The 114,186-nt window shown below is 71.3% G+C and carries 98 protein-coding genes, 3 pseudogenes and 1 riboswitch (1 of these 102 only partly in view); of the genes and pseudogenes, 26 read left to right on the forward strand and 75 right to left on the reverse strand.

Annotated features, from left to right (window positions below; all coding sequences use genetic code 11):
- The 3 genes from IF655_RS14845 to dxr form a co-directional block, all read right to left on the reverse strand.
- On the reverse strand, positions 1 to 191 hold a 191-nt coding region (locus tag IF655_RS14845; RefSeq protein ID WP_199585225.1), incomplete at its 3' end, for a flavodoxin-dependent (E)-4-hydroxy-3-methylbut-2-enyl-diphosphate synthase.
- A 172-nt stretch (positions 192 to 363) separates the two neighbouring features.
- Complete coding sequence (locus IF655_RS14850; RefSeq protein ID WP_199585226.1) at positions 364 to 1,668, reverse strand: RIP metalloprotease; 1,305 nt, start codon at positions 1,666 to 1,668, stop codon at positions 364 to 366.
- Positions 1,665 to 2,933, reverse strand: a complete 1,269-nt coding sequence (dxr, locus tag IF655_RS14855) for a 1-deoxy-D-xylulose-5-phosphate reductoisomerase (RefSeq protein WP_199585227.1) — start codon at positions 2,931 to 2,933, stop codon at positions 1,665 to 1,667. The genes IF655_RS14850 and dxr overlap by 4 nt, the downstream gene beginning before the upstream one ends.
- A gap of 125 nt (positions 2,934 to 3,058) precedes the next feature.
- On the opposite strand from dxr, the gene IF655_RS14860 reads away from it, so the two are divergent.
- Both IF655_RS14860 and IF655_RS14865 read left to right on the forward strand, forming a co-directional pair.
- Positions 3,059 to 3,268: a type II toxin-antitoxin system VapB family antitoxin gene (locus IF655_RS14860; RefSeq protein ID WP_199585228.1), complete on the forward strand. Its 210-nt coding sequence runs from the start codon at positions 3,059 to 3,061 to the stop codon at positions 3,266 to 3,268.
- Entirely contained in the window at positions 3,265 to 3,684 is a 420-nt protein-coding gene (locus tag IF655_RS14865) for a PIN domain nuclease (protein ID WP_199585229.1), read from the forward strand. Before IF655_RS14860 ends, IF655_RS14865 begins: the two co-directional genes overlap by 4 nt.
- A gap of 4 nt (positions 3,685 to 3,688) precedes the next feature.
- Here IF655_RS14865 and IF655_RS14870 read toward each other — a convergent pair whose 3' ends face one another.
- From IF655_RS14870 to IF655_RS14895, 6 genes are all read right to left on the reverse strand, one after another.
- A complete protein-coding gene (locus IF655_RS14870) occupies positions 3,689 to 5,626 on the reverse strand; it encodes an acyl-CoA dehydrogenase family protein (RefSeq protein WP_199585230.1) in 1,938 nt (645 codons plus the stop codon).
- 218 nt (positions 5,627 to 5,844) lie between these two features.
- Entirely contained in the window at positions 5,845 to 6,762 is a 918-nt protein-coding gene (locus IF655_RS14875) for a formate/nitrite transporter family protein (protein WP_307814928.1), read from the reverse strand.
- 127 nt (positions 6,763 to 6,889) lie between these two features.
- Positions 6,890 to 7,726, reverse strand: coding sequence for an isocitrate lyase/phosphoenolpyruvate mutase family protein (locus IF655_RS14880; RefSeq protein WP_199585231.1), 837 nt, complete (start codon positions 7,724 to 7,726; stop codon positions 6,890 to 6,892).
- Positions 7,727 to 7,880: 154 nt separating this feature from the next.
- On the reverse strand, positions 7,881 to 9,326 hold the full coding sequence (locus tag IF655_RS14885; RefSeq protein WP_199585232.1) for an aldehyde dehydrogenase family protein: 1,446 nt from the start codon (positions 9,324 to 9,326) through the stop codon (positions 7,881 to 7,883).
- Between the two features lie 161 nt (positions 9,327 to 9,487).
- Positions 9,488 to 11,101 carry a PucR family transcriptional regulator gene (locus tag IF655_RS14890; protein ID WP_199585233.1) on the reverse strand — a complete coding sequence of 538 codons (1,614 nt, stop codon included), beginning with the start codon at positions 11,099 to 11,101 and terminating at the stop codon, positions 9,488 to 9,490.
- Between the two features lie 105 nt (positions 11,102 to 11,206).
- Positions 11,207 to 13,642: an ATP/GTP-binding protein gene (locus IF655_RS14895; RefSeq protein ID WP_199585234.1), complete on the reverse strand. Its 2,436-nt coding sequence runs from the start codon at positions 13,640 to 13,642 to the stop codon at positions 11,207 to 11,209.
- A gap of 250 nt (positions 13,643 to 13,892) precedes the next feature.
- On the opposite strand from IF655_RS14895, the gene gabT reads away from it, so the two are divergent.
- Both gabT and IF655_RS14905 read left to right on the forward strand, forming a co-directional pair.
- Complete coding sequence (gene gabT / locus IF655_RS14900; protein WP_199585235.1) at positions 13,893 to 15,227, forward strand: 4-aminobutyrate--2-oxoglutarate transaminase; 1,335 nt, start codon at positions 13,893 to 13,895, stop codon at positions 15,225 to 15,227.
- Positions 15,228 to 15,638: 411 nt separating this feature from the next.
- Positions 15,639 to 16,301, forward strand: a pseudogene (locus IF655_RS14905) (phosphatase PAP2 family protein); the annotation flags it as partial.
- Here the strand turns inward: IF655_RS14905 and IF655_RS14910 are convergent.
- From IF655_RS14910 to IF655_RS14945, 8 genes are all read right to left on the reverse strand, one after another.
- The gene (locus tag IF655_RS14910; protein ID WP_199585236.1) at positions 16,243 to 18,051 is read right to left on the reverse strand and encodes a chitinase; all 1,809 of its coding nucleotides are present in this window, start codon (positions 18,049 to 18,051) and stop codon (positions 16,243 to 16,245) included. The pseudogene IF655_RS14905 and the gene IF655_RS14910 overlap by 59 nt on opposite strands.
- A gap of 86 nt (positions 18,052 to 18,137) precedes the next feature.
- Complete coding sequence (locus IF655_RS14915; RefSeq protein ID WP_199585237.1) at positions 18,138 to 18,590, reverse strand: hypothetical protein; 453 nt, start codon at positions 18,588 to 18,590, stop codon at positions 18,138 to 18,140.
- 172 nt (positions 18,591 to 18,762) lie between these two features.
- Positions 18,763 to 20,193, reverse strand: coding sequence for an FAD-binding oxidoreductase (locus IF655_RS14920; protein WP_199585238.1), 1,431 nt, complete (start codon positions 20,191 to 20,193; stop codon positions 18,763 to 18,765).
- Between the two features lie 40 nt (positions 20,194 to 20,233).
- Entirely contained in the window at positions 20,234 to 21,034 is an 801-nt protein-coding gene (locus IF655_RS14925; RefSeq protein WP_199585239.1) for an ABC transporter permease, read from the reverse strand.
- Positions 21,035 to 21,961, reverse strand: coding sequence for an ABC transporter permease (locus IF655_RS14930; RefSeq protein ID WP_199585240.1), 927 nt, complete (start codon positions 21,959 to 21,961; stop codon positions 21,035 to 21,037).
- Complete coding sequence (locus IF655_RS14935) at positions 21,961 to 23,121, reverse strand: ABC transporter ATP-binding protein (RefSeq protein WP_199585241.1); 1,161 nt, start codon at positions 23,119 to 23,121, stop codon at positions 21,961 to 21,963. Before IF655_RS14935 ends, IF655_RS14930 begins: the two co-directional genes overlap by 1 nt.
- Complete coding sequence (locus IF655_RS14940) at positions 23,118 to 24,365, reverse strand: spermidine/putrescine ABC transporter substrate-binding protein (protein WP_199585242.1); 1,248 nt, start codon at positions 24,363 to 24,365, stop codon at positions 23,118 to 23,120. Before IF655_RS14940 ends, IF655_RS14935 begins: the two co-directional genes overlap by 4 nt.
- Positions 24,366 to 24,464: 99 nt before the next feature.
- On the reverse strand, positions 24,465 to 26,018 hold the full coding sequence (locus IF655_RS14945; RefSeq protein WP_199585243.1) for a gamma-aminobutyraldehyde dehydrogenase: 1,554 nt from the start codon (positions 26,016 to 26,018) through the stop codon (positions 24,465 to 24,467).
- A 206-nt stretch (positions 26,019 to 26,224) separates the two neighbouring features.
- On the opposite strand from IF655_RS14945, the gene IF655_RS14950 reads away from it, so the two are divergent.
- Complete coding sequence (locus IF655_RS14950) at positions 26,225 to 26,782, forward strand: NADAR family protein (protein ID WP_199585244.1); 558 nt, start codon at positions 26,225 to 26,227, stop codon at positions 26,780 to 26,782.
- Between the two features lie 125 nt (positions 26,783 to 26,907).
- Here IF655_RS14950 and IF655_RS14955 read toward each other — a convergent pair whose 3' ends face one another.
- Positions 26,908 to 27,750, reverse strand: coding sequence for a DUF4190 domain-containing protein (locus IF655_RS14955; RefSeq protein ID WP_199585245.1), 843 nt, complete (start codon positions 27,748 to 27,750; stop codon positions 26,908 to 26,910).
- 264 nt (positions 27,751 to 28,014) lie between these two features.
- Here IF655_RS14955 and IF655_RS14960 point away from each other — a divergent pair.
- Positions 28,015 to 29,224: pseudogene (locus tag IF655_RS14960) on the forward strand (adenosine deaminase).
- Positions 29,225 to 29,294: 70 nt separating this feature from the next.
- On the forward strand, positions 29,295 to 29,984 hold the full coding sequence (locus IF655_RS14965) for a glycerophosphodiester phosphodiesterase (RefSeq protein WP_199585247.1): 690 nt from the start codon (positions 29,295 to 29,297) through the stop codon (positions 29,982 to 29,984).
- A gap of 25 nt (positions 29,985 to 30,009) precedes the next feature.
- On the opposite strand, the gene IF655_RS14970 is transcribed toward IF655_RS14965, so the two are convergent.
- On the reverse strand, positions 30,010 to 31,512 hold the full coding sequence (locus tag IF655_RS14970) for an LVIVD repeat-containing protein (protein ID WP_199585467.1): 1,503 nt from the start codon (positions 31,510 to 31,512) through the stop codon (positions 30,010 to 30,012).
- A gap of 184 nt (positions 31,513 to 31,696) precedes the next feature.
- Between IF655_RS14970 and IF655_RS14975 the strand changes: the two genes are divergently transcribed.
- Positions 31,697 to 32,362, forward strand: coding sequence for a DUF305 domain-containing protein (locus IF655_RS14975; protein WP_199585248.1), 666 nt, complete (start codon positions 31,697 to 31,699; stop codon positions 32,360 to 32,362).
- A 43-nt stretch (positions 32,363 to 32,405) separates the two neighbouring features.
- On the opposite strand, the gene IF655_RS14980 is transcribed toward IF655_RS14975, so the two are convergent.
- The 4 genes from IF655_RS14980 to IF655_RS14995 form a co-directional block, all read right to left on the reverse strand.
- Positions 32,406 to 34,778: an excinuclease ABC subunit UvrA gene (locus IF655_RS14980; protein WP_199585249.1), complete on the reverse strand. Its 2,373-nt coding sequence runs from the start codon at positions 34,776 to 34,778 to the stop codon at positions 32,406 to 32,408.
- A 35-nt stretch (positions 34,779 to 34,813) separates the two neighbouring features.
- Entirely contained in the window at positions 34,814 to 35,224 is a 411-nt protein-coding gene (locus IF655_RS14985) for a VOC family protein (protein ID WP_199585250.1), read from the reverse strand.
- 10 nt (positions 35,225 to 35,234) lie between these two features.
- Positions 35,235 to 35,669 (reverse strand): helix-turn-helix transcriptional regulator, encoded by a 435-nt coding sequence (locus tag IF655_RS14990; protein ID WP_199585468.1) that lies wholly within the window; start codon positions 35,667 to 35,669, stop codon positions 35,235 to 35,237.
- 124 nt (positions 35,670 to 35,793) lie between these two features.
- A complete protein-coding gene (locus IF655_RS14995) occupies positions 35,794 to 37,179 on the reverse strand; it encodes a hypothetical protein (RefSeq protein WP_199585251.1) in 1,386 nt (461 codons plus the stop codon).
- Between the two features lie 174 nt (positions 37,180 to 37,353).
- Between IF655_RS14995 and IF655_RS15000 the strand changes: the two genes are divergently transcribed.
- A complete protein-coding gene (locus IF655_RS15000; RefSeq protein ID WP_199585252.1) occupies positions 37,354 to 40,278 on the forward strand; it encodes a BTAD domain-containing putative transcriptional regulator in 2,925 nt (974 codons plus the stop codon).
- 72 nt (positions 40,279 to 40,350) lie between these two features.
- On the opposite strand, the gene IF655_RS15005 is transcribed toward IF655_RS15000, so the two are convergent.
- The 3 genes from IF655_RS15005 to IF655_RS15015 all read right to left on the reverse strand — a co-directional run bounded on the left by IF655_RS15005 (position 40,351) and on the right by IF655_RS15015 (position 43,060).
- Positions 40,351 to 41,322, reverse strand: a complete 972-nt coding sequence (locus IF655_RS15005) for a hypothetical protein (RefSeq protein WP_199585253.1) — start codon at positions 41,320 to 41,322, stop codon at positions 40,351 to 40,353.
- A gap of 164 nt (positions 41,323 to 41,486) precedes the next feature.
- Positions 41,487 to 41,957: a DUF4913 domain-containing protein gene (locus IF655_RS15010; protein ID WP_206775883.1), complete on the reverse strand. Its 471-nt coding sequence runs from the start codon at positions 41,955 to 41,957 to the stop codon at positions 41,487 to 41,489.
- A gap of 59 nt (positions 41,958 to 42,016) precedes the next feature.
- Complete coding sequence (locus IF655_RS15015) at positions 42,017 to 43,060, reverse strand: NlpC/P60 family protein (protein ID WP_206775884.1); 1,044 nt, start codon at positions 43,058 to 43,060, stop codon at positions 42,017 to 42,019.
- Between the two features lie 170 nt (positions 43,061 to 43,230).
- Between IF655_RS15015 and IF655_RS15020 the strand changes: the two genes are divergently transcribed.
- Complete coding sequence (locus IF655_RS15020) at positions 43,231 to 43,623, forward strand: hypothetical protein (protein ID WP_199585254.1); 393 nt, start codon at positions 43,231 to 43,233, stop codon at positions 43,621 to 43,623.
- Positions 43,620 to 44,864 (forward strand): DUF418 domain-containing protein, encoded by a 1,245-nt coding sequence (locus tag IF655_RS15025; RefSeq protein ID WP_199585255.1) that lies wholly within the window; start codon positions 43,620 to 43,622, stop codon positions 44,862 to 44,864. Before IF655_RS15020 ends, IF655_RS15025 begins: the two co-directional genes overlap by 4 nt.
- Here the strand turns inward: IF655_RS15025 and IF655_RS15030 are convergent.
- From IF655_RS15030 to IF655_RS15065, 8 genes are all read right to left on the reverse strand, one after another.
- The gene (locus IF655_RS15030) at positions 44,755 to 46,578 is read right to left on the reverse strand and encodes a type IV secretory system conjugative DNA transfer family protein (protein ID WP_199585471.1); all 1,824 of its coding nucleotides are present in this window, start codon (positions 46,576 to 46,578) and stop codon (positions 44,755 to 44,757) included. The two genes, IF655_RS15025 and IF655_RS15030, sit on opposite strands and share 110 nt — an antisense overlap.
- Positions 46,575 to 48,074, reverse strand: coding sequence for an ATP/GTP-binding protein (locus tag IF655_RS15035; protein ID WP_374100293.1), 1,500 nt, complete (start codon positions 48,072 to 48,074; stop codon positions 46,575 to 46,577). Before IF655_RS15035 ends, IF655_RS15030 begins: the two co-directional genes overlap by 4 nt.
- 245 nt (positions 48,075 to 48,319) lie before the next feature.
- Positions 48,320 to 49,813: an SCO6880 family protein gene (locus IF655_RS15040; protein ID WP_199585257.1), complete on the reverse strand. Its 1,494-nt coding sequence runs from the start codon at positions 49,811 to 49,813 to the stop codon at positions 48,320 to 48,322.
- A gap of 41 nt (positions 49,814 to 49,854) precedes the next feature.
- Positions 49,855 to 51,126: a hypothetical protein gene (locus IF655_RS15045; protein ID WP_199585258.1), complete on the reverse strand. Its 1,272-nt coding sequence runs from the start codon at positions 51,124 to 51,126 to the stop codon at positions 49,855 to 49,857.
- Positions 51,123 to 51,887, reverse strand: a complete 765-nt coding sequence (locus tag IF655_RS15050; protein ID WP_199585259.1) for a hypothetical protein — start codon at positions 51,885 to 51,887, stop codon at positions 51,123 to 51,125. The genes IF655_RS15045 and IF655_RS15050 overlap by 4 nt, the downstream gene beginning before the upstream one ends.
- 62 nt (positions 51,888 to 51,949) lie before the next feature.
- Positions 51,950 to 52,237 carry a hypothetical protein gene (locus tag IF655_RS15055; RefSeq protein WP_199585260.1) on the reverse strand — a complete coding sequence of 96 codons (288 nt, stop codon included), beginning with the start codon at positions 52,235 to 52,237 and terminating at the stop codon, positions 51,950 to 51,952.
- A 79-nt stretch (positions 52,238 to 52,316) separates the two neighbouring features.
- Positions 52,317 to 52,601 carry a hypothetical protein gene (locus tag IF655_RS15060; RefSeq protein WP_199585261.1) on the reverse strand — a complete coding sequence of 95 codons (285 nt, stop codon included), beginning with the start codon at positions 52,599 to 52,601 and terminating at the stop codon, positions 52,317 to 52,319.
- A complete protein-coding gene (locus tag IF655_RS15065; protein ID WP_242488740.1) occupies positions 52,598 to 53,233 on the reverse strand; it encodes a hypothetical protein in 636 nt (211 codons plus the stop codon). The genes IF655_RS15060 and IF655_RS15065 overlap by 4 nt, the downstream gene beginning before the upstream one ends.
- Positions 53,234 to 53,447: 214 nt before the next feature.
- Here IF655_RS15065 and IF655_RS15070 point away from each other — a divergent pair, with 214 nt between their 5' ends.
- From IF655_RS15070 to IF655_RS15080, 3 genes are all read left to right on the forward strand, one after another.
- On the forward strand, positions 53,448 to 54,245 hold the full coding sequence (locus IF655_RS15070; RefSeq protein WP_199585262.1) for a lytic transglycosylase domain-containing protein: 798 nt from the start codon (positions 53,448 to 53,450) through the stop codon (positions 54,243 to 54,245).
- 11 nt (positions 54,246 to 54,256) lie between these two features.
- Positions 54,257 to 55,132, forward strand: a complete 876-nt coding sequence (locus IF655_RS15075) for a hypothetical protein (RefSeq protein ID WP_199585263.1) — start codon at positions 54,257 to 54,259, stop codon at positions 55,130 to 55,132.
- A 113-nt stretch (positions 55,133 to 55,245) separates the two neighbouring features.
- Positions 55,246 to 55,791 carry a sigma-70 family RNA polymerase sigma factor gene (locus IF655_RS15080; protein WP_199585264.1) on the forward strand — a complete coding sequence of 182 codons (546 nt, stop codon included), beginning with the start codon at positions 55,246 to 55,248 and terminating at the stop codon, positions 55,789 to 55,791.
- 43 nt (positions 55,792 to 55,834) lie between these two features.
- On the opposite strand, the gene IF655_RS15085 is transcribed toward IF655_RS15080, so the two are convergent.
- Entirely contained in the window at positions 55,835 to 57,028 is a 1,194-nt protein-coding gene (locus IF655_RS15085) for an extracellular solute-binding protein (RefSeq protein ID WP_199585265.1), read from the reverse strand.
- A gap of 126 nt (positions 57,029 to 57,154) precedes the next feature.
- Positions 57,155 to 58,594, reverse strand: a complete 1,440-nt coding sequence (locus IF655_RS15090; protein ID WP_199585266.1) for a gamma-aminobutyraldehyde dehydrogenase — start codon at positions 58,592 to 58,594, stop codon at positions 57,155 to 57,157.
- Between the two features lie 205 nt (positions 58,595 to 58,799).
- On the opposite strand from IF655_RS15090, the gene IF655_RS15095 reads away from it, so the two are divergent.
- The 6 genes from IF655_RS15095 to IF655_RS15120 all read left to right on the forward strand — a co-directional run bounded on the left by IF655_RS15095 (position 58,800) and on the right by IF655_RS15120 (position 64,449).
- Complete coding sequence (locus tag IF655_RS15095; RefSeq protein WP_199585267.1) at positions 58,800 to 59,318, forward strand: Lrp/AsnC family transcriptional regulator; 519 nt, start codon at positions 58,800 to 58,802, stop codon at positions 59,316 to 59,318.
- A gap of 2 nt (positions 59,319 to 59,320) precedes the next feature.
- Positions 59,321 to 60,685 carry an aspartate aminotransferase family protein gene (locus tag IF655_RS15100; RefSeq protein ID WP_199585268.1) on the forward strand — a complete coding sequence of 455 codons (1,365 nt, stop codon included), beginning with the start codon at positions 59,321 to 59,323 and terminating at the stop codon, positions 60,683 to 60,685.
- 207 nt (positions 60,686 to 60,892) lie between these two features.
- On the forward strand, positions 60,893 to 61,633 hold the full coding sequence (locus IF655_RS15105; RefSeq protein ID WP_199585269.1) for an ABC transporter ATP-binding protein: 741 nt from the start codon (positions 60,893 to 60,895) through the stop codon (positions 61,631 to 61,633).
- Positions 61,615 to 62,934, forward strand: coding sequence for a hypothetical protein (locus IF655_RS15110; RefSeq protein WP_199585270.1), 1,320 nt, complete (start codon positions 61,615 to 61,617; stop codon positions 62,932 to 62,934). The genes IF655_RS15105 and IF655_RS15110 overlap by 19 nt, the downstream gene beginning before the upstream one ends.
- Before the next feature lie 102 nt (positions 62,935 to 63,036).
- Positions 63,037 to 63,444, forward strand: coding sequence for a VOC family protein (locus IF655_RS15115; protein ID WP_199585271.1), 408 nt, complete (start codon positions 63,037 to 63,039; stop codon positions 63,442 to 63,444).
- A 303-nt stretch (positions 63,445 to 63,747) separates the two neighbouring features.
- Positions 63,748 to 64,449, forward strand: coding sequence for an LAETG motif-containing sortase-dependent surface protein (locus IF655_RS15120; protein WP_199585272.1), 702 nt, complete (start codon positions 63,748 to 63,750; stop codon positions 64,447 to 64,449).
- 104 nt (positions 64,450 to 64,553) lie between these two features.
- On the opposite strand, the gene IF655_RS15125 is transcribed toward IF655_RS15120, so the two are convergent.
- The 4 genes from IF655_RS15125 to rlmN form a co-directional block, all read right to left on the reverse strand.
- Positions 64,554 to 65,576 carry an ABC transporter ATP-binding protein gene (locus tag IF655_RS15125; RefSeq protein ID WP_199585273.1) on the reverse strand — a complete coding sequence of 341 codons (1,023 nt, stop codon included), beginning with the start codon at positions 65,574 to 65,576 and terminating at the stop codon, positions 64,554 to 64,556.
- Positions 65,576 to 67,177 (reverse strand): iron ABC transporter permease, encoded by a 1,602-nt coding sequence (locus IF655_RS15130; RefSeq protein WP_199585473.1) that lies wholly within the window; start codon positions 67,175 to 67,177, stop codon positions 65,576 to 65,578. Before IF655_RS15130 ends, IF655_RS15125 begins: the two co-directional genes overlap by 1 nt.
- Before the next feature lie 56 nt (positions 67,178 to 67,233).
- Positions 67,234 to 68,316, reverse strand: coding sequence for a thiamine ABC transporter substrate binding subunit (locus IF655_RS15135; protein ID WP_199585274.1), 1,083 nt, complete (start codon positions 68,314 to 68,316; stop codon positions 67,234 to 67,236).
- An 82-nt stretch (positions 68,317 to 68,398) separates the two neighbouring features.
- A riboswitch (TPP riboswitch) is annotated at positions 68,399 to 68,507 on the reverse strand.
- A 58-nt stretch (positions 68,508 to 68,565) separates the two neighbouring features.
- Positions 68,566 to 69,672 (reverse strand): 23S rRNA (adenine(2503)-C(2))-methyltransferase RlmN, encoded by a 1,107-nt coding sequence (rlmN, locus tag IF655_RS15140; protein WP_199585275.1) that lies wholly within the window; start codon positions 69,670 to 69,672, stop codon positions 68,566 to 68,568.
- A gap of 696 nt (positions 69,673 to 70,368) precedes the next feature.
- On the opposite strand from rlmN, the gene IF655_RS15145 reads away from it, so the two are divergent.
- Positions 70,369 to 72,738 (forward strand): tetratricopeptide repeat protein, encoded by a 2,370-nt coding sequence (locus tag IF655_RS15145; RefSeq protein WP_277952685.1) that lies wholly within the window; start codon positions 70,369 to 70,371, stop codon positions 72,736 to 72,738.
- Positions 72,739 to 73,165: 427 nt separating this feature from the next.
- On the opposite strand, the gene IF655_RS15150 is transcribed toward IF655_RS15145, so the two are convergent.
- The 7 genes and pseudogenes from IF655_RS15150 to rpsB form a co-directional block, all read right to left on the reverse strand.
- Positions 73,166 to 73,636, reverse strand: coding sequence for an NUDIX domain-containing protein (locus IF655_RS15150; protein WP_199585277.1), 471 nt, complete (start codon positions 73,634 to 73,636; stop codon positions 73,166 to 73,168).
- 2 nt (positions 73,637 to 73,638) lie between these two features.
- Positions 73,639 to 74,314 (reverse strand): annotated as a pseudogene (locus IF655_RS15155) (XRE family transcriptional regulator).
- Positions 74,315 to 74,446: 132 nt separating this feature from the next.
- Positions 74,447 to 75,469: a phosphatidate cytidylyltransferase gene (locus IF655_RS15160; protein ID WP_199585278.1), complete on the reverse strand. Its 1,023-nt coding sequence runs from the start codon at positions 75,467 to 75,469 to the stop codon at positions 74,447 to 74,449.
- Positions 75,469 to 76,026 (reverse strand): ribosome recycling factor, encoded by a 558-nt coding sequence (gene frr / locus IF655_RS15165; RefSeq protein ID WP_026248385.1) that lies wholly within the window; start codon positions 76,024 to 76,026, stop codon positions 75,469 to 75,471. Before frr ends, IF655_RS15160 begins: the two co-directional genes overlap by 1 nt.
- Positions 76,027 to 76,205: 179 nt before the next feature.
- Complete coding sequence (pyrH, locus tag IF655_RS15170; protein ID WP_199585279.1) at positions 76,206 to 76,964, reverse strand: UMP kinase; 759 nt, start codon at positions 76,962 to 76,964, stop codon at positions 76,206 to 76,208.
- Positions 76,965 to 77,152: 188 nt separating this feature from the next.
- Complete coding sequence (gene tsf, locus IF655_RS15175) at positions 77,153 to 77,989, reverse strand: translation elongation factor Ts (RefSeq protein ID WP_199585280.1); 837 nt, start codon at positions 77,987 to 77,989, stop codon at positions 77,153 to 77,155.
- 147 nt (positions 77,990 to 78,136) lie between these two features.
- Positions 78,137 to 79,018: a 30S ribosomal protein S2 gene (gene rpsB / locus IF655_RS15180; RefSeq protein WP_199585281.1), complete on the reverse strand. Its 882-nt coding sequence runs from the start codon at positions 79,016 to 79,018 to the stop codon at positions 78,137 to 78,139.
- A gap of 270 nt (positions 79,019 to 79,288) precedes the next feature.
- Between rpsB and IF655_RS15185 the strand changes: the two genes are divergently transcribed.
- Positions 79,289 to 79,882, forward strand: a complete 594-nt coding sequence (locus IF655_RS15185) for a murein hydrolase activator EnvC (RefSeq protein ID WP_199585282.1) — start codon at positions 79,289 to 79,291, stop codon at positions 79,880 to 79,882.
- Between the two features lie 6 nt (positions 79,883 to 79,888).
- Here the strand turns inward: IF655_RS15185 and IF655_RS15190 are convergent, their stop codons facing one another.
- The 17 genes from IF655_RS15190 to IF655_RS15270 form a co-directional block, all read right to left on the reverse strand.
- Positions 79,889 to 80,446, reverse strand: a complete 558-nt coding sequence (locus IF655_RS15190; protein ID WP_199585474.1) for a TetR/AcrR family transcriptional regulator — start codon at positions 80,444 to 80,446, stop codon at positions 79,889 to 79,891.
- 64 nt (positions 80,447 to 80,510) lie between these two features.
- Positions 80,511 to 81,353 (reverse strand): RNA polymerase sigma factor WhiG, encoded by an 843-nt coding sequence (gene whiG, locus IF655_RS15195; RefSeq protein WP_018544770.1) that lies wholly within the window; start codon positions 81,351 to 81,353, stop codon positions 80,511 to 80,513.
- A 354-nt stretch (positions 81,354 to 81,707) separates the two neighbouring features.
- Positions 81,708 to 82,835: a DNA-processing protein DprA gene (dprA, locus tag IF655_RS15200; RefSeq protein WP_199585475.1), complete on the reverse strand. Its 1,128-nt coding sequence runs from the start codon at positions 82,833 to 82,835 to the stop codon at positions 81,708 to 81,710.
- A gap of 101 nt (positions 82,836 to 82,936) precedes the next feature.
- Positions 82,937 to 84,562, reverse strand: coding sequence for a YifB family Mg chelatase-like AAA ATPase (locus IF655_RS15205; protein WP_199585283.1), 1,626 nt, complete (start codon positions 84,560 to 84,562; stop codon positions 82,937 to 82,939).
- A 1-nt stretch (position 84,563) separates the two neighbouring features.
- Positions 84,564 to 84,929 carry a YraN family protein gene (locus tag IF655_RS15210; protein WP_199585284.1) on the reverse strand — a complete coding sequence of 122 codons (366 nt, stop codon included), beginning with the start codon at positions 84,927 to 84,929 and terminating at the stop codon, positions 84,564 to 84,566.
- A gap of 148 nt (positions 84,930 to 85,077) precedes the next feature.
- Positions 85,078 to 85,386: a DUF2469 domain-containing protein gene (locus tag IF655_RS15215; RefSeq protein WP_018544766.1), complete on the reverse strand. Its 309-nt coding sequence runs from the start codon at positions 85,384 to 85,386 to the stop codon at positions 85,078 to 85,080.
- A gap of 53 nt (positions 85,387 to 85,439) precedes the next feature.
- Complete coding sequence (locus IF655_RS15220; protein ID WP_242488753.1) at positions 85,440 to 85,967, reverse strand: NUDIX hydrolase; 528 nt, start codon at positions 85,965 to 85,967, stop codon at positions 85,440 to 85,442.
- 64 nt (positions 85,968 to 86,031) lie between these two features.
- Positions 86,032 to 86,781: a signal peptidase I gene (lepB, locus tag IF655_RS15225; protein ID WP_199585285.1), complete on the reverse strand. Its 750-nt coding sequence runs from the start codon at positions 86,779 to 86,781 to the stop codon at positions 86,032 to 86,034.
- Between the two features lie 194 nt (positions 86,782 to 86,975).
- The gene (gene lepB, locus IF655_RS15230; RefSeq protein ID WP_307814931.1) at positions 86,976 to 87,743 is read right to left on the reverse strand and encodes a signal peptidase I; all 768 of its coding nucleotides are present in this window, start codon (positions 87,741 to 87,743) and stop codon (positions 86,976 to 86,978) included.
- Positions 87,709 to 88,818 carry a signal peptidase I gene (gene lepB, locus IF655_RS15235; RefSeq protein ID WP_242488741.1) on the reverse strand — a complete coding sequence of 370 codons (1,110 nt, stop codon included), beginning with the start codon at positions 88,816 to 88,818 and terminating at the stop codon, positions 87,709 to 87,711. The genes lepB (IF655_RS15230) and lepB (IF655_RS15235) overlap by 35 nt, the downstream gene beginning before the upstream one ends.
- Positions 88,811 to 89,506, reverse strand: a complete 696-nt coding sequence (gene lepB / locus IF655_RS15240; protein ID WP_199585295.1) for a signal peptidase I — start codon at positions 89,504 to 89,506, stop codon at positions 88,811 to 88,813. Before lepB (IF655_RS15240) ends, lepB (IF655_RS15235) begins: the two co-directional genes overlap by 8 nt.
- Positions 89,507 to 89,551: 45 nt before the next feature.
- Positions 89,552 to 89,902: a 50S ribosomal protein L19 gene (rplS, locus tag IF655_RS15245; RefSeq protein WP_018544760.1), complete on the reverse strand. Its 351-nt coding sequence runs from the start codon at positions 89,900 to 89,902 to the stop codon at positions 89,552 to 89,554.
- Between the two features lie 137 nt (positions 89,903 to 90,039).
- Positions 90,040 to 90,873: a tRNA (guanosine(37)-N1)-methyltransferase TrmD gene (trmD, locus tag IF655_RS15250; protein ID WP_199585297.1), complete on the reverse strand. Its 834-nt coding sequence runs from the start codon at positions 90,871 to 90,873 to the stop codon at positions 90,040 to 90,042.
- Positions 90,870 to 91,421, reverse strand: a complete 552-nt coding sequence (gene rimM, locus IF655_RS15255) for a ribosome maturation factor RimM (protein ID WP_199585299.1) — start codon at positions 91,419 to 91,421, stop codon at positions 90,870 to 90,872. Before rimM ends, trmD begins: the two co-directional genes overlap by 4 nt.
- Before the next feature lie 83 nt (positions 91,422 to 91,504).
- Positions 91,505 to 91,744, reverse strand: coding sequence for an RNA-binding protein (locus IF655_RS15260; protein ID WP_003973401.1), 240 nt, complete (start codon positions 91,742 to 91,744; stop codon positions 91,505 to 91,507).
- A 5-nt stretch (positions 91,745 to 91,749) separates the two neighbouring features.
- The gene (rpsP, locus tag IF655_RS15265) at positions 91,750 to 92,169 is read right to left on the reverse strand and encodes a 30S ribosomal protein S16 (RefSeq protein WP_199585300.1); all 420 of its coding nucleotides are present in this window, start codon (positions 92,167 to 92,169) and stop codon (positions 91,750 to 91,752) included.
- Between the two features lie 312 nt (positions 92,170 to 92,481).
- The gene (locus IF655_RS15270; RefSeq protein ID WP_199585302.1) at positions 92,482 to 93,081 is read right to left on the reverse strand and encodes a hypothetical protein; all 600 of its coding nucleotides are present in this window, start codon (positions 93,079 to 93,081) and stop codon (positions 92,482 to 92,484) included.
- A 394-nt stretch (positions 93,082 to 93,475) separates the two neighbouring features.
- On the opposite strand from IF655_RS15270, the gene IF655_RS15275 reads away from it, so the two are divergent.
- The gene (locus IF655_RS15275; RefSeq protein ID WP_199585304.1) at positions 93,476 to 94,330 is read left to right on the forward strand and encodes a class I SAM-dependent methyltransferase; all 855 of its coding nucleotides are present in this window, start codon (positions 93,476 to 93,478) and stop codon (positions 94,328 to 94,330) included.
- A 72-nt stretch (positions 94,331 to 94,402) separates the two neighbouring features.
- Here IF655_RS15275 and ffh read toward each other — a convergent pair whose 3' ends face one another.
- From ffh to IF655_RS15300, 5 genes are all read right to left on the reverse strand, one after another.
- Positions 94,403 to 95,956, reverse strand: a complete 1,554-nt coding sequence (ffh, locus tag IF655_RS15280) for a signal recognition particle protein (RefSeq protein ID WP_199585306.1) — start codon at positions 95,954 to 95,956, stop codon at positions 94,403 to 94,405.
- A 100-nt stretch (positions 95,957 to 96,056) separates the two neighbouring features.
- Complete coding sequence (locus tag IF655_RS15285) at positions 96,057 to 98,522, reverse strand: [protein-PII] uridylyltransferase (RefSeq protein WP_199585307.1); 2,466 nt, start codon at positions 98,520 to 98,522, stop codon at positions 96,057 to 96,059.
- Between the two features lie 28 nt (positions 98,523 to 98,550).
- Positions 98,551 to 98,889 carry a P-II family nitrogen regulator gene (locus tag IF655_RS15290; RefSeq protein WP_199585309.1) on the reverse strand — a complete coding sequence of 113 codons (339 nt, stop codon included), beginning with the start codon at positions 98,887 to 98,889 and terminating at the stop codon, positions 98,551 to 98,553.
- Entirely contained in the window at positions 98,886 to 100,220 is a 1,335-nt protein-coding gene (locus tag IF655_RS15295) for an ammonium transporter (protein WP_199585311.1), read from the reverse strand. The genes IF655_RS15290 and IF655_RS15295 overlap by 4 nt, the downstream gene beginning before the upstream one ends.
- A 338-nt stretch (positions 100,221 to 100,558) precedes the next feature.
- Complete coding sequence (locus IF655_RS15300) at positions 100,559 to 102,037, reverse strand: hypothetical protein (RefSeq protein ID WP_199585313.1); 1,479 nt, start codon at positions 102,035 to 102,037, stop codon at positions 100,559 to 100,561.
- A gap of 454 nt (positions 102,038 to 102,491) precedes the next feature.
- On the opposite strand from IF655_RS15300, the gene IF655_RS15305 reads away from it, so the two are divergent.
- On the forward strand, positions 102,492 to 103,154 hold the full coding sequence (locus IF655_RS15305) for a bifunctional DNA primase/polymerase (RefSeq protein ID WP_199585315.1): 663 nt from the start codon (positions 102,492 to 102,494) through the stop codon (positions 103,152 to 103,154).
- Positions 103,155 to 103,266: 112 nt separating this feature from the next.
- On the opposite strand, the gene ftsY is transcribed toward IF655_RS15305, so the two are convergent.
- Positions 103,267 to 104,472 (reverse strand): signal recognition particle-docking protein FtsY, encoded by a 1,206-nt coding sequence (gene ftsY / locus IF655_RS15310; protein ID WP_199585317.1) that lies wholly within the window; start codon positions 104,470 to 104,472, stop codon positions 103,267 to 103,269.
- A 180-nt stretch (positions 104,473 to 104,652) separates the two neighbouring features.
- Here ftsY and IF655_RS15315 point away from each other — a divergent pair, with 180 nt between their 5' ends.
- Together IF655_RS15315 and IF655_RS31175 are read left to right on the forward strand one after the other, a co-directional pair.
- A complete protein-coding gene (locus IF655_RS15315) occupies positions 104,653 to 106,104 on the forward strand; it encodes a cytosine permease (protein WP_199585319.1) in 1,452 nt (483 codons plus the stop codon).
- A gap of 258 nt (positions 106,105 to 106,362) precedes the next feature.
- Positions 106,363 to 106,611 (forward strand): hypothetical protein, encoded by a 249-nt coding sequence (locus IF655_RS31175; RefSeq protein WP_242488742.1) that lies wholly within the window; start codon positions 106,363 to 106,365, stop codon positions 106,609 to 106,611.
- 66 nt (positions 106,612 to 106,677) lie between these two features.
- On the opposite strand, the gene IF655_RS15325 is transcribed toward IF655_RS31175, so the two are convergent.
- The 5 genes from IF655_RS15325 to IF655_RS15345 all read right to left on the reverse strand — a co-directional run.
- Positions 106,678 to 107,247 carry a GNAT family N-acetyltransferase gene (locus tag IF655_RS15325; protein WP_199585320.1) on the reverse strand — a complete coding sequence of 190 codons (570 nt, stop codon included), beginning with the start codon at positions 107,245 to 107,247 and terminating at the stop codon, positions 106,678 to 106,680.
- Between the two features lie 548 nt (positions 107,248 to 107,795).
- The gene (locus IF655_RS15330; RefSeq protein ID WP_199585322.1) at positions 107,796 to 109,214 is read right to left on the reverse strand and encodes a sugar porter family MFS transporter; all 1,419 of its coding nucleotides are present in this window, start codon (positions 109,212 to 109,214) and stop codon (positions 107,796 to 107,798) included.
- Positions 109,215 to 109,441: 227 nt separating this feature from the next.
- On the reverse strand, positions 109,442 to 113,167 hold the full coding sequence (locus tag IF655_RS15335; RefSeq protein ID WP_199585324.1) for an AAA family ATPase: 3,726 nt from the start codon (positions 113,165 to 113,167) through the stop codon (positions 109,442 to 109,444).
- Positions 113,168 to 113,416: 249 nt separating this feature from the next.
- Positions 113,417 to 113,620, reverse strand: a complete 204-nt coding sequence (locus IF655_RS15340) for a hypothetical protein (protein WP_018544743.1) — start codon at positions 113,618 to 113,620, stop codon at positions 113,417 to 113,419.
- Between the two features lie 377 nt (positions 113,621 to 113,997).
- Positions 113,998 to 114,186 carry the 3' portion of an acylphosphatase gene (locus IF655_RS15345; RefSeq protein ID WP_199585326.1) on the reverse strand. The gene runs 93 nt beyond the window's last position, so 189 of the gene's 282 nt are visible here — the last part of the coding sequence; its start codon lies off the right edge, out of view; the stop codon is at positions 113,998 to 114,000.

Consider the following 114,186-nt stretch of genomic DNA (forward strand, 5'->3'; position numbering starts at 1 on the left):
CCCGACGCCGTCAGCTCGGCGATCTGCTGCAGCGTCGAGCCGATGTCCGACGTACGCGTCGTCGTCATGGACTGCACCGAGACGGGGGCGTCGCCGCCGACCGCGACGGTGCCGACCTGGATCTGCCGGCTCTTGCGACGCTCGGCGATCTTGGTCGGGATGGACGGCATACCGAGAGAAATCGCAGTCATCTGCTGTGCAACCCCAAGTCGTGGATGAAGATCCGGCCCCATGAAACGCCGGGCTCCAGGCTCTGAGATTACGGTACGGGGCGCGGCGCGGGCACATCCCACCCGGCGAAACCCACTCAATGGAAGGCGGCCCGGGGCAGAGTGCTCCGGGCCGCCTTCGGGTGCCGTACCGCTAGGAGATCTTGACCGGGTTCACCACGTCCGCGATCAGCACGAGGAGCGTGAAGCAGACGAAGATTCCCGCCACGACGTAGGCCACCGGCATCAGCTTGGCCACGTCGAAGGGGCCCGGGTCGGGGCGGCGCAGCACCCGGGCGAGGTTGCGCCGCAGCGACTCCCACAGCGCGCCCGCGATGTGTCCGCCGTCGAGCGGGAGCAGCGGGAGCATGTTGAAGAGGAACAGCGAGAGGTTGAACCCGGCGAGCACGAACACGAACATGGCGACCTGCTGCGAGGCCGGGATGTTCAGCGTGGCGATCTCGCCGGTGACGCGGGCGGCGCCGACGATGCCCATCGGGGAGTCCGGCTCGCGCGGACCGTCGCCGAAGGCGGCGTTCCACAGGGCCGGGATCTTGCCGGGCAGCGCGACAAGGGAGTCCACCGCGTTGCCGACCTGGTCGCCCATCCAGACCACCGAGTCGCCGAAGCCGAGCTGGACGACGCCGGTGGCGGCGCTGAAGCCGAGGAAGCCCGCCTTGACGTACTCCCCCTGGACGTAGGTGCCGCTCGCGTCCTTCTTGGCGACCTGGTTGGTGGCGATGGTGGCGTGCAGGGTGAGCTGCTTGCCGTCGCGCTCGACCAGGATCGGCACGCTCCTGCCCGCGCTGTCGCGGATGAGGTCGGACAGCGTGTTCCAGTCCTTGGTCGGCTTGCCGTCGAAGGAGAGGATCTTGTCGTGCGCCTTGAGCCCCGCCGCCTCGGCCGGGGAGGCGGGGTCGGACTTCTTGCAGGTGTCGCGGTGCTGGCTCTGCGCGATGACGCAGGGCGAGACCGAGGCGACCGTGTTGGTCTGCTGCTGGATGCCGAAGCCCATGAGCACGGTGAAGAACAGACCGACCGCGAGGATCAGGTTCATGAAGGGTCCGGCGAACATGACGATGACGCGTTTCCACGGCTTGCGCGTGTAGAACATGCGCGTCTCGTCACCGGGCTGGAGTTCCTCGAAGGCAGCCGAGCGGGCGTCCTCGATCATGCCGCGCCACGGGGAGGTGGAGCGGGCGGAGACCCGGCCCGCGTCGTCCGGCGGGAACATGCCGATCATGCGGATGTAGCCGCCGAGCGGAACGGCCTTGATGCCGTACTCGGTGTCGCCCTTGTGCCGCGACCAGATGGTGGGGCCGAAGCCGACCATGTACTGCGGGACGCGGATGCCGAAGAGCTTGGCGGTCGACAGGTGCCCCAGCTCGTGCCAGGCGATCGAGACGAGCAGACCGACCGCGAAGACCGCTATGCCGAGGATGAACATCAGGGTCGTCATGCACGCGCCTCCGCGGTCGCCGTCGTGGCTGTCAGTTCGCGGGCCCGGGCACGCGCCCAGGTCTCCGCTTCGAGGACGTCCGACACCGTGAGTGAAGTTCCCGATACCGGGGTGCCGTGTTCCTCGACGACCCGGGTGACGGTCTCCATGATCCCGTTGAAGGGCAGCGCGCCGCTCAGGAAAGCCGCGACGCACTCCTCGTTGGCGGCATTGAACACCGCCGGGGCGGTCCCCGCGAGCCGCCCCACGTGCCGGGCGAGGTTCACCGAGGGGAAGGCGTCGTTGTCCAGCGGGAAGAATTCCCATGTGGACGCCTTGCTCCAGTCGAAGGCGGGGGCGGCGTCGGGGACGCGCTCGGGCCAGCCGAGACCGATGGCGATGGGCCCGCGCATGTCGGGGGGCGTCGCCTGGGCGATCGTGGAGCCGTCGGTGAACTCGATCATCGAGTGGACATACGACTGGGGATGCACGACCACCTCAATGTGGTCGAAGGAAATGTCGTAGAGGAGATGCGCCTCGATGACCTCCAGACCCTTGTTGACGAGGGTCGCGGAGTTGACGGTGATGACCGGGCCCATGGCCCAGGTGGGGTGCGCGAGGGCGTCCTGGACGGTGACGTCCGCCAGCTCCGCCTTCGTACGGCCGCGGAAGGGACCGCCGGAGGCGGTGACGACCAGCTTGCGGACGTCGGCGCGGGTGCCCGCGGCGAGCGCCTGGAAGAGGGCGGCGTGCTCGGAGTCCACCGGGATGATCTGGCCCGGCTTGGCCAGCGCCTTGACCAGCGGTCCGCCGACGATCAGCGACTCCTTGTTGGCGAGCGCGAGGGTGCGGCCCGCCTCCAGCGCGGCGAGCGTCGGCGCGAGACCGATCGAGCCGGTGATGCCGTTCAGCACGGTGTGGCAGTCGGACGCGGCGAGCTGCGCGGCCGCGTCGGGTCCGGCGAGGATCTCCGGCAGCGGCTCGCCGCCGTAGTGCCCGGCCAGCGCCTCGCGCAGCTCCGGCACGGCGTCCTCCCGCGCCACCGCCACGGTCCGCACCCGCAGCCGGTACGCCTGCTCGGCGAGCAGCGCCGCCCGCCCGCCGTTGGCGGACAGCGCGGTCACCCGGAAACGGTCGGGATTGCGCAGCACGAGGTCGATCGCCTGCGTGCCGATCGACCCCGTGGACCCGAGAATCACCACATCCTTCGGCCCGCCACCGGCGAGCGGGTCGTACACCAGGTGCGGATCGGCAAGGGGCGCGGGGCTGACAAGACTGTCGGTCATTCCCCCATTGTGTCCGCCCGCGAGAGCACGACGGACAGCGCGTCCGGTTCTCGGGCGGGTGATGTCCTTCGCCGGGCTACTATGGATATACGAGCAAGTCCGCCAGATATACGGAGGGTGCAGTCATGGCCAAGACCCTGATCGACATCGACGAGCAGTTGCTGGCGGACGCGGCCATAGCGTTCGGCACGAAAACCAAGAAGGACACCGTGACGGCCGCCCTGAAGGAGGGCGTCGAGCGCAAGAAGCGGGCGCTGGCGCTGGCGCGACTGGCCGCTCGCGCCGATGCGGGCGACTTCGACATGCTCCTGGACAGGGAGGACCGCCGTCGATGACAGCCGCTCGGTTCCTCATCGACGCCGGCGCTCTCGTGCGGATCTTCAAGCAGCCCGCACTGTCCCGCTGGACGAAGCCCTTGGAAGAAGGGCTCATCGCCCGTTGTCCGGTCACCGAGATCGAGTTCCTCCGCAGCGCGGAGAACGCCCAGGACCGCGAAGGGATGGCCTCGGATCTGGAGGCACTGTTCGGCTGGGCCGCACTCGACGACCGGGCCGTCACCCGGGCGTGGAGCGTGCAGCGGGAACTCGCCGCCACCGGTGAACACCGCTCGGCGGGCACGGTCGACCTGCTGGTCGCCGCGACCGCCGAGCTCCAGGGGCTCACCGTGCTCCATTACGACAACGACTTCGAGACCATCGCGTCGGTCACGGGGCAGCCGACCCAGTGGCTGATGCCGCCGGGCAGCCTCTAGCGAGTCACCCGCCGAAGGGCCGACGAGCGCTCGGCTGCTGGGCCGGGCCGGGCGTCGCGTCCGCGATCCACGGGCCCTCCGTCGACGGGTCGAGGATGCCGTCCTCCAGCCAGTCGTAGGAGCCGCCCAGGACGCCCTTGACGACCTTGCGGTCGAGGTCGTCCGTGTTGGACCAGAGGCGGGTGAAGAGGTCGTCGACGCGGAGGCGGGACTGGTGGCAGAAGGCGTCGGCGAGCTGGTACGCCTCGCGACCGTGGTCGCCCTCGCGGCGCAGGCGTTCGGCGCGGACGCAGGCGGCGCTCATGGCGAAGAGTTCGGCGCCGATGTCCACGATGCGGCCGAGGAAGCCCTGCTTGGTCTCCATGCGGCCCTGCCAGCGGGACATGCCGTAGAAGGTGGCGCGGGCGAGCTTGCGGGCGTGCCGTTCGACGAAGCGCAGATGGCCCGAGAGGTCGATGCCGTGCTTGAACTCGCCGTACGAGGTGGGGAGTTGACCTGGACCCGCGACCAGCTTCGGGAGCCACTTGGCGTAGAAGACGCCCGCGTCGGCGGCGGCCTTCGCCTTGTCCTGGAGCGTGGTGTCGGGGTCGATGAGGTCACCGGCGACGGAGAGGTGGGCGTCGACGGCCTCGCGCGCGATCAGCAGGTGCATGATCTCGGTCGAGCCCTCGAAGATGCGGTTGATGCGCAGGTCGCGCAGCATCTGCTCGGCGGGGACACCCCGCTCGCCGCGCGCCGCGAGGGACTCGGCGGTCTCGTAGCCCCGGCCGCCGCGGATCTGGACCAGCTCGTCGGCCATCAGCCAGGACATCTCGGAGCCGTAGAGCTTGGCGAGCGCGGCCTCGATGCGGATGTCGTTGCGGTCCTCGTCGGCCATCTGGGAGGCGAGGTCCACCACCGCCTCCAGCGCGAACGTGGTCGCCGCGATGAAGCTGATCTTGGACCCGACCGCCTCGTGCAGCGCGACCGGCTTGCCCCACTGCTCGCGCTCGGCCGCCCACTGCCGGGCGATCTTCAGGCACCACTTGCCCGCACCGGCGCACATCGCGGGCAGGGAGAGGCGCCCGGTGTTGAGCGTGGTGAGCGCGATCTTCAGACCCGCGCCCTCGGGTCCGATGCGGTTCGCGGCGGGGACGCGGACCCGGTGGAGGCGGGTCACGCCGTTCTCGATGCCGCGCAGCCCCATGAAGGCGTTGCGGTGCTCGACGGTGACGCCCTCGGCGGTGCCCTCGACCACGAACGCGGTGATGCCGCCGGGGTGCCCCTCGGACTTCGGCACCCGCGCCATGACGACCAGCAGGTCGGCGACGACGCCGTTGGTGGTCCACAGCTTCACGCCGTCGAGGACGTAGTCGTCCCCGTCCGGGACGGCCATGGTCGCCAGGCGTGCCGGGTCCGAGCCCACGTCCGGCTCGGTGAGCAGGAACGCCGAGATGTCGGTGCTCGCGCAGCGCGGCAGGAACGCGTCCTTCTGCTCCTGGGTGCCGAAGATCTTCAGCGGCTGCGGCACACCGATCGACTGGTGCGCGGAGAGCAGCGCGCCGACCGCCGGACTGACCGAGCCGGCCAGCGCGAGCGCCTTGTTGTAGTAGAGCTGGGACAGCCCGAGACCGCCGTACTTGGGGTCGATCTTCATGCCGAGCGCGCCGAGCCGCTTGAGTCCGGCCACGACCTCGTCCGGGATCCGCGCCTCGCGCTCGATGCGGGCCGCGTCGATCCCGTTCTCGCAGAAGGCGCGCAGCTCCGCGAGGAAGGTCTCGCCCCGCCGCACGCTCTCCGGGTCCGGGAGCGGGTGGGGGTGGATGAGGTCGAGCCGGAAGCGCCCGAGGAACAGTTCCTTGGCGAAGCTCGGTTTGCGCCAGCCCTGCTCCCGGGCGGCCTCCGCCACCTGGCGGGCCTCGCGCTCGGAGACGGTGGTGCGTTGAGTGGTGGGAGCGGACATGAGGCTCACCTCACCGCGAAGAGGGACGGTTGCGGTCCGTGCGGTACCGACCGTTGCTGCCTGATCCTGGTCACCCGGAAAGGGGTGCTACTGGATCGTTGGTACCGGAAACGGGCCGCCCCCACCACCCCTCACGCGTCCGGTGCGGCGAACGGGTGAAGTGTGGCGGGGGCGGGGTGAGTCGCGGGTGTCCGCGGGGGACGGTGCCGTATCGGACCTCAGACCGTCTCGGTCACCGGGAGCGCGGCGGCGGTCTCGTCCCCGGCGCGCGGCGCGGGCACGGCGGTCGCGGGGGCGGTCGTCGCGGGGGCGGCGGGCTTCGTACGGCGCCCGGTGTACGCGTACGCCACGCCCACCAGCAGTCCGCCGCCGACCAGGTTGCCGAGACCGACGAAGAGCAGGTTGTGGGCGAAGGCACCCACGGTCACGCCGGGGACGTGCTCGAACAGACCGAGCGAGAAGGTCGTCATGTTGGCGACGACGTGCTCGAAGCCGGAGGCGACGAAGGCCAGGATGCCCGCGAAGATCAGCAGGATCTTGGTGGCGTCGGAGCGGGTGCGCATGCCCATCCACACGGTCAGGCAGACCAGGAAGTTGCAGAGCACGCCCCGGAAGAACATCGCCTCGCCGCTCTCGGCCATCTTGGCGGTGAGCATGCCGGTCAGACCGACCAGACCCGGGGCGGGCGCTCCGGGGGCGGGTACGACGCCCAGCACGCCGGAGCAGTGGACCAGCCCGGCGAAGGCGACCGAGCCGACCAGGTTGCCCACGAAGGAACCGACGATCACGGCGAGCGCCACGAGGGGCGAGAAGGCGCGGCGGACCGCGCCCTGGACCATCGTCATCATGTTGCTGGTGGCCAGCTCGCCCCCAGCGAAGATCACCAGAGTCAGCGCGACACCGAAGACCAGCCCCTGGATCAGCTTGACCCAGGGAGAGTGCGCGAGGGTGAGCGGAGCGGACACCATGATCATCAGGACGACGCCCACGCCGATGAAGGCACCCGCGAGCGCGGAGAGCACCAGATAGCGTCCGGGAGAGCGGAGCAGCTTCGCCTTGCCGCGCGCTGCCGCGATCTGGTCGTCCAGGGCTTCTTCAAGGGGTATCGGCACGGTGGCCCTCTCAGTGCTGCTCACTCGTGGTCGGATTGTCCGACTCTCACGCGTGGAGCAGTGTGCGCCCGCCGATCCAGAAATGTCAAAAGTCGAATTAATGACGTGATAGGCATTGCTTATCCCGACTTAATCGGTCAAATCTATCGCGTCATCGGTCGCGCCTATCACCGACGGGCTGGGCGAGCAGCCCGTCCAGCTCCCCGAAGGACAGGGGGTCGGCGGGCGAGGTGACGGCGCCGGTCCCGAACAGCTCCCGCGCGACACGGCGCGCGGCGGCGTACGCGGCCAGCGCCACCCCCGGTCCGAGGCTCACCCGGGCCACGCCGAGGGTGCCCAGCTCCGCGACGGACGGCGCCCCGGGACCGGCCATGACGTTGAGCGGTACGGCGATGTCCTCGGCCAGCGCCTTGAGGGTGACGGGGTCGGTGACGCCGGGGACGAAGACGCCGTCGGCGCCCGCCTCCACGTACCGCCGGGCGCGGCTCAGGGTCTCCGCGAGGCGGGTCTCCGGGTCGCCCAGACCCAGCAGATAGGTGTCGACGCGGGCGTTGAGGAACAGGTCCGCGCCCGCCTGCTCGGCGGTCCGCCGGGCGGCGGTGAGCCGGGCGGCCAGCTCGGCCGGGGGACGGGTGCCGTCCTCGATGTTGACGCCGACGGCGCCCGCCTCGATCACCCCGGCGACGGTCTCCGCGACGGCGGCGGCGTCCGCGCCGTACCCGTCCTCGATGTCGGCGGTCACCGGCACCGTGACGGCGGCGACGGTCCTGGCGATCACATCGAGAGCCTGCTCCCGGGTGAGGGCGCCGCCGTCGGGCGAACCGAGCGCCCAGGAGACCCCGGCGCTGGTGGTGGCGATCGCGGGGGCGCCCGCCGCCTCGACGAGACGGGCGCTCGCCACGTCCCACGCGTTGGCGAGCGCGAGCGGGGCGGAGGGGGTGTGCAGGGAGCGGAAGAGGCGGGCGTCGGCCGCGTGCGTGTGCGTCATGACGGCAGTCAAGCACCGTACGCGGTCTGTCTTCTGGCAGGAATCCGACATGAACCGCGCCTGGAAGCAAGCCGGTTGGTGTGCGGGAAACGCCAACGGCCGGAGCCCCCGCACAGAGTGGGCTCCGGCCGTCGTGGCGACCTGGGGTGTCAGGTCAGAGAGCGAGTCCGGTGAGGACCAGGACGCGCTCGTAGGTGTAGTCGTCCATCGCGGAGCGGACGCCCTCGCGGCCGACGCCGGACTGCTTGGCGCCGCCGTACGGCATCTGGTCGGCGCGGTAGGAGGGGACGTCGCCGATGACGACGCCGCCGACCTCGAGCGCGCGGTGGGCGCGGAAAGCGGCCTGGATGTCGTGGGTGAACACGCCTGCCTGGAGACCGTACTTGGACTCGTTGACGGCGGCGAACGCCGCGTCCTCGCCGTCCACCTTCTGCACGGTGAGGACCGGTCCGAAGACCTCCTCGGTGGCGAGGGTGACACCGGCGGGCACGTCGGTGAGGACGGTCGGGGCGTAGCTGGCGCCCTCGCGCTTGCCGCCCGCGAGCAGGGTGGCGCCCGCCTCGACGGCTTCGTTCACCCAGGACTCGACGCGCTTCGCGGCGTCCTCGCTGACCAGCGGACCGACCTCGGTGCGCTCGTCGGCCGGGTCGCCGGTGACCTGCGCCTCGACGGCGGCGACGACGCGCTCCAGGAGACGGTCGTACACGGCGGCGTCCGCGATCACGCGCTGCACCGAGATGCAGGACTGACCGCCCTGGTAGTTGGAGAAGGTCGCGATGCGGGAGGCGGCCCAGTCCAGGTCGGCGTCGCTCGCCCAGTCGCCGAGGACGACGGCCGCGCCGTTGCCGCCCAGTTCCAGGGTGCAGTGCTTGCGCGGCACCGAGTCCATGATCGCGTAGCCGACCTTCTCGGACCCGGTGAAGGAGATCACCGGCAGGCGCTCGTCCTGGACCAGGGCGGGCATCTTGTCGTTGGCGACCGGCAGGATGCTCCAGGACCCGGCGGGCAGGTCCGTCTCGGCCAGGAACTCACCGATGACCAGCCCGGACAGCGGGGTGGCCGGGGCGGGCTTGAGGATGATCGGGACACCGGCGGCGAGGGCCGGGGCGACCTTGTGCGCGCACAGGTTCAGCGGGAAGTTGAACGGCGCGATGCCGAGGACGACGCCCTTGGGGAAGCGGCGGATCAGCGCCATGCGGCCCTGGCCGCCCGCGTCGGTGTCGAGCCGCTGGGCCTCGCCGCCGTTGAACCGGCGCGCCTCCTCTGCCGCGAGCCGGAACACGGAGACGGCACGGCCGACCTCGCCGCGCGCCCACTTGATCGGCTTGCCGTTCTCGCCCGAGATGAGCTGGGCGATCTCCTCGGCGCGCTCGGTCAGCCGCTTCGCGACGTGGTCGAGGGCGGCGGCGCGCACGTGCGCGGGCACGGCGGAGAAGTCGTCGCGGACGGCGTACGCGGCGGCCACGGCCTCCTCGACCTGGGCGTCGGTCGGCACACTGGCCCGGCCGACCAGGCGCCCGTCCCACGGGTTGGTGACGTCGAAGCTGTCCTCGCCGGTGACCTGGCGGCCGGCGAGCCAGAAGGCGTGGGTGGAAGTCATTTGACGGGTCCCGGCCCTTCCGCGTTGTCGGAGTTGTTCTTCGGTGCGTGGTCCACGGTAGGGCGGGCGCGTCGGGGCGTCGCTTGTCCGAGTCGTACGGATGCGGGGCGGTGATGCTCCGGTTTGGCGTGAAGCGGCAGGTCGTACCCCCTCACGTGCCTCTACGGCTGTTCCGTGCCCGTCGTCTTCAGCGCCAGCCACAGCTCCATGCGCACGTCCGGGTCGTCCAGGGAGCGTCCGAGGATCTCCTCGACGCGGCGCATCCGGTAGCGCAGGGTGTGCCGGTGGACGCCGAGGTCGGCGGCGGCGGCGTCCCACTGGCCGTGCCTCGACAGCCAGGCGCGCAGGGAGGCGACGAGGTCGCCGCGTCCGGTGGCGTCGTGCTCGCGCAGCGCGCGCAGCAGACCGTCGGCGAAGGCGCGTACGGCGTCGTCGGCGAGCAGCGGCAGCACCGAGCCCGCCGCGAGGTGCTCGTGCTCCACGAGCACCCGGCCCCGGCGCCGGGCGACCGAGAGCGCCTGCTCCGCCTGGCGGTGGGCGGCGGGTGCCGCGCTGGGTCCCGCCGGTGCCGACAGTCCCACGACCAGCGCGTTCTCGTCGGCGCCCGGGGTATCCGGTGCCGTACGGGCGGTCTCCAGGGCGCCCGCGTGGGCGAGACAGGCGGCGACCGCCGCTCCCCCGTCGGCGGCGAGCACCACCAGGCGCTCCCCGTCGGGCACGGCGAGGACCGCCTCGCCGGAGCGGGCGGCGGCCGACTCCACGGTCTCGGTGAGCGCGCCGAGCGGATCGCCGTCGGCGCCGGTGCCGGTACTCGCCATGGCGCCCGCCCCGGTGCTCGCCTCGGCGACCAGTACGCGGAACGGCGCGTCGAGGAGCCCGTCGTACAGGTCCCCGGCGACGGCGCGGGCGTGGTCGGGCTCCCCGGCGAGGAGCATGCGCAGTACGGCGGCGCCGACGCGCTGTTCGGCGGCGTGCAGGGAGCGGGAGCGTTCGGTGGTGAGGGTGAGCAGGGCGATGGCGGAGTGCACGGCGTAGCGCTCGGCGGTGCCGGGGGCGGCGGCGGTGCCGACGGCGAGCGCGGCGCGGGGACGGCGCCCGGTGCCGAGGGAGTGCAGCTCGACGCGGTCCTCGTTGTCGGGGCTGCCGACGACGGAGGAGGCGGGCGCGGGGCGTTCCCGCAGCCGTTCGACCTCGGCGGTGAGCCGGGCTGCCCTGCGGTGGGCCCACTCGGGCGCGGCGGCGACGACGGCGCCCGAGGCGTCGTACAGCGCGGCCCAGCCGTCGAGCTGCGCGGCGAGCGCGCCGAGCAGTCCCTCGGGGCCGGTGGTCAGGGCCTGGCGGGTCAGCTCGCGCTGGGCGGCGAATCCGGCGGTGACGGCGCGGTACTGCTCGGCGGCGATGGCGGCGGAGACGGCCTTGCTGATGGCGAGGAACGGGGTGCGGCGGGGCACCTCCAGGAGCGGCAGCCCCTCCTCGCGGGCGGCTTCCAGCAGTGCCTCGGGGATCTCGTCGTAGTTGACCCCGACGGCGAAGCCGATCCCGACGACCCCCGCTCCGGCCAGCCGCTTGACGTACCGGCGCATCGCCTCGGGGTCCTCGGCGTCCAGCTTCAGCGCGGTGACGAGGAGCAGCTCCCCGCCCTCCATGTACGGCACCGGGTCGGCCAGCTCGCTGACGTGCGCCCAGCGGACCGGCACGTCGAGCCGGTCCTCCCCCGCGCGGACCGTGAGCTTGAGCGCGGAGTGGTGGACGAGCGAGGCGAGGGTCGGGGGCATGGGGCCTTCAGGTCGAAGCGGTCCGGTGCCTCGGCACCGGAGATCAATTGGCCGCCGCGTACGAACGACCCACCCCGATTCTGCCTCACCGTACGGTCCCCCACCTCACCCCCGCAGATCCACCAGCAACGGCGGCGCGTGCTCCCCCCGCACCGTGGTCAACGACAGCACCGCGTGCCCCGGCGGCACCCCGTGCGCCAGCTCGGAGGCGGACCAGCGCTCGCGCTCGACCTGGCGGACGGTGACCGCCTCCGTCGTCACGGCCTTCCCGGTCACCAGCTTGCGCAGGGCGTGGATCAGGCGCGTCATCGGCTGGTCGGCGAACACCGTGTGCTGCGCGACGTCCTTGGTCTCCACCCACGCGGTTCCCCACGCCTCCGCAAAGCGGCCGCCGTCCCACGTGGTGACCCCGGAGAAGGCCATGCGGCAGCCCACGGCCGCGTACAGCGGTCCGTGCAGCGCCTCGGGGACGTCGCCCACCGTGCGCAGGGCGAGCAGTACGCCCGCGTTGCGGGAGCGCAGCCGCTGGATACGCCGCACGGACTCGCTCGTCACCGCGCCCGCCGCGTCGTCGAGGACGAGGCAGGCGAAGTGGGTACGGCCGCCGACGGACGCCACGGCGTCGAACTGGGCGAGCACCAGACGCGTGACGATCCGCGCCGCTTCCTCGTGACCCCGTTCGGGCACCTCGACGCGCACCCGCAGCGGGTGATGGGCGACGGCCCGCAGCGAGAACGGGCGTGCCTGCCGCTCGTCCGCGCCGAAGAACCCCGCGAACGCCGGGCGGTCCAGCACGGCGAGCCGGTCGGCCAGCAGGGGTCCGGGGTCGCCCGGACCGCCCGACTGCCGGGCCCGCGCGTCCAGTTCGCGGCGCATCACCGCGTGCTCCTCCGAGGCGAGCGCGGCACGCAGCGCGCTCAGGGCCGCGGGCTCGCCCTCCAGGAGTTCGCGCAGCACCGGCAGCGTCGGGAAACGGCCGTAGGCGGCCCGGTACGGTCCGAGCACCTGGGAGAGCGCCGTGACCACACGCGATCCGCTCGTCGTCTCGAGATCACCGACCAGAGCCTCCGCGAGAAGCGCGGCCGCCTCGTCCGGGTCGCGCGATTCCGCGTACGGGTCGAGGTCGTACACGGAGGCGGGATCACCGAGCCGTACGACGACGTCGTAGGCGGAGTCGGGCCCGAGCGGCGTCCCGGCCGCGCAGACCACGACGACCGCGCAGCGCCCGGCGAGGGCGTGCAGTCCCAGGGACTCCACGACGGGGCGGACGAGGTGGCGGGTCTTGCCGGAACCGGCGGGTCCGACGGCGAGCAGCGAGGTGGCGAGGGTCTCCGGTCCGAGCGCGGCTCCCGCCCCGCCGTAGGCGAGCGGGGTGCGGTCCCCCGGTGCCCAGCGTCCGATCCGTACCTGTCCGGCGGGCAGGTCGTGGCGCCCTTCGCGGCCGGGCAGGTCGCGCTGCCCCGAGGGGTGGGTCCAGGCGGCGGCGCCGTCGCGCAGGACGGTCGCCGTGAACGACGGGATGCGCGCCTCCGCGCGGGCCAGGGTCCACATGCCGTCGATGCGGACGCAGTCCACGTCGTTCATCCGCCCGGCGCGCAGTGCGGTGGTGAGCACGTCGGCGGCCTCGTGCTGCCCGGCGTCGCGGAGGTCGGGCCACTGCGAGGGCTTGCGGTCCGTGACCGGCCGCGCGGTGTCGTCCGCGCTCTTGGCCCGCTCCCGCGCGGCGACGGCGTCCTTCACGAGGGTCCACCAGCCGCCGATCCTGGCGAACGGCCACAGCACCAGCAGGGTGATGAGGGTGTACAGACCGTACGTGAGCGGCTGGGAGGCGAAGACCGTGTAGTCGCCGGTGATCAGGACGATGAGGGAGAACAGGGGGTCCTGCACCGGCAGCGCGTCCCAGCCGAGCCCGAAGGCGCTGGGGAAGACGAGGGTGAGGGTGGCGAGCCCGCCGAGGGCGGCGATGAGGGCGCGGGCGGGCTGGGCGCGGCCGGTGACCAGGTGCCGGATGATGTCCGCCCAGCTACCGAGGCGTGCCATGGCGTAGACGAGGATCGCGAAGAACACCCCGCCCGCGACCGTGATCGCCTCGGCGCCCTGGTAGCCCTTGGGGCTGGTGGTGCCACCCCACCACCAGTCGCTCGGGGTGAGCAGCCGCAGGACGGCCCACTGGTACGGGATGCTGCCGTGCTTCCAGAGCGACCAGAGCAGCAGTCCTGCCGCGAGCGGGACGAGGAAGCCGACGACGGTGACGGGGGCGAGGCGCTGTTCCTGGCGCGCCGCCTTGGGCAGCCGGTAGCGGTGGCGCCAGATACCGGGTTCGGCGGCCGGGCGTGGGTCGTCCAGCCAGTCGGCCACCGGCGAACCGGGCTGACCGGGCGAACCGGGCTGTGGGGGGTACCCGGGAGGCGTCCCCGCGGGTGTGGCGTCCGGCGCCCGGGTCGGACGCGGCGGCACGGCAGGGCCCTGCGGCGGTACCGCCGGGCGTGGGACCGGGCCCGTTTCCGTGCCGCGTGTGTCCCGCGTGCCGTCGCTCTCCATCGCCGTTGCCCCCTGAGCAGCCGCTCCGTCCACCGTCAGCGAGTCAATCTAACGCCCCGGAAAGGGGAGTTCACCGGTTACGCGGCCGGTGTCCGGGACCGGTCGGCCGGGGCTGTCACCCCCTGCTATGTCCACGGCGGACAACCGCCGTGCCGGACAACGCCCACATGGAGCATGACCGGCCCCCGGCAACGGTCCTAACCTGCGAGAAAAGAAGACAAGCGTCCGTAATCACCCCCAGGAGCCCCGCATGACCGCACTTCCGCAGGAGCGCCGCGTCGTCACCGCCATCCCCGGCCCGAAGTCGCAGGAGCTTCAGGCCCGCCGCACCGCGGTCGTCGCCCAGGGCGTGGGCTCCACGCTGCCCGTCTTCGTGACGCGCGCGGACGGCGGCGTCATCGAGGACGTGGACGGCAACAGCCTGATCGACTTCGGTTCCGGCATCGCCGTGACCTCGGTGGGCGCCTCCGCCGAGGCCGTCGTACGCCGCGCGAGCGCCCAGCTCGCCGACTTCACCCACACCTGTTTCATGGTCACCCCGTACGAGGGCTACGTCGCCGTCGCCGAGGCGCTGGCCGAGCTGACCCCGGGTGACCACGCGAAGAAGTCCGCGCTGTTCAACTCCGGCGCCGAGGCGGTCGAGAACGCGGTGAAGATCGCCCGCGCGTACACCAAGCGCCAGGCGGTCGTCGTGTTCGACCACGGCTACCACGGCCGTACGAATCTCACGATGGCGCTGACGGCGAAGAACATGCCGTACAAGAACGGCTTCGGTCCGTTCGCGCCCGAGGTCTACCGCGTCCCGGTCGCCTACGGCTACCGCTGGCCGACCGGCGCGGAGAACGCGGGTCCCGAGGCCGCGAAGATGGCGATCGACCAGATCACCAAGCAGGTCGGCGCGGACAACGTGGCCGCGATCATCATCGAGCCGGTGCTCGGTGAGGGCGGCTTCATCGAGCCGGCCAAGGGCTTCCTGCCGGAGATCGTGAAGTTCGCCAACGACAACGGCATCGTGTTCGTGGCGGACGAGATCCAGTCCGGCTTCTGCCGCACCGGCCAGTGGTTCGCGTGCGAGGACGAGGGCATCGTCCCGGACCTGATCACCACCGCCAAGGGCATCGCGGGCGGTCTGCCGCTCGCCGCCGTGACGGGCCGCGCCGAGATCATGGACGCCCCGCACGCGGGCGGGCTCGGTGGCACCTACGGCGGCAACCCGGTGGCCTGCGCCGCCGCGCTCGGCGCGATCGAGACGATGAAGGAGCAGGACCTCAACCGCAGGGCCAAGCGCATCGAGGAGGTCATGAAGGGGCGCCTCGCGGCGATGGCCGAGAAGTTCGACATCATCGGTGACATCCGCGGCCGCGGCGCCATGATCGCCATCGAGCTGGTCAAGGACCGCGCGACCAAGGAGCCCAACGCCGAGGCCGCCGCCGCGCTGGCCAAGGCGTGCCACCAGGAGGGTCTGCTGGTCCTGACCTGCGGCACCTACGGCAACGTGCTCCGCTTCCTGCCCCCGCTGGTCATCGGCGAGGACCTGCTGAACGAGGGTCTGGACATCATCGAGCAGGCTTTCACCCGCGTCTGAGCCGGAGCGGACACGGCCACGGACCGTGCCGGGTACGGCGCCCCCGGGTGCCGTACCCGCAGGCCGTGTGAAGAAGGTGTGCGGGGTGGATGGCGGGACCGGATTCCGGCTGCCCAAGCGGCGGGGACTGCCGTAGGTTCTCGTCCAGAAGAGAGATACACCTCGCCCCCAGGGGACTGCGGGCGGGTTCAGGCCGGAGCATCCCCAGCTTCGACCTGGTCGTGCCCTCGCGCACACAGCCGGGGCCCGACGGCTCCGGGATCTCCTCACCGATCGGACGGCCGCCGCCCCAAACCCCCCGGGGCGTGCGGCGTTTCCGGTCCGGACGGCCGCCTCGGAACCACCCCCCCTGTTCCGGGGCGGCCGACCTCCTCCTCCAACGACACGCGCCGACCTGCGAAGCTGGGTCCCGTGTCCGTCCCCCGCCGCACCCCGTACGCCGCCCTGATCGCGCTGCCCGGTCTGCTGTTCGCGCTGCTCACCTGGCAGGTGCTGGTCCACGGTCCGCTGCTGCGGGAGGACGCCCGGCTCAGCCGGGACCTGGTCCACCCGGACCGCTTCTCGGAGCTGCTCTCCGACCTCGGCAACGTCCAGGTCGCCGTCCCGGTGCTGCTCCTCGCCGCCGGATACGCCGCCGTGCGCGGACGCTCCGCCGGGTCGCACCGCTGGTGGCTGCCCCCGCTCGCGGCGGCTCTGCTGATGGCCCTGCTCCCCGCGCTGGTCGTCCCGCTGAAGCTGTGGACCGCACGGCCGGGAACCCCCGTGGTGCCCCCGGCCACCGGCTACTTCCCCTCCGGGCACACGGCGACGGCGTGCGTCGCCTACGGCTCGGCGGTCCTGCTCCTCCTCCCCTGGTGCCGCACCCCCGCCGCCCGCCGCACCGTGCCCGCCGTCGGCGCCGCGCTGGTGCTCGCGGTGTCGTACGGCCTGGTACGGCGCGGCTTCCACTGGCCGCTGGACGTGCTGGCCTCCTGGTGCCTGGGCACGATGCTGCTGACCGCGCTCGCGTGGGCGCTCAGCCGAAGTAGCCGTCGAAGGTCCGCTGGAACTCCCAGTTCGCGAAGCGGTCCCAGTTCACCGACCACGTCATCAGACCGCGCAGCGCGGGCCAGGTTCCGTGGGTCGGGTACGAGCCGCAGTTCGTCCGCTTCGTGAGGCAGTCCAGGGTTTTGGTGACCTCGGCGGGGGCGACGTAGCCGTTGCCCGCGTTCACGGAGGCGGGCATGCCGATGGCGATCTGGTCGGGGCGCAGCGGCGGGAAGACGTTGCCCGCGTCGCCCGCTACGGGGAAGCCGGTGAGCAGCATGTCGGTCATGGCGATGTGGAAGTCGGCGCCGCCCATGGAGTGGTACTGGTTGTCCAGACCCATGATCGGGCCGGAGTTGTAGTCCTGGACGTGCAGCAGGGTGAGGTCGTCGCGCAGGGCGTAGATGACCGGGAGGTAGGCGCCGCAGCGCGGGTCCTGCCCGCCCCACTTGCCGCTGCCGTAGAACTGGTAGCCGTTCTGCACGAAGAAGGTCTCGGGCGCCATGGTCAGCACGAACTTGGCGCCGTACTTGGCCTTGAGGGTCTTCAGCGCGGCGATCAGGTTGACGATCACCGGGGTGGTCGGGTTCTTGAAGTCGGTGTCGCCGGTGTTCAGGGAGAGCGAGTGGCCCTCGAAGTCGATGTCGAGTCCGTCGAGCCCGTACTGGTCGATGATCTTCGAGACGGAGGAGACGAAGGCGTCGCGGGCGGCCGTGGTGGTGAGCTGGACCTGGCCGTTCTGGCCGCCGATGGAGATCAGCACCTTCTTGCCCGCGGCCTGCTTCGCCTTGATCGCCGCCTTGAAGTCGGCGTCGCTCTCGACGCCCGGACACTCCGAGACCGGGCAGCGGTTGAAGCGGATGTCGCCGGAGGTGACGGAGGTCGGCTCGCCGAAGGCGAGGTCGATGACGTCCCAACTGTCGGGCACGTCGGCCATACGGGTGTAGCCGGAGCCGTTGGCGAAGCTCGCGTGCAGATAACCGACGAGCGCGTGGGTGGGCAGATCGGTCGAACCGCCGCCTCCCCCGCCGCCGTTGGCTTTCGTCGTGGCGGTCACGACGGCCGACTTGGCGGACTCGCCCGCGTCGTTGGCGGCGGTGACCTGGAAGCTGTACGCCGTCGAGGGCGAAAGTCCGCTCACGGTGGCCGAAGTGCCGCTCACCGTCTGGACCTTGGTGCCGTCGCGGTAGACCGCGTAGCCGGTCGCGCCGGAGACCACCGACCACGAGAGGGCGACGGAGTTCGCGGTGACGGCGCCGGTGGTCAGACCGCCGGGTGCGGCGGGCGGCTGGGTGGTGGAGCCGCCGCCGGGTCCGACGAGGGAGATGTCGTCGGCGTTGTAGGCGCCGGTGCCGTACCAACCGTGCGTGTAGAGCGTGACCTTGGTGGTGTTCGGTCCGGTGGTGAACGTGGTGGTGAGCTTCTGCCAGTCGGGCGCGGACTGGGTCCAGGTGGACACGTCGGTGGTGCCGGTGCCGTTCGCGCCGAGGTAGACGTAGGAGCCGCGCACCCAACCGGACAGCGTGTACTGCGCGTTGGGGCGCACGGTCACACTCTGGGTGCACTGGGCGTTGTCGCTGCCCTCGGGGGTCGCCTGGAGGGCGGAACTCCCGCTGTGCACGGGTGAGTTGACGGTGGTCCCGGCGGTGCAGGTCCAGTTGGAGAGACCGGACTCGAAACCGCCGTTGACCACGGCGTCCGCGTCGGCCGCACGGGCGGCCGACGAGAGCGCGGTGACGCCGGGCACGGCCAGGGCCGTTGCCGCGAGGAGGGCGACCAGAGGTCTGGAGCGATCCACAAATGCCTCCAGGCATGGGGGAGTTGGAGGTCAGGGGGCGCACCAAACCTGGTCCAGACCAATCCTCCTGTCAAGTCGCCCGGAGGTTATCCGTCTCCGTCCCGCGCCAGCCGCGCGGCCGCCTCGTGCATCGCCAGCTCCAGCAGCGCCGGGTCGGTGAGCGTGCCGGACCCGTCCGGCGGGACCAGCCAGCGCACCCCGTGCGTCGGCCGCCCGGGATGCGGCACCACGATCCAGGTGCCGGACCCCGCGGTGCGGATACCGGTGCCGAGCCAGCGGGCCGCGGTGCCCGGCGGCACGAAGAAACCCACCCGGTTGTCCCCGAAGTCGGCCAGCACCGGGCCGGGCTGGTCGAGGACGCGGGTGAGCACGTCGAGCGTCGGATAGCCGAGGTCACCGGGCAGGATCAGCACGTCCCACGCCTTGCCCGCGGGCAGCAGGGCCACCCCGAGGGCGCTGCGTTCCCACTCCCAGCGGCACGCGTCCGGATCCGGTGCGACGGATGCCAGCCACTCGACCGCCGTCTTCGCCCCTGTCATGAGCAGACCTCCCTCTCTCACCTGGACGCCGTCGCGCCCGGGAGGGAGAGGGAGGTGGACCGGGGAGCATTACGCGGCTTTCCGGCACTCTTTCGGGTGACCCAGGTCACACAGCGGGCTCGGGGCGGCGAGGTCCTGGGACCACGCCGCCCTGGCCGCCCCCGCGAAACGGCTAGCTGTCGAACCCCAGCCCCAGCCGGTCCATCGCCCGCAGCCACAAGTTCCGCCGCCCCGCCTGCGCGTCCGCCCTGGCCAGCGACCAGCGGGTGAGCGCGATCCCGGTCCAGGCGAACGGCTCCGGCGGGAAGGGCAGCGGCTTCCTGCGCACCATCTCCAGGCGGGTGCGCTCGGTGTCCGCGCCGTCCAAGAGGTCCAGCATCACGTCGGCGCCGAACCGGGTCGCGCCGACCCCGAGCCCGGTGTACCCCGCCGCGTACGCGACCCTGCCCCGGTGGGCGGTGCCGAAGAACGCCGAGAAGCGGGAGCAGGTGTCGATGGCGCCGCCCCAGGCGTGGCTGAAGCGGACGCCCTCCAGTTGCGGGAAGCAGGTGAAGAAGTGCCCGGCGAGCTTGGCGTAGGTCTCCGGCCGGTCGTCGTACTCCGCGCGCACCCTGCCGCCGTAGGGATAGATCGCGTCGTAGCCGCCCCACAGGACGCGGTTGTCGGCGGAGAGCCGGAAGTAGTGGAACTGGTTGGCCGAGTCGCCGAGCCCCTGGCGGTTCTTCCAGCCGATGGACTCCAGTTGCCCGGGGCTCAGCGGCTCGGTCATCAGCGCGTAGTCGTAGACCGGCACGGTGTACGAGCGCACCCGGCGCAGCAGGCTCGGGAAGATGTTGGTGCCGAGCGCGACCTTGCGGGCGCGGACGGCGCCGTAGGGCGTGGTGACGGCCATGCCCGCGCCGTACGGCTTCAGGGTGAGGGCGGGGGTGTGCTCGTAGATCCGCACGCCGAGGGCGAGGCAGGCGCGCTTCAGACCCCAGGCGAGCTTGGCCGGGTGGAGCATGGCGACGCCCCGGCGGTCCCACAGCCCCGCCTCGAAGGTGGGCGAGTTCACCTCGGCGCGCAGGGCGTCGCGGTCCAGGAACTCCATGCCGTCGGCGAGACCCTTGTCCTCAAGTTCCCGGTGCCAGTCGCGCAGTTCCCACGCCTGGTAGGTCTCGGTGGCGACGTCGATCTCGCCGGTGCGCTCGAAGTCGCAGTCGATGCCGTGGCGGTCGAGGGCGCTCTCGATCTCGTCGAGGTTGCGCCGCCCGAGGTCCTGGAGGGTGTGGATCTCCCCCGGCCAGCGGGCCATGCCGTTGGGCAGCCCGTGGGTGAGGGAGGCGGCGCAGAAGCCGCCGTTGCGGCCGGAGGCGGCCCAGCCCACCTCGCGGCCTTCGAGCAGCACCACGTCACGGCCGGGGTCGCGCTCCTTGGCATTGAGCGCGCTCCACAATCCGCTGTAGCCGCCGCCCACCACGAGCAGGTCGCAGGTCTCGGTGGTGGTCAGGGCGGCCTCGGCGTGCGGCTTGCCGGGGTCTTCCAGCCAGTACGGGACCGGCTGGGCTTCGGAGAGAGCGGAGATCCAGTTGTCTTTTCCACGGCTCATGGCGCTCGGGGCCATGATTTCAACTCCCTACAGGGCTGTTACGCCTGGTGACGGCTCACGCCTTCTGACGGCCGCGCCGGCTCGTGACGAGCATCGAGACCAGCACGAACAGCACGGCGACCAGGAACATGGCCGTGCCGATGACATTGATCTGGACGGGCGTACCGCGCTGTGCCGAGCCCCAGACGAACATGGGGAACGTGACGGTCGAGCCCGCGTTGAAATTGGTGATGATGAAATCGTCGAAGGACAGCGCGAAGGACAACAGCGCGCCCGCGGCGATTCCGGGTGCCGCGATGGGCAGGGTGACCCGGCAGAAGGTCTGCACCGGTCCCGCGTAGAGATCGCGGGCGGCTTCCTCAAGACGCGGGTCCATCGACATCACGCGCGCCTTGACCGCGGTGACGACGAAGCTGAGGCAGAACATGATGTGGGCGATCAGGATCGTCCAGAAGCCGAGCTGCGCGCCCATGTTGAGGAACAGGGTGAGCAGCGAGGCGGCCATGACGACCTCGGGCATCGCCATCGGCAGGAAGATCAGCGAGTTGACCGCGCCCCGAGCCCGGAACCGGTAGCGCACCAGCGCGAAGGCGATCATCGTGCCGAGCGCGGTGGCGCCGATGGTGGCCCACAGGGCGATCTGGAGGCTGAGCGAGAGCGAGCCGCACATGTCGGCGACCCCGCACGGGTCCTTCCAGGCGTCGGTGGAGAACCGCTGCCACGCGTAGTTGAAGCGGCCCTTGGGCTTGTTGAAGGAGAACACCGTCACGACGATGTTCGGCAGCAGCAGATAGGCGAGCGTGAGCAGACCCGCGATGACCACGAGCCGGCGCTTGAGCCAGGTGACGAGCGGCATTTAGACGAGGTCCTCCGTCCCGGCCCGGCGGATGTAGAAGGTCACCATGGCCAGGATCGCGGCCATGAGGATGAAGGAGAGCGCGGCGGCCGTCGGATAGTCCAGGACGCGCAGGAACTGGGTCTGGATGACGTTGCCGATCATCCGGGTGTCGGTCGAGCCGAGCAACTCGGCGTTGACGTAGTCGCCCGCCGCCGGGATGAAGGTGAGCAGGGTGCCGGAGACCACGCCGGGCAGGGACAGCGGGAAGGTGACCTTGCGGAAGGTGGTCCAGGGCCGGGCGTACAGATCGCCCGCCGCCTCGTGCAGCCGTCCGTCGATCCGCTCGAGCGAGGTGTACAGCGGCAGGATCATGAACGGCAGGAAGTTGTACGTCAGTCCGCACACCACCGCGAGCGGGGTCGCGAGCACCCGGTCGCCCGCCGTCCAGCCGAGCCAGTCGGTGAGGTCGAGCAGGTGCAGGCTGTTCATGGCGTGCACGACCGGACCGTTGTCCGCGAGGATCGTCTTCCACGCCAGGGTGCGGATCAGGAAGCTGGTGAAGAACGGCGCGATCACCAGCACCATGATGAGGTTGCGCCAGCGTCCCGCGCGGAACGCGATCAGATACGCCAGCGGATACCCGAGCAGCAGACAGAGCACGGTCGCGGCGGCGGCGTAGAGCACCGAGCGCAGGAACTGCGGCCAGTACTCGGCGAGTGCGTCCCAGTACGTGGCGAAGTGCCAGGTGACCTGGTAGCCCTTCTCCAGCGAGCCGGTCTGCACGGAGGTCGACGCCTGGTAGACCATCGGCAGCGCGAAGAACACGACCAGCCACAGGATGCCGGGCAGCAGCAGCCAGTACGGCGTGAACCTGCCGCGCCTGCGGGGCGCCTTCGGGGGTTCGGCCGTGGTGAGGGGCGGGGGCGCCTCGGTGAGCGTCGGCATCACAGGGCCGCCTCTTCCTCGGTGCCCGCGTCGATGTCCTGGGCGGCGTCGAGGGCGAAGGTGTGCGCCGGGTTCCAGTGCAGGACGACCTCGGCGCCGGGCGCCAGCCGGGTGTCGCGCTCGACGTTCTGCGCGTACACCGCGAGGGCGCCCGCGACCGGGGTGTCGATCACGTACTGGGTGGAGACGCCGATGAAGCTCGCGTCCGCGATGGTGCCGGTGAGGCGGTTGCGACCGTCTGGGAGCGCGCCCGCGTCGTCGGCGTGGGTGAGCGCGATCTTCTCGGGGCGGATTCCGGCGAGGACCTTCTCCCCCGTCGCCGCGGGGGCGGAGCAGCGGGCCGAGGGCAGCAGCAGCTTGCCGTCGCCCGCGCGCAGCACGATGTCGTCGCCGGAGCGGGAGTCGACCTCCGCCTCGATCAGGTTGGAGGTGCCGAGGAAGTTGGCGACGAAGGTGGTGCGCGGGTTCTCGTACAGCTCGGTGGGCGAGCCCTGCTGCTCGACGCGGCCCGCGTTCATCACGGCGACCGTGTCGGCCATGGTCATGGCCTCCTCCTGGTCGTGCGTGACGTGGATGAAGGTGATGCCGACCTCGGTCTGGATGCGCTTGAGCTCCAGTTGCATCTGGCGGCGCAGCTTGAGGTCGAGGGCGCCGAGGGGCTCGTCGAGCAGGAGCACCTTGGGGTGGTTGATCAGGGCGCGGGCGACCGCGACGCGCTGCTGCTGGCCGCCGGAGAGCTGGTGCGGCTTCTTGCGCGCCTGCTCACCGAGCTGGACCAGGTCCAGCATCTCCCCGACCTGCTTCTTGACGCTCTTGATCCCGCGTCGGCGCAGACCGAAGGCGACGTTCTCGAAGATGTCGAGGTGCGGGAAGAGGGCGTAGGACTGGAAGACCGTGTTCACCGGCCGCTTGTACGGCGGCAGACGCGTGACGTCCTGGTCACCGAGGCGCACGGTGCCGCAGGAAGGTTCCTCCAGCCCGGCGATCATGCGCAGGGTGGTGGTCTTGCCGCAGCCGGAGGCGCCGAGCAGGGCGAAGAAGGAGCCCTGGGGCACGGTCAGGTCCAGCGGGTGCACGGCGGTGAAATCGCCGTACGTCTTGCCGATCCCGTCGAGGCGGACGTCTCCGCTGCCGTCTGTCGTCGTCTTCATCCTCGTCACGCCCCTGTGAGCTTCGCGAATTTTTCTTCGTAGGCCGTCTCTTCCTTCTGGCTCAGGGAGCGGAAGGCGTGGGACTTCGCCTGCATGGCCTTGTCGGGGACGATCAGCGGATTGGCCGCCGCGTCCCGGTCGATCTTGGCAAGCCAGGGCTTCACCCCGTCGACCGGACTGACGTAGTTGATGTAGGCGGCCAGCGCGGCGGCCTGCTCGGGTTCGTAATAGAAGTCGATCAGCCGCTCGGCGTTCGTCTTGTGACGTGCCTTGTTGGGGATCAGCATATTGTCCGTCGACGTCAGGTATCCGCTGTCGGGTATGACGTAGTCGACGTCGGGGCTGTCCGCCTTGAGCTGGACGACGTCCCCGGCCCAGGCGACACAGGCGGCGAAGTCGCCCTTGGTGAGGTCCGAGGTGTAGTCGTTGCCGGTGAAGCGGCGGATCTGTCCCTTGTCAACGGCCCTCTGCAGACGGGCGATCGCCGCGTCGTAGTCGTCGTCGGTGAAGCGCGCCGGGTCCTTGCCCATGTCCAGCAGGGTCATCCCGACGCTGTCGCGCATCTCGGAGAGGAAGCCGACGCGCCCCTTGAGCTTCGGATTGTCGAGCAGGTCCGAGACGGATCTCACCTCGACGCCGTCGAGCGCCTTCTTGTTGTAGGCGATGACCGTGGAGATGCCCTGCCAGGGGTAGGAGTAGGCACGCCCGGGGTCCCAGTCGGGGCTGCGGAACTGGGCCGAGAGGTTGGCGAAGGCGTGCGGGAGGTTCGCCGGGTCGAGCTTCTGCACCCAGCCGAGCCGGATCATCCGGGCGGCGAGCCAGTCGGTGACGACGATGAGGTCGCGCCCGGTGTCCTGGCCCGCGGCGAGCTGCGGCTTGATCTTGCCGAAGAACTCGTTGTTGTCGTTGATGTCCTCGGTGTAGGCGACCTTGATGCCGGTGCGCCGCCGGAAGGTGTCGAGGGTGGGGTGGCTCTTGTCGTCGTCGGCGACGTCGATGTACTCGGTCCAGTTGGAGAAGTTCACCGTCTTCTCCCGTGCCGAGTGGTCGTCGGCGGGCGTGCCGCCGGGTGCCCGGCCCGCCGGGGGGATCCCGCAGGCGCTCAGGGCGGCCAGTCCCCCGGCGGCGAAGGCGCCGCCCGCCCCGGCGCGCAGCAGGGACCGGCGGGTGAGCGCCGCCCGGGCGCCGCGCAGGCCGCGCCGTATCGCGGCCTGCGCGGCCGGGCTCGGACAGTCGGGCTCGTACTGCTCCATGCGCGTGGTGCCCTTTCGGAAGAACCGTCGGAGAAGAAGAACCGCCGGAGAAGAGGTCGGAGGGGAGATCGGCGGGGAAAAGGGAGCGCGGGGGACGGGTCAGGGGGTGTCCGGGTGCGCGCGGTCCCCGAAGACCGTGCGGTGCCAGTCCTTGCGCGCGACCGCCGTGTTGTCGAACATCACGTGCTTGACCTGCGTGTACTCCTCGAAGGAGTACGCCGACATGTCCTTGCCGAAGCCGGACGCCTTGTAGCCGCCGTGCGGCATCTCGCTGATGATCGGGATGTGGTCGTTGATCCACACACAGCCCGCCGCGATCTCCCGGGTGGCCCGGTTCGCGCGGTACACGTCCCGGGTCCAGGCGGAGGCGGCCAGCCCGTACGGCGTGTCGTTGGCCAGCCGCAGACCCTCGTCGTCGGTGTCGAAGGGGAGGACGACCAGGACGGGTCCGAAGATCTCCGCCTGGACGATCTCGCTGTCCTGGGCGGCGTCCGCGACCAGGGTGGGCCGGTAGTAGGCGCCGTCCTTGAGGGCGCCTAGCGGAGCCTCGCCGCCGGTGACCACGCGCGCGTACCCGCGCGCCCGGTCCACGAAGGCGGCGACCCGGTCGCGCTGGACGTGCGAGACGAGCGGTCCGAGGTCGGTGCCGGGCGCGAACGGATCGCCGAGCCGTACGGTCTCCATCAGGGCGGCGGTCCGCTCCGTGAACGCCTCGTACAGCGGGCGCTGCACATACGCGCGCGTGGCGGCCGTGCAGTCCTGCCCGGTGTTGATGAGCGCGCCCGCGACCGCGCCGTTGGCGGCGGCGTCCAGGTCGGCGTCGTCGAAGACGACGAACGGCGCCTTGCCGCCCAGCTCCAGGTGGAGGCGCTTGGCGGTGCCCGCGGCGAGCGTGGCGACGCGGCGGCCGACGGCGGTGGAGCCGGTGAAGGACGTCATGGCGACCAGGGGGTGTCCGACCAGCCGTTCCCCCGCCTCCGGTCCGGTCCCGGTGACGATGTTGATCACGCCGTCGGGCACCCCCGCGTCGGTGGCGGCGCGCGCGAAGAGGAGGGCGGTCAGCGGGGTCAGCTCGGAGGGCTTGAGGACGATGGTGTTGCCCGCCGCGACGGCCGGGAGGATCTTCCAGGCGGCCATCTGGAGCGGGTAGTTCCAGGGCGCGATCGAGCCGACGACCCCGAGGGGCTCGCGCCGCACGTACGAGGTGTGGTCGCCGGAGTACTCCCCGGCGGACTGGCCCTGGAGGTGCCGGGCGGCGCCCGCGAAGAAGGCGGTGTTGTCGATCGTGCCGGGCACGTCGAACTCGCGGGTGAGCTTGAGCGGCTTGCCGCACTGGAGGGACTCGGCGCGGGCGAATTCCTCGGCGCGCTCCGCGAGCAGCGCGGCCAGGCGGTGCAGGGTGTCGGAGCGCTCGCCGGGGGTGGTGGCAGCCCAGTGGGGGAAGGCAGCGTGCGCGGCGGCGACGGCGGCGTCCACGTCGTCGGCGCCCGCGAGTTCGTAGGTGAGGATCTCGTCACCGGTGGCGGGGTCGGTCACGGTGTGGGTCCTGCCGGACGTGCCCCGGGCGGTCCGGCCCGCGATGAACTGCGCGCCGTCGGGGAATCGGTCGCGTGCGGGGAATCGTTCCGGGATGACGGTGCCCGGGATGTGCATGTCGCTCTCCTCCGCCGTGCACCCCGTGGGGGCCGGGTGGCGTGGCTCCAGCTCGATTTGAGTGCCGATCCTGACAGAGCGGTATCCAGCCAACAAGGGATTCCGTTGTTGCCTTTTGGTTACGCGACGGAATCTGTCGACCAGGTGTCGAGTCGCCATGCGCCGGGACGGACGGAGTGTCAGTGCCGCGTGCCACACTCGCGATCATGGGGAAGATCGAGGATCTCGGCACACTGATCGGCGAGGTCCGGGCGGGGACCCGGGTGAAGTACCTGCACTTCTGGGGGCACCGGCCACGCCCGGACGGCACGGCGGGCGCGGGGTGTCTCAGCCAGTGGTGGCCGGCGCCGTTCACGGTGGACGGCGTGGAGTACGCGACGGCGGAGCACTGGATGATGGCCGCCAAGGCGCGGCTGTTCGAGGACGCGGAGGCGGAGCGGAAGGTGCTGGCCTCGGCGCATCCCTCGCAGGCGAAGAAGGCGGGGCGGCTGGTCCGGGGCTTCGACGGGGCGATATGGGAGCGCGAGCGGTTCGGGATCGTCGTCGAGGGCAGCGTGCACAAGTTCGCGGCGCACGACGAGCCGCGCGCGTTCCTGCTCGGCACGGGTGAGCGGGTGCTGGTGGAGGCGAGCCCGGTGGACCGGGTGTGGGGCATCGGACTCGCGGCGGACGACGAGCACGCCGGTGACCCCGAGCGGTGGCGGGGTCCGAACCTGCTGGGCTTCGCGCTGATGGCGGCGCGGGAGCGGCTGCGCGGCGACTGAACGACGCGGCCCGCCCTCCCCGAGCGGGGGGGGCGGGCCGTGGGGCGCCGGGTGTCAGGTGTCAGGTGCCTGGTGTCCGGGTGTCCGGGTGTCTGGTGTCCGGGTGGCTGCCGCCGGGTGCCGGGTCAGGCGCGGGGCAGCAGCGGGGCGGACACGCTGGGCGCGGAGTTGTACGAGCCGTACGGGTCGTCGTCGGAGCCGGTGTCCGAGTCGTGCGCGATCTTCGCGAACAGCACGCCCCAGAAGGCGACCACCAGGATGCCGAGCACGATCCCGATGATGCCCATGACGAAGCCGCCCTGGGCGGAACCCCGGTTGGTGGCCTCGCCCCGGTCGGCGCGCTGCTTGCCCTTGACGCCGAGGACCACCGCGATGATGCCGAGCACGATGGACGGGATGCCGTAGAAGCAGAACAGGCAGAGGGACAGGATGCCGAGCACCATCGCGGAGGTGCCCATGCCGTTCTGCGGCAGCGCCGGACCGCCGCTCCAGCCGTAACCCTGCGCGGGACCGGGGTAGTTGGGGTAGCCGTAACCGCCCGGCGGCTGCGGGGCCGCCATGCCGGGTCCGGTGGGGGCGTACGGCGGGGGCGGGACGGAGGGGTCGCTCCAGCCCTGCGACGGGGGCGGTACGGGACCGCCGACGGGCGGGGCGCCGAACGGCGGACCGGCGACGGGCTGACCTGTCACCGGCGGACCGGCGAACGGCTGGCCCGCCACCGTCGGCGGGCCGAATCCGGCTGCCGGGAAGGAGGTCATGGTCGCCTGGTCGTGCACCGAGGACGGGGGCACGGACGGCTGCTGGGCGGGGGGTTGTGCGCCGGGGGCGGGGGCGGAGCCGGGAGCCGGGGCGGAGCCGGGGGCGGGGGCGCCCTTCTCCAGGGACGGTCCGCTCGCGGGTGGCGCCCACGGGTCGTAGTCCGGTCCCTCGCCCGTACCGGGCTGCGGCTGTTCGGTCACGTGACCCATCCCCCTCCGTCTGAACGTCGGATCATCGTAAAGCCTTGCCTTTACCTTCCCGGCGTCCGGTGGCCGACCTGTGACAGGCCGGAGGCGACGCCGTGTGCACCCGCCCCGATGGCCGTTTTCGGGCGTTGTCGGCGCCCCGGCCTAGGGCCTGTCCGGCGGATCTTCGTGGAGCAGCCCGCGGCGTCTGGTGCGTGCTCTCGGCGTGCGCCCGGATCTCCCTCGTACTGGACGTACTCGGGTGATTCGGGCGTGCGGCGAGAGTGCGTGCCAGGCGTCGCGGGCCCACGAAGATCCGCCGGACAGGCCCTAGGATGTCCGGGCACCATCGATCAGCCGATCGCCCGCGCCCGGCGCACCACCGTGCGTCCGCGAGCGCCGTTCCCCCGGGGAGGACCCCTTGACCGAGCGCAGCACCGACAGCAGCACCGCAGGAGCCCCCGGGCACGACGACCGCGCCGCCTTCGTCGCCGGGCTGCCTAAGGCGGAACTGCACGTCCACCACGTCGGCTCCGCCTCCCCGCGCATCGTCTCGGAACTGGCCGCGCGCCACCCCGACTCCAAGGTGCCCACCGACCCCGAGGCGCTCGCGGAGTACTTCACGTTCACCGACTTCGCGCACTTCATCCAGGTGTATCTGTCGGTCGTGGACCTGGTCCGCACCCCGGAGGACGTCCGGCTGCTCACCTACGAGATCGCCCGCGACCTCTCCCGCCAGCAGGTGCGCTACGCCGAGCTGACCATCACCCCCTTCTCCTCCACCCGGCGCGGCATACCGGCGCAGCCGTTCATGGAGGCGATCGAGGACGCCCGCAAGTCGGCCGAGGCGGACTTCGGCACGCTGCTGCGCTGGTGCTTCGACATCCCCGGCGAGGCGGGTCTGGACGCCGCCGAGGAGACGGCACGGATGGCCACCGACGACGCCGTCCGCCCCGAGGGTCTTGTGTCCTTCGGACTCGGGGGTCCCGAGATCGGCGTGCCCCGACCGCAGTTCAAGCCGTACTTCGACCGTGCCATCGCCGCCGGTCTGCACTCGGTGCCGCACGCGGGCGAGACGACCGGTCCGCAGACGGTGTGGGACGCGCTGACCGAGCTGCGCGCCGAGCGCATCGGGCACGGCACCAGCTCCGCCCAGGACCCGAAGCTGCTCGCGCACCTCGCCGAGCACCGCATCGCGCTGGAGGTCTGCCCGACCTCCAACATCGCCACCCGCGCGGTGCGCACCCTCGAGGAGCACCCGATCAAGCACTTCGTGGACGCGGGTGTGCTGGTGACGGTCAACTCCGACGACCCGCCCATGTTCGGCACCGACCTGAACAACGAGTACGCGGTCGCCGCCCGGCTGCTCGACCTGGACGAGCGGGGCGTGGCCGAACTGGCGAAGAACGCCGTCGAGGCGTCTTTCCTGGACGCGGCGGGCAAGGCGCGGATCGCGGCGGAGATCGACACATACACGGACGCCTGGCTCGCCCGCTGATCGGTGGCGGGTGCTCCTGAACGGTGGCGAGTACTCCTCGGAGATCCACTCGGCTGCCAGAATGGGTCCCATGCAGACCGTGACCGCCGTCGCCCATCGCGGTGACCCCTACCGCTTCCGCGAGAACACCGTCGCCTCGCTGCGCTCCGCGCTCGACCAGGGCGCGGACGCGGTCGAGATCGACGTACGGCTCACCCGCGACGGCGTCCCCGTGCTGCTGCACGACGAGACGCTGAAGCGGCTGTGGGAGACCGAGCGCCCGCTGTCCACGCTGAGGGCCGAGCAGCTCCGCGAGCTGACCGACGGCCAGGTGCCCACCCTCGTCGAGGCGCTGGAGGCGACCGAGGGCGCCCGGGTCCTGGTGGACCTGTGCGGTCCGGTCACGCGCCGCAGCGTGGAGCGCGTCCTCGGCGTGGTCCGCGACTGCGGCGCGGACGACCGGGTCTACTACTGCGCGGGCGCCGAGTCGATGCTCACCCTCCGCGCCGCCGACCCCTCCGCCGAGATCGCCCTGACCTGGACCAGCCTGGCCCGCCCGCGCCCCGGCGTCCTCGACGCGGTCCGTCCGCGCTGGCTCAACTACCGCTTCTCCCTGGTCGACCGCGACCTGGCGACCCGGGTCCACCACGACGGCTACCTGCTGTCGGTGTGGACCCCGGACACCCGGCGCTCCATGCGCCGTCTGATCACCCTCGGCGCCGACGCGATCACCACGAACCGCGTCGGCACCCTGAGGTCGGTGCTGGCCAAGGAGTCCTAGGAGTCCGGGGAGTCCCAGAGCCCGCTCAGTCGAAGTAGTCCGGCTGGGTCTGGACGTTCAGCCCGGGCAGGTGCACGCGCCGTGCCGGGTCGGTGCGCCGGTCGTCGAGCTTCAGGACGTCGAGTCCCTTGACGATGTCGTTCGAGTAGACGTAGCCGTTGTAGTAGTACGCCGACCACGCGCCGCCGAGCTGGAGGGTCTCGGTGGACAGCGGACCCCGCTCGAAGTACGCGATCTCCTTCGGGCGGGCGGAGTCGGTGAAGTCCCAGACGGAGACGCCGCCCTGGTACCACGCCTGGACCATGAGGTCCTTGCCCTTGACCGGGATCAGCGAGCCGTTGTGGGCGACGCAGTTCTCGGTGTCGGCCTGGTGGCGGGGGATCTTGTAGTAGCCCCGGAAGACCAGCTTGCGGTGCTCGCCCCGGCCGGTGATGTCGTAGATGCCGTCGGCGCCGCGGTTCGGTCCGATCGCCGCGTTGCAGGTGGCCGCGCCGCCCCCGCCCAGCTCGTCGGTGAAGACGACCTTGTCCGCCTTCTGGTTGAAGGTCGCCGAATGCCAGAACGCGAAGTTGACGTTGTCCTCGACCTGGTCGATGACCTTCGGGTGCTCCGGGTCCTTGATGGAGAACAGGATGCCGTCGCCCATGCAGGCGCCCGCCGCGAGGTCCTTCGAGGGCAGCACGGTCAGGTCGTGGCAGCCGGTCGTCTTGGACACGCCCGGGTTGGTCGGCGCTCCGGGATTGCCGCCGCCGTCCGGACCGTCACCGGGGAAGAGCACCGGGAAGCCCACCACGGCCGCCTTCTCGGGTGCCTTGCGCGGCACCTTGACCACCGAGATGCCGTCGTGCGGCGGCTGGCAGTCGGGGAAAGTGGCATTCGGCGAGTACGACGAGACGTAGAGGTAGACGTTCTTCCGCTCCGGCACCAGCGTGTGGGTGTGGGAGCCGCAGGCGGTCTCCACGGCGGCGACGTACCTCGGGTTCGCCTTGTCGCTGATGTCGAAGATCTTCATGCCCTCCCACGACGACTCCTCGGTCGCGGGCTGCGCGGTGCTGGCGCAGGAGTCGTCGCTGCGCGAGGAGTCGGTGGACAGGAAGAGCAGGTCGCCGGAGACGGAGACGTCGTTCTGCGAGCCGGGGCACAGGACCTGGGCGACCGTCTTCGGCGCCTTCGGGTCGCTGATGTCGAAGACGCGGAAGCCGTCGTAGTTCCCGGCGAAGGCGTACTTCCCCTGGAAGGCGAGGTCGGAATTGACCCCGGCCAGCGCGTCCTTGGGGATGTTGGCGAGGTGCTCGATGTTGCGGGAGTGGACGATCTCGTCCTGGCCGGGGATCTCACCGGCTGCGATGGCGCTCTTCGTTCCGGCGACCTCTCCCTGGGACACGGGGTGCCGTGCGGCGGGGGCGTCGCCGGGGTCGGGGGTCGCGGACGCCGGGACGGCGGTGAGCAGCGCGGCCAGGAGACCGGCAGCCGTGGCACCGACTCCCAGGCGTCTGCGGCGCGTTCGGGATCTCTTCGACAGGGTCACTGCTGCCTCCCTGGTGCCGGTCGTGTGGACGCGGTGCACGCTTCCCCGCAGTATCGTCTGCGTCATGCACAGGTCAACAGTGGGCAATGTGACACGGCTGAAAACTCTCGGTGGTCCGTCCCGCCGCTGAGCACCCCGCCCGCGCGCGTCGCCCCCGCCCTTCCGCCAGCGACAGGAGTTCACCGTGCTCATCCGTCGTGCGTCCCTCGCGTCCCTCGTCACGGCTTCGCTGGCCACGGCGGTCGTGTTCGCGGTCGGGGGCTGTGATGCCGGTGCGGACACCAGGTCCGCTGCGGCGAGCGGTCCTTCGGTCATCGCCCCCGGCAGACCCGGCGAGCCGAACCGCACCCTGTCCGCCCAGGAGGCAGCGGGGCAGCGCGGGGACGACAACTCCCCCAACACGGCGGACCGTTCGTACGCCACGATGATGATCGAGCACCACGCCCAGGCGCTGAAGATGACCGGACTCGCCCCGAAGCGAGCCGAGTCGACGGCGGTGAAGCGCATGGCCGAGCGGATCGCCGCCTCCCAGGGACCGGAGATCGCCGCCATGAAGAGCTGGCTGCGCACCGACGGCGGGGGCGGGCACGACCACGGTGACACCCACGCCCACACGCACATGTCGATGCCCGGCATGGCGACCGAGGCGCAGCTCACGAAGCTGAAGTCCGCCCGGGGCAAGGCGTTCGACGCCCTCTTCCTGAAGCTGATGATCGCCCACCACCAGGGGGCGATCACCATGGCCACGGACGTGAAGGCCCGGGGGCACAGCGTCCGGATCGAGGAGATGGCCGACGACGTCATCGCGCAGCAGACGGCCGAGATCAGCCGGATGCGCGCGATGTCGTGACCCTTTCCCGCCACCTTCCGCCGGACTCCCGGGACTTGACCCGTCAGGACCCCACGTACTCCGCCAGGTGCTCCCCCGTCAGCGTCGACCTGGCCGCGACCAGGTCGGCCGGGGTGCCCTCGAAGACGACGCGGCCGCCGTCGTGCCCGGCGCCGGGACCGAGGTCGATGATCCAGTCGGCGTGGGCCATGACCGCCTGGTGGTGTTCCACGACGATGACCGACTTGCCGGAGTCCACCAACCGGTCGAGCAGACCGAGCAGTTGCTCGACATCGGCGAGGTGGAGACCGGCGGTCGGCTCGTCCAGGACGTAGATCCCGCCCTTCTCCGCCATGTGCGTGGCGAGCTTCAGACGCTGGCGTTCACCGCCGGAGAGGGTGGTGAGCGGCTGGCCGAGGGTGAGGTAGCCGAGTCCCACGTCCGACAGGCGGGTCAGAATGCGGTGCGCGGCCGGGGTGCGTGCCTCGCCGTCCGCGAAGAACTCCAGCGCCTCGGACACGGACATCGCGAGCACCTCGCTGATGTCCCGCCCACCGAGCCGGTGTTCCAGCACCGCCGCCTGGAAGCGCTTGCCCTCGCACTCCTCGCAGGTGGTGGCGACCCCGGCCATCATCCCCAGGTCGGTGTAGACGACACCGATGCCGTTGCAGGTCGGGCAGGCGCCCTCCGAATTGGCGCTGAACAGCGCGGGCTTGACCCCGTTGGACTTGGCGAACGCCTTGCGGATCGGGTCGAGGAGCCCGGTGTAGGTGGCGGGGTTGCTGCGCCGTGAGCCCCGGATCGGGCTCTGGTCGACCGAGACGACCCCCTCACCGGCCGGGACAGAGCCGTGCACCAGCGAACTCTTGCCGGAACCGGCGACCCCGGTGACGACGGTGAGCACCCCGAGCGGGATGTCCACGTCCACGTCGTGCAGGTTGTTGGCGTCGGCGCCCCGGATCTCCAGGGCACCGGAGGGCTCGCGCACGCTGTCCTTCAGCCGCGCCCGGTCGTCGAAGTGGCGTCCGGTGACGGTGTCCCCGGCGCGCAGCCCCGCGAGATCGCCCTCGTAACAGACCGCGCCGCCCGCCGCACCGGCGCCGGGACCGAGGTCCACCACATGGTCGGCGATGGCGATCGTCTCCGGCTTGTGCTCCACGACGAGCACGGTGTTGCCCTTGTCGCGCAGGCGCAGCAGCAGGTTGTTCATCCGCTGGATGTCGTGCGGGTGGAGTCCGGTGGTGGGCTCGTCGAAGACGTACGTGACATCGGTGAGCGAGGAGCCGAGGTGCCGGATCATCTTCACGCGCTGCGCCTCGCCGCCGGACAGCGTGCCCGAGGGGCGGTCCAGGGAGAGATAGCCGAGCCCGATCTCCACGAAGGAGTCGAGGGTGTGGCCGAGGGCGGTGAGCAGCGGCGCGACGGAGGGGTCCGCCAGCTCGCGCACCCACGCGGCCAGGTCGGTGATCTGCATCGCGCACACGTCCGCGATGGACCTGCCCTCGATCTTCGAGGAGCGCGCACCCTCGTTGAGCCGGGTGCCCGCGCAGTCGGGGCAGACGGTGAAGGTCACCGCCCGCTCCACGAAGGCGCGGACGTGCGGCTGGAGCGCGTCCACGTCCTTGGACAGGAACGACTTCTGGATCTTCGGGATCAGCCCCTCGTACGTGAGGTTGATGCCCTCCACCTTGATCTTGGTGGGCGCCTTGTGGAGCAGGTCGTGCAGCTCGCGCTTGGTGAACCTGGCGATCGGCTTGTCCGGGTCGAAGAAGCCGCAGCCGGTGTAGATGCGCCCGTACCAGCCGTCCACGCTGTAGCCCGGGATGGTCAGCGCGCCCTCGCGCAGCGACTTGGAGTCGTCGTAGAGCTGGGTGAGGTCGATGTCGGTGATCGCGCCCCGGCCCTCGCAGCGCGGGCACATCCCGCCGGAGCGGCTGAACGTCACCTTCTCCGCCCGGCGCGCCCCGCGCTCCACGGTGATCGCCCCGCTCGCCTCGACCGAGGCGACGTTGAAGGCGTACGCCCCGGGCGGACCGATGTGCGGCTCGGCGAGGCGGCTGAAGAGGATGCGCAGCATCGCGTTGGTGTCGGTGACGGTGCCGACGGTGGAGCGCGGGTCGGCGCCGAGGCGCTGCTGGTCCACGGTGATGGCGGTGGTCAGACCGTCGAGGACGTCGACCTCGGGCCGGGCGAGGGTGGGCATGAAGCCCTGCACGAACGCGCTGTACGTCTCGTTGATCAGCCGCTGCGACTCGGCGGCGATGGTGCCGAACACCAGCGAGCTCTTGCCCGAGCCGGAGACCCCGGTGAACACCGTCAGGCGGCGCTTGGGGATCTCGACGTCGACGTCCTTGAGGTTGTTCACGCGCGCCCCGTGCACGCGGATCATGTCGTGACTGTCGGCGGCGTGCTCGTCGGCCCGGTTGGCCTTGGTCATCGTCTCTCCATCGGTACCTGTGCGGCGGGCGGTCGTCAGCGGCGTTCCTGGATACGGAGCAGGTTGCCCGCGGGGTCGCGCACGGCGCAGTCGCGCACCCCGTACGGCTGCTCGGTGGGCTCCTGCACGATGTCGGCGTCGGCCGCCGCCAGGCGCTCGAAGGTGCCGTCGAGGTCGGGCGTGGCCAGGAGCAGGGTGGCGTAGGTGCCCTTGGCCATCATCTCGGTGATGGTACGGCGCTCGTCCTCGGTGATACCGGGGTCCACGGCGGGCGGGGTCAGCACGACGGAGGTCTCCGGCTGCCCGGCGGGGCCCATGGTGAGCCAGCGCAGTCCGTTGTAGCCGACGTCCTGGCGCAGCTCGAAACCGAGCAGGTCCCGGTAGAAGGCGAGGGCCGCCTCGGGGTCGTCCTGGGGCAGAAAACTGGCGTGAATGCTGAGGTCCATGCCCGTCACGCTAGCCGTGGCCCTCCTCGGCCGCTTCTCGATTCCTGACCACTTCGGACGCCGCCTTCCGCACCGCTTTCGGCGCTGTCTTCCGCACCGGTGTCCGCACCGGCCGGGTGACCTGCTTCACCACGCACGACGGCATCCCCACGGTCGCCCGCGCCGCCTCGCTCCGGTACACGCTCGGCGGCACCCCCACCAGCTCCGTGAACCGCGTGCTGAACGTCCCCAGCGACGAACACCCCACCGCGAAGCACACCTCGGTCACGCTCATGTCCCCGCGCCGCAGCAGCGCCATCGCCCGCTCGATCCGCCGGGTCATGAGATACGCGTACGGCGACTCCCCGTACGCCGCCCGGAACTGCCGGCTCAGATGCCCCGCCGACACCCCGATCCCCCGGGCCAGCGCCTCCACGTCGAGCGGCTGCGCGTACTCCCGGTCCATCCGGTCCCGGACTTTGCGCAGCCGGACGAGGTCGCGGAGGTCGGGGGCGGGGGGTTGCCTGGTCACGCCCAAAGCGTGCCACAGCGGGCGCGGGGCGGGGTGCCCCTCGCGGTCGATCGGTCGGTCACACGGTGAACCTGACCGCCTCCAGGCGGCGCTTGTTGTCCAGGGTGCCGCCGAAGGCGTAGGCGGGGCGGGCGTCGGCGCATCCCGTTCCGCTCCAGGCGGTGGAGCCGACGAGGCGGGTCGCCTGGCAGATCCGGCCGCTGCCGACGTTGACGGCGAAGCCCAGCATGTCCGGGGCGCCGTGGGCGGTGCCGCCGACGCGGAAGTTCCTGCCGTCGCCCGTCACGGCGGTCCACCTGGGCTGCCACACGCCCTTGCCGTCGGTCGAACCCGCCTTGTGGACAAAGGCGTTGGCGGCCGAGCCGCCCGTGCCGCGCACCGCGAACTCCAGAGCCTTGATCGCGCGGTTCCGTCCCGTCGTCCCGGCCATCGTGCCGTCGCACACGGGCTTCTGCCAGCCCTGTCCCGAGACGTACGCGCGGTAGCAGATGTGCCGTCCCCCGGGGTCGCTCGCGGCGAGCCGGTTCACGGCGGTCCCGGCCGTCTCCGCCGGGGGCTTCGCCGTGACGGTGGCGGTGGCGCCGGGCGGGCGCGCGGTGACGGTGACCGTGACGCCGCCTCCGGTGCCTCCGGTCCGGCCCTTCTCCTTCGGCTTCTTCGGCTTCCCGTGCCGCTTCTTCGGCTTGGCGGTGGTGGGGGCGGGCGACGGTGAGGCGGTACGGGGAGCGGGCGGGGCGGTCCGGGGTGCCTCGGTGGTCCCCGGGGACGCGCTCTTCACGTTGCTCGCGCGGGCGGTCTCCCGCTGGTGGCCGTCGTCCGAGCCGCCGCTGCCGATGATCACCAGGGGTACGACCACGAGAGCGGCCACGCCGAGAGCGACGGGACCGACGACCAGTGGCCTGCCGAGGAAGCCGGGGGGCTCGTACTCGTCGTCGGACTGGCGGGCGCGGGGGCGTGGGGGGACGGGGGTGGCGGAGTCGGGGGCGGGGACGGGGACGGGCTTGTCGGGGCGCGCTCCGGGTTCCGGGGCGGTGCCGGGCGGGGTGGCGACACCGGCCGGGGCGGCACCCTCGGCGGCACCGGCCAGGACAGCGGCGTCCTCCGTACCCTCCGCCTCCACCGGCCCGGCACCATCCGCACTCCGCTCCCCCGGCAGCCGTTCCCCCTCCTGCCCCAGCAGCCTGCTGGAGCCGTCCGGGGCGACCTCCACGTGCGCCACGTATCCGGCCGAGGGGTCGCGGACGGCCGCCGTCACCGGGGCGCCGCTCTCGCGCGCGTGCCGGTGCAGGGCGTCGAGGACGGCGGCGTCGACCGACTCGCCCTTCTCGGGCAGGACCGGCTCGCCGTCGATCGCGGCGGAGCCGTCGTCGGAGATCACCACCGTGAAGCGGGGCCCGTCGTCCCCCGCCGGTGCGTCCGCCGCTTCGCTCCCGTTCGTACCCATCCGCGCCCCTTCCCTCGTGCCTGTCTCGTGGCGGCTGCCGCGCACCACAACGGCTGCCGGGTCGCGGCGGTTCACTTCGTCCGGGCGGAAGGGGTGTGACCTGCGCATTAGGGACGGAACCGCATGTTCCGGCAAGGGCGCCGACGGGCGTGCGCGGCTCAGTAAGGTCGTGGCGTGAACGCCTTTGACAATGGCCTGCGTTTCGCCGTGCTGGGGCCGGTACGGGCGTGGCGCGGCGCCGACGAACTGGACCTCGGTTCGCCGCAGCAGCGGGCGGTCCTCGCCGCTCTCCTCTTACGCAGGGGGCGCCCCGTCCTGCTCGACGAGCTCTTGAGCGCCGTCTGGGGGGACGAGCCGCCCCCGGCCGCCGTGTCCGTGCTGCGCACCTATGTGTCCCGCCTCCGCAAGGCACTTGAGCCCGACCGCTCCCCCGCCCGCCCCCCGAGCGTCCTCGTCTCCGTCGGGGACGGTTACCTCGCCCGTGTCCCCGACGACGCCCTGGACCTCGCCGTGTTCCAGCAGCGGGCGGAGGAGGCGCGGCGGCTGCGCGCGGCCGGTGAGGTCGCCGCCGCGCACCGGCTGCTGCACTCCGCGCTGGACGACTGGTCCGGACCCCCGCTGACCGGCGTACCGGGTCCGCTGGCCGAGGCGCGCCGCTCCTGGCTGACGGAGGAGCGGCTGAACGCCCTGGAGGCGCGCCTCGACCTGGACATCGCGCTCGGGCGGCACTCCGAGGTCACCGCCGAGCTGAGGGCGCTGACCACCGCGCATCCGCTGCGGGAGCGGCTGTCCGAGCTGCTGATGCTGGCGCTGTACCGGTCCGGACGGCAGGCGGAGGCGCTGGCCGCCTACCGCGCGATACGCGCCGCGCTGGTGGAGGAGCTGGGCATCGAACCCGGCGCCGCCCTCCAGGACCTCCACGAACGCATCCTCGCCGCCGACGCCTCCCTGCTGCCGGACCCGGTCCCGCCGCCCGCGCCCCGGTCCGCCGAGCCCACCGGGCTCGCCGAACCCGCCGACGAGCCCGCCGTACGGGCGCCCCGCCCCGCGCAACTGCCCGCCGCGCTCGCGACGTTCGCCGGACGCAGTGCCGAACTCGACCGGCTGCGCGCCCTGTTGCCGGACGACGGGGGCGCCCCGCCCGCCGTGGTGATCAGCGCGATCGGCGGCATGGCGGGCATGGGCAAGACCACGCTGGCCGTGCACTGGGCCCATGAGGCGGCCGACCGCTTCCCCGACGGGCAGCTCTACGTCAATCTGCGCGGCTTCGACCCGGTCGGGCAGGTGGTGCCGCCCGAGGAAGCCGTCCGGATCTTCCTCGACGCGCTCGGCGTCCATCCGCTGCGCATTCCCGCCGGGCTCGACGCGCAGACGGCGCTCTACCGCAGTCTGCTCGCCCGGCGGCGGATGCTGGTGCTGCTCGACAACGCGCGCGACACCGAGCAGGTGCGCCCGCTGCTGCCCGGCTCCCCCGGCTGTCTGGTGATCGTCACCAGCCGCAGCCGACTGGCCGGGCTGGTGGCGGGCGAGGGCGCCTATCCGCTGACGCTGGACCAGTTGTCGGCCGCCGAGTCGCGCGATCTGCTGGCGCGCAGGCTGGGCGCGGACCGGCTCGCGGCGGAGCCGGGGGCGGTGGACGAGATCGTGGAGCGGTGCGCCCGGCTGCCGCTGGCGCTCGCCATCGTCGCCGCGCACGCCGCCGAGCACCCGGGCTTCCCGCTGCGTGCCGTCGCCAAGGAGCTGCGCGCGGGGCGGGGTCTGGACGCGTTCGCCGGGGGCGACGACCTCACGACCGACGTGCGCGCGGTGTTCTCCTGGTCCTACCGGGCGCTGTCCGCCCCCGCCGCCCGGCTCTTCCGGCTGCTCGGGCTGCACTCCGGACCGCACATCCCGGTGTCCGCCGCTGCCGGGCTCGCCGGACTCGCCCCGTGCGACGTGCGCGCTCCGCTCGCCGAGCTGACCCGCGCCCATCTGCTCACCGAGCGCTTCCCCGGCCACTACACCCTGCACGACCTGCTGCGGGTGTACGCCGCCGAGCGCGTCCAGGCCGAGGAGACGCCGCCGGAGCGGGAGCGGGCGGTCGAGCGGCTGCTCGCCTGGTATCTGCGCGCCGCCGACGCCGCCTATCCGCACATCACCCCGAACCGTCCGCGCGTCCCCCTGGGCGACCTGCCCGCCTGCGGTCCCGCGCCCGAGTTCGGCTCGCACGACGAGGCGCTGGACTGGTGCGAGACCGAGCGGGCCAACCTGGTCTCGGCGGTGCACCAGGCGGCGGAGGCGGGTCTGACCGGCATCGCCTGGCGGCTGCCCGCCGTGCTGTGGGGCTTCTTCTATCTGCGCAGCCACGCGCACGACTGGCTCGACACCGCGCGCACCGGTCTCGCCGCCGCCCGCGCGGCGGGCGACCGCGTGGGCGAGGCGCAGGCCCTGACCGACACGGCCGCCGCGCTGCGGGTGGCGGGGCGGTACGACGAGACCATCGAGCATCTGCACCAGGCGATGCGGCGCCATCGTGAACTCGGCAATCTGCGCGGGCGGTTGATGGCGGTGGGCAACCTCGGTGACGCCTACCTCCAGGCGGGGCGGCTCGACAAGGCCGTCGAGTACACCCGCCGCGGGCTTGTCCTCGACCGGGCCACCGGCGCCACCTGGGGCGAGGGCATCGCGCTGTGCAACCTGGGCGACGCCTACCAGCGCCAGGGGCGGTACGACGAGGCCGTCGCCTGTCTGGAGGAAGCCCTGACCATCGTGCGCGAGGCGGGCAACCGCTGGGTGGAGGGGGTGGCCCTGGACATCCTGGGCACGATCCACCACCGCCTGCACCGCCACGAGGAAGCCGTCGCGTACTACCGGCGGGCGCTTCAGGCCCACCGGGACATCGCCAACCGCTGGGGCGAGGGCACCACCCTCGGCAACCTCGGCGACGTGCGGCTGGACGCGGGCGAGACCGAGGCGGCCCGGGAGAGCTGGACCGAGGCCCTCGCGGTCTTCGTCGACTTCGGCCACCCCGACGCCGACCGGATGCGCGAGCGCCTGGACCGCCTGGACGCGCCCGAGGAGACACCCGCCGCCCCGGAACCGCCCGTACACCCCGCCTGACACCGCACCACCCCTTCACCGATGGGCCCCGCCGCGTCCCGACCGGGACACGGCGGGGCTCCCGCGTTGCCGCTACTTCCTGCGGACCTCCTTGCCCTTGGTCTTGTTCTTGCTCTCCTGGGTCGAGCGGCGGTGCCGCTCGTGGTGCGTGGAGTGGCGCGAGGAGCCCTCGCCCGAGGTCGCCGCGCGTCGGCTCGACTCCCCGCCCGACGGCAGATGGGACCCGGCGGGCGCGGTGACGGGGGGCTGCGGGGTGACGGACGTGGTGGACGCGGAGGAGGGCGCCGAGGACGGCGGGTTCCATCCCGGGGGCACCTGCCCCACCCCGGTGCCGAGCTGCGGGTTCTGGTGCAGCGCGTACATCTGGTTCGCCGGGTCCGCCTGGCGCTGCGCCGCCTCCACGTGGGCGTGGTGGACGAAGTCGGCGGTGGTGGCCGCCGTGGACAGGGCGGTGCCCACCCCGGTGAGCCGGGTGCCGACGGTGGAGTCCGAGCCGAGAGCCGCACCGGCCGCGTTCGCCGCCGCCGACAGCACGCGTCCGGTGCTGGCGGCCACGTCGACGGGGTCCACATGGCCGCCCGCCCGGTACTGGTTGTACTGGTTGCGGTACTCGTTCGCCGCCACGAGGCCCTGTCCGACCATGCCGCCGACGTTCAGGGCGGTACCGGCGGTGCCGGGCACGAAGGCGGAGACGCCCTGGAGGGCGCTGGGCGCGATGTCGCGGCCCGCCTGCATGAGGCGACCCCGGTTCTGCGACACCCACTGGATCAGGCTGCTGGCTGCCTGGCGGGCGTTCGCCCAGGTCCAGGTGCCCTGGTTCGCGTCGTACTGCGCGACGGCCTGCCGCTCGGGGTCCACCGCGTAGAAGGTGTTGTGCCGCTCGTCGTACACACCGTGCCCGGCGTCCGGGAACAGCGCGGGCGCGTCTTCCGGGACGGCACGGCGGCCGTCCTCGATCTGCCTTCCGCCGTCGGAGAGCCTGACGGAGGTGTAGGAGCTGGCGTTGGAGTGGCCGCTCCCGTCGGAGATGTCCGATCCTGGCATTTCACCCTTCCTTCCGTGTGGTCGACCGTCGCGCGGAGCCATGGTCCGACGCCCCGCGCGACGTGCGGAGTCGCCGGATACGGCCCGGTATGCCGGACAGCTCCTCCGCTCGGCGACTACAACGGCCCGTCCGGGTCCGCCGGTTCAACGACCGCCTCACGCCGTCAGACGGGCGGGGGCGGCGGCGGGGGCGGCGGAGGCGCGAACGGGTCGACGGCGTCCACGACGGGCGCCTCCTTCGCGCGGTGCATGCCGGGCTTGCACCCGGCGAAGGGACCCTGCGGATCGCGCAGGGCGTCCATGACCGACGGCAGATGGTCCCGGTGCCACTCGGCCGGTCCCGCCACCGACGCGCCGGGACCGGTCAACTCGCCCCAGACGAGCCAGAGTCCGTGCAGCCGGGCGACCGCCTCCGGGTGCTCCCACCAGCGGGAGCACCAGGGGGACGACGAGGTGACCTCCCTGCCGTAGACGGGCAGCAGCACATGGTGGACCCACAGGGTCAGCCCCCGCAGCTCCCCCGCGTACGCGGCGCCCTCCAGATAGAGGATGAACCTCGGTGGCTCGGGGGGCGGTTGACCCCCGGCGGGCTCGCCCGCCACCGTCCCGGGGCTCTCGGTCCGCGTGGTCGACATGGCACTCTCCTCAGTCAACGACATTGCTACGACAGACAGTTCGAGGGCGATGGCACGGCTCAGGCGTCCGGGCGCACCACGCCGAGGATCCGCATCGACGCGGCAGGGGAGACGTACACCCACCGGCCGGGGCGCGGCGCCTGGATGATCTTGCCGTCGCCGATGTAGAGGGCGACGTGGCTCGCGTCGGAGAAGTAGATGATCAGGTCGCCCGGGCGCATCCGGTCGACCGGCACGTGGGTCAGTTGCCGCCACTGCTCCTCGGAGGTGCGCGGGATGGCCACGCCCGCGTGGAGCCACGCCTGGGAGGTGAGCCCGGAGCAGTCGAAGGAGTCGGGTCCCTCGGCGCCCCAGACGTAGGGCTTGCCGAGCTGGCGGGTGGCGTAGGCGATGGCCCTGCGCCCCGCCGCGCTGCCCCTGGTGCTCAGCCGCTCGGGAACGCCGGTCTTCTCCCACGCCGCCTGGGACCGCTCTGCCTGCCGCTTCTCCAGCGCGGCCAGTTCCCTGCGCTGCTTCTCGGCCAACTGGGACTCCAGTTGCCGCGCGGCGGCGATGTTCTTCCGTACGGTGCTCTGCCGGGCCGCCCGTGTACGGCGGTTGTCCTCCAGGCGCCGCAGTTCGGCGGAGGCGTCGGCGGAGCGGGTGCGCAGTGCCGTGCGGGTCTTCGTCAGGGCGGTCAGCACGTCGCGTGTCGCCTGCTGACCGCGCTGGGCCAACGAGGCGTCGTCCAGGGCGCGTTCGGGGTCGGGGGCGAGCACGAACTGCATCTCGGCGGGCAGTCCGCCGCCCCGGTACTGGGCGCGCGCCGCCGCCCCGGCCAGCGCGGTGAGCCGGGCGAGTTTCGCCTCCGTGGTGCTCACCCGGCGCTTGAGGGCGCGTACGCGCGCGGTCTGCGCGGTGACCTTCTCGTCGGCGGCGTTGTACTGGTCGGTGGCGACCTCGGCGTCGTGGTAGAGGCGCTGGAGCCGGGCCTGCACCTGGGACAGCGTCTCGGGGGCGGCGTGCGCGGGCGGCTGGACGACCGCCGTGAGGGCGCAGGCCAGCGCGACGGCGGCGGGCACGCGGTGCCGGGACAGCCGTCTCGTGCGGGGTGTCCCTCTCATCGGGCCACAACTCCCTTCGTGGGGCGGCAGCCGCGCGGGCTGCGCCCGTACAGCGGATCGGGCGCCCGTACAACGGCGCCGGTCCGTACGGCGGTTCAGCCCCGGCGTGAACCGCCGTACGGGCTGGACCCGTTGTGCCTGCGGAGCACGCGGGCGGTGAAAGGGGCGGTATGAACGCGGGGTTGCTGGTGCTGGCGCTGTGCACGGGCTTCGGTCTGGGCTGTCTGGCGCTCGCGCTCCGGGCGCTGCTGGCGGCCGTACGGCTGTGGGCGCGGGGACTGCGGGTGACCGGGATCGTGACGGCCCGCGCGGCGGCCGACCGGCGCCCCGGCGGTCTGGTGCTGTTCCGCGACCACCTCGGCCGGGACCTGCTCCTCGACCCGGGGATGTGCGGTCCGCTGTGCGGGCTGCCGCCGGTGGGCGGGAGCGTGCCCGTGGTGTACGCGCGGGACCGTCCGGTCGTGGCCCGGCTCTGGACGATGCGGCATCTGCTCGCGCCGTCGTTCGGCTGGTTCCTGTCCTCGGCGCTGGTGTGCGGCACCGGGGTGGTGGTGGCGCTGTGAGGACGCCCGGCATCGGCTCCGAGCGCCTTGCCGCGCTCGATGTCCTGCGCGGCTGCGCCCTGTTCGGGATTCTGCTGGTCAACGCCCAGTTGATGGCGGGTCCTTACACGGCGTTCGGCGGCGCGCCGGACGCGAGCGGGGCGGACCGGGTGGCAGCGTGGCTGGTGAGCGCGCTGGTGACCGCCAAGTTCTACCCGCTGTTCTCCTTCCTCTTCGGCTACAGCCTCGTCCTCCAGGAGCGGTCCGCCCGCCGGTCCGGGCACGCCTTCGCCCCGCGTCATCTGCGGCGCTGCGTCTGCCTGTTCGCGCTCGGCGCCGTACACGCCGTGCTGCTGTACCCCGGCGACGTCCTCATGACGTACGCCGTCCTCGGGCTGGTGCTGTACGGCCTGCGGGGGCTGCGCGCGCGAACGGCGCTCCGCCTGGCGGTCGGGCTGGTCGTGGCGCTCTGCGCGCTGCTGCTCACCGGGGGACTGCTGACCGTCGCCCTGACCGAGCCGGTCACGGCGGCGCGGTACGCGCCGCAGGTCGCGGACGCGGTCGCCGCCCACCGCGGTGGCGTCCTCGCCGTGCTCGGCGCGCATCTGCGGGACCTGCGCCCCGCGCTCAGCGCCGATCTGCTGTACGCCCCGCAGATGCTGGCCGCCTTCCTGGCCGGTCTGGTGGCGGCCCGCACCCGTCTGGCCGGGCGGCGCGGGCGGGACCGGGTCTGGCTGCGGCGGACGGCGCTGCGGTGGCTGCCGCTCGGGCTGGCCGGGGCGGTGGTCTCCGCGTGCTGCACCGCGGGACCGCTGGACGACCGGTGGTTCCTGGTCGGGCAGGCGTGCGCGGTGCTGACCGGTCCGGCGCTGACGGTGTCGTACGCCTGCGGGCTGCTCCTGCTGTTCGGCGGGCGCGGTCCGGCGGCGACCGCGCTCGCCGCCACCGGGCGCCTGGGGCTCACCAACTATCTGGCCCAGTCCCTGGTCCTCGCCCTCGTCTTCACCGGCTACGGGCTCGGTCTGTACGACCGGGTCGGCACCGCGCCGCTGCTGCTGGGCTGCGCGGCGCTGTACGCGGTCCAACTCGCCCTGAGCACGCGCCTGGTGAGGCGATTTCGGTACGGTCCCGCCGAGTGGCTGCTGCGTTCGGTCACCTCGGCGCGGCGTCCCGTCGCCACGGCACGAACGGCTTCTCCAGCGTCGGCGCGGGCGGTTTCTCCAGCGTCACGGGCGACAGCCGGCTCACGGCCCGTGCCGTGATGGCCTCCGTCTCCGCCCTTGCCGCCGCCGAGATCTCCCCGGCGCCGGGCTCCTTGTACCAGGGCCGCAGCCGGATCAGCGCGGGCTTGACGCCGGTCGCGAGCAGCAGGGCGGTGCCCTTGGGCAGGGCGCGGATGCGGTCGGGCGGCAGGACAGCCTCCTGCCGGTAGGAGTAGGAGCGTGAAGTGCCGTCCTTGCTGCGGGAGATGCTCGGGGTGCGGACATCGTGCTGGCCGACGAGGGTGGAGATCTTCTGCACGAAGTCGGCGTCGTCCAGGCCCGCGCCGAGCAGTTTGACGGTCGCCGCGCTCCACAGCGCGTCCATCCCGACCTCGCCCCACACCCGGGCGCCCTGCCGGTAACTCTGGAGCAGGGTCACGACGTTGATGCCGCGCGAGCCGAAGTGCGAGTACAGGTCGGGCAGATCGGAGATGCGGCAGACGTTCGCCGCCTCGTCGAGCACGGCGGTCAGCGGCGGATCGAGACGCCCGCCCATCCGCTCGGCGGCGACCACGCCCGCCCGCATCGTCGCGTCCGCGAGACCCGCGATGACCCCCGCCGCCGAGCCGCCGCCGTCCTTGGACAGGAGGTACAGGGTGTCGCTGCCCAGGACGTGCCGGTCGGGGCGGAACTCGGGGAGTGCCGGGTCGGGGGTGACCCAGGCGAGGATCTCGGGGTCGAGAAGGCAGGAGACGGTCTGCCGTGCCGTCTCGTAGATGCCGTCCCGGGTCTCCACCGCGCCGCGCACGGTGCCCTGCAACTGCTCGGCCATCGCGGTCATCCCCGCCTCCCGCAGCAGGTCCACCGGGGTGCGGTCGGCCGGGTCGGCGAGCCAGCCCAGCAGCTCGTGCACCGGGGCGCCGCCGCGCGCGGCGGCGAGGAAGAGCGCGGTCAGGGTGTTCTGGGCGGCCGAGATCCAGAAGTCCTTCTTCGCGGTGTCGTCGTTGACGGACGCGACGAAGTGACCGGCGAGGCGGCGCGCGCCCTCGATCGTGTGGCACTCCCCGAGCAGGTTCCACCACATGGCGCGCGGGGAGTGCGCGATGCCCTGCGGGTCGAAGGTCCACACGGTGCCCGCCTCGGCGCGCAGGGCGCGGGTGACGGCGTACACGTCGGACTTGTTGGAGGTGAGCAGGACCGCGCCCTGGGCGCGCAGCACGCGCGGGACGGCGATCCCGGTGGACTTGCCCGCGCGCGGCGCCATCAGGTCCAGCTCCACGTCCTCGTGGCTGCTGCGCAGTTCGGGACCGTCGGGGGCGAGGTCGCCGAGGAGGTTGCCGGTCTCGTCCGGGTGCAGGCGCTCGCGTCCCTTGAGCGAGGGCCGCAGTTCGCGGGCGCGCGCCTCGATGCCCTTGGGGCACATCGCGGCCAGCTCCCGGCGCCCGGCGAGCCCCTTGGGGCGGTTCCACCGCCCGGCGAGCAGGCGTACGGCGACGACGACGGGGACCGTGAGCAGGACGAGCAGTCCGAGCATCCCGGCGTAGACGGCACCGGCGGGGGCGCCGGGCCAGAGGGCGCCCGGACCGTCCCCGGTCAGCCGGGCGGCGGTGGACAGGGCGAACGGCGGGGCGTGCCAGCCGTGCCCGGCGAGTCCCGCGCCGAGCGTGCCGCCCGCCCAGGCGACGGTGAACAGGGCGAGACCGCTCCCGGCGAGCGCGGCGAGCGCCCACGGCACCTGGTCGTGCGCTCCGCCGCCGGAGCCCGCGCGGCTCATGCCGTCCACCGCCCCGGCTCCGCCGCCCCGGGCAGACCGGCGGGCAGCGCGCGGGGTCCCTCCGCCGCCTCCAGGGCGACCTGCGCGGCACTGGCGCGCACGGCACGCTCGACGGCGTCCTCGGCGTCCGTCCAGCGGGTGTTGGTGTTGTGCAGCCGCCGTTCGGCGTCGGTGATGGCGACCTTGATGGGGATGCCGGGCCTGCCGCCGACCTTGATGAGGAAGCGGCCACGCCCCGGCGGCTCCTCGTGGTCGCCGGTGACGCCCCAGCCGGGCGGCGAGGACCAGGACGAGACGAGTTCGATCTCCCGCCGCGACAGCCCGACCACCTTGCCCAGGTCCTCCATCTCGGCCCGGGGCAGCCCCGCGCACACCACCATCCCGGCGCGCTCCACGAACCCGCGCGCCTTGGCGCGGTCGGCGTCGGTGCCGAGCGCCTCGGCGTCCTTCAGGGTGTGGGTGATCTTGGCGTCGCCGAGTCCGAGGGAGCGGTTGAGCCGGGTGAGGGCGTCGATGCGGTCGACGATGCCGGAGGCGGCGCGCAGCGGGCGCCACAGCTCGTCGAGGACGGTGAAGAACCAGCGCCGGGGCGCGAGTCCGGCGTCCGCGAGGGCGTGCGAGGCGGCGACCGTGCCGAGTCCGTCGGACCAGGCGGCCAGCATCGCGGCGGCCGTGAGCTGGGTGTCGGCTTCTCCGATGCCGGAGATGTCGATGCACACCGCCGGGGCGTCCGGGTCGATCCGGGTGGAGGTCTGCGAGGCGAAGGTGTCGCCGAGCGGACCGTCCAGGATGCCGAGCAGGGACCGGTGCAGCGGGTCCACGGCGTCCCGGTAGCGGGCGTCGTCGCCCCGGTCCAGGGTGACGGCCCGCACCCGGTCCGGTCCCTCGGCCAGGACGCGGAGCACGTCGGGCAGGAGGGGCGCCCGGCCGGGCGGGGTGCGCTCGCGCAGATGGTGCAGGACGGCGGAGAGCACCGACTGCTCGTGGTCGTCCATGGGGCGCCCGCGCACGATGGTGACCAGCGCGGCCACCATGTTGAGCACACGGCCGTGGGTCTCCGCCTTCAGCACCTCCCCCGCCTCGCCGCCGATCCGGGCCGCTGCCGCGCCCATCGCCCCGGGGTCGAGGACGTTGATGCCGCCCCGGCCCCGGCCGATGGAGATCACCTGGCCGCCGAGCGCCCGTACGGTGTCGGCGTAGTCGGGCTTGAGGTCGCCGAGCACCAGCGGGACGACCCCGGTCGCGGCGAGCCCGATCAGCATCCGGTTGACGAGCGTGGACTTGCCGAGACCCGGCATGCCGAGCATGAACAGCGACGGGTTGGAGATGAAGCGCGCCCGGGTGAACCAGTTCAGCGGGTCGCCGCACACGGTGGCGCCGGTGAACAGGTGCTGGCCGAGCGGCACTCCGGTCATGGGCGAGCCCGAACCCGCGGCGAACGGCCACATGCCGCACGCCTGGACGGTGGTGGCCCGCCACATGGTGGGCGGGTCCATGTAGCCGACCCGTCCGCCGCCGACGCCGTACCAGCCGCGCGGCGGCACGAACGGCTCCCGGGCGGCGGACGGCTGCTTCCGCGCGCCGTCGCGTCCGCCCCGGCCCTCGGCACCGGCGGCGCCCCCGGCTCCCGGCTTCCCCGTCCAGGACGGGTCCTGTCCCGAGCGCCCGGCGAGGAGTTCCGCGCGCGCCCTCTCCTCGGCCGCGCGGTCCTCCCGCTCGGCCCGCTTCTCCGCGCGGCGGCTCACAGCGCCTCCTGCAGCTCGTGCGGGATCAGGGTCTGCTCCCAGGGCAGGACGCCGACCGGCAGGGTGCAACTGAACGCCGCCGCCTGCATCCGGTCGGCGGGTCTCATCAGCACCCGTGAGGCGGCGGTCAGATTGCGCACCGCCACGCTGGCGTCGGCCAGTTGCGCGACGTCGTCCACGGTGACGGTCAGCATCAGGGAGAACTCCACGAGCCCGGCGCCCGCCGCCTCCTCGGCCGCCGTCTGCTCCGCCGCCCGTACCTCGGAGGCGGCGCGCGCCTGCACCATGCCCCGGCCCGAGGTCGCCATGAACTGGGCGCTGCGCCGGTCCGACTCCACGATCCGGGCCGAGGTCGCCGGGTCGATCGGCCGGTAGACGAGCGCGACCCTCTTGCGCCGGGTGCCGGGCGCGGCTTCCAGCATCCCGCGCAGCACCGAGGAACGTACGGTTCCGCGCGGTGCCAGGGTCATCAGCCAGGTGCGGGAGACGCCCGAGTCGTGCTGGTAGCTGCCGACGGTCTCGACGGCGGCGGCCGGTCCCGCGTCGTCCCACTCCAGTCCCGTACCGCCGTGCCGGGCACGGGCGTTGAGGACGTCGGCGGCGACGGCGGGGTCGTAGGCGACGCGGACGACCTCGGCGATCCGCTCGGCCGTCAGCGGGTACGCCGCGCCGCCGCCCGCCGCCACCAGACCGCTGAGCAGACCGGGGACGCGCACGGCGAGGTCGGCGATGACGTCCTCCTTCTTGCGCCGCTGGCCCGGCGGGACGCCGTAGGTGAGGGTGACGTAGGTGTGCATCTCGGAGGAGGCGGTCGGATAGCGCTCGACGACCTCCTCCATCACGGCGCGGGCGGCGTCCGGCGCGTCGGGGTGGATGCGGGGCAGCACCTCGTGGGCGAGCCGGGTACCGGTGTCGGGCGCGGTCTCCACGACGACGCTCGCCCCGCGCAGCCCCGGTTCGTGGGCAAGGCGGGCCAGCCACTCCCCCCACAGCGCGACCCACACGTCCACCTGGTCGGCGTCGACCAGGGAGCCGCCGTCGGGGTCGCAGCCCAGGACGATGGTGTAGAGGTTGCGGGCGGGGTGGTGGAGCACGCCGAAGGGGCGGTCGTAGGCGTCGCGGCCGTCGGACACGGTGACCTTGTTGAGCAGCCCGGGCGGGCGGAACCTGCCGCCCGGACGCGCGGACAGCGGCCCGGAGACGTACAGGTGCGCGCCCTTGGCCCGGCGGCGGCGCCAGCCGACGCGCAGGGCGAGCAACTGGTAGACGTTGCGCCCGTCCTGGGTGCGCACGGCGAGCGGCACCAGGAACAGGACGGTCGGCACGAGCACGACCAGCGCGGCGTACAGCGAGATCAGCGAGGCGAGCAGGGTGATGACGAGCCCGCCGAAGACACCGAAGGTGCCGACGAGTCCGAGCGGTCCGAGCCCCGGCCGCCTCGGCCGACGCCAGTTGCCGTAGGTCGGATGGGTCACGGCTTCCGTGGACATGGGGTCCGGTCTCCTTTCGTTGACGGTGGTTCAGGGGGAGGTCAGGTGTTGTGGCCGTGGTTGCCGTCGGCGCCGTCCACGGCACCGGCGGCGGTCCTGCCGAGAGCCTGCGCGGCGCTCGCCGCCACGACGACCGCGGCGCCGACCGGTCCTCCGGCGGCTGCCGCCGCGCGTCCGGCTCCGGCGGCGGCACCCGAGCCACCGCCCGCGCCGCCGCCCGCGCCCGCACCGCTCGCCGCCGCCGGGCGGGCACCCGACGCGCCGGACGACCCGGAGGCACCGGACTCGCCCGACGCCCCCGCCATGCCGCTCCGTCCTGCCGAGCCGCCTCCGCCGGAGGTGCCCGACGCCCCGGAGGGTCCCGAAGGACCGCCCCGCCCGCCCGATCCGGCGCTGCCGCTGCCCCCGCTCGCGCCGCCGAGCGAACGGGCGCCGGTCGCGATGCCGCCGCCCACCGCCGAGACGGCGCCGGGCATGGCGCCGCCCGTGCCCAGCGCGGCGGTCGCGGGCACCACGAGCTTCAGCAGCGCGGGCAGCGCGACGGCGGACAGCAGCATCACGCCGATACCGGCGATACGGACGTTGACGTCGCTGCCGTCACCGTCGCCCGAGCTGTACGTCGTCATCACCGAACCCGCGTACATCACGAGTCCCGCCGCCGGTTTGTACAGCAGCCAGGCGACCATCCAGCCGACGTGCTTGCGCCACCAGCCCGCGCCCCAGTCCGTCATGGAGGCGGCGGCGGCCATCGGCAGGGTGCCGAGCAGCAGGATCATCACGCCGAGCCGGATGTAGAGCAGGACGGTCTGGACGATCCCGGCGAGCAGCAGCAGGAAGGCGAGCACCATCAGCAGGAACGCCTGGATGCCGCCGCCGTCCGAGCACTGGCCGATCGAGTCGAGCTGGCGTTGTGCGCCCTGCTGGAACAGATAGTCCGAGTAACGGTCCGACAGGCTGGCCGCCGCCGTGACGACGGTGGTGGCCGCGCCGGAGACGAGGATCACCCGCAGGATGCCCTTCAGCGCGGTTTTGCCCGCGTCGCCCCGCTGCTCGACCGCCATTCGCGCGGCGGCGAACAGCAGCGAGCCCACCGCCAGGTAGACCACGATCCACTGGGACTGGTTGTTGATGTCCTTGGAGGTGTCCGTGTTCGGCAGGGTCGGAATGCTGGTGATCAGATCGCCGAACACCTCGACGGCGGCGGCGAGGACGAAGTCCGCGATCCCCTTCATGATCGTGCCGATGGGGTCGCCGAGGAAGCTGAAGAACCCGACCAGGGCGTTCAGCAGCGGATTGCCGTCGTCGCAGCTCATGTCCGCGCCCCTGCCCACACGAGGTAGCCGTTGGCGTTCTGGACCGAGCGCACCGGGCTGTGCAGGGAGCCGTCCCCGGCGGGCAGCACCTTCCAGTCGCCGCCGCTCCAGCGCAGGTCGATGCTGGTCGCGGCGAATCCCTGGCTGCTCCTGATGAGCAGGTCCACGGTGGAGTCCTTGCCGTCGTACCGGGTCACGGCGAACCCCGCGTACGACGAGACCGAGGCGCTGTCCGGGCGCCGCTCGGTGCCGGTGGTGCGCACGGTGGAGCGGTGGGACACGAACCGGTCGCGACCCCGGCCCGGCACGAGCTGCCGGTCGGCCACGGTCCGCCAGTGCGCCTCGCTCATCTGGGAGGTGATGACCTGGGCGGCGAGCACGGAGCCGACCGGCGTGTGCGCGAAGCACCACCAGGGCGCCCGGTCGGTCACGGTGGGACCGGCGGCCGCCGACACCGGTACGCGGACGACGCCGATCGCGCGCCAGCGGATGTCCGTCGGGGCGGTCGCGGGCACCGTGTTCCCGGGCGCCTCGTCGGTGTGGCACCCCGGGGGGCGCCCGTCGGTGGCGAGGGCGCCGCCCTTCGGCGGACCACCGGGGGCGGCTGCCTCGGCACGGTCCGCGCCGTCGCTCCCCGAGGTCAGTGCGACGATCCCGGCGAGGACGACCACGGCCGCCAGGAAGCCCGCCGACATCTGCCAGCCGCGCTGCTTCCAGTACGGCCCCTCCTGCTCGGTCCGGCGCCGTCTGCGTGTGAACATCACCAGTGCTCCCTGTGTGCGCTTCCGTCGAAGTCGACGCTGGGCGAGGTCGGTCGAAGACGTCAGTTGAAGACGAAGCCGACCAGCGGTCCGGCCGTCGCGACCAGGACGCAGCCGCCGAGCACCATGCCGAGGCGGCTCATGTGCTCCGAGCTCTCGCCCCGCTTCAGGGAGAGGGCCATCATCGCGCCGGTGACCAGCACCCCGGCGACCCCGGCGGCCGTACCCGCCCAGGCGGCGATGCCGAGCACGGTGTCGACCTTCGCGGTCAGTTCGCCGGGCGCCTGCCGGGTCGGCTGGGGCACGCCGGAGGCCAGGAGGCGGGAGGCTTCGAACAGCAGTGAGGACATGGGGATCTCCGGGAGTCGGGGCGCCCGGCGCGAACGGCGGGCGACGGGGACGTGCGGTGGCGATGAGGGGCTACGGCGCTCAGGGGCCGAGCAGTTGCAGCGAGCCGAGGGCCGCGACGAGCGGTCCGGCGCAGGTGGCGAGCAGACAGCCGAGGGTGACGTAGAAGACGCCGCGGAAGTGCTCGCCGCCCTCCCCTGGGTCGCCCCGGCGCAGTTGGAGGGACATCCGGGTGCCGACGACGATGAGTCCGCCGACCCCTGCGGCGGAGGCGCACCAGGCGAGCAGGTTGATCAGGGTTCCCGCGTCGACGCCCGGGTCGAAGGCGGCAAGCAGGGGACCCGCGAGGAGGCGGTGACTCGTCACGCGCTCACCTCCGCGTGCGGGTCGGCGCCCACCAGGCGGGCGAGCGTGGCCAGTTGACGGGGCATGGACCTCGGCTCGGCACCCACCCGCCACGCCGGTATCCACGGCACCCGGTGCACATGGGCGGCCGAGCGCAGGATGCGGACGCGGCGCAGCAGACCGAGCGGCAGCCGGGCGGGGGCGTCGGCGACGAGCACCACCGCGAGCAGTTCGAGCCCGTGCGGCGCCCTGCCCTCGTGCAGCGCGCCGAGCGCCCGCGAGACGGACCGCATCCCGTGGGCGCTGGTGCGTCCGACCAGCACGATCCGGCGCGGTTCGCCCCGCGCGGGCTCCGGCCAGCGGGCGCCCACGTCCACCCCGCCGAGCAGGTCCGCCAGCGAGGTGGCACCGGCTCCGCCGTGCGCCTTGACCCAGCCGACGGCGTCCTTCGACTCCGCCCGCGTGGGGACGGTGCGCCGGGGCTCGTCCCAGGGGGCTCCGCCGGTACGGCGCGCGGGCGGCGCCGAGCGGGGCGCGGTGCGCGCGACATCGGTCGCGGGTCGAACTCCCTGCGGGGCGACGGGTGTTGGTGCGGAACCGGCTGTCGACCGAACTCCTGGCGGGACCACGGGTGTTGCCGCGGTCCCGGACACGGACGCGACCTTGGGGCCCCGTTCCCAGGCCCGTGGACCCGGCGGTGTCGCCGACGGAGTGCCCATGTGTGCCCCGCCTCCCTCTCCGCTCATCTGTTTTCCACCGGTTTGAACTTCTTCGCTCCAGGACCCGTTGGGTGTGCCGAGTCCGACGGACAGCACAACGGGCCGTCCGGGCACAGCGGTTCAAGGCGAGAGGAAGAAGGCAGGCGCGATGAGCGCGGAGAACGGAGCGGGCGGGGAGCAGAGCGCCTCGAACGCCGTCAGGAACACCATGGCGGCCGGGGCGGGCTGCGGCTGTCTGCTGTCGCCCGTGGCTCTGATCGGCACGATCGTGGTGGTGATCGTCTTCGGCGGGCTCGGCGTGCTCCTTGCCCCGCTCATCGCGCTGATCCTGCTGTTCGGCGGCGGGGGCGACTCCGGGGGCTCCTCGCCCGAGGACCAGGCGAGCCAGGCGGTCGAGATCTTCAACGGCGACGGCAAGGGCACCCTCGACGAGGACACCGTCCCGGACGACCTCGTCGACCCCATCGAGAAGGCCGGCGCCCTGTGCGACGCGATCGGGCCGATCGTCATCGCCGCGCAGGTGGAGCGGGAGTCCTCGTTCAACGCCTCGCTGGTGGGACCGGACGGCGAGAAGGGGCTCTCCCAACTTCCGCTCGACGTCTTCGAGAAGTACGGCAAGGACGACGACGACAACGACAAGGTCTCCGCGCTGGACGCGGCGGACTCCGTGCTGGCCCAGGGCCGTTACCTGTGCGACCTGGCCGACCAGGCGCAGCAGGCGATCGACGACGGTCGCGCCCAGGGCACCGCGCTGGACCTCGCGCTGGCCGCGTACGACGTGGGGATGGACTCCGTCCTCGCGGCGAAGGGCGTACCGAACACGGCGGAGGCGCAGGGGTATGTCGCCTCGATCCGCGCCCAGTTCGCCAAGTACGCGGGCGTCGCCGCCCCGCCCGACGGCGCGACCCCCGGCGTCACTCCCACCCCCACCGACGGTTCCCTCTGAGGAGGATGGTCATGATCAGTCACCAGGTACGCGTGTCCGGCGGCGAGTTCGCCGTCATCGACGGGGAGACCGTCACGGCGGGACCCGGCGGCTCCGTGCACGACGCCGTCCTCGACCGGCTGCAGCGCTACGCCGAGCGGCGGGGCTCGGCGGTGGCGGCGGCCGTGGCCGAGGACACGGACCGCTTCGTCCTGGAGGTCTCCCCGGACGGCTCCAGCCGCGTACTGCCGTCCGAGGAGCCGGAGGGCGCACGCGAGAGCACGCCCGAGGGCGCACCCGAGGACCCGTCCGGGAAGCCGGAGGACGCCCCCGAGGACCCCGAGAGGACCCCGGACCGCTCCGCCATCGCCGCCGTACTCGCCCGAGCCCGCGCCACCGCCGCCGCTCGCGCCACTCCCCCGGCAACCCCCGCACCCGCTTCCGACCCCGACCCCGACGCCGACGTCCCGCCGCAGCTCGCGGAGCCCGTGACCCGCATCAACACCCTGGCACGCACAGGCCACTTGGACGAAGCGCTCACCGAGGCGACCGCGCTGCGCGAGCGCCTGACCGGCTCGGCCGGGACCGAGCACCCGCACACCCTCCAGGCCCGCGCCGTGGAGGCGTACCTCGCGCACCTGAGCGGGCGGCACCGCGAGGCGACCGTGCTCGCGCTGTCCGTCGCCCGCAGCCGCTGCGGAGCCGGGGACGCGCAGGCGCCGACCGAGGTGGTGCGGGCGGCGGCCGCCTGGCAGCGACTCGACGACGAGCGGGCAGCCCTCGTACACGGGCGCGAGCTGCTGCACATGTGGGACCGCCTCGGCAGCCTGGGCCCGCTCCCGCCCGGCCACGCGGAACTCGCCGAGCGGGTGCGCGACCAGGTGGAGTCCCTGGAGGCGTACGCCTGACCCGGCGCCCCGCGCTCGCATGTACGCCGCCGTAGAACGACCGTCAATCGAGTGTGGAACCGCCCTCGCGACACTCCCGAGTCCCGGAGGAGCACGAGGAGCGGGAGCACACCATGAACGTGACGGTGATCGGGTCGGCGAGCGCGACGACCCCGGAGGAACGGGCGCTGGGCGACCTCTACGTCGAGCACGGCCCGGCGCTCCACGCGTACGTGCTGCGGCTGCTGGGCGGCGACACGCACCGGGCGGAGGACGTCGTCCAGGAGACGCTGCTGCGCTGCTGGAACAAGCGGAACCTGACCGACCGCGAGGGGATGGAAGTACGACCCTGGATGTTCCGCGTCGCGCGCAACCTCGTCATCGACGCGCACCGCACCCGCCGCGCCCGTCCCCCGGAGGTCAGCGGCGCGACCTGGCTGACCGAACTGGGCGCGGAAGCCGACCAGATGGAGCGCATGCTCTCGGCGATCGTGGTCCAGGACGCCCTGGAAGCGCTGACCCCCGCCCACCGGGACGTCCTGGAAGCGACCTTCTTCGAGGACCGCACCACCAAACAAGCCGCCGTTGCCCTCGGCGTCCCCCAGGGCACCGTGAAGTCCCGCGTCTACTACGCCCTGCGCTCACTGCGGACGGCACTGGAGGAGCGGGGTCTGGGCTGAGAGGAGCGGGGGCTGGGCTGAGCGGGGACTGGGCTGAGTGCTCTCAGAGCCCCACGATCCGGTTCCAGCGCCGCGCGAACTCCACCCGTTCCGTAGACGTGATGTCCCGGGCTATCGCGAGCCGGGAGCGCATCGTCGGGTCCGGGAAGATCAGGGGGTTGTCCGCGAGGGCGGCGGTGTCCCTGTCCTTGGAGGAGGCGAGGATGTCCTTGGCGGCGGGGACGGGGCAGACGTAGTTGACCCAGGCGGCGAGCTTCGCGGCGACGTCCGGGGCGTAGTAGTAGTCGACCAGGCGTTCCGCGTTGGTCTTGTGGGCGGCCAGGTCGGGGATCATCAGGGAGTCCGACCAGAGTTCGGCGCCCTCCTCGGGGACGACGAAGCGGATGTCGGGGTTGTCGGCCTGGAGCTGGATGACGTCGCCGGAGTACGCCTGGCAGGCGAGGACGTCGCCGCTGACGAGGTCCTTGGTGTAGTCGTTGCCGGTGAAGCGGCGGATCTGACCGCGGCGGACCTGGTGGGCGACCTGGTCGCAGATGGTGTGGAAGTCGTCCGCCGTCCACCGGGTGATGTCGACGCCGTTGGACTGCATCAGCAGCGCGAACGCCTCGTCCAGACCGGAGAGCAGCGTCACCCGCCCCTTGAGGTCGGGTGCCCAGAGGTCCTTCACGCCCCGGATCTCGCGCCCGAGCCTGCGGTGGTTGTAGGCGATGCCGGTGATGCCCGACTGCCAGGGCACGGTGTACAGGCGCCCGGGGTCGAAGGCGGGCGAGCGCAGCAGCGGGTCCAGGTACTTCGCGACGTTGGGCTGGTGGGCGCGGTCCATCCGCTGGACCCAGCCGAGGCGGACGTACCGCGCGCACATCCAGTCGCTGATGACGATCAGGTCGCGGTCGGTCGGCCGGTGGTTCATCAGCGCGGGGCTGATCTTGCCGAAGAACTCGTCGTTGTCGTTGATCTCCTCGACGTAGTCGACCGAGATCCCCGTGCGCTTCTCGAAGACGTCCAGCGTGGGCCGCTTGTTCGGGTCGTCGTCATCGGTGTCGATGTACAGCGGCCAGTTCGACCAGACCAGCCGGTGGTCACCCGCGGACCGGTCCGGCGCCGACCGCTCCCCGGCACGTACGTACGCCGAGGGCACCCCGCACCCGGCCAGAGCGCCGAGCGCGGCGGTACCCCCGAGAGCACGCAGCAGGGTCCGACGGGAGGGGGCGGAACCACGAACAGAGGTGTGAAGCACCCGGAAAGTGTGCCGCCCGAGCCTTAAAAGTGACAATCCGGGTCCGACCCTTAAGGGGCGCGGGGAACTGCGCGAACAGCCCCCACGCGCCCGCGGCCGGAAAACCAGCCGAACCCAGCAGAGCGACTACGCGTCCAGCGAAGTCATCACATGCTTGATCCGCGTGTAGTCCTCGAACCCGTACCCCGACAGATCCTTGCCGTAGCCCGACTTCTTGAACCCGCCGTGCGGCATCTCCGCGACCAGCGGAATGTGCGTGTTGATCCACACGCAGCCGAAGTCCAGCTTCTTGGACATCCGCATCGCGCGCCCGTGGTCCTTGGTCCACACCGAGGAGGCGAGCGCGTAGTCGACGCCGTTGGCCCACTCGACGGCCTGGTCCTCGTCGGTGAAGGACTGGACGGTGATGACGGGACCGAAGACCTCGTTCTGGATGATCTCGTCGTCCTGGAAGACGCCGGAGACGACGGTCGGGGCGTAGAAGTAGCCCTTGTCACCGACCTGGTGGCCGCCCGCCTCGACCTTGGCGTGGGCGGGGAGCCGCTCGATGAAACCGGCGACCTGCTTGAGCTGGTTGGGGTTGTTCAGCGGGCCGTAGAGCACGTCCTCGTCGTCCGGCTGACCGGTCTTGGTCTCCTGCGCGGCCTTGGCGAGCGCGGCGACGAACTCGTCGTGGATGGACTCCTGGACGAGGACGCGCGTGGCGGCAGTACAGTCCTGCCCGGCGTTGAAGAAGCCCGCCACCGAGATGTCCTCGACAGCCTTGGGGATGTCGGTGTCCTCGAAGACGACGACCGGCGCCTTGCCGCCCAGCTCCAGGTGGACCCGCTTGAGGTCCTTGGCGGCGGACTCGGCGACCGACATGCCCGCGCGCACCGAGCCGGTGATGGACGCCATCGCCGGGACGGGGTGCTCGATCATGAGGCGCCCGGTGTCGCGGTCGCCGCAGACGACGTTGAAGACGCCCTTGGGCAGGATCGAGCCGAGGATCTCCGCGATCAGGACCGTGGAGGCGGGGGTGGTGTCGGACGGCTTGAGCACGACCGTGTTGCCCGCGGCGAGCGCCGGGGCGAACTTCCACACCGCCATCATCATCGGGTAGTTCCACGGCGCGACCTGGGCGCAGACGCCGACCGGCTCGCGGCGGATGATGGAGGTGAGACCCTCCATGTACTCGCCCGCGGAGCGCCCCTCCAGCATCCGGGCCGCGCCCGCGAAGAAGCGGATCTGGTCGACCATCGGCGGGATTTCCTCGGTGCGGGTGAGCCCGACGGGCTTGCCCGTGTTCTCCACCTCGGCCGCGATCAGTTCCTCGGCCCGCTCCTCGAAGGCGTCCGCGATCTTCAGCAGAGCCTTCTGCCGCTCGGCGGGGGTGGTGTCGCGCCAGGCGGGGAAGGCCGCGGCGGCGGCCGCCATGGCGGCGTCCACGTCCTCCTGCCCGGACAGCGGCGCGGTCGCGTACGCCTCACCGGTGGCGGGGTTGACCACCTCGGTGGTCCGTCCGTCGGCGGCGTCCCGGAACTCACCGTCGATGTAGTTGCGCAGACGACGCAGCTCGGTGCTCACTGCCGGCCTCCTGATCTGGTTCGAGGGTTGGAGCGGTCCCGCCCCGGAGGCAGCACGGCTGTCCGGTGGCTGAGACAGCCCAACCCTAGTCGCGACACCCACGTTTTCAACACCCCCACCACCACCAGTCCTGCGAAATCCGCACACTGCACCCTCGTAAACAACGAATTTCATCGATCGAGCCTTGCGAAACTGTCGAGACGTCGTGCACAGTGTGGGCGTGGCCAGTCGAAGCGCAGAACCCAGGGACTCCGCCCGCGAGTCCAGGAGCGGCACTCCCCAGTTGGACGCCGTCTCCCTCGCCATCATCGAGCAGCTCCAGGAGGACGGCCGCAGGCCCTACGCCGCGATCGGCAAGGCGGTCGGTCTCTCCGAGGCGGCCGTGCGCCAGCGCGTGCAGAAGCTGCTCGACCAGGGCGTGATGCAGATCGTCGCCGTCACGGACCCGCTCACCGTGGGCTTCCGTCGGCAGGCGATGGTCGGGATCCATGTCGAGGGCGACGTCGAGTCCGTCGCGGACGCGCTGACCGCCATGCCGGACGTCGAGTACGTGGTGATGACCGCGGGCTCGTTCGACGTCCTCGCCGAGATCGTCTGCGAGGACGACGACCACCTGCTGGACGTGATCAACCGGCGCATCCGGGCCCTGCCCGGCGTGCGCTCCACCGAGAGCTTCGTCTATCTGAAGCTCAAGAAGCAGACCTACATGTGGGGAACCCGATAACCGTGACCCAGAAGGACCTCAGCCGCAGCGCGTACGACCACCTGTGGATGCACTTCACCCGCATGTCCTCGTACGAGAACTCCCCCGTCCCGACCATCGTCCGGGGCGAGGGCACCTCCATCTACGACGACAAGGGCAAGCGGTACCTCGACGGCCTCGCGGGTCTGTTCGTGGTCCAGGCCGGACACGGCCGCACGGAGCTGGCCGAGACCGCCCTCAAGCAGGCCCAGGAGCTGGCCTTCTTCCCGGTGTGGTCCTACGCCCACCCCAAGGCGATCGAGCTGGCCGAGCGACTGGCCGGGTACGCGCCCAGGGACCTCAACAAGGTCTTCTTCACCACCGGCGGCGGCGAGGCCGTCGAGACCGCCTGGAAGCTCGCCAAGCAGTACTTCAAGCTGGTCGGCAAGCCCACCAAGCACAAGGTCATATCCCGCTCGCTCGCCTACCACGGCACCCCGCAGGGCGCCCTCTCCATCACCGGTCTGCCCGCCCTGAAGGCGCCCTTCGAGCCGCTGGTGCCCGGCGCGCACAAGGCGGCGAACACCAACATCTACCGCGCCCCGGTCTTCGGCGACGACCCCGAGGCGTTCGGCCGCTGGGCCGCCGACCAGATCGAGCAGCAGATCCTGTTCGAGGGACCGGACACGGTCGCCGCGGTCTTCGTGGAGCCGGTGCAGAACGCGGGCGGCTGCTTCCCGCCGCCGCCCGGGTACTTCCAGCGGGTGCGCGAGATCTGCGACCGGCACGACGTGCTGCTCGTCTCGGACGAGGTCATCTGCGCCTTCGGCCGCCTGGGCACGATGTTCGCCTGCGACAAGTTCGGCTACGTCCCGGACATCATCACCTGCGCCAAGGGCATGACCTCGGGCTACTCCCCGATCGGCGCGACGATCGTCTCCGACCGCATCGCCGAGCCGTTCTACCGGGGCGACAACGTCTTCCTGCACGGCTACACCTTCGGCGGTCACCCGGTCTCCGCCGCCGTCGGTCTCGCCAACCTCGACCTGTTCGAGCGCGAGGGTCTCAACCAGCACGTCCTGGACAACGAGGACGCCTTCCGCGCGACCCTGGAGAAGCTGCACGACCTGCCGATCGTCGGCGACGTCCGCGGCAACGGCTTCTTCTACGGCATCGAGCTGGTCAAGGACAAGAACACCAAGGAGTCCTTCGACGGCGACGAGATCGAGCGCATCCTCTACGGCTTCGTCTCCAAGAAGCTGTTCGAGAACGGTCTGTACTGCCGCGCCGACGACCGGGGCGACCCGGTGATCCAGCTCGCCCCGCCGCTGATCTCCGACCAGGGGACCTTCGACGAGATCGAGCAGATCCTGCGCGCCACCCTCACGGAGGCGTGGACCAAGGTCTGACCTCCCCGCGCGGATGCCTCCGGTCGGTCGACCGGCCCCGGCCCCGGCGCCGCCCGTTCGAGTGAGAACGGCGGCCCGGGGCCGTGTGCTGTCCGGCCTCAGGGCGACGGCTCCTTAGCGTGCCCAGTGACCGATCGGCCCGGCGTTTCGTTCCCCCGGACGGGGGACGGGACACGGGAAAACGGATCAGAACCGAGGTGTACGCCCATGGAGGCCCCGCCGGACAACGACGTGCTCTGGGCACGCTCCCTCACCTTCAGGCACCCCGACGGCTCACCCGGCATCGCCGGGATCTCGCTCGGCGTGCGCGAGGGCGAGATCCTCGCCGTCGGCGGTCCGCGCGGCAGCGGCAAGACCACCCTGCTGCGCTGCCTGTCCGGCCAGGTGCGCGTGCGGGACGGCGAGGTCTGGTTCAACAGCTCCCCCGTGCACACCATGGGCCCCTTCGCCCGTGAACGGCTGCGCCGCGACCGGTTCGGCTGGATCGACCCGGCGCCCGCCCTCGTCCCCGAGCTGAACGTCTGGGAGAACGCCGCGCTCCCCCTGATGCTGCGCGGTACGAGCCGGCGCCGGGCCAAGGTGGCCGCCATGGAGTGGCTGGAGCGCCTGGACGTCGGGGACAAGTCCCGCAAGCGCCCGCACGCGCTGCTGCACGCCGAACGCCAGCGCGTCGCCATCGCCCGCGCGCTCGCCACCGGACCCACGGTCCTGTTCGCGGACGAGCCGACCGCCCCGCTGCACCGCGCCGACCGGGGACACGTCCTGCGCACCCTCACCACGGCCGCCCGCTCCCACGGCATCACCGTGGTCCTCGCCACCCACGACCCCGAGACCGCGGCCCTCGCGGACCGCACCGTCTCCCTGCTCGACGGCCGGCGCGTGAAGACCGTGCATCTGCCGGACGCGGAGGAGAAGGAGGGCCGGGCCGCGTGCTCGCTCTCCGCCTGACCCGTGCCGCCCGGCCCGCCGTCCAGTTGCGCCGCCTGCTGGTGGCCGCGGCTTCGGCGGGCACCGGGTTCCTGCTCCTCGGCTCCCTCGGCTACGCGCTCGGACACCCCGCGACCCCGGGCGCGGGCGCGCTGCGCCTGGCCTGGTGCCTGGCGCCGCTCGCCGCCACCGCGTACCTCGCGCTCGCGGTGGCCCGCACCGACCCCGGCACCCGGCCGCGCCCGGGGCTTTCGGCGGTCGGGCTCGGTCCCGGGCGGCTGATGGCGATCTCCGCGCTGACCACGGCGCTCTCCTGCGTACTGGGCTCGCTGGTGGCCCTGATGTTCTTCCTGCACCTGCGCGGCGACATCACGGGGATGCCGTTCGACGGCGACGGCGCCAAGCTGCTCGCCGCCGACCAGCCGCTGCCCGTACCGGCGGCACTGACCCTGCTCGCCCTCGCCCCGGCCGTCGCCTCGCTGACGGTCGCCCTCGCCCTGCGCCCGAGAGACGGGCGGCCGGGGGCACGCTGGTACGACACGGCGCTCGGACGCCGCCCGGACGGGGCGCCCGAGCCCCTGACCGACGACGAGAGCGCCGGTGAGGCTGCCTTCGGCGCGGGTGCCGATGCCGGTGCCGACGCGGGTGCCGGTACGACCGTCGGTGCGGACGTCGCTGCCGCTGTCGGCGCGCCCGAGGTCGTCGCCGTACCGCCCGCCCCGCGCGAGGCACCCGCCGGTTTCCCCTGGGGCGTCGCCGCGCTGGCGGGCGGTCTCGCCGTCCAGGCGTACGCGGGCCGGGTCACCCCCGCCCCCTCGCTCGCCGCGCTGCCCGCCGAGGGCGCGGCGGTGCTCGCGGGCTGGATGCTCACCGCGCTCGGTCTCGTCCTGGCCGCGCCGGGGCTGACGTACCTCGCCGGGCGCCTGCTGCAGAGCGCGCAGCCCGGCGCGCTCAGGCTGCTGGCCGGGCGGGTCCTGATGGCCGAGGCGACGCGGATCGGGCGCCCGCTCGGCGTGCTGTGCGCGGTGGCGTCCGCCGCGTTCGCGATGACCGTGCTGTACGACGGCTCCGCGCCGCCCTTCGGCCCGCTGACCCTGCTCGGCACGCTGGTGGTGGCCGGCTGCACGCTGGCCACGCTGCTGACCGCCGCCGTGGAGGCGCGCCAGACCCGCGCCGACACCACCGCCGCGCTGCTGCGCCTCGGCGCCCCCGCGACGATGCTGCGCGGCGCCGCCGCGCTGCGGGCCGCCGCCCTGCTCGCCGTGTTCGGTCCGCTGACCCTGCTGATCGCCTATCTGTCCGCGCTGCCGACAAGCCGCTGAGCACAGCCCGCTGAACAAGCCTTGAGCGCACCGATGAGTTCCGGGGCGGTCCGCCGTCTACACCGGCGGACACCATCGAACACACGGACCCCGGAGGGCCCCATGTACCGCCAGATGATCTTCGTCAACCTGGTCACCGCCGATGTCCCGGCCACCCGGAAGTTCTTCACGGAGCTGGGCTACGAGATCAACCCGCAGTTCAGCACCGACGAGAACGCCTGTGTCGTCATCAGCGACACCATCGTGGCGATGCTCATGACGCGCGAGCACTACGCCCGCTTCACCGACAAGGAGATCGTGGACGCGCGGACCTCCAGCGAGGTGCTGCTCTGTCTGAGCGCCGAGAGCCGCGAGCGGGTGGACGAGCTGGTGGACAAGGCGATCGCGGCGGGCGGCACCGCCCACGGCGAGCCCCAGGACCACGGCTTCATGTACGGCCGCGCCTTCGACGACCTGGACGGGCACACCTGGGAGGTCATGTGGATGGACCCGGCGGCGATCCAGGGCTGACCGTCAATGTGCTGAGCGGAGCAAGGCGTTGGTGTCCGGGCGACCGGACGCCGACGCCTTCTGCCGTTGTAGGGGCGGTAGTTGGCCAGGTGAGCGACCGGATAGAGTCGGCGGCCGAGGCGTTGAAACGTCTCTTCAGTTAATAAGACAGTAAAGTCAGCGGCTCACAGACACCTACGCATTGACACTCCTTATGGAGCGCTTATAAACCTGTGTGTCTCGTGGGGGTGCCGGGGCTGCGCCTCACCCCGCCCCAACTCCCCCACTACCCCCCGCAGTTCTGCACTCAGCAAAGGACAGGACTTGTCCATATCCCGCCGCAACGCACGCCGCTCCGTGCGCATCCTGGGTCTCGCCTCCGCGTCCGCCGCGCTGGTCCTGGGCGTTTCCAGCCAGGCTCTCGCGTGCAACATCCGTGACTTCTCGGCCGAGGCCGTGTGCACGGGCGACAAGGGCCAGATCGTCGTCACCGACATCGATGCCTCAAAGCGGACCGCCACCGTGACCGTGTTCCTGGAGAACAACGGCGCCGACGAGAAGCAGGTCGGCGAGAAGCAGGTGACCGGGGCCCGCGAGGGCGCGAAGGTCTCCTTCGACGAGGACTGGCAGGCCAACGCGACCTACCGTATCCACGTCAAGGTTCCCGGACTCGTCGACGAGGACATCAAGGACAACCTCAAGACCCCGGCGAACGCTTGCAAGAAGGAGGACTCGCCCGCCCCGAGCGACTCGGCCTCCGAGTCCGCCAAGCCGTCCCCGTCGGAGACCAAGCCGGCCGAGGAGAGCGCCTCCCCGTCCGACTCGGCGTCCGAGAGCGCCGCCGCCCCGGCGTCCGACGTCCCGAGCAACGCGCCGTCCGCGGCCATCGGTGACTCGAACCTCGCCGAGACCGGTGCCAACTCCAACACCGGTCTGATCGCCGGTGTCGCGGGCGCCCTCGTGGTCGTCGGCGGCGGCGCCGTGTACTTCGGTATGCGCCGCCGTGGCGCGAAGAACGGCGGCTGACGCCGGGCTTCACCCACCACCGCTTCACCACCGCGGCCCGCTCCCGAATCCACGGGGGCGGGCCGCGGTCGCGTTTCCGCACCGCCGCACCGCCGGTCAGCCGGTCAGCCGAGGACGACCACGTCCGCCGCGTCGAACACCACACCCGTCTCCGCCCCGGTCTCCGGCGCCTCGGCCAGCGCGCAGGCGGCTTCCAGCAGCGGTCCGCCGTCGTGGGGTCGCAACCGCAGCGCGACATGGGTGCCCTTGAAGGTGCGTGCCACCACCGTGCAGGGCAACCCCGCGTCCTCCGCCACGAGCCGTACGCCCGCGGGCCGTACGAGCAGTTCGCGGCTGCCCTGGGGCGAGCCCTCCGGCACCGGCAGCTTGCCCCAGGGGGTGTCCGCGACCGCGTCGGTGACGGTCGTCGCCACCACGTTGTCGAAGCCGAGGAAGCGGGCCACGAAGGCGTCGGCGGGCCGCTTCCACACCTCAAGGGGCGTACCGGACTGGGCGATTCGCCCGTCCCGCATCACCACGACCCGGTCGGCGAGGGCGAACGCCTCGCCCTGGTCGTGCGTGACGGCGAGCACGGTGGTGCCCAACTGCCCGAACAGTTCCTTGAGTTCGACCACAAGACGTTCGCGCAGCGAGCGGTCGAGCTGGCCCAGCGGCTCGTCCAGCATCAGCAGCCTGGGACGGGGCGCGAGCGCCCGCGCGAGCGCGACCCGCTGCTGCTCGCCGCCGGACAGCCCGGCCACCGCCCGCCGTTCGGCACCGGGCAGCCCGACCAGCTCCAGCAACGTCCGTACCTCGGCGTCCCGTTCGGACCTGGACACCCCGTGCATCCGGGGTCCGAAGGCGACGTTGCCGCCCACGTCCCGCTGCGGGAAGAGCTGGTGGTCCTGGAACATCAGCCCCACGCCCCGCCGGTGCGCGGGCACCCCCGCCTGGTCGCGCCCGTCGAGCAACACCCGCCCGGCGTCCAGTGGTTGGAGCCCGGCAACCGTCCTGAGCAGCGTGGACTTGCCGCTGCCGCTCGGCCCGAGCACGCACACCACCTCGTGCTCGGCGACATCGAGGTCGACGCCGTCCAGCACCGGACGCCCGCCGAGACGTACCGTCGCCTCGCGAAGGCTCAGCAGCATCAGAACTCCCCCGTCCGGTCCACGCGAGCCCGCTCCAGGAGGAGCAGGGCAGCCGCGCAGACGACCATGAGAATCGTGGAAAGGGCCATCGCCTGGCCGTAGTTCAGCTCCCCGGGGCGGCTCAGCAGCCGGGCCACCGCGACGGGCAGGGTCGGATTGTCGGGGCGCGCGATGAAGACGGTCGCCCCGAACTCGCCCAGGGAGACGGCGAACGCGAACCCCGCCGCGATCAGCAGCGCCCTGCGCACCAGCGGCAGATCGACCTCCCGCCACACCCGCCAGGGCGAAGCGCCGAGCACGGCGGCCGCCTCCCGCAGCCGTCCGTCCACCGCGCGCAGCACGGGCAGCATGGTCCGTACGACGAAGGGGGCGCCGACCAGTGCCTGGGCGAGCGGGACGAGGATCCAGGACTCGCGCAGGTCCAGCGGCGGCTTGTCCAGGGCGATCAGGAAGCCGAAGCCGACGGTCACGGCGGAGACGCCGAGCGGCAGCATCAGCAGCGCGTCGAACCCGCGCACCAGCCGTCCCGCGTCCCGGCGGGCCAGCGCGGCGGCGGCGAGTCCGCCGATCGCCACGGCGATGGCGGTGGCGGCGACCGCGTACTCGAGGGAGGTCCACACCGCGTTCAGCGGCGCCGTCAGGAACGTACCGCCGTCGGTGTCGGTGAGCGCCCGGTAGTAGGCGAAGCCGGGCGCGTCCAGGGAGCGGCGCACGAGCACGCCGAGCGGCAGGACCAGGAGCAGGGCGACGGTGGCGAGGACCCCGGCGAGCAGCGCCCGCTGTCCGGCGCCGCGCGGGCGGCGGGCGGTGACCGAGGCGTCCACCAGGCGCAGGGTGCTCTCGCGCCGCCGTACGGTCCAGGCGTGCACGGCGAGGATCGCGCCGACGGCGGCGAACTGGAGCAGGGTGAGGACGGCAGCCGTGGTGAGGTCGAAGACCTCGGAGGTCTGCCGGTAGATCTCGACCTCCAGGGTGGAGAAGGTGGGCCCGCCGAGGATCTGGACCACGCCGAAGGAGGTGAAGGTGAACAGGAAGACCATCAGCGCGGCGGCTGCCACGGCGGGCGCGAGCGCGGGCAGGGTGACCTGCCGCCAGGCGCGCAGCGGGGAGGCGCCCAGCATCCGGGCGGCTTCCTCCTGCCGCGGGTCGAGCTGCGCCCACAGACCGCCGACGGTGCGCACGACGACCGCGTAGTTGAAGAACACGTGCGCGAGGAGAATCGCCCACACCGTGGTGTCCAGGCGTACGCCCCACAGCTCGTCCAGGAGCCCGCCGTGCCCGACGAGGGCGAGGAAGGCGGTGCCGACGACGACGGTCGGCAGCACGAACGGCACGGTGATGACGGCGCGCAGCACCTGTTTGCCGGGGAAGTCGAGCCGGGCGAAGACGTAGGCGGCGGGCAGCGCGATCAGCAGGGTGAGCGCGGTGGAGGCGAGCGCCTGCCAGGTGGTGAACCACAGGACATGGCGGATGTCGGGGCGGGCGAGCACGTCCGTGACGCGCCCGAGGTGCCAGGTGCCGTCCGCCTTCAGCCCGCGCAGCACGATCGCGGCGACGGGCCAGGCGAAGAACACCGCGAAGAACGCGACCGGCACGGCCATGAGACCGAGCCGGGTCGCGTTCGCGCGGGTGCGCCGCGTGGCCGCCCGCCGCGCGGCTACTTCAGTACGAGCGACGTCCACGAGCTGACCCACTGGTCGCGGTTGGCGGCGATCCTGCCGGGCGCCATGGTCTCGGGGTGCTTGGCGGCGGGACCGTACTCGGTGAACTCGGCGGGCACCTCGGCGCCCTTGACCACCGGGTACACGAACATGTTCAGCGGCATGTCCTGCTGGAACTTCCTCGACAGCAGGAAGTCGAGGAACGCCTTGCCGCCCTGGGGGTTCTTCGCGTGGCTCAGCAGCCCGGCGAACTCGGTCTGCCGGAAGCAGGTGCCCTCGGAGACGCCGGTCGGGGCGGTCGAGGGACGCTTCTTGGCGTAGATGACCTCGGCGGGCGGCGAGGAGGCGTAGGAGACGACGAGCGGGCGGTCGCCACCCGCCTTCTTCCCCTCGGAGGAGCCGGAGAACTCCTGGTAGTACGCCTGCTCCCAGCCGTCCACGACCTTCACGCCATTGGCCTTGAGCTTCTTCCAGTACCCCTCCCAGCCCTTGTCGCCGTACCGTGCGGCACTGCCGAGCAGGAAGCCGAGACCGGGCGAGGAGGTGGAGGCGTTCTCGGTGACCAGGAGGTTCTTGTACTTCGGGTCGGCGAGGTCGGCGTAGCTCCGCGGCGGCGTGAGCTTGTGCTTGCTGAAGTACGCCTTGTCGTAGTTGACGCAGATGTCGCCGTAGTCGACGGGCGTGACGCGGTGCTTGGCGGCGTCGAGCTGGAAAGCGGGGTCGACGCTGTCCAGGCCCTTGGCGGCGTACGGCTGGAAGAGACCGTTGTCGAGGGCGCGGGAGAGCAGGGTGTTGTCGACGCCGAAGAGCACGTCGCCCTGGGGGTGGTCCTTGGTGAGGATCGCCTTGTTGACTGCCTGACCGGCGTCGCCGTCCTTGAGGACGCGGACCTTGTAGCCGGACTGCTTCTCGAAGTCCTGGATGACGCTCTTGGACGCGGCCCACGAGTCGTGGCTGACCAGGGTGACGGTCTTGGTGTCGGCGGCGGTGTGCCCGCTTCCGGCGCCGCCGGAGCCGCACGCGGACAGCGTGACCATGCCGAGGCCGACCGCCGCGGCCACGAGGGTCTTGGTGTGCACTGGATGTTCCTCCTGGGTCTGGCCAGGAAGAGACGCGGCCCTGCCCGGTCTCCGCGGACGGAGCCCGGGCAGGGCGCAACAGCTTGAGTGGTGACCGAACTTCCTACCCAGAATGACCTGGGCGAGGTTCAGAGGGTCTGCGGGCCTTGGTGCCGCACTCTCAGCGCTGTGGCGCTCCCCTGTCGGAATATGCAGATGTATGACGCGTATGAAGTTATACCGGTATGACGTTATGTGGACCGGCCCAGGTTACCGCTCGGTGGCGGCGAGCTGACCACACGCCCCGTCGATCTCCTGACCCCGGGTGTCCCGCACGGTCACCGGAACCCCGTGCGCGGCGATGGCCTCGACGAACGCCTTCTCGTCCTCGGGACGGGAAGCGGTCCACTTGGAGCCGGGGGTCGGGTTCAGCGGGATCAGGTTGACGTGCACGGGCCTGCCCTTGAGCAGCCGCCCGAGCCGGTCACCGCGCCACGCCTGGTCGTTGATGTCCCGGATCAGCGCGTACTCGATGGACAGCCGGCGACCCGACTTCTCCGCGTACTCGAACCCGGCGTCCAGCACCTCGCGCACCTTCCACCGCGTGTTCACGGGGACGAGGGTGTCGCGCAGCTCGTCGTCGGGGGCGTGCAGGGAGATCGCGAGCCGGCACTTGAAGCCCTCGTCCGCGAAGCGGTGGATGGCGGGGACGAGCCCGACCGTCGACACGGTGATACCGCGCTGCGACAGCCCGAGCCCGTCCGGAGCGGGATCAGTAAGCGCACGAATCGCTCCGACGACCCGCTTGTAATTGGCGAGCGGCTCCCCCATCCCCATGAAGACGATGTTGGAGAGCCGAGCGGGCCCACCCGGGACCTCCCCGTCCCTGAGCGCCCGCATCCCGTCCACGATCTGGTGCACGATCTCGGCGGTCGACAGATTCCGGTCCAGCCCCGCCTGCCCGGTCGCACAGAACGGACAGTTCATCCCGCACCCCGCCTGCGAGCTGATGCACATGGTCACCCGGTCCGGGTACCGCATCAGCACCGACTCCACGAGCGTGCCGTCGAACAGCCGCCACAGGGTCTTACGCGTGGTCCCCTGGTCGGTCGCCAGATGCCGCACCACCGACATCAGCTCCGGGAACAGCGCCTCCCGCAGCTTCGCCCGGGAACCGGCCGGAATGTCCGTCCACTCCTCGGGGTCGTGCGCGAACCGCGCGAAGTAGTGCTGCGACAACTGCTTGGCGCGAAACGGCTTCTCCCCGACCTCCGCGACAGCGTCCTTGCGCTCGGCAGGCGTGAGATCAGCAAGATGCCGCGGCGGCTTCTTGGCTCCGCGCGGCGCGACGAATGTGAGTTCTCCGGGCTTGGGCATGGTGGTTCTAGTGTCGCAGATCCAACCGGGTGACCTGCGGCTGTCGGCCGCTAGGACTGTCGTTAGTGGTCGCCACCGATCGGCATTGACCGGCCTCGGACGGCCCAGAGACGGCCCAGTGGTGATCACTCGTCGACCGGCGCACTCCCTGCGCGGTGAGGGATGGGGGGGCCAGCCCTTCTCTCAGGCGTTGACGCCCGGCAACAGACTTCAGGCGTTTGCCCCTCCCGCTGACGGCTTCCCTGGGAACATGGTGCTTCGATCCCTTCATGGACGAGGAATAGGCGTGGACCCAATCTCAGCAGCGCTCCTGGGGGCAATAGCGACTGGAGCCGGCGGTGAGGCCGGGAAGCATCTCTGGACCAGGCTGACTGGCCTAGTAAGGCGGAAGCCCGAAGGATCAACGGTCAGTGGAGAGCTGGAACTCGCTTCCCTGAGCGATAACCCGCATGATCCAGAACGAGCGCAAGCCCTCAGCGAAGTCATTCATAGTCGGGCAACACAAGATCCTGAATTTCGTACAGCCCTGTCCCAGTGGCATCAACAAGCACAGACCCTACGGACCGGTGACGGTAAGACCAGCAATACCATCAGCGGTGGCACACAGAATGGCCCTGTACTTCAAGGGCGCGACTTTTCAGGGATCAATTTCAACGACCCCAGCCAGAACTGAGATTGAGCGAGAAATAGTAAGCGATGCACGTAGGGGATTCCGACAGAAGCAGCGTCAGTAACCAGGTTCACGACGGCCTCTTCTTCCATGCGGTTATCCAAGGCAGAGATATCACTCTACAGCTACCTAAGGAAATCCAACCCGCACTCACGGGCACGCCCACAAAATCCCCTTCATTCACAGGAAGGGACTCTCAACTCCAGACTCTTGTAAATGAACTTAGACCAGATCGGGAAGTAGTTTCGGGCACCGTTGTCCATCTGATTTCAGGGATGGGCGGGATTGGTAAAACGGAGCTTGCTATCCAGGTCGCGCATTCCGTGCGTGCGAAATCTGGGTGGTTCCCCGGGGGCGTCCTATTCATTGATCTCTTCGGCTACGATGATCAGCGCTATATAGCCCCAGACAGGGCTTTGACAAGCCTGCTTCACGCGCTAGGTGTACCAGAAGAACAAATCCCGGTCCATTTGCAAGACAGGAGCCGACTGTATCGGTCGATTCTAGCGACTTACGCCAGAGACGGCGCACGGATTCTGGTAGTGGTCGACAACGCCGCATCCGCCGACCAGGTGAAACCTCTACTGCCTTCAGATGGGGTCAATGCAGCGCTTGTCACCTCACGACACTTGTTGAGCATAGGCGCACGTGTTCATCAGGTTGAGGTGCTCGACTCCGACTCTGCTATCGAACTGCTGCGAAGAGTTCTATTGATCGGGCTAGGCGAGGATGACCACCGAATTGACGCCGAGATTGGAGGCGGGCATGAGTTGGCGCGGCTCTGTGGGTACTTGCCGCTCGCACTGCAGATATGCGCGGCAGTTTTGATCGACACACCGAGAAGGCCGATCTCTTCATTGGCTGCATCTCTGAAGGCGGCCCAGAGCCGCATAGACCGTCTCCACCGAGAGGGAGACGCGGTTCGCCCAGTCTTCGACCTATCGTATGCACGTCTATCCGGGGAGGAAAAGAAACTTCTGGGTTTCATTTCCTTCAGTCCAGGGACCGACGTGTCTACGACTGCTGCCGCTCGCCTGATCGATAGCCCAGAAGACGCTACGGAGGAACTGCTAATCAGTCTCAGCCGTGCGCACCTAGTTGAGCAGGGGACGGTGTGGGGGCGCTGGCGGCTTCATGACTTGGTGCGACTGTACGCCTTGGAGGCAGTTGAAGAATTCCCCGGGCAGGAAGAAGCGTTGGTGCGCCTTCTGGAATATTACATTGATCACGCTAGGGAAGCATCTGCAGTCCTCCTCGGCAACATTTCTGGAGACCTGTACTTAAACCGTGAGTCCGCACTTGAATGGTTCGACTCTGAGCGACATAACCTTGTGGCAAGTGTGCATATTGGAGCGAAGCAAGACGGCCTCGTCGGATATGCGGCTGAGATGTCGCACAGGCTTGCACCTTATTTCGATGCACGACGCTTCTTCAATGACTGGAAGGAGGTGATGGAAGTCTTCCTTACGTCACTTACGTCTGCGGAATTCACGGAGCTGCGCGCGAGGACCCTCGACAGCCTGGGCATGGCATGTAGGGAACTCTATCAGTGGGATGCTTCTCTCGCTTTTCATCGGGAAGCGAGAGAGCTCGCGAGGAGCACGGACAGGACCGATATGTTGGCCCCGTTTCTCAACAATTTGGGAAATGCCCTCTACGCAGTAAGTGAATTCGATGCGGCACTGGGGGCGCATTCCGAAGCGGCGGGCCTGTTCCTTGACCACGCCGACAACCTTGGGTTCGCTCGATCGACAGATAATGCAGCTAGCGCCTTGCGTGAATTGGGTAGGCCGGAGGACGCCATCGTCCTACACGAAGCGGCAATCGAAAAGTTCCGAGAGGGTGGTGCTACCGAGAGCGAGGCCCGAACTCTCACACATATGGGCTGTACGTTGCAGGAGCTTGGTCGTCTCGACGAAGCCATAGCGGCACATCGACAGGCGAGCGAGCTACTGAAAGATAACCACCTCCTCAATGTGGCAGGTTACGCCCTGATTAATCTATCACACACTTTGAGGGAAAATGGTGATCTAGACGGCGCTTTGGCTTCATGCAACGAGGCTTTGGAGCTACATGCCGCCACTGATGACAGTGTCGGGCGGGCGCGGGCATGCAATCAACTTGGCCTCATCTGTACGGATCTGGGAGAAGTGGATCAGGCCATTTCTCACTTTGAGGAGTCGCTTGATCTTCTCGCAAATTTTAATGGCTTGGCCGACGTTGGGCGTGCGCTCGCCAATCTAGGTAGGGCTTACGGGATATCAGGGCAAATAGAGGAAGCAATAAACTGTCTCAAGGAAGCGGCTGCCATATTCGCAAAATATAACGCCAGGAGTGATCTCCTTATGGCTCAGCAGCTTGTTTCAGTCCTATTGATTGTTGACGACGATAGTTAGTGCGTCGAAATGGACGGGATGAGAGATTAGATCGACGGAACGGCTTTGGGTAGCCGATTTGACACGAGTGATCATGGGCCATTACACTAGCTCGCGGATCGGGCAGGTTTGTGAGCCTGCCTGTTAGTGGCCGATTTTGGGCCATGATCTTCGAGGCTCGCGCCAAATTGGCTGCCCAAAGTCGACCGGCCTCAGCCACAGAAAGTTCTCTCTGTTCTGCCCGCTGCACGTAGCGCGCCGCCGGGCGTGGCCAGCCGGGGCGCAGACAGGAGGCAGGCCGCGCCGCAGAGGCGGCGCGCGCCCGCGCCGTGCGCGGGCCTTGATGAAGTAGGGAAAGTCTTACCGCGCTCTGGTCGGCCTGATCGGACTCGTTCCGCTCCTGGTAGGAGAGTGTGCGGCCATCCTGCGTTTGTCGCGCAGGTCCCGATCAGCCGAGGTAGGGCCGCTCGCGGTGTTCCAGGAAGTGGCGGATCCGGAGCCGCTGCGTATGGTGCATCGGCAGTTGATCGATCTCCTCCGGAGGAACGAACCGCAGCTCCGTGGACTCGTCCGAGATGGCGAGTCGGCCCCCGGTCACGCGGGCGGTGAAGCAGACGTTGAACTGTCTGCGCACCTCACCGTCCGAGTAGGCGATGACATGGCGAGGGTCGGTGTAGGTGCCCACGAGCCCGGTGATCTCTACGTCCAGGCCCGTTTCCTCCTTCACCTCCCGGACGGCCGTTCCCGGGAGTGAGTCGGTCATCTCCATGCCGCCGCCAGGCAGCGCCCAGAGATCGTTATCCCGGCGGCGCTGAAGGAGTATGCGCCCTTCGCCATCGGTGACCACAACGGACGCGGCGACCACCAAGCTGTTCGGCTCCGGCGCCGCTGGGTCGTCGTAGTACTCGGTCCGTGCCATGGTCACCCTTCTCGTACCGGCGTCGCGGTCTCCCACACCGCCTCGAAGCTGTCGGCGTAGGTGTCGAACAGGCCGCCCTTGCCGCTGCGCAGAAGATGCCACACGGGAGCACCGTAGGCGTTCACACCCAGACATGGGCATTGACCATCGCCTGGTCGTCCGCACGGTAGATCGAGTTGTAGAGCGTGGTGGCGTGGGTCCGCACCTCGATGCCAGGTACCGCAGCAAGGGGGCGATAGTGCGTGGGGGCGAGTCGGCAACGGGACTCGACCCCATGGCCGAACTTCTCTTCGCTGCCGCGCTGTTGGACGTTCGTGCTGTCCGGGTCGCCGATCGCGATACGGACAGCGCACCCATCGACAGCTCGCTGTCGCAACAGGCCGTTGAGCTGCGGGTAACCCCTCGTGCAGGAAAACTGCCGCGTACACCAACACGTCGATGTGCTCGCGGGCCTGGGTGAGCACGTCCATCAAGGTGGACACGGGGACGTCCGCCCGCTGGTCGTAGAGCGCCACAAGTTCGGGACTGAAGGCGCGACGTACGCCCCAGGTTGACCCATCGTTCGACGGACTTGGAATCGGCTTCGACCCGGTCCGCAAGGGCAGTACACGTCCAGCCGCCGAAGACAGGCCGACGATCTACGAAGGCGGTAAGGCCCTGAGCTGAGCCAAGCGCCAAGCACCTGACCGGATCGGCACCGCGACCATGGATTGCCCGTCTCCGGTGATCCGAACAGAACTCCAGCCCCACAAACGCCTCGGACCCCGCCCCGCCGAAGCAGAACGGGGCCCGAGAGCCGTAAGTCAGGGTTCACGACCCCACGAACGCCACCATCAGCATCCACACCACCGGAGCCGTAGGCAGCAGGGAGTCCAGGCGGTCCATGATGCCCCCGTGGCCGGGGAGCAGGGTGCCCATGTCCTTGATGCCGAGGTCTCGCTTGATCATGGACTCGCCGAGGTCGCCCAGCGTGGCGCTCACGGCGACGGCGAGGCCGAGGACCAGGCCCTGCCACCAGGCGCCGTCGTCGATCAGGAACCGCATGCACAGCGCGCCCGCGACCATGGCGAAGAGCACCGCGCCGACCAGGCCCTCGCGGGTCTTGCCGGGGCTGATGCGCGGGGCGAGCTTCTTCTTGCCGAAGCGCCAGCCGACCGCGTAGGCGCCGGTGTCGCTGACCACCGTGAGGATCAGGAAGGTCAGCACCCGCCAGGCACCGTCGTGCGCGGTGAGCAGCAGCGCGACGAACGTGGCGAGGAACGGCACGTAGAACGCGGCGAAGACACCGGCCGTGACGTCCTTGAGGTAGTTCTCCGGCGGCTGCGTCATGCGCCAGACCAGGACCGCGAGCGCGGTGAGCGCCATGGCGATCCAGGCGCCCTCGGCACCGCGCGCGTACCCGGCGATCACCATGGCCGCGCCGCCGACCGCGAGCGGCACGAGCGGCGCGTTGATCTCCTTGCGCTCGCGCAGCCTGCTGGTCAGCTCCCAGAGCCCGACGACCACCGCGACCGCGATGACGCCGACGAACACGGCCTTGACGACGAACAGGGACGCGATGATCACCGCGCCGAGTCCGACGCCGACCCCTATGGCCGCGCTCAGGTCGCGGCCCGCGCTCTTCTTCTGCGGCGCGGGCGCCGGCTGCGGGGAGTCGGGCATGGGCTCCGGATTCTGCGAAAGGCTCGGATACGGGCTGCCGTGCTGCGGGGCGAATGCCCCGTCGTACGCCGGACCCGCCGGGGCAGCCCCCTGGACGGGCCCACCGTCGGTGGGCCCCCAGTAGCCGGCCTGCCCCGCCTGCGGCGGCGCCCCCCAGGAAGAGTCGCTCATCAGACTTCGAGCAGCTCCGCTTCCTTGTGCTTGAGAAGCTCGTCCACCTGCGCGACGTACTTCGCGGTCAGGTCGTCGAGTTCCTTCTCCGCGCGGCGGCCCTCGTCCTCGCCGACCTCGCCGTCCTTGATCAGCTTGTCGATGGCGTCCTTGGCCTTGCGGCGCACGGAGCGGATCGAGACCTTGGCGTCCTCGGCCTTGTGCTTGGCGACCTTGATGTAGTCGCGGCGGCGCTCCTCGGTCAGCTCGGGGAACACCACACGGATGATGTTGCCGTCGTTGCTGGGGTTGACGCCCAGGTCCGAGTCACGGATGGCCTGCTCGATGTTGCGCAGCGCGCTCTTGTCGAACGGGGTCACCACGGCCATGCGCGGCTCCGGCACGGAGAACGAGGCGAGCTGGTTGATCGGCGTCGGGGCACCGTAGTAGTCCGCCACGATCTTGTTGAACATCGCCGGGTGCGCACGCCCGGTGCGGATCGCGGCGAAGTCCTCCTTGGCGACCACGACGGCCTTCTCCATCTTCTCCTCGGCTTCGAGGAGGGTCTCTTCGATCACCACTTGCTCCTGCGTGTCTTGAGTAAGGCCCGGCTGCGGTTCCCCGATCGGGCGGCGGCCGGCTGCGTCGCGTCTGCATCCTGCACGGTTCCCCACCGGCAGGACATTGTCCATCCCCCGGCCAGGGTGCGTCCGGTCCGGCACCCGGACAAGTCGCGCCCCTGGGCGGGGAGTGCCGGTCAGTCCCGGCTGCCCTGGTCACCCACGAGCGTGCCGATCTTCTCACCCTTGACGGCCCGCGCGATATTGCCCTCGGCGAGCAGCTCGAACACGAGGATCGGAAGGCGGTTGTCGCGGCACAGGGTGATGGCGGTGGCGTCGGCGACCTTGAGGTCGCGGGTGATGACCTCGCCGTAGCCGAGCGCGTCGAACTTGACGGCGTCCGGGTTGGTCTTGGGGTCGGAGTCGTAGACCCCGTCCACGCCGTTCTTGCCCATGAGGAGCGCCTCGGCGTCGATCTCCAGGGCGCGCTGGGCGGCGGTGGTGTCGGTGGAGAAGTACGGCATCCCCATGCCGGCGCCGAAGATGACCACGCGGCCCTTCTCCAGGTGGCGCACGGCGCGCAGCGGGATGTACGGCTCGGCGACCTGGCCCATGGTGATGGCGGTCTGCACGCGGCTGTCGATGCCCTCCTTCTCCAGGAAGTCCTGGAGGGCGAGGCAGTTCATGACGGTGCCGAGCATGCCCATGTAGTCCGAGCGGGCGCGGTCCATGCCGCGCTGCTGCAGCTCGGCGCCGCGGAAGAAGTTGCCGCCGCCGATGACGACCGCGATCTCGGCGCCGTCACGCACGACGGCGGCGATCTCACGGGCGATCTTGTGCACCACGTCCGGGTCCACGCCGAGGCCCCCACCGCCGGAGAAGGCTTCTCCGGACAGCTTCAGCAGAAACCGGCCGCTTACTTTGCCGTCGTCGCTCTTCTGGGCCTTGGTGGTCATGGGGAATCCCGTCTTTCACGTGGTGCACATACGAAGAAGGCCATTGCCGGTGGGGTCGCTTCTCGCTCCCTTGCGCGGCAATGGCCTCCTCGTCAGATCTGCTGCCGTCCGTCACACGCCCGGCCGGCGGTGTACGCGGACGACTGCTGTCGACCCTATCCGGGTCTCGCGTCGAGCGCGGTACGGACTCAGATGCCGACCTTGATGCGCGCGAAGCGCTTCAGGGTGACACCGGCCTCGTCCAGGACCTTCTGGACCGACTTCTTGTTGTCCAGGGCGTACGGCTGACCGAGCAGCGTGGCGTCCTTGAAGAAGCCGTTCAGACGACCCTCGACGATCTTGGAGATCGCGGCCTCGGGCTTGCCCTCGGCGCGGGTGGTCTCCTCGGCGACGCGACGCTCGGTCTCGACGACCTCGGCCGGGACGTCGTCCTTGGAGAGGTACTTCGGCGCGAACGCGGCGATGTGCTGGGCGATGCCCTTGGCGACGTCGGCGTTCGGCTTGTCCAGCTCGACGAGGACACCGATCTGCGGGGGCAGGTCGGGCATCGTGCGGTGCATGTACGCGGTCACGAAGCCGTCGGAGAACTGCGCGAAGCGGTCCAGGACGATCTTCTCGCCGAGGTTGGCGTTGGCCTCGTCCACGAACGCCTGGACGGTCTTGCCGGGCTCGATCTCGGAGGCGAGGAGCGCCTCGAGGTCGGCCGGGTTCGTCTTGGCGATGTGCTCGGCGATGGTGTTGGCCACGGCCTGGAACTTGTCGCCCTTGGCGACGAAGTCCGTCTCGCACTTCAGCTCGACGATGACGCCGGAGGAGTTGTCGTCGGCGATGATGGAGACCACGGCGCCGTTCTCGGCGGAGCGGCCCTCGCGCTTGGCGACGCCCTTCTGGCCCTTGATGCGCAGCGCCTCGACGGCCTTCTCGACGTTGCCCTCGGCCTCGTCCAGAGCCTTCTTGCAGTCCATCATGCCGGCGCCGGTGAGCTCACGGAGCTTCTTGACGTCGGCGGCGGTGTAGTTCGCCATGAGTCTGTGAGTCTTTCTGGAGTCTTGAAAGATCGGAGATCCGCACGGGCCCGCGACCGGCGTGCGGCCGGGTCGCGGGCGTCATGTCGGCCTACGGGTGACCGGCGGGGGCGGGGTTCATGCCGCCCCCACCGTCAGCACCGTGGGTCAGGCCTGCTCGCCCTCGGCCACCTCGGCGGCGGCCTCCTCGACGGCCTCGGAGACCTTGGCGTCGGGGGCGGGGGTCTCGGCGGCGGCCTCGACGGCCTCGTCCTTCTTCTCGCCCTCGAGCAGGTCGCGCTCCCACTCGGCCAGCGGCTCGGCGGCAGCCTTCTCGCCCTTGTCACCGGTGGCGACACCGGAGCGGGAGATGAGGCCCTCGGCGACGGCGTCGGCGATCACACGGGTCAGCAGGGTGACGGAGCGGATGGCGTCGTCGTTGCCCGGGATCTTGTAGTCGACCTCGTCGGGGTCGCAGTTGGTGTCGAGGATGGCGACGACCGGGATGTTGAGCTTCCGGGCCTCGCCGACCGCGATGTGCTCCTTCTTGGTGTCCACGATCCAGACGGCGCTGGGCACCTTCTGCATCTCGCGGATACCACCGAGGGTCTTCTCGAGCTTGGCCTTCTCGCGGGAGAGGACCAGCAGCTCCTTCTTGGTCAGACCGGAGGCGGCGACGTCCTCGAAGTCGATCTGCTCAAGCTCCTTGAGGCGCTGCAGACGCTTGTAGACGGTCGAGAAGTTGGTGAGCATGCCGCCCAGCCAGCGCTGGTTGACGTAGGGCATGCCGACGCGGGTGGCCTGCTCGGCGATGGCCTCCTGCGCCTGCTTCTTCGTGCCGACGAACATGACCGTGCCGCCGTGGGCGACGGTCTCCTTGACGAACTCGTAGGCGCGGTCGATGTACGACAGCGACTGGAGCAGGTCGATGATGTAGATGCCGTTGCGCTCGGTGAAGATGAAGCGCTTCATCTTCGGGTTCCAGCGACGGGTCTGGTGACCGAAGTGGACGCCGCTCTCCAGCAGCTCCCGCATCGTGACGACGGCCATGGCCATCTCCTTGAGATTCTCGGTTGTGCCGCGTCCGCCGGACGGCGGTCGCGCCTGACGCCCGCGTGCGCCCAGCCGCGAAGGACCGAGGGGCGCTGATACGAGTCGGGTGACCGGCCTCGTACCGGGGCGTGCGAAGTCGACCCGGTGACCCGGATCGCCGTAAGAAGTGTACGGGACGGGCAGGGCACCGGGTGACGCCCCTGTCCACAACCGGACGGCCGTCCACAGTCCGCGCCGGGATCGGCCGGAAAGCGGCAGGGTTCTCCCATGCGACGAGTACTGCGTTACGTGACCTTGTGGGTGACTTTGACCCTGGGTACGGTCCTGGCCGCGCTCGCCCCGGCGGCCTGGGCGGACGTGCCGGAACCGGTTCCCCGGCCGCCGTCGGAGGAGGGTGCGCCGGTCCCGAAGGCCGCCCGCCTCTGGCCGGTCGGCACCCGTCCCGCCGTGCTGCGCGGCTGGGAACCGCCCGCCTCCGTCTACGGTCCGGGGCACCGGGGTGTCGACCTGGGCGCACCACCGGGCGCACCGGTGCGGGCGGTGGCGCCAGGGCGGGTGTCGTACGCGGGCCCGGTGGCGGGGAGGGGCGTCGTCGCGGTGGAACTGGCGGGCACGGACCTGCGGACGACGTACGAGCCGGTCACGCCCTCGGTGGAGAAGGGCGCGCGGGTGGAGGCGGGGGACGTGGTGGGCACGGTGGCGCAAACGGCGGGCCCGCACTGCGCACAGGCGTGCGTGCACTGGGGTCTGCTGCGCGGGAAGACGTACCTGAACCCGCTGGACCTGCTGCCGCCGTGGCTGCTGGAGCGGGGTCCGTCGAGACTGCTGCCGGTGCTGGGGGTGCCGGTGCCGCCCGGCTGAGCGACCTCAGCCCCGTACGCCGCGCAGCGCCATCGTCACCGCGGCGTCCGTGATCGCCTCCGGCTCCTCCGCGGCGCCCAGTTCGATACGGCGCACGGCCGCGTCCACGACGCCCTGGAGCAGCATCGCGGCGAGGCGGGGCTGGGCGTGGCCCAGGTCCCCGAGCGCTTCGACGATCATCGCGACGAGCCCGCCGTGCGCGGCGCGGATCTTCTCCCGTGCCCCGGCGTCCAGTTCGCTCGCGGAGATCGCCACCACGGCTCTGTGCCGCCGGTCCCCGACCAGCGCGAGCTGGCTGCGGACATACGCCTCGACCTTGCCCTCGGCGGACGGCTCCCCGGCCATCGCCGCCTCGACCTCGGCGGCCCAGACGGGGAAGTCGACCTCGCACAGCTCCTCGACCACGGAGGCCCGTGACCGGAAGTACTCGTACACCGACGAGCGCGCGAGTCCCGTGCGCTCGGCCAGGGCGGGGAAGGTCAGCGCCTCCGTGCCGCCCTCGGACAGCAGGGTCCGAGCCGCGTCCAGCAGGGCGGCTCGCTGCATCGACCGGTGCTCGGCCACGGAGGCCGCTCGAATCCTTGGCACCCCACCACTTTACGGACCCGCCGCCCCCAAGGGGAGATCGTCACCGTCCGAAGCTCGCGAGCTTGGCTCTGAGCTGGAGGACGGACTTGGTGTGGATCTGGCTGACGCGGCTCTCGGTGACGCCGAGGACGTTGCCGATCTCGGCGAGGGTGAGCCCCTCGTAGTAGTACAGCGTGACCACGGTCTTCTCCCGGTCGGGCAACGTGTTGATCGCCCGCGCCAGGAACCGGCGCAGCTCGCGGTCCTCGGCCACCTCCACCGGGTTGTCGGCGGCGGTGTCCTCCAGGGTGTCCATGAGGCTGAGCCGGTCGCCGCCCTCGCCGCCGACGTGCAGCAGCTCCTCCAGGGCGACCACGTTGGCCAGGGAGAGCTGGCTGAAGACGGCGTGCAGCTCCTCGACCTCGACGCCCAGTTCGGCGGCGACCTCGCCCTCGCTCGGCGTGCGCCGCAGCCGTGCCTCCAGGGTGGCGTAGGCGCGTTCGACGTTGCGCGCCTTCTGCCGCACCGAGCGGGGGATCCAGTCGAGCGCCCGCAGTTCGTCGATCATCGCGCCCCGGATGCGGGTGATCGCGTAGGTCTCGAACTTGATCTCGCGGTCGATGTCGAACTTCTCGATCGCGTCGATGAGTCCGAACACCCCGGAGGAGACGAAGTCCGCCTGCTCGACGTTGGGCGGCAGACCGACGCTCACCCGGCCCGCCACGTACTTGACCAGCGGCGAGTAGTGCAGGATCAACTGCTCCCGCAGCCGGTCGTCCCCCGTCGCCTTGTACGACCGCCACAGCTCGTCGAGTGTCGAGGGAGCGGGCGGCCGCGCGCTGCCACCGTCGCGGGCGGCTGGGGGGATCGCCGCCCGGTCGGACCCGGAGGTGTGCTGGGGCATTCGTCGCCTAGTGCCGTTCTGCCGTGAAGTGCTGTGAAGTGCCGTGCGGTACGAAGGAGGTGCGGGGTGTGCGGGGACGGGTGGGGTGCGGGTCGTACGAGAGGGGTGGGGTGGGCCACCCGGGTGGGATGCCGGAGCGGTGCCGGGTCGCGCGATCCTCACCCGAGACCTCGTGAGCGTAGCGTGACTGAGCTGTCGCGGTGTGCGAACAGCGAGGCACCACCCGTGCGCGAACCCCCTCCGCCGACCGCCTCCCCGCGCCCCGGGAGCGGGTCGCCGTGAGCCGTCCGGGGCGTCAACTCCGGGAAAACCCAAGGGTGTAGGGGCATTCCCCCGGACGGCCGAACCCGCCGGTCAGCCCGGGGCGGGCCCGGCCCGGACCGCGATCACCGCCTGGCGTGTCAACTTCCAGCCGTCGTCGTGTCGTTCGACGTAGCCAAGCGCTCGAAGCTCGTACAGTCTCGCGACCGCCTCCTCCTGTGTGGTCCGCGCGCCGCGCGCGATCTCCCCGGCGCCCGCCGCGCGGTCGCCGGGCAGCGCGGCGAGCACCTCGCGGGCGGCCGGCTCCAGCAGGTCGCGCGGGAGCACCGGGCCACGCCGGGGCGGGGCCAGCTCGCCGACGGCGCCGACGAGCTCGGTCACCTCGGCCGCGTCGGTGACCAGGAACGCCTCGCCGCGCAGCAGCTCGTGCACCCCGGCCGACAGCGCGCTCGTGACCGGACCGGGCACCCCCATCGTCGATCTGCCCAACCGCTGAGCGGCCCGAGCGGTGACCAGCGAACCGCTGCGGCACGCCGCCTCCACGACGACGGTTCCCCTGGTGAGCGCGGCGATCACGCGGTTGCGCACGATGAACCGGCTCGGCGTCGGATGGTCGCCCGGCGGCAACTCCCCCACCAGCAGCCCCTGTTCCGCGATCCGGTCGAGCAGCGCGGTGTGGCCGCGCGGATAGGGCCGGTCCACTCCGCAGGCCAGGACGGCGACGGTGGCACCGTCGGCCGCGAGGGCGCCCCGGTGGGCGGCGCCGTCGATGCCGTAGGCGCCGCCGGAGACCACCACCCAGCCGCGCTCGGCGAGCCCGGCGGCGAGGGCGGCGGCCGCGTGGGCGCCGTACTCGGTGCAGGCACGCGCCCCCACGACCGCGACGGATCGCAGCGCCCACATCCTGAGCCCCGGGCGCCCGCGCACCCACAGCCCCACGGGCCGCGCGTCGCCGAGGTCGTCCAGTTGGGCGGGCCACTCGGTGTCGCCGGGACACACGAACCGCGCCCCTGCCTCCGCCGCGACGGCGAGGTCCCGCTCGGGCTCGATCCCCTCGACGCGTGCGAGCAGCCCCTGCCAGCGCTTCGGGCTGACCCCGGGCAGCGCTCTCCCGCCGCGCCGGAGCCGCCGGACCACCTCCGGCGCCCCGAACCGCCGCAGCCAGCGCCCGGCCGTCTCGTCACCGGGCTCGACGACCCGGGTGAGGAAGACCCGCGCGATGCGGTCGTCGTCGCCGCCGGTTGGCTCCCCGGAGGGGGCGCCCGGGAGACCGCCGTCGGGATCGCCCTCCGGTAGCTGCCAGAGCCCGTCCCCTCCCCCGCTCACGCCGACGCCCCGATCGCCATCGGCACGCCCCGGGGCACGCCCGTGCGCAGTTGGAGGGCCAGGCGGACGTCGTCCGCCGTGGGGCGGTCGTGACCGGCCAGGTCGGCGATGGTCCAGGCGACCCGGAGCACCCGGTCGATGCCGCGCGCGGTGAGGACGCCGCGCTCCAGACCGCGCTCGGCCTCGTCCATCGCGCCGGGCTCCGCGTGGAAGCGGGTGCGCAGCTCACGGCCGGGGACCTCGCTGTTGGTGCGCCAGGGACTGCCCGCCAGCCGGGCCACCGCGCGCTCACGGGCCGCGCCCACCCGCTCGGCGACGCTCGCGGTGGACTCGCCCCGGGCGCCGGGACCGGTGAGCTGGGCCCGGGTGACCGGGTCGACCTCGACGCGCAGGTCCACGCGGTCCAGGAGCGGACCGGACAGCCGGGACTGGTAGCGCCGGATCGCGGACGGCGGGCAGTCGCACAGCGAGTCGCGCTGGGAGAAGCGTCCGCAGGGGCAGGGGTTGGCCGCGAGGACCATCAGGAACCGGGCCGGGAACCGCACCACCCCGGCACTGCGCGCGATCACCACGTGCCCGGACTCCAGGGGCTGCCGCAGGGCGTCCAGGGTCTGGCTGTGGAACTCGGGTGCCTCGTCCAGGAAGAGCACGCCCCGGTGGGCCAGGGACACCGCGCCGGGGCGGGCGACGCCGGGACCGCCGCCGACGAGGGACTGCATGGTCGCCGAGTGGTGCGGGGCGCAGTACGGCGCCACGTCGACCAGCGGCTTGCCCGGGGGCAGCAGCCCGGCCACCGAGTGCACGGCGGTGACCTCCAGGGACTCCTCGCGGCTGAGCCGGGGCAGCACGGCGGGCAGCCGTTCGGCCAGCATGGTCTTGCCCGCGCCCGGCGGACCTTCGAGGAAGAGGTGGTGTCCTCCGGCGGCGGCCACCTCCAGGGCGGTACGGGCCGAGGTCTGGCCCACCACGTCGGCCAGGTCGTGCCCCTGGTCCTGCTGGGCGGCTCCGGCGCTGTGCATGGCGGCGGAGGCGCCCGTGCCGGGCATCCGCAGCCCGGCCAGGAGCGGGTCGGGGCGGCCCTCGGTGTCCGGTTCCTCGTCGGGCACGGGTTCGTCGGCGAGGACGGCGATCAGTTGCCGCAGGGTGCGCACCCCGAGGACGGACACCCCGGGGACCAGCGCGGCCTCGGCGGCGGCGCACTCGGGCACCACCACCTGCTGGTATCCGGCGTCGGCGGCGGCCAGCACGGCGGGCAGGATGCCCCGCACCGGGCGGACCCGGCCGTCCAGACCCAGTTCGCCGATCATCACGACGTCCGCCAGGACCCGGGGATCGATCCGCTCGGCGGCGCCGAGGATCGCGCAGGCCACGGCCACGTCGAACCCGGAGCCGCCCTTGGGCACCGAGGCGGGGCTGAGTCCGACGGTGAGCTTCTTCTGGGGCCACTCGCCGCCGGAGTTCACCACCGCCGCGCGGACCCGGTCCCGGCTCTCCGTGAGGCTCTTGTCCGGCAGCCCGACCAGGGCGAAGGCGGCGACCCCGGGCTCCAGGTCGGCCTGGACCTCCACGACGACGCCCTCGACACCGACCAGGGCCACCGAGCACGTACGCGCGAAACCCATCTCAGGCCACCCCCCGCGCGTGCTCCACGGCGGCCGCGCCCCGGCGGGGCAGCAGGACGCCGACCAGATCGACGCGGACGCCGCCGGGCGGGGCGCCTCCGTGCGAATGGACCCAGCGTTCGGCGAGTCCGAGGAGCCGCCGTGCCTTGCGTGGGGTGACGGCGGCCATCGGATGCTCGAAGCCGCCGCCCCTGCGGGTCTTCACCTCGCAGACGACCAGCGTGTCCCCGTCGCGGGCCACGATGTCGATCTCACCGGAGCGTCCGCAGCGCCAGTTGCGCTCCAGGACGCTCATCCCGGCCTCGGTCAGCCGCCGCGCGGCCAGATCCTCGCCGTACCTGCCCAGTCCACTGCGTGCCTTGCTCATGTCGGCACCACCTCCGGGACCCACGGTGACGCGGGTCCCGGAGTGGAGTGGATCTTGGTGGACTCTCCGGCGACTGTGGAAAACTCCGCCACCCCTGTGGGGGACATCGCCGGACCACAGCACCGCCCGGGGGACAAACGCCCACCCGTCAGCCGCTCGGCAGCTCCAGATCGCTCTTGTTCAGCTCCTCGATGTTCACGTCCTTGAAGGTGAGGACGCGGACCTGCTTGACGAACCGGGCCGGGCGGTACATGTCCCAGACCCAGGCGTCCGCCATGGTCACCTCGAAGAACACCTCACCCTGGACCGAGTGCACCTGCATCTCGTAGTCGTTGGTGAGGTAGAAGCGCCGTTCCGTCTCGATCACGTATTTGAACAGACCGACGACGTCTCGGTACTCCCGGTAGAGCTTCAGCTCCATCTCGGTCTCGTACTTCTCGAGGTCCTCGGCGCTCATGGCATCCCCTTCAGCCGTGCGATCCCCCCATTGTGCGCCAGTCCCGCGGACCCTCAGACGATTTCGGTGTCCAGGATCACGGGGCCGACCGGGGGACCTTCGTCGAGCAGCGTGCGCAGCAGCCCGGCGAGTCTGGTCGGATACACCGTCTCATGGGCCCGCGCCAGTTCCCCGCACGTCCACCAGCGTGCTCCGCTGACGCTGCGCCGCTCCAGCTCGGTCAGACCGCCCGGGACGCTCTCGGCCGCCGTGGCCGTACGGGCCAGGAAGTACCACTCGTCCTGGTCCCAGCGGCGCCCCGCGAACGGGAACGAGCAACGGCGCCGCCACAGCACCGGACCGAGTTGGACGTCGGTGATCCCGGTCTCCTCGGCCAGTTCCCGCAGCGCCGCCTGCTCACGCGTCTCGTCGCCCTCCAGACCGCCGCCCGGGGTGAACCACCAGTCGTCGGCCGGATCGTCCGGCTCGTGCCCGTGCAGCAGCAGGATGCGGTCCTCGGGGTCGAGGAGTACGACCCGCGCCACCCGCCGCAGCCCGCCCGGGGAGCCGTCCCCGCGCCCGCCGTCGTCCAACGCGTCCAAGGCGTCCGCGCCGTCCGCGCCGTCCGCGCCGTTCACAGCCTTCTCCTCGCCCCGCCCGTCGCTCTCAGGCGGCACCGACGGCCTCCGGCTCGGTCCGGGCGCGCGAGCGGCCCAGGCGCGCCGCGATCGGCCCGTACGCGCCGCCCGCCAGCACCAGTACCGCGCCCGCGACGATCAGCAGCTCGATGGAGCGCAGCGGACCCGGCTGCGAGAGCTTCCCCAGCGTCTCGAAGCCCGTCGGTCGCGCGATCATGCCCTTCATCGGCCAGATCACGGAGTCCACCCGCGCCGAGACGGCGGAGCGGGCCACCGTGCCACCGGCCGCGTCGGTCAGGTGGGCGGTGGAGTCCAGCGAGCCCTGCCGCTCGTCACCGAGGAGGAAGAGGCGCCCCTTGGGCACGGTGACGGTCGGGATGCCGCCGATCTCCGCCTGGGTGCCCTTGGGCAGATACGGTTCCTCGATCGGCTTGCCGTTGACCGTGAGCTTGCCGTCGGTGCAGCAGGCGACCTTGTCGCCGCCGACCGCGACCACGCGCTTGACCACGTCGGCGTTGGTGACCCAGCTCTTGTCGCGGAAGACGACCACGTCACCGCGCCGGACATCCGCGCCGTCGACTCTCTGCGCCAGCACCCGGTCGCCCGCGTCGATGGTCGGGGTCATCGAGCTGGTGGGCACGGTGTACGGCCGGTACACCAGCGCCGCCCAGCCGAACCCGGCCAGAAAGAGCACGAGTCCGAGGGCCACCGCGATGCCCGAGAGCACCCCGCCGACGCCGCCGCCCGAGCCTTCGCCGCCGCGTGCGGCACTTCCCATGAGTCGTCTCCCGGTTCCGGCCCGCCGCCTGCCCGGCGAAGCACGATCCGGCCTGGATAGCACACCGGCCCCGGACACCGCGAGGGCGGTGCGCCCCGGAACCGGTGAAGATCCGGTGTCCGGGGCGCACCGCCCTCGGCTGCCGGGACCCGCGGCCGGGGTCCCTGCCGTACTGCTCCCCGGCGCCGTCGCGACTACTTCTGGTCGCCGAGCCCGGGCTGGTCGAAGGTGTCCGGGATGGGCAGCGTGCCCCAGCGGTTGATCGGCCACGCCTTGACGATCGCGCGTCCGACGACGTCCTTCACCGGGACCATGCCGTGGTGCTTGTCCATCTGGTTGTAGCGCGAGTCCCGCGAGTTCTGGCGGTGGTCGCCCATCACCCAGATGTAGCCCTTGGGGACCTTGACCTTGAACTGGCCGCCCTCGTCGTCCACGCTGCACGGGGTGTTGCCGGGGTAGACGAACGGTTCGTTCAGCGCCTTGCCGTTGACCTTCAGCGGGCCGTCGTTCTTGCACTCGACGGTGTCGCCGCCGACGCCGATGACGCGCTTGATGAGGTCCTTCTCCTCGGCGGACGGCATGAGACCGATCCAGCTCAGACCCTTCTGGATCGCGTTCTGCTCCGGCGTGGGCTCGCCCTGCAGCCAGTTGTCGGGGTCGTGGAAGACCACGACCTCGCCGCGCTCGGGCTGGGAGCCGAACCACGGCGTGAGCTTGTCCACCAGGACGCGGTCACCCTGCTGGAGGGTGTTCTGCATCGAGTCGGACGGGATCGAGAACGCCTGCACCAGGAACGTCTTGATCAGCAGGGCGAGGACGAGCGCGATGCCGACCAGGATCGGCAGTTCCTTCCAGAAGGAGCGCGGCTTGTTCGGCCGGCGTCCGGCCTCGTCCCCGCCGTGCGAACGGCCCTCGGGCGGGGTGCCGTCACCGTCCGCCGCGGAGCCGTTCGCGGAGTTCACCGCGCCGGCCTGGGCCTCGGCTCCGGACGCCGCGGACCGGCCGCCGTGCTCCTCGCCGTCGTGCCCGGACCGTGCGCCAACCGCCACATCCCCCACGCCAACTCCTCACTCTCTGCCGCCGCCTGCCCCGGAGCCGGTGCAGGCCCACCACTCCCATAACGAGCGGGAGTTCCGCAGGGGTCGGGAGCCGGGTCATTCCGTTCGGGTCGTCCGAGGCAACCCTATGCGACGGGCGAGGGGCGGCAGCCGCTCCCGACACGGAGTCGGTGACGCTTGCGAAGGTTTTAGGTTCCTCCAGGCGCGTCCAGTGGGCGAACGGCCAGCCGATCACCATGGCGCGGCCCACCACCGAGGTCTCGGCGACCGTGCCGCCGTAGGAGGTGTTCTGGTGGTAGCGGGAGTCGGCGGAGTTGCCGCGGTGGTCGCCCATCACCCACAGGCGCCCCTTGGGCACCGTGATGTCGAAGGGCATGGTGGAGGGGGCGTTGCCGGGGTAGAGGTAGTCGGTCTCGGACAGGGGGACGCCGTTGACCGTGACCTTGCCGTCGGCGTCGCAGCACTTGACGTGGTCGCCGCCGACCCCGATGACCCGCTTGATCAGGTCCTTCTCGTTGTCGGAGGGCAGCAGTCCGATGAAGGTCAGCCCCTCCTTGACCTGCTTGACGCCGACGGGGTCGTTCTTCTTCGGCGTCTGCTCGTCGTTCAGCCAGCCGCCCGGGTCGTGGAAGACCACCACGTCCCCGCGCTTGGGCTCGGAGCCGAACCACGGCGTGAACTTGTCGACCAGCACCCGGTCGCCGATCCGGATCGTCTGCTCCATGGAGCCCGAGGGGATCACGAACGCCTGCACCAGGAAGGTCTTCAGGACCAGCGCGATGAGGACGGCGACGCCGATGAGCAGCGGGATCTCGCGCACGGCCGAACGTCTGCGCTTGCGCTTGACCTTGCGCTGGAGCTTGCGCCGCTCGGCGCGCGATCTGCCCGGCGCCGGGCGGGTGGCGCGCCGCACCCCGGTGGGCAGCAGCTCCTCGGCGGAGGCGCCGGGCACCCCGCGCGGCCTTCCACGATTACCCATGCGTGCCCTCCGCGGCCGGCACGCGCGCGTAGGCGGCGGGACGCTCCAGGCGCGTCCAGCGGTCGTACGGCCATACGATCCAGTCGGCCCGGCCGACGACGGCGCCGACCGGGATCATGCCGCCGCCCGGCGAACCGAGATGGTCGCGAGAGTCGCTGGAGCGGCTGCGGTGGTCGCCGAGGAGGAACAGCCGTCCCCCGGGCACCACGACGTCGAAGGGCACACCGGACGGTGCGTTCCCGGGATGGAGGAACGCCGTCTCGTCGACCGCCCGGCCGTTCACCTCGATCCTCCCCTTCTTGTCGCAGCAGACGACATGGTCGCCACCCACCCCCACTACGCGCTTGATGTAGTCGGCGTCGCCGAAGTACCCGGTGCCGTCGAAGACGACCACGTCGCCGCGGTGCGGCTGGGCACCGAAACGGTACGCCAACTTATTTACGAGTACGCGGTCCCCGATCCTCAATCCCGGCTCCATCGATCCACTCGGAATCTGGAACGGACGCACCACGAACGCGTTGAGGAGGAGCAGGAAGACCAGACAGGTCAGGGCGGTCAGGGTGATACGGCCGCCCGGCAGCCACCCGGCGGTCCGCTCCACCAACGCGAAACGCGACCGCGCCTCCTCACCCGGAATCCCGGGCGGGGAGGTGCGGTCGCGTTCCGTCTGCTGTGCTTCGGTGTCCATCGGGGCCAGATGCTATCCGGCCCCGTTGTGACTCCGGGAAGGCACTCAGTTGTCGCGCTTCTCCTTGATCTTCGCGGCCTTGCCGCGCAGCTCACGGAGGTAGTACAGCTTGGCGCGGCGCACGTCACCACGGGTGACGAGCTCGATCTTCTCGACGATCGGGGTGTGCACCGGGAAGGTGCGCTCGACGCCGACGGAGAACGAGACCTTGCGGACCGTGAAGGTCTCGCGGACACCGGAGCCCTGGCGGCGGATCACGACGCCCTTGAACTGCTGCACACGGGAGCGGTTGCCCTCGATGACGCGCACGTGGACGTTGACGGTGTCACCCGGGCGGAAGGCCGGGATGTCGCTGCGCAGCGACGCGACGTCGACGGTGTCGAGCAGGTGAGACATTTCGTCTGCTTTCTTCGCTGATGCCACAGGTCATCAACGGAAGCTAGGTGGAACAACAGGGTCTGCCGTGCGGGTCGGAACGGGCGTCGTGTCCCCCTGTGGCAGGGGCGCACGCCGGACGGACGCACAACAGCGGACTATTCTTCCACGCTCTCGGTCCTGCGCCAAAATCGCCCGAACGGCACCCCTTCGGGATCGGGCGCCCAGCCCAGGATCGAGAGCATCTCCCGGTCCTTCTTGTCGAAGACCTTCGGGTCGCACCGCTCGATCAGATCGGGCCGGTTGAGGGTCGTACGGCGCAGTGCCTCGTCGCGGCGCCAGCGGGCGATCTTGCCGTGGTGGCCGCTGAGCAGCACCTCGGGGATGTTCCTCTCGCGCCACACCGGCGGCTTGGTGTAGACGGGTCCCTCCAGGAGGTTCGCCATCGCGCCGGGAGCGAAGGAGTCGTCCCGGTGGGACTCGGCGTTGCCCAGGACACCGGGGAGCAGCCGCGCCACTGCCTCCGTGATGACCAGGACGGCCGCCTCGCCGCCCGCGAGGACGTAGTCGCCGATGGAGACCTCGTAGACCGGCATCCGGGTCGCGTACTCGTCCATCACGCGCCGGTCGATGCCCTCGTACCGCGCCGGGGTGAAGATCAGCCAGGGGCGCTCCGACAGCTCGACGGCCAGTTCCTGGGTGAAGGGACGGCCGCTGGGCGTCGGGACGATCAGCGCGGGAGCCTGGGCGCCGGACTCGTAGCCGTCGGCCAGGACGGTGTCCAGGGCGTCGCCCCACGCCTCGGTCTTCATGACCATGCCGGGTCCGCCGCCGTAGGGGGTGTCGTCGACCGTGTTGTGCCGGTCGTACGTCCAGGAGCGCAGGTCGTGCAGGTGCACGCCGAGCTGTCCCCGGGCGCGCGCCTTGCCCACGAGGGAGACGTTCAGCGGCTCCAGGTACTCCGGGAAGATCGTGACGACGTCGAGCCTCATGCGTCCTCGTCCTCGTCCCGCGACGAGGCGATCTCCGCGTTGTCGTCGATCAGACCGGGCGGGGGCGTGATGACCGCCTTCTGCTCCGCCAGGTCGATCTCGCGGACGATCTCTTCCACGAAGGGGATCATGACCTCGCTGCCGTCCGGGCGCTCGACGATGAACAGGTCCTGCGAGGGCAGATGGGAGATCTCGGTGATCCTGCCGACCTCCGTGCCGTCCGCGGTGACCACGTCGAGGTCCATGAGCTGATGGTCGTAGTACTCGTCCTCCTCCTCGGGGAGTTCGTCCGGGTCCACGTCGGCGATCAGCAGGGTGTTGCGCAGCGCCTCGGCGCCGGTCCGGTCGTTCACCCCCTCGAAGCGCAGGAGGAGACGGCCGCTGTGGACGCGGCCCGCGGCGATGGTCAGCGGCCCGGCCGAAGCCGGGTCGGTGGTCAGGACGGCGCCCGGCCCGAGCCGCAGCTCCGGCTCGTCGGTACGCACCTCGACGGTGACCTCGCCCTTGATGCCATGAGCACGGCCGATCCGTGCGACTACCAACTGCACGAGTCCAACTCTCCTGTCATACGACTACGGGCCGGGGACGGCCCAGTGGCCCTCCCCGGCCCGAGCCGGATTGCTGTGATGCGTCAGCGGACGTGATCCACGTCGACCAGGTCGACGCGGACACCACGGCCGCCGATGGCGCCCACGACGGTGCGCAGGGCACGCGCGGTACGGCCGTTGCGACCGATCACCTTGCCGAGGTCGTCGGGGTGCACCCGGACCTCCAGCACGCGCCCGCGGCGCAGGTTGCGCGAGGCGACCTGCACGTCGTCAGGGTTGTCGACGATGCCCTTCACGAGGTGCTCAAGCGCCTCTTCGAGCATGGTGCTCAGGCCTCGGTCGACTCGGACTCGGCAGCGGCCTCGTCCTTCTTCTCAGCCTTCTTCTTCTGGGTGATGGCCTCACCCTTGCCCTCGGTGTCGCCACCGAGCGCCTCGAACGACGGGCGGGCCGGCTTCGGCTCGGCGACGAGCAGCGGCGCGGGAGCCGGCTCGCCCTTGAACTTCTGCCAGTCGCCGGTCTTCTTCAGAATGGCGAGAACCGGCTCGGTCGGCTGCGCGCCGACACCCAGCCAGTAGGCGACGCGGTCGGCGTCCACCTCGATGACCGACGGGTTGTAGGTCGGGTGGTACTTGCCGATCTCCTCGATGGCCCGGCCGTCACGGCGGGTACGGGAGTCGGCGACGACGATGCGGTAGTGAGGCGAACGGATCTTGCCCAGACGCTTCAGCTTGATCTTGACTGCCACGGGAGTGAGTTCTCCAGGTTTTGACGTGTTGGGCACGGCGGAGTTGCCGCGTGGGGTTGCGGTACCCGAGTGCCCGATGGACGCGTCAGCCGGAGGAGAGAGGGGTCCTGTGCGACTGTCGAGTACAGCTAGCCATTGTGCCATACCCTGCGGGGCTCTCTGGGACTGGGTTGGCGATCTTGGGCGTGCTTACAGGGCGCCCTGTGCTGCAGCCCTGCGCCCACCCGTGCCGCCCTGCGGCACGACTGCCCGCAGGGGGGATGGGGTGGGGTGGGGTGGCTGACGATGCGGCTGCCACGAGCAGCCGTGGCGTCAGCTTGCCGCCGCCACCGCTTCCGGGATGCGGAACGGCTTGCCGCAGCCGCCGCAGACGATGGGGGCCTGTTCGAGGACCGAGGGGACCACGCGGACGTTGCGACCGCAGTCGCAGACCGCCTTGACGCGGACCCCGCCGCCGGAGGAACCGTGCCGGGCGGCAGGACCCCGGAAGGAGCGGGCGGTGTCGGCGGAGGTGGCCACCGTGTGCGCCTTCAGGGCGCGCTGGAGGCGTTCGATGGTCGGACGGTACCGCCGCTTGGCCTCGGGATTGAGCGTGACCAGCGAGAAACCGCTGCTGGGGTGCGGCTCCTCGGGGTGGTCCAGGCCCAGTTCCTCGGCGACGGCCAGGAAGCGGCGGTTGTGGTAGCGACCGGCGCGCGAGGTGTCACGGACACCCCGGGCGGCGGCGATGCCGTGGACTGCCTCGTGCAGCAGTCGCTCGAAGGAGAGCTCGTGTCCGCACGCGGACGACGACTCCCCGATCAGGGATTCCGGCGCGGCGAGGTCCGGCAGCTCGGGGTGGTACCGCTGAATGTCGGCCCACGCCTGTGCCAGCTCCGCGGCGAGGACAGGTGGTGTCTGTGTCGTGCTCACGTAATGACAACGAGCGTGGGTGCCCTCGTGTTCCTATTCCGGGGCATCTCAAATAATTTGCACCTACCCGTCAGTTGCCGCCGATGCGGCCGACGCGGGGCGGGTACGGCGATCTGCGGAAGAAGCCGCACAGCTCGTACCAAGCCGGTGCTCAGCGGGGCTCCCGGCCCCCGCGACGTTACCGGTGCCCGCTCGCCGCCCCGCACCCGCCCCTCAGGTTGCGGGGGCGTGAAATCTCGCCACACACGCCCACACCCCCCAAGCCGGACGCCGCAACCACTGGACGCCACCGCGCGCCCGGAGTTACCTGGCATACGTGGAGTGCGCGCACGACCACGGGGGGGCCACGCCCACGGGCACGTACGCGAACTGTCGGCGATTGGGGCGCTTACCTATGACACCTACGCTCGTGCGGGAGCACCTGTCCCACGCGGGTTCCGCACCACCCGGCGCGGACCCCCGAGCACGCGCGCGCGACTGGTCCGAGATCCAGGAGCGCATGTGGGAACCGCTCTACGAGAGTGTGTACGACCGACTCGATGTCGGACCCGGCACCCGGCTGCTCGGTCTGCGCTGCGGCTCCGGGCTCGCCCTGCTGCTCGCGGCGGCGCGGGGCGCCACCGTCACCGGGGCCGACTCCTCACCGGAACGGCTCGCGCTCGCCCGTGACCGCCTGGCGCCGGACGCGGCGCGGGGCGCGGACACGGCCGCCCCGGGTCCCTGGCTGCTGGACACCCTGCCCACACGGGCGGACGCGCCCGGCTACGACCTGATCACCGTCTTCGATCCCATCGGCTGCCGCTCCGGCGACGCCGGCTCCCTCGGCGCGCTGCTGGCCGACGCCCTTCCCCTCGCGGCGCGCGGCGCGGCCGTCGTGCTCACCGCCTGGGGCCCGCCGGAGCGGTGCGCGACCTCCGCCGTCCTGGGGGTGGCCGCGAAGCTGGCCGACCCGCTGCACGGCGTGCGCGGGCGGCGTCCGGGGCGCCGGGACGACCTGGAGGAGGTCGCCCAGCGTGCGGGGCTGCGCCCTGACGGCTCGGGGCGGGTCGCCTGCCCCTTCGGCTACGCCGGTCCGGACAGCGCCGTACGCGGGCTGCTGTCGACCGGTCTGTTCGACGCGGCGATCACGGCGACCGACCGCAAGCAGGTGGAGAAGGAGCTGACGGAGGCGCTGCATCCGTATCTGCGCGCGGACGGCATCGTGTGGATGCCGAACGTCTTCCGGTATCTGATAGCCCGCGTGCCCTGACCCGTCCCCGCACGCGCGAGGGCGCCCCTCGTGAAGAAGGGCGCCCTCGGGGAGGTCGTACGCGGGGCTCGGTCAGCCCATGAACTTCTTGAACTCGTCGGGCAGTTCGAAGTCCTGGCCGCCCTGCTGCGGCGGGACACCGAAGGCGCCTCCGCCCTGCGCGGCGGCTTCGCGGCGCTGGGCCTCCTCCAGCTCCTGCTGCTGGCGCTTCATCGGGTTGCCCGAACGCTGCTTGCCCTTGGCCTTCTTCGGCTGCTTCTTGCTGCGGCCGGGACCGCCGCCCATGCCCGGCATCCCCGGCATGCCCGGCATCCCGCCGCCCTGGGCCATGCGGGACATCATCTTGCGGGCCTCGAAGAAGCGCTCCACCAGACCCTTGACCGCGCTGACCTCGACACCGGAACCCTTGGCGATACGGGCGCGGCGGGAGCCGTTGATGATCGTCGGGTCCTGGCGCTCGGCCGGGGTCATCGACTTGATGATGGCGGCCGTGCGGTCCACGTCGCGCTCGTCGATGTTGTTGATCTGCTCCTTGATCTGGCCCATGCCGGGGAGCATGCCGAGCAGCTTGGAGATGCTGCCCATCTTCCTGACCTGTTCCATCTGGGACAGGAAGTCGTCCAGGGTGAAGTCCTGGCCCTTCTTCGACGCCAGCTTGGAGGCCATCTTCTGGGCCTCTTCCTGGCTGAACGTCTTCTCCGCCTGCTCGATCAGGGTGAGCAGGTCACCCATGTCGAGGATGCGGGAGGCCATCCGGTCGGGGTGGAACGCGTCGAACTCGTCCAGCTTCTCGCCGTTGGACGCGAACATGATCGGCTTGCCGGTGACCTGACGGATCGACAGGGCGGCACCACCGCGGGCGTCGCCGTCGAGCTTGGAGAGCACCACGCCGTCGAAGCCGACGCCGTCGCGGAACGCCTCGGCGGTGTTGACCGCGTCCTGACCGATCATCGCGTCGACGACGAAGAGGATCTCGTCCGGCGAGACCGCGTCACGGATGTCCGCGGCCTGCTGCATCATCTCCTGGTCGATGCCCAGGCGCCCTGCGGTGTCCACGATCACGATGTCGTGGACCTTGGACTTCGCGAAGTCGATGGAGTCCTTGGCGACCTTGACCGGGTCGCCGACGCCGTTGCCCGGCTCCGGCGCGTAGACCGCGACACCGGCGCGTTCGGCGACGACGCTGAGCTGGTTGACGGCGTTGGGGCGCTGGAGGTCACAGGCGACGAGCAGCGGGGAGTGGCCCTGCTCCTTGAGCCAGCGGCCGAGCTTGCCCGCGAGCGTGGTCTTACCGGCGCCCTGGAGACCGGCCAGCATGATCACGGTGGGGGGCTGCTTGGCGAAGCGGAGACGGCGGGTCTCGCCGCCCAGGATGGTGATCAGCTCGTCGTTGACGACCTTGAGCACCTGCTGGGCGGGGTTCAGTGCCCGGGAGACCTCGGCGCCGAGCGCCCTTTCCTTGACGTTCTTGATGAACGAGCGGACGACAGGGAGCGCGACGTCGGCCTCAAGGAGGGCGATGCGGATCTCGCGGGCCGTGGCGTCGATGTCCGCCTCGGTCAGCAGACCCTTGCCCCGGAGAGACTTGAAAGTCGCTGACAGGCGGTCGGAGAGAGTATCGAACACGGCGGCGTCGGTCCTCGGGGTCGGAGTCGTTCTGGGCTGCCCTCCAGGGTATCCGGCCGCGCAGGCAAATCACCCCCGCCCACGGACAACCGGTGTGCGCTCAGGAGCGCAGCGTCTCCTCCAGTGCCCGCGCCAGCGATCCGGCGTCCTCGACGGGCAGGGGCGCGTCCGTGCCGGTCGTGACGTAGAAGGCGTCCACGGCGTTGGCGCCGAGCGTGCTCACGTGCATGCTCCGTACCCGTACGCCCGCCTTCTCCAGGGCCGTGCCGATGCGGAAGAGCAGGCCCGGGGCGTCCTGGGCGCGGACCTCGATGACCGTGGCGTGGTGGGAGGCGGCGGGGGCGACGGTGACGCGGGGCGGTGGGGCGGGCCAGCCGCGGCGGCGGGGATAGGCGGCGTCCCGTTCGGCGAGGCGTCCGGTGATGTCGAGGGTGCCGTCCAGGGCGCGGACCAGGTCGGCGCGGAGGCGGGCGGCCTGGGGCAGGGAGCCGTACTCGGCGGCGACGCGCCAGTCCAGGAGCAGGACGGAGCCCCCCTCGTCCACGGCGTCGGGCAGCCGCAGGGCGCGCAGCTCGGCGGTGCGGACGGTGAGCCGGTGCACGGCGAGGACGCCCGCGACGGCGGGCAGGACGCCGGGCTGGTCGGGTACGGCGATGAGGAGTTCGACGCCGAGCGGCTCGGGTTCGCCGGAGTGCTCGTCCGCGACGGCGGGCTCGGTCTGGGCGCGCAGGGCGAGGACGGGACCGCCGGTGCGGTGCGCCTCGATGGCGAGGCGTTCCTGTTCGGCGGTGGGGGCGCCGGGGTCGGGTTCGTCGGGGGTGTCCCCGGCGAGGACGGCGGAGACGCGGCGTACGAGGTCGTCCACGAGGGAGCCGCGCCAGGAGGACCAGGCGGCGGGCCCGGTGGCCAGCGCGTCGGCCTCGGTGAGGGCGTGCAGGAGTTCCAGGGTGCTCTGGGTGCCGACCGCCTCGGCGACGGCGCGGACGGTGGCGGGGTCGTCCAGGTCGCGCCGGGTGGCGGTCTCGACCAGGAGCAGATGGTGGCGGACGAGGGTGGAGAGCACGCTCACGTCGGCGCGGTCGAAGCCGATGCGGGCGGCGACGTCCTTGGCGATGATCTCCCCGGCCACCGAGTGGTCGCCGGGCCAGCCCTTGCCGATGTCGTGCAGCAGGGCGGCGACGAGGAGCAGGTCGGGGCGGCTGACGCGGCGGGTGAGGGCGGAGGCGCGGACGGCGGTCTCGATGAGGTGCCGGTCGACGGTCCAGACGTGGACGGCGTTGCGCTGCGGGCGGCAGCGGACCCGCTCCCAGTCGGGGAGCAGGCGGCTGATCAGCCCCTCGGACTCCAGTGCCTCCCAGACGTCGACGGTCGGGCGCCCCGAGCCGAGCAGGGTGACGAGCTGCTCGCGTGCCTCGGCGGGCCAGGGGGTGGGCAGCGGGCGGGCGAGGGCGGCCATGCGGCGCACGGCGTGCGGGGAGAGCGGGAGCCCGGCCTGGGCCGCGGCGGCGGCGGCGCGCAGCGGGAGGACGGGGTCGCGTTCGGGGCGCGCGGCGCGGGCGAGGACTGCCTCGCCGTCCTGCTCGACGACGCCCTCGGCGAGCGGTGAGCGCTCGACGGGCGGTTTCCCGCCGCCGAGCATGGCGCGCAGCCGGGGGCGTACGGCGCGCGAGCGCAGCACGCGCCCCACTTCGCGCCAGGTGACGTCGCCCGCGTAGGAGATGATCCCGGCGGCCTCGTAGACCTGGCGGAGCAGGGTGTCGGCGTCGAGGAGCCCGAGTTCGGCGGCGACCTGGTCCTGTTCCTGGAGGGCGAGGCGGTCGGTGGCACGCCCGGTGACGAGGTGGAGGGCGTCGCGGGCGTCGAGGAGGCGGCGGCGGGCGTCGGCCAGTCCCTCGCGGGGTGCGTCGGCGAGCCAGGAGGCGGCGACGGCACGCAGGGCGGTGGCGTCGCGCAGACCGCCGTGCGCCTCCTTGAGGTCGGGTTCGAGGAGGTAGCGCAACTCGCCCTGGCGTTCGGCGCGTTCGGCGCACAGTTCCTGGAGTTCGGGCAGGCGTTTGGGTGCCTGGTTGCGCCAGTCGGCGAGGACGGCGGTGCGCAGTCCGGCGGTGAGTCCGAGGTCGCCGACGAGGTGGCGGGCGTCGAGGAGTCCGAGGTGCACCTTGAGGTCCTCGCCCGCGGTCTTGCGGGCCTCGGCGGGGGTGCGTACGGAGTGGTCGAGGGTGAGGCCGAGGTCCCAGACGGGGTACCAGAGGCGGTCGGCGAGGGCGGCGACGGCGGTGGGGTCGCTGCCGTCGTGCAGCAGCAGGAGGTCGAGGTCGCTGCGCGGGGAGAGTTCGCCGCGTCCGTAGCCGCCGACGGCGACGAGGGAGACGCCCTTGACGCCGGGGGCGGCGGCGCCGAAGAGTCCGGCGAGCCAGTCGTCGGTCAGTTCGGCGAGGGCGGCACGGCGCGGCGGCCCGGGCCGCTCCCCCTCGGTGAGGAGGCGCAGCCGGGCCGCCGCGTAGCCGCTGGGTCGTCCCGAGTCGTCCGCTTCTTTCCGGTCATCCCGGTCATCCGTACGCGTCACCCAGCGGCTCCTGTTCGTGTCGTCGTGCTCAGAGCGCGTCCGGGCCGCGCTCGCCGGTGCGGACCCGTACGGCCGTGTCGACCGGTACGGACCAGACCTTGCCGTCTCCGATCTTGCCGGTGCGGGCTGCCTTGACGACGACGTCGATGAGCTGGTCGGCGTCGTCGTCCTCGGCCAGCACCTCGATGCGGATCTTGGGGACGAGGTCGACGGTGTACTCGGCGCCCCGGTAGACCTCGGTGTGACCCCGCTGGCGGCCGTAGCCGCTCGCCTCGGTGACGGTGAGCCCGTGGACCCCGAAAGCCTGGAGGGCTTCCTTGATCTCGTCGAGGCGGTGCGGCTTGACGACCGCGGTGATCAGCTTCATGCGTCCACCTTCTTGTTGGGCGAAGCGGCCGTGGCGGGGGCGCCGGCGACGACTCCGCCGCCCGCTCCGCTGAAGTCGTATGCGGTCTCGGCGTGCTCGGCGCGGTCGATGCCGGAGACCTCGACGTCCTCGGGGACGCGCATCCCGATGGTCTTGTCGAGGAGGAAGGCGAGGACGGCGGAGACGATCAGGGAGTAGGCGAGGACCGCGAAGACTCCGGCGCACTGCTTCCAGAGCTGGTCGAAGCTGTGGTCGCCGTAGAAGACACCGGTGGCGGCGGACTGGCCCTTGCCGGTGGCGAAGAAGCCGATCAGCAGGGAGCCGACGATGCCGCCGACCATGTGGACGCCGACGACGTCGAGGGAGTCGTCGTAGCCGAACCTGAACTTCAGGCCGACGGCGGCGGCGCAGGCGACACCGGCGATGGCGCCGACGGCGATCGCGCCGAGCGGGGAGACGGCGCCGCCGGACGGGGTGATGGCGACCAGACCCGCGACCGCGCCGGAGGCGGCGCCGAGGGTGGTGAACGCGCCGTGCTTGATCTTCTCGTAGGCGAGCCAGGCGAGCATGGCGGCGGCGGTGGCGACCTGGGTGTTGACGAACATCAGCGCGCCGACGCCGTCGTCGTTGCCGAGCCAGGAACCGGCGTTGAAGCCGAACCAGCCGAACCACAGCAGACCGGCGCCGAGCATGACCAGGGGCAGGCTGTGCGGGCGCATCGGGTCCTTCTTGAAGCCGACGCGCTTGCCGATGACGAGGATGACGCCGAGGGCGGCGGCACCGGCGTTGATGTGGACGGCCGTACCACCGGCGAAGTCGATGACGCCGAGCTTGTACGCCCAGCCGTCCGCGCCCCAGACCCAGTGGGCGACGGGGACGTAGACGATCGTGCCCCACAGGGCGACGAAGAGCGCCCACGCGGTGAACTTCACGCGGTCGGCGAGGGCGCCGCTGATCAGCGCCGGGGTGATGATGGCGAACATCATCTGGAAGACCATGAAGACGAAGACCGGGATGGTGTACCCGGGCCACAGCTCCGTGAGGCCGATGTCGCTGAGGCCGATCCAGTCGGCGTTCCACCCGATGAACGGGGAGCCCGAGCCGAAGGCGAGCGAGAAGCCGTAGAGCACCCAGAGGATGGTGATGATCCCGATGCTGATGAAGCTCATCATCAGCATGTTGAGGGTGCTCTTGACGCGGACCATGCCTCCGTAGAAGAAGGCCAGGCCCGGGGTCATGAGCAACACCAGGGCGGAACAGATCAGCATGAAGCCTGTGTTCGCGGAGGACAGTTTGGGTGCCTCCGCCGCAAGCGTGATGGCTGGAGCCATCGGCGTCTCCTCATCGGTGGGTACGGCCCCGTGCGGGCGCGGTGCCTGAGCGGTCCGGTCGGTTGAGGGGGGCGGTTATGGGCCACGAGACTGACGCAGCGCGGTTTCGGTGGGCGCCCCTCGCTGTTTCACCGGGGTGACGAAGGCACCTCGCGTGTTACGCGTGGATGAATTGCCGGATGCCGGGCGCGGCGATCGTTATCGTGACGCAACCATCCGCCGGGGGGCGGGCACGGACGGGAAACCGGCCGCGTCCGGCCTCTCGATGACCTGGCATGGGGGAGCCGAGTCGGGCAGTTCGGGAGGACCGGCCGCGGCCGGGGCAGGGGGTGCCGGGCTCAGACCGCCTCGGCGGACTCCGGGAGGTCGCTGGCGAGCTGGTCGGTGAGGTCGACCACGACGGCGAGGTCCCCGAAATCGCGTACGGCCGTGTCGACCGTCTTGCGGATGCGGGTGTTGACGCGCTCGGAGCGGACCTTGCGGGCTATGTCCATGGCGCGCTTGGCGTACTCGGTGCTGTGCTCGGGCTCGCGCTGGAGCAGGTGCACGGTGGCCATGCCGATGAGGTTGAGCGCGTAGGAGCGCTGGTGCTCGTCGTCCTTGGCGAACAGCTCGACCGCGCGCTCCATGAGGGGCTCGGCGAGGGAGGCGTAGGTGGGGCTGCGGCCCGCCACGTACGCGAGGTCGCGGAAGGAGTGGCTGTTCTCGCCGTGCAGTTCGGCCTCGGAGAAGAAGCGGATCCAGTCGGGGTCCGGCTCGTCCCACTCGTCGGACTCGGAGAAGGTGTCCTCGGCCATGCGGACGGCGCGCTTGCACTTGCCGGGCTGCCCCATGTTGGCGTAGGCGCGGGCCTCCATCGCATACAGCATGGACTGGGTGCGGGGTCCGGCGCAGTCGCGGCTGCCGTACTGCGCGAGGTGGATCAGCTCCAGGGCGTCGTCGGGGCGGCCGAGATGGATCATCTGGCGGCTCATGCTGGAGAGGATGTACGACCCGAGGGGCTTGTCCCCGGCTTCCTTGGCGGCGTGCAGGGCGAGGACGAAGTACTTCTGCGCGGTGGGCTGGAGACCGACGTCGTACGACATCCACCCGGCCAGCTCGGCCAGTTCGGCGGCGACCTTGAAGAGGCGGCGGGTGGTGGCCTCGGGCTGGGGCTCCTGGAGGAGGTCGGTGACCTCGTGGAGCTGGCCGACGACCGCCTTGCGGCGCAGTCCGCCGCCGCACTGGGCGTCCCACTGGCGGAACATCCGGGTGGTGGACTCGAGCAGCTCCAGCTCGGGGCGGGAGAGCCGCCCGGGCCTTCGGGAGTCGTGCAGCGGGTCGGGTCCGGGGGGCAGCGGGGAGGAGGGCGAGGGCACCAGCCAGCGCTGCATGGGTTCGACGAGGGCGGGTCCGGCGGCCAGACCGAGCGAGGTGCCGAGGAAGCCGCGCCGGGCGAGCATCAGGTCGCTGCGGGAGAACTCGCTGAGCAGGGCGACGGTCTGCGGGCCGGTCCAGGGCAGGTCGACGCCGGTGGCGGACGGGGACTGGCGGGCGACGCGCAGACCGAGGTCGTCGGTGGAGACGACGCAGCCGAAGCGCTCGGAGAACAGCTCGGAGAGGATGCGCGGGATGGGCTCGCGCGGGTTCTCCCCGTCGAGCCAGCGGCGCACGCGCGAGGTGTCGGTGGAGATGTGGTTGGCGCCGAGCTGGCGGGCCCTGCGGTTCACCTGCCGGGCCAGCTCGCCCTTCGACCAGCCGCTGCGCACGAACCACGAGCCGAGCAGCTCGTTGGGGCGCTTGTCAGCGTTCGTCCCGCCTCCGCCGTTGCCGCCCACTGGAACGCCCCCATCCCTGAAACCCTGTCGCCGTGCGCCAAGCCCTATCAGAATGCCGGTAAATACGGCCTCCCGTCCGGCGGTTCTCACCCTTCGAACGAGCTGACGACTTGCCTCCGGCATACCCACGAAGGCAAGTGCCCCCGGGGCTCGCATACTCACAGTAACCCCACGATCACCCTTCCAACCACGGCGATCCTTGAAACGCCACCATTCGCCACCCCTTCGAATGAACTCACGATCGCGTCCTCGCGATTCACTTGACATAGGACGGACGGAAGTGGGCGGAGCGGAGCGCGCGGGGGCGCATGGAACCCCGCGCACCACCCGCCGCGCCACGACGCGCCGCCTTGCTCCCGGGGCACCCCGGGAAGGCGGATGTCGTGGCGTCACGTTCCGCATCCATCTCGCTCCGGTTCGTAACCACCGGCGCGCTGGACCCGTTGGAGGGGGCATGGGCTTCACGATCGGCGGCATTCGCGAGATCCGCTCCGGCACGCGTCGGCGCGGCCGCTCGTCGGAGTGCACGGCCGTCGCCGAGTTCACGGGTCTGTGGGGCTGGGACGTGGTGCCGGGCGCGCGGGCCGCCGGGGGTGTCTGCTCCTGCGGGCGTACGGACTGCCCGGCGCCGGGCGCGCATCCGCTGGAGTTCGCCGCGCCGGTGCCCGCCGGGGCCACCCTTGACGAGGTGGGCCGCGCCTGGGCGGAGGTGCCGGGCGCCTCGGCGATGCTGCCGGTGGGCGGCGCGTTCGACGTGATCGAGGTGGCCGAGCCCGCCGGGCGTCGCGCCCTGGTCCGTCTGGAGCGCATGGGTCTGCCCCTCGGCCCGGTCGCCGCGACCCCCGAGGGCCGCGCCCACTTCCTGGTCGCCCCCGGCGCCGCCGCCGAGCTGCCCCGATTGCTCTACCGCCTCGGCTGGGACGACCCCGCCGCCCTGGACCTGCGCGGACTCGGCCCGGGTACGTACATCACCGCCCCGCCCTCCGACCGCGGCGGCCGCGGTCCGGTGCGCTGGCTGCGACCCCCGGCGCTGGACAGCGCGACCCGGCTTCCGGCGGCCCGGCTCCTGCTGGGGACGCTGGCGTATGTGGCGCACCGGTCGCGGGCGGGGGCGTAGGGAGCCTTCGGATGCGCCGGCTCACCGGCTCGTACGGCGAAGCGCCCGTCCCCCAACGTGGTGTGGGGACGGGCGCTTCGCCGTGGAGTGGGGGGTGATCGCGTCCGGTGGCTCAGTCACCGAGAAGCGCGTCCACGAACGCCTCCGGATCGAAGGGCGCCAGGTCGTCGGGACCCTCGCCCAGGCCGATCAGCTTGACCGGCACGCCCAGCTCGTTCTGCACGGCGATGACGATGCCGCCCTTGGCGGTGCCGTCGAGCTTGGTCAGCACGATGCCGGTGATGTCCACGACCTCGGAGAAGACGCGGGCCTGCACCAGACCGTTCTGCCCTGTGGTGGCGTCGAGCACGAGCAGCACCTCGTCGAGCGGGGCGTGCTTCTCCACGACGCGCTTGACCTTGCCCAGCTCGTCCATGAGGCCGGTCTTGGTGTGCAGACGTCCCGCGGTGTCGATGAGCACCACGTCGACGTCCATCTCCTTGCCCTCCTTCACCGCGTCGAACGCGACGGAGGCGGGGTCGCCGGCCTCCGGGCCGCGCACGGTGTAGGCGCCGACGCGCTCGCCCCAGGTCTGGAGCTGGTCGGCGGCGGCGGCGCGGAAGGTGTCGGCGGCGCCGAGGACGACGGTGCGGCCGTCGGCGACCAGGACGCGGGCGAGCTTGCCGGTGGTGGTGGTCTTGCCGGTGCCGTTGACGCCGACGACCATCACGATGCCGGGCTTGCGGCCCTCGGGCTCGGTCTTGACCTCGCGGTCCATGTCCGTGCCGACGAGCTTGAGCAGCTCCTCGCGGAGCAGACCGCGCAGTTCCTCGGGGGTGCGGGTGCCGAGCACCTTGACGCGCTCGCGCAGCCGCTCGACCAGTTCCTGGGTGGGCTGCACGCCGACGTCGGCGGTGAGGAGGGTGTCCTCGATCTCCTCCCAGGTGTCCTCGTCCAGGTGCTCGCGCGAGAGCAGCGTGAGCAGGCCCTTGCCGAGGGCGTTCTGGGAGCGGGAGAGACGGGCGCGGAGGCGGATGAGCCGCCCCGCGGTGGGCTCCGGGATCTCGATCTCGGGAGCCTTCTCGGCGGCGGGTGGCTCCTCGACGGTGGTGGTCCCGCCGCCCGGGAGGTCCACCTCCTCGATCGTCCGGCGCGGTTCGTCGCGCGGAGTCTCGGCCTCTTCGCCGACCTGTGGCTCGGCCGGGGGCGCGGTGAGGTCGGGCGCGGCGGGCGGCGGCGGTGGCAGCTTCTTCTTCTTGAGAGTGCTGCCGATGAGGAGCCCGCCGAGCGCGCCGAGCACGACCACGGCGATGACTACAGCAAGGATGATGGTTTCCATAACGCGTCCAGTATCGGCCATGGGGTATCCGCCGAAGAGGCTTGCGGACGCTTGTCGCTTCCTCCAAGAGACAAATGCCACAGGAGCAATGGAGTCGGATTAAACTACGATGACGTTTGGCTCCGCCGCGCGCGTTGAGCCCGTCGTCCTCGTCCCCCACCGCTAGGACACCCCTTTTTCATGAGCAAGACGGCCGCGCGCGAGAGCGCGCTGGAAACCCGTGGCATCGAGCCGGTCCCCGATCACGAACGCACCGCGCGCACGCGCGGGCTCTTCCCCACCTGGGTGGGCGCCAACATCAGCGTGCTGCTGCTCACGATGGGCGCGAGCCTGGTGGTGTCGTACCACCTGAACTTCTGGCAGGCGCTCGTCGTCGCGGGCGTCGCGCCCGTCGTCTCCTACGGCCTGGTCGGGCTGCTCGGCATCGCGGGCAAGCGGGGTGCCGCGCCCGGTATGGCGCTGTCGCGGGCGGTCTTCGGACAGCGCGGCAATCTGCTGCCCGGTTCGCTGATCTGGGTCGCGCGCTGGGGCTGGGAGACGATCAACGCGGTGACCGGCGCGTACGCGCTGCTGACGATCCTGGACCTCGGTCTCGGCATCAAGGCGAACGGCGTGCTGGACATGGTCACGCTGCTGCTCTTCGTGATCGCGACCTTCGCGATCTCCGGGCTCGGCATCAACGCCGTGCAGAAGTGCAGCAAGTACGCGACGTATCTCTTCGGCGTCTTCTCGGTCCTGGTGCTCGGGTACCTCGCGGTGCACACCCACTGGTCGCAGGTGATGCACCAGGGCGCCGGGTCCACGGCGTCGCTGATCACCGCCGTCGGCATGATCGCGGCGGGTGGCGTGAGCTGGATCCCGTCCGCGCCGGACTTCACGCGCTATCTGCCGCGTACGGCGTCCTCCAGGGCGATCGTCGGGAACACGGTCGGCGGTGCGGGCATCGTCGTCCTGCCGCTGGTGCTGATGGGCGCGGTCATGGCGGTCGGCACGCCCGACCTCGCCTCGGCATCCGACCCGGTCTCCTTCCTCGGCACGATCCTGCCGCTGTGGATCACGGTGCCGTATCTGCTGATCGCGGTGGTCGGCATGCTGCTGATCAACTCGATGTCGATGTACTCGGCCGGTTTCACCGCGCAGACCCTCGGCTTCAAGATCCCGCGCCACTGGGCGGTCTCCGTGAACGCCGTGATCTCGCTGGCGCTGGGCGGCGTGCTGATGCTGGTGGCGACGAGCTTCATGGGCTCCTTCATCGCCTTCCTCTCCATGCTCGCGGTCGCCTTCTCCGCGTGGACCGGCGTCTTCGGCGCGGACATGTTCCGCCGCAAGGAGTACGACGCCCGCGCCATGGCCGACACCGGTCGCACCAGCGCCTACTGGTACCGGGCGGGCTTCTCCCCCGCCGCGGTGGCCTCCTGGGCGATCGGTCTGGTCTCCGGGCTGCTGTTCACGACGTCGGACTGGTTCAGCGGGCCGCTGGCGAAGAACAACTTCGTCGGCGAGTACGGGCTGGGCTGGGTCGCGGCGATCGTGGTCTCGGGCGGGCTGTACCTGCTGCTGCCGAAGCCGCGGGTCGCCTCGGCGGCACGGGCTGCGGTCCCTGCCGAGGAACGCGTCCCGGCCGCGGTCTGAACCCGTACGGGGAGTTCCCTCGCGGGGTCCCGCCTGGGCGAGGCGACGCGGCGGGAGGCGGACACCCGCGTCCGTCACGACGGCTACCTGTGGACGGTCACGGCGGTCTGGGAGCCCCTCCGCCCCCAGGGTCTCGGCCTCCACGAAGCCGAGACCCTGATCCACACCCGCTATGCCTCCCTCGCCCCCGCCCCTCGCCCACCCGACCCCCTCGACACTCCTTCCCTCACCGCCCGCGCCGCCGCCCTCCCGGGCCGCGTGATCGCCATCGAGGCGGTATGGGACGGCGACACCGTCCACGACTGGTTCGTCGTCCTCCTCGCCATCCTGGACACCGCACCCGGCGAGTCCCCCCTGGCCACGATCCACCACCGCCGGGACGCCCCCGCCCCCGCCACCCGAGCCACCGAGGCGGTCAGTGCCCTGGCCGCCCACCTCGACGTCCCGTTCCACTTCGCCTCCCCGGATGTTCCGGACGACGAGGCGCCACGGTGGCGGCGGAGCTGAGGGGTGGGGTGTGCGGTCCCGATCGGTCCGGGGAGGCTCGCGCGCTCCGGGTGGGAGACGCGCCGCCTACACCTGGCGCCGCTCCCACTGCTCCTTCGTGATCTCGTACCGCACTCCCCCGTGCTCGGAACCCTCGACCGCCATCATGTCGTCCGGCGTGGGGATGCTCTTCGCGAGCGTCATCCCGAGCTTCTCCATGACGTTGCGCGAAGGGCGGTTCACGGTCATCGTCTCGGCCCAGACCATGCGGATTCCAAGCTGGGCGAACCCCTTCGACAGCAGCGCCCGCGAGACCTCCGTGGCATAGCCCCGGTCCCAGGCCGCCCGGCGCAGACGGTAGCCGAGTTCGGCTTCCTCACGCGGACCGCCGCGGAGCGGACGCAGGCAGAACCAGCCGACGAACGCGCCGCCGTCCTTCTCGTGCGCGGCGAACAGACCGAGGTCGTGATCCCAGCGCTCGTAGCCCGCGAGGATGCTGGGTAGGGCGAGGTCGCGGATCTCCTCCGGCGGAGTCGGAGCGCCGCCGGTCAGGTAGCGCATCACCGCCGGGTCGCTGTCCAACTCGATCAGCAGGTCCGCGTCGGCGGCGGCGAAGGGGCGCAGGGTCAGGCGCTCGGACTCGAGGTAGGTGGTCACGTGAGGATCATGGGCCAGGGCGGGTCTGAGGGTCCACGCGTTTTCGGACCGCGTCCGAGGTCGACGTCCGTGGCTGGTCGGACTCGTGTGTCGCCCGAGCGGACTCTTGCTACGTCGGTCCAGGTCTGCGAGCCGTCCCGGCAGGATGTGTCGGCGTACGGGCGGAGTGCCGTCGGGCAGTCGGTCGCCGAGAGGGCCATCAACCACGGACCGCACCCCATCGGCATCCGTCACGCGCCGAACGCCACGCGCCCCATGCCCGCAGCAGCGCGTGAGCCGCCCCGGCCGGACACCGCCCACGTACCCGTGATGCCACCGCCCCGAAGGGACACCAGCCGACAGCCACCACACCCCGTAACTCCAAGCAGCCCCCGCCCCCGCGCACAGGAGCACCTGAACCGCTCGCAGCACCGGCACTCACCACCCCGCCAAAGCCCAGTGCATACGCCACCGCCCCCGATCCAGGCAGTGGCCGGGTCGGGGGCGGTGGAGGGTTCGAGGAGAGGGGCAGCGGGGACTTGGCCCTTCTCCCCGGGTCGAGGGGGCGGCTAGCCCATCTCCTCCAGGGTCTTGCCCTTCGTCTCCTTGACGAACTTCAGGACGAACGGGATGGAGAGGGTGGCGAAGATCGCGTAGATCACGTAGGTGCCGGAGAGGTTCCAGTCGGCCAGCGACGGGAAGCTCGCGGTGATGGCCCAGTTGGCGATCCACTGCGCGGAGGCGGCGACACCGAGGGCGGCGGCGCGGATCCGGTTCGGGAACATCTCGCCGAGGAAGACCCAGACCACGACACCCCAGGAGAGGGCGAAGAAGAGGACGAACACGTGGGCGGCGACGAGCGCGACCCAGCCCTGGGTGGCGGGGAGCTTGCCGTCGACCAGGTGGTAGCTGAACGCCCAGGCTTCCAGCGCCAGACCGGCGGCCATGCCGACCGAGCCGATGAGCGCCAGCGGCTTGCGGCCGATGCGGTCCACGAAGATCATCGCGATCACGGTGCCGACGATGTTGATGATCGACGTCGTGAAGGAGTAGAGGAACGAGTCCGAGGGGTCGACGCCGACCGACTGCCACAGCGTCGAGGAGTAGTAGAACGCGACGTTGATGCCGACGAACTGCTGGAAGACCGAGAGACCGATACCGATCCAGACGATCGGCTTGAAGAAGAAGCTGCCGCCGAGCAGGTCCTTGAAGGACGACTTGTGCTCGGACTTCATCGCGTGCTCGATCTCGTTGACGCGCGCGTCGAGGTCGACGTCCTTGCCCTCGACCTCGGCCAGGATCTCGCGGGCGCGCTCACGCTTGCCGACGGAGAGCAGGAAGCGCGGGGACTCGGGGATCGCGAAGGAGAGCAGACCGTAGAGGACGGCCGGGACGACCATGACGCCCAGCATGACCTGCCAGACCTCAAGACCCATGAGCTTGCCGCGCTGGTCGCCGCCGGCGGCGTTCAGCAGACCCCAGTTGACGAGCTGGGAGACGGCGATGCCGATGACGATCGCGGCCTGCTGGAAGGAGCCGAGACGACCACGGTAGGCGGGCGGGGCGACCTCGGCGATGTACGCCGGGCCGATGACCGAGGCCATGCCGATGGCGAAACCGCCGATGATGCGCCAGAACGCGAGGTCCCACAGCGCGAACGGAAGGGCGGAGCCCACGGCGCTGACGGTGAAGAGGACGGCGGCGATCTGCATGCAGCGGATACGGCCGATCCGGTCGGCTATACGCCCGGCCGTGGCGGCACCGATGGCGCAGCCGATGAGCGCGATGGCGATGACCTGCGCGAGGGCGGCGGAGCCCACGTCGTAACGGTCACGGATGGCCTCGACGGCGCCGTTGATGACGGAGCTGTCGTAGCCGAAGAGGAAACCGCCCATGGCGGCCGCGGCCGCGATGAAGATGACGTGCCCGAGATGTTCGGGGTGAGCCGTCCCGGCTCCTGGCTGGGGTGCCTGCGCTGTGCTGGTCACGTGTAACTCCTCGGGCCACGGCAACGCTGCCGGGTGGGGGCGAGCCCTTCCAGGTTCCAGTGGCGCACAACTTGGCACCGCTCACACCTGAAGGTAAATGCAACGTTGCAGAGAATATGCGTTCAAGTTTCGAAGTCAATACCTAGATGACTGTGACGTAAGAGATACGTCGAGCCAACAGATGTTCAAGAAGTGAACGAGAGATTTGTTGATCTTGAAAGCGGGGGCTAGCGGAGCCGCTGGGAGATGACCTTGGACACACCGTCGCCCTGCATGGAGACCCCGTAGAGCGCGTCCGCGATCTCCATCGTGCGCTTCTGATGGGTGATGACGATGAGCTGGGACGACTCCTGCAGCTCCCGCATGATCCGGATGAGCCGCTGGAGGTTGGTGTCGTCGAGCGCCGCCTCGACCTCGTCCATCACATAGAAGGGGCTCGGGCGTGCCTTGAAGATGGACACCAGCAGCGCGACCGCCGTCAGCGACCGCTCGCCGCCGGAGAGCAGACTGAGCCGCTTGACCTTCTTGCCGGGCGGGCGCGCCTCCACGTCCACGCCGGTGGCCAGCATGTCCTCGGGGTCGGTCAGGATCAGGCGCCCTTCGCCGCCGGGGAAGAGCCGGGAGAACACGCCCTCGAACTCGCGCGCGGTGTCGCGGAACGCCTCCGTGAAGACCTGCTCCACCCGCTCGTCCACCTCCTTCACCACCTTCAGAAGATCCGCGCGGGTCTTCTTCAGGTCCTCGAGCTGCTCACTGAGGAACTGGTGCCTCTCTTCCAGCGCCGCAAACTCCTCCAGCGCGAGCGGGTTCACCTTGCCGAGCTGCTGATAGGCGCGCTCGGCGGACCGCAGCCGCTTCTCCTGCTCGGCGCGGTCGAAGGGGCGCGGCCGGTTGCGGGGGTGCTCCGGGTCCTCCGGCAGCGTCTCCCCCTCGGCGGGGGGCGAGGGCGGCACCGGCTGGTCAGGGCCGTACTCCGCGACCAGCCCCTCCGGCTCGACGCCCAGCTCCTCCAGCGCCCTGGCCTCCAACTGCTCGATGCGCAGCCGCTTCTCGGCTCCGAGCACCTCGCCCCGGTGCACGGAGTCCGTCAACTTGTCGAGTTCCGCCTTGAGTTCGCGCCCGGCGGTGCGCGCGTCCGCCAACTCCCGCTCCCGCAGCGCCTTCACTGCCTCGGCGGCGGTGCGCTCCCGCTCGGAGCGGGCGAGGGAGATCTCGATGTGGGCGAGGAGCTGACGCGCTCCGGAGGCGACCGCCCCGGCGACCGCCGCCTCGTGCCGCAGCCGCGCCCGGCGCTGCTCGGCCCGCGCGCGTGCCTCGCGTTCCGCGCGGGCGGCCCGGTCCAGCGAGTCGGCGCGCCCGGCGAGCGCCTTGACCCGCTCCTCGTGCGTACGGACCTGGAGGCGCGCCTCCATCTCGGTCTGCCGGGCGTTGGCGCCGTCCGCCGAGAGCCGGTCCCGTACGGAGGTGTCCGGCTCCTCCTCCCCGGGCATCTCCTCCGCCACCGCGAGCCGCTCGGCCAGCTCCTCGGCTTCCTGTACCGCCCGTTCCAGCGCCTCTTGGGCGCGGGCGGCCGCCGCGGCGGAGCGTTCCGCCTCGCCCACGGCGCCGCGCGCCTGCCCGGCGAGCCGGCCGAGCTGCTGGGCCACCGCCGACTTCTCCCGGTCGGCGGCCCGGCGCCGCTCCCCCAGCTCCTCGACGAGCGCGGCGCTCGCGGTCCGTTCCTCGGCCGCCGCCTGCCGCGCCCGCTCCAGTTCCTCGCAGCGCACGGCCAGCTCCCCCAGCTCGGCGGCTGCCTCGTCCACGGACGCCTGGACTTCCAGCAGGCTGGGCGCCCCGGCGGAACCGCCCTGCGCGAAGTGGGCGCCGAGCAGATCGCCCTCGGCGGTGACGGCGGTGAGCGCGGGCCGCGCCCGCACCACTTCCTCCGCCTCCTCCAGCGTCCCGACGACGACGATCCCGCGCAGCAGCCGCCGTACGGCGGGCATGAGGTCGTGGGGACCGCGTACGAGGTCGGCGGCGAAGGGGGGACCGCCGCGCTGGGCGGCGACGAGGCCCGGGGCTCCCTGCGGGCGGGCGATCGCGGGGGGCTCGGCGGAATCGCCGGTCGTCTCCCCCGCCCCGGTTTGTGTGGCGCCCGCGCGAGCGCCGGGTGCGGCTCCCGCTCCCGTCGTGTCGGCGCCGACCGCGCCGTGCCCGGGAGACTCCGAGCCCCGCTTGGCAGGCACCTCCTCCGGTCCCCCTGCCAACAACAACGCCGCGCGGCCGCTCTCCTGTTTGCGGAGGAGTTCGATCGCCTCGACGGCTGCGGTGGGGCCCGTGACGGCGATGGCGTCGGCGGCGGCGCCGAAGGCGGTGGCGACGGCGGTCTCGTGGCCGGGGGTGACGGTGAGGAGTCCGGCGGCCGGGCCGAGGATGCCGGTGAGGCGGTCGCGGGAGGACAGGAGGGCGCCGGTGCCGTCCTTGCGGCGCAGGCCCAGCGCCAGCGTCTCGTGGCGGGCACGGGTCGCGGCGCGGCGGCGCTCGGCGTCGGCGAGTGCCTCGCGTGCCGTGCTCAGCGCGTCCTCCGCCGCCGCGAGCCGCCCGCGGGCGTCCTCGTGCCGTACGGCGAGGTCGGCGTCGTCCGCGTCGAGACCGTCCACCTCTGCCTGGAGGGTCTCGTACTCCTCCTGGGCGCGGGCGGCGCGCTCCGCCGCCTCGTCGCGGGCGGCGGCCAGACGGTCGATCTCGGCCTGGGCGGAGGCGGCGCGGGAGCGGGAGGCGCCCACCTGTCCGGAGAGCCGGGCGAGTCCCTCGCGGCGGTCGGCGATGGCGCGGGCGACGTCCTTGAGGCGGCGTTCCTCGACGGCGAGGGCGCGTTCCAGCTCGGCGCGGTGGGCGACGGTGTCGTCCAGGGCGTGCCGGGCGGCGTCGAGGGCGGCCTCCAGCTCGGCCTCCTGTTCGCGGACGCGGGCTGCCTCGCGCTCCAGGTCCTCGGGGTCGCGTCCGCGCCGTTCCTCGGGGGGCGCGGAGGTGGCGCTGGTGACGCGGGCCTCGGCGAGGGAGACGGTGCCGCGGACGCGCTCGGCGAGCTGGGAGAGTTCGTACCAGGTCTGCTGGGCGCGGGTCAGGCGCGGGGCGAGCCGTCGTACCTCGTCCTCCAGGCGGGCCTCGCGTTGGAGGGCGTCGCGCAGTTCGCGCTCGGCGCTGTCCTTGCGTTCCTTGAGGGCGGCTTCGTCGGCGATCTCGGCGCCGAGGGCTTCGCGCAGGGTCACGAGGTCGTCGGCGAGCAGGCGCAGCCGGGCGTCGCGCAGGTCGGCCTGGATGACGGCGGCGCGGCGGGCGACGGCGGCCTGGCGGCCGAGCGGCTTGAGCTGGCGGCGGAGTTCGTCGGTGAGGTCCTGCACGCGGGCGAGGTTGGCCTTCATCGACTCCAGCTTGCGCAGCGCCTTCTCCTTGCGCTTGCGGTGCTTGAGGACTCCGGCCGCCTCTTCGATGAAGGCGCGGCGGCCCATGGGGTCGGCGTGCAGGACGGAGTCGAGCTGGCCCTGGCCGACGATGACGTGCATCTCGCGGCCGATGCCGGAGTCGGAGAGGAGTTCCTGGAAGTCGAGCAGGCGGCAGGTCTCGCCGTTGATCTGGTACTCGCTGCCGCCGTTGCGGAACATGATGCGCGTGAGGGTGACCTCGGCGTACTCGATGGGCAGGGCGCCGTCGGAGTTGTCGATGGTCAGGGACACCTCGGCGCGGCCCAGCGGCGGGCGGCCGGTGGTGCCGGCGAAGATGACGTCCTCCATCTTGCCGCCGCGCAGCGACTTGGCGCCCTGCTCGCCCATGACCCAGGTCAGCGCGTCCACGACGTTGGACTTGCCGGAACCGTTCGGACCGACGACGCACGTGATCCCCGGTTCGAACCGGAGCGTGGTCGCCGAGGCGAACGACTTGAAACCGCGCAGGGTCAATGCCTTGAGATGCACGCAATCGGACTTTACCGGCAGCGGCTATCTCACTCCACGGACACTCGCAACCCCACGGTTTCGTACATGAACGAGAAGGGCACACCAGATGGTGAAACGGTTGAAAGGATGCGGGGGAAAGTACGAAGGGACGCCGAAGCGTCCCTTGCGGCTCGGACAGCCGGGTCCTGGCCTGTGCCCGAACCTTCCTGAGCGGTTGTCACGGGCGGCCCGACCGCTGCGATTGCTTTCGTGGAGCTGATGCAGCGATCAGGTGAGCGCAGGCTCCGCCTGGTGTGCGTCGATGCTCTCCATGATCCTGTCCTGAGAGGCGGCAGCCGCCAGCGCGTCGTTCTCCGCCTGGATCCGTACGAGCTCGGACTCCAGGTCCTGGACGCGCTGCTGAAGCCGTCGCATCTCGGCAAGGAGTCGAGGGTCGGAGCCGCCGACGTAACCGAGAAGCGCCTTTGCCATGATGGATGGTCCTCCACACTGAGTGACCGACCGATGCGGTGTGGGTCGTGAGGGATTCGCACCCGCGGTGCTTGGCACACTCGAGTGTTGCTCTGCGTCGCCATGCCAAACAGCTAAGGTGCGCGGGGCTTTCAGCGTCTCACCAAAAAGTTTGACGGTCAACACGATCACACCCCGTATCGGCGGGCGAACCCGGGGCGCGCGGCCGGTGGCCGGCGGCGCTGCGTCTCTGCGGGGCCCTGGATGTGTGTCGATCAGCGTTACACCGGGAGCCTTTCACGGAGCGCCCTTCTTGGCAACCACCAGGCCGTTTCCCCCCGGGCAGGTGCCCCTGGCACGTACCGGTGGCCCTGCCGAGGAGGTCCGGGGCGGGTCGGTCAGCGGATGGCGAAGCCCTCGTAGCCGCCGCGGGGTGTGTCCCAGATCTCGGTGACTCCGTCCACCCGCCCGGGCGTGTCATCGCCCTGGAGCCAGTCGAGCAGCCCCTCGCAGCCGGTGCGGGGACCCTCGGCGACGACCTGGACCCGGCCGTCGGCGAGATTGAGAGCAAAGCCACTCAGTCCGCC

The organism is Streptomyces sp. DSM 110735, from assembly GCF_016482685.1.
Classification (GTDB): Bacteria; Actinomycetota; Actinomycetes; order Streptomycetales; family Streptomycetaceae; genus Streptomyces.

Excerpts from the sequence above, each read along its gene's own strand:
- IF655_RS15055 (WP_199585260.1), bottom strand. The coding sequence starts at position 52,237 with ATGTCCTCACTGCTGTTCGAAGCCTCCCGCCTCCTGGCCTCCGGCGTG.
- IF655_RS14915 (WP_199585237.1), bottom strand. The coding sequence starts at position 18,590 with ATGACAGGGGCGAAGACGGCGGTCGAGTGGCTGGCATCCGTCGCACCG.
- IF655_RS15005 (WP_199585253.1), bottom strand. The coding sequence starts at position 41,322 with ATGCCAGGATCGGACATCTCCGACGGGAGCGGCCACTCCAACGCCAGC.
- IF655_RS14920 (WP_199585238.1), bottom strand. The coding sequence starts at position 20,193 with ATGGCCCCGAGCGCCATGAGCCGTGGAAAAGACAACTGGATCTCCGCT.
- rplS (WP_018544760.1), bottom strand. The coding sequence starts at position 89,902 with ATGTCTCACCTGCTCGACACCGTCGACGTCGCGTCGCTGCGCAGCGAC.
- IF655_RS15150 (WP_199585277.1), bottom strand. The coding sequence starts at position 73,636 with ATGGCACGGACCGAGTACTACGACGACCCAGCGGCGCCGGAGCCGAAC.
- tsf (WP_199585280.1), bottom strand. The coding sequence starts at position 77,989 with ATGGCGAACTACACCGCCGCCGACGTCAAGAAGCTCCGTGAGCTCACC.
- IF655_RS15075 (WP_199585263.1), top strand. The coding sequence starts at position 54,257 with ATGATCAGTCACCAGGTACGCGTGTCCGGCGGCGAGTTCGCCGTCATC.
- IF655_RS15030 (WP_199585471.1), bottom strand. The coding sequence starts at position 46,578 with ATGAGCCGCGCGGGCTCCGGCGGCGGAGCGCACGACCAGGTGCCGTGG.
- lepB (WP_199585285.1), bottom strand. The coding sequence starts at position 86,781 with ATGGGAAGTGCCGCACGCGGCGGCGAAGGCTCGGGCGGCGGCGTCGGC.
- whiG (WP_018544770.1), bottom strand. The coding sequence starts at position 81,353 with ATGCCCCAGCACACCTCCGGGTCCGACCGGGCGGCGATCCCCCCAGCC.
- IF655_RS14940 (WP_199585242.1), bottom strand. The coding sequence starts at position 24,365 with ATGGAGCAGTACGAGCCCGACTGTCCGAGCCCGGCCGCGCAGGCCGCG.
- IF655_RS15045 (WP_199585258.1), bottom strand. The coding sequence starts at position 51,126 with ATGAGCTGCGACGACGGCAATCCGCTGCTGAACGCCCTGGTCGGGTTC.
- IF655_RS15105 (WP_199585269.1), top strand. The coding sequence starts at position 60,893 with ATGGAGGCCCCGCCGGACAACGACGTGCTCTGGGCACGCTCCCTCACC.
- lepB (WP_242488741.1), bottom strand. The coding sequence starts at position 88,818 with ATGGGTAATCGTGGAAGGCCGCGCGGGGTGCCCGGCGCCTCCGCCGAG.
- IF655_RS15305 (WP_199585315.1), top strand. The coding sequence starts at position 102,492 with ATGGGCTTCACGATCGGCGGCATTCGCGAGATCCGCTCCGGCACGCGT.
- IF655_RS14860 (WP_199585228.1), top strand. The coding sequence starts at position 3,059 with ATGGCCAAGACCCTGATCGACATCGACGAGCAGTTGCTGGCGGACGCG.
- trmD (WP_199585297.1), bottom strand. The coding sequence starts at position 90,873 with ATGAGGCTCGACGTCGTCACGATCTTCCCGGAGTACCTGGAGCCGCTG.
- dxr (WP_199585227.1), bottom strand. The coding sequence starts at position 2,933 with ATGACCGACAGTCTTGTCAGCCCCGCGCCCCTTGCCGATCCGCACCTG.
- IF655_RS15125 (WP_199585273.1), bottom strand. The coding sequence starts at position 65,576 with ATGCTGCTGAGCCTTCGCGAGGCGACGGTACGTCTCGGCGGGCGTCCG.
- ftsY (WP_199585317.1), bottom strand. The coding sequence starts at position 104,472 with ATGGAAACCATCATCCTTGCTGTAGTCATCGCCGTGGTCGTGCTCGGC.
- lepB (WP_199585295.1), bottom strand. The coding sequence starts at position 89,506 with ATGGACACCGAAGCACAGCAGACGGAACGCGACCGCACCTCCCCGCCC.
- IF655_RS15080 (WP_199585264.1), top strand. The coding sequence starts at position 55,246 with ATGAACGTGACGGTGATCGGGTCGGCGAGCGCGACGACCCCGGAGGAA.
- IF655_RS15070 (WP_199585262.1), top strand. The coding sequence starts at position 53,448 with ATGAGCGCGGAGAACGGAGCGGGCGGGGAGCAGAGCGCCTCGAACGCC.
- IF655_RS14890 (WP_199585233.1), bottom strand. The coding sequence starts at position 11,101 with ATGCCCCCGACCCTCGCCTCGCTCGTCCACCACTCCGCGCTCAAGCTC.
- IF655_RS15340 (WP_018544743.1), bottom strand. The coding sequence starts at position 113,620 with ATGGCAAAGGCGCTTCTCGGTTACGTCGGCGGCTCCGACCCTCGACTC.
- rlmN (WP_199585275.1), bottom strand. The coding sequence starts at position 69,672 with ATGCCCAAGCCCGGAGAACTCACATTCGTCGCGCCGCGCGGAGCCAAG.
- IF655_RS14865 (WP_199585229.1), top strand. The coding sequence starts at position 3,265 with ATGACAGCCGCTCGGTTCCTCATCGACGCCGGCGCTCTCGTGCGGATC.
- IF655_RS14850 (WP_199585226.1), bottom strand. The coding sequence starts at position 1,668 with ATGACGACCCTGATGTTCATCCTCGGCATAGCGGTCTTCGCGGTCGGT.
- IF655_RS15290 (WP_199585309.1), bottom strand. The coding sequence starts at position 98,889 with ATGAAGCTGATCACCGCGGTCGTCAAGCCGCACCGCCTCGACGAGATC.
- IF655_RS15205 (WP_199585283.1), bottom strand. The coding sequence starts at position 84,562 with ATGGGTTTCGCGCGTACGTGCTCGGTGGCCCTGGTCGGTGTCGAGGGC.
- IF655_RS15115 (WP_199585271.1), top strand. The coding sequence starts at position 63,037 with ATGTACCGCCAGATGATCTTCGTCAACCTGGTCACCGCCGATGTCCCG.
- IF655_RS14985 (WP_199585250.1), bottom strand. The coding sequence starts at position 35,224 with ATGGACCTCAGCATTCACGCCAGTTTTCTGCCCCAGGACGACCCCGAG.
- IF655_RS15315 (WP_199585319.1), top strand. The coding sequence starts at position 104,653 with ATGAGCAAGACGGCCGCGCGCGAGAGCGCGCTGGAAACCCGTGGCATC.
- IF655_RS15010 (WP_206775883.1), bottom strand. The coding sequence starts at position 41,957 with ATGTCGACCACGCGGACCGAGAGCCCCGGGACGGTGGCGGGCGAGCCC.
- IF655_RS15185 (WP_199585282.1), top strand. The coding sequence starts at position 79,289 with ATGCGACGAGTACTGCGTTACGTGACCTTGTGGGTGACTTTGACCCTG.
- IF655_RS15050 (WP_199585259.1), bottom strand. The coding sequence starts at position 51,887 with ATGTTCACACGCAGACGGCGCCGGACCGAGCAGGAGGGGCCGTACTGG.
- IF655_RS14880 (WP_199585231.1), bottom strand. The coding sequence starts at position 7,726 with ATGACGCACACGCACGCGGCCGACGCCCGCCTCTTCCGCTCCCTGCAC.
- IF655_RS15020 (WP_199585254.1), top strand. The coding sequence starts at position 43,231 with ATGAACGCGGGGTTGCTGGTGCTGGCGCTGTGCACGGGCTTCGGTCTG.
- IF655_RS14955 (WP_199585245.1), bottom strand. The coding sequence starts at position 27,750 with ATGGGTCACGTGACCGAACAGCCGCAGCCCGGTACGGGCGAGGGACCG.
- IF655_RS14980 (WP_199585249.1), bottom strand. The coding sequence starts at position 34,778 with ATGACCAAGGCCAACCGGGCCGACGAGCACGCCGCCGACAGTCACGAC.
- IF655_RS14930 (WP_199585240.1), bottom strand. The coding sequence starts at position 21,961 with ATGCCGACGCTCACCGAGGCGCCCCCGCCCCTCACCACGGCCGAACCC.
- rpsB (WP_199585281.1), bottom strand. The coding sequence starts at position 79,018 with ATGGCCGTCGTCACGATGCGGGAGCTGCTGGAGAGCGGCGTCCACTTC.
- IF655_RS14950 (WP_199585244.1), top strand. The coding sequence starts at position 26,225 with ATGGGGAAGATCGAGGATCTCGGCACACTGATCGGCGAGGTCCGGGCG.
- IF655_RS15260 (WP_003973401.1), bottom strand. The coding sequence starts at position 91,744 with ATGCTCGAAGAGGCGCTTGAGCACCTCGTGAAGGGCATCGTCGACAAC.
- IF655_RS15295 (WP_199585311.1), bottom strand. The coding sequence starts at position 100,220 with ATGGCTCCAGCCATCACGCTTGCGGCGGAGGCACCCAAACTGTCCTCC.
- IF655_RS15130 (WP_199585473.1), bottom strand. The coding sequence starts at position 67,177 with ATGGCCGTGCCGGTCGCGTTCTTCGCGGTGTTCTTCGCCTGGCCCGTC.
- IF655_RS14925 (WP_199585239.1), bottom strand. The coding sequence starts at position 21,034 with ATGCCGCTCGTCACCTGGCTCAAGCGCCGGCTCGTGGTCATCGCGGGT.
- IF655_RS14895 (WP_199585234.1), bottom strand. The coding sequence starts at position 13,642 with ATGGAGAGCGACGGCACGCGGGACACACGCGGCACGGAAACGGGCCCG.
- IF655_RS15015 (WP_206775884.1), bottom strand. The coding sequence starts at position 43,060 with ATGAGAGGGACACCCCGCACGAGACGGCTGTCCCGGCACCGCGTGCCC.
- gabT (WP_199585235.1), top strand. The coding sequence starts at position 13,893 with ATGACCGCACTTCCGCAGGAGCGCCGCGTCGTCACCGCCATCCCCGGC.
- IF655_RS15215 (WP_018544766.1), bottom strand. The coding sequence starts at position 85,386 with ATGAGCGCCGAGGACCTCGAGAAGTACGAGACCGAGATGGAGCTGAAG.
- IF655_RS15035 (WP_374100293.1), bottom strand. The coding sequence starts at position 48,074 with ATGGACCCGCCCACCATGTGGCGGGCCACCACCGTCCAGGCGTGCGGC.
- IF655_RS14885 (WP_199585232.1), bottom strand. The coding sequence starts at position 9,326 with ATGACTTCCACCCACGCCTTCTGGCTCGCCGGCCGCCAGGTCACCGGC.
- IF655_RS14870 (WP_199585230.1), bottom strand. The coding sequence starts at position 5,626 with ATGTCCGCTCCCACCACTCAACGCACCACCGTCTCCGAGCGCGAGGCC.
- pyrH (WP_199585279.1), bottom strand. The coding sequence starts at position 76,964 with ATGACCACCAAGGCCCAGAAGAGCGACGACGGCAAAGTAAGCGGCCGG.
- IF655_RS14965 (WP_199585247.1), top strand. The coding sequence starts at position 29,295 with ATGCAGACCGTGACCGCCGTCGCCCATCGCGGTGACCCCTACCGCTTC.
- IF655_RS14995 (WP_199585251.1), bottom strand. The coding sequence starts at position 37,179 with ATGGGTACGAACGGGAGCGAAGCGGCGGACGCACCGGCGGGGGACGAC.
- IF655_RS15275 (WP_199585304.1), top strand. The coding sequence starts at position 93,476 with ATGACACCTACGCTCGTGCGGGAGCACCTGTCCCACGCGGGTTCCGCA.
- IF655_RS15040 (WP_199585257.1), bottom strand. The coding sequence starts at position 49,813 with ATGTCCACGGAAGCCGTGACCCATCCGACCTACGGCAACTGGCGTCGG.
- IF655_RS14945 (WP_199585243.1), bottom strand. The coding sequence starts at position 26,018 with ATGCACATCCCGGGCACCGTCATCCCGGAACGATTCCCCGCACGCGAC.
- IF655_RS15160 (WP_199585278.1), bottom strand. The coding sequence starts at position 75,469 with ATGAGCGACTCTTCCTGGGGGGCGCCGCCGCAGGCGGGGCAGGCCGGC.
- IF655_RS15145 (WP_277952685.1), top strand. The coding sequence starts at position 70,369 with ATGCACGTAGGGGATTCCGACAGAAGCAGCGTCAGTAACCAGGTTCAC.
- IF655_RS15210 (WP_199585284.1), bottom strand. The coding sequence starts at position 84,929 with ATGAGCAAGGCACGCAGTGGACTGGGCAGGTACGGCGAGGATCTGGCC.
- IF655_RS14990 (WP_199585468.1), bottom strand. The coding sequence starts at position 35,669 with ATGGACCGGGAGTACGCGCAGCCGCTCGACGTGGAGGCGCTGGCCCGG.